The organism is Stenotrophomonas sp. SMYL41, assembly GCF_036319965.1.
GTDB lineage: Bacteria > Pseudomonadota > Gammaproteobacteria > Xanthomonadales > Xanthomonadaceae > Stenotrophomonas > Stenotrophomonas maltophilia_R.
On sequence record NZ_JAWIRX010000003.1, the window covers coordinates 227,907 to 339,449 of the forward strand.

Annotated in this window: 111 protein-coding genes (2 of these 111 running past the window's edge); 48 read left to right on the plus strand and 63 right to left on the minus strand. The window is 65.1% G+C overall.

Annotated elements, in window-relative coordinates; translation table 11 throughout:
- The 5 genes in view from V3B30_RS05155 to V3B30_RS05175 are tightly spaced (at most 3 nt apart) and all read left to right on the plus strand, a layout consistent with a single transcriptional unit that may run on beyond the window.
- Positions 1–576, plus strand: the 3' portion of a protein-coding gene (locus tag V3B30_RS05155) for an MBL fold metallo-hydrolase (protein WP_329809632.1). The gene continues 294 nt to the left of window position 1, outside the view; the window shows 576 of its 870 coding nt (coding positions 295–870); its start codon lies off the left edge, out of view; the stop codon is at positions 574–576.
- Positions 573–1,013 (plus strand): YeeE/YedE family protein, encoded by a 441-nt coding sequence (locus V3B30_RS05160; protein WP_262082590.1) that lies wholly within the window; start codon positions 573–575, stop codon positions 1,011–1,013. The genes V3B30_RS05155 and V3B30_RS05160 overlap by 4 nt, the downstream gene beginning before the upstream one ends.
- Positions 1,010–1,441 carry a DUF6691 family protein gene (locus V3B30_RS05165; RefSeq protein WP_262082589.1) on the plus strand — a complete coding sequence of 144 codons (432 nt, stop codon included), beginning with the start codon at positions 1,010–1,012 and terminating at the stop codon, positions 1,439–1,441. Before V3B30_RS05160 ends, V3B30_RS05165 begins: the two co-directional genes overlap by 4 nt.
- A complete protein-coding gene (locus V3B30_RS05170) occupies positions 1,438–1,875 on the plus strand; it encodes a TIGR01244 family sulfur transferase (protein WP_262082588.1) in 438 nt (145 codons plus the stop codon). Before V3B30_RS05165 ends, V3B30_RS05170 begins: the two co-directional genes overlap by 4 nt.
- A 3-nt stretch (positions 1,876–1,878) precedes the next feature.
- Positions 1,879–2,655, plus strand: coding sequence for a sulfite exporter TauE/SafE family protein (locus V3B30_RS05175; protein WP_262082587.1), 777 nt, complete (start codon positions 1,879–1,881; stop codon positions 2,653–2,655).
- Positions 2,656–2,728: 73 nt separating this feature from the next.
- Here V3B30_RS05175 and V3B30_RS05180 read toward each other — a convergent pair whose 3' ends face one another.
- The 3 genes from V3B30_RS05180 to V3B30_RS05190 all read right to left on the minus strand — a co-directional run bounded on the left by V3B30_RS05180 (position 2,729) and on the right by V3B30_RS05190 (position 7,251).
- Entirely contained in the window at positions 2,729–4,000 is a 1,272-nt protein-coding gene (locus V3B30_RS05180; RefSeq protein ID WP_126928429.1) for a DUF2254 domain-containing protein, read from the minus strand.
- Between the two features lie 122 nt (positions 4,001–4,122).
- A complete protein-coding gene (gene betT, locus V3B30_RS05185) occupies positions 4,123–6,102 on the minus strand; it encodes a choline BCCT transporter BetT (protein ID WP_262082585.1) in 1,980 nt (659 codons plus the stop codon).
- Between the two features lie 51 nt (positions 6,103–6,153).
- On the minus strand, positions 6,154–7,251 hold the full coding sequence (locus V3B30_RS05190) for a hypothetical protein (protein WP_262082584.1): 1,098 nt from the start codon (positions 7,249–7,251) through the stop codon (positions 6,154–6,156).
- A 295-nt stretch (positions 7,252–7,546) separates the two neighbouring features.
- On the opposite strand from V3B30_RS05190, the gene V3B30_RS05195 reads away from it, so the two are divergent.
- Positions 7,547–7,915: an H-NS histone family protein gene (locus tag V3B30_RS05195; protein WP_262082583.1), complete on the plus strand. Its 369-nt coding sequence runs from the start codon at positions 7,547–7,549 to the stop codon at positions 7,913–7,915.
- Between the two features lie 249 nt (positions 7,916–8,164).
- Here the strand turns inward: V3B30_RS05195 and dsbG are convergent, their stop codons facing one another.
- From dsbG to dsbD, 3 genes are read right to left on the minus strand one after another with little or no spacing between them, the layout of a single operon-like run.
- A complete protein-coding gene (dsbG, locus tag V3B30_RS05200; protein ID WP_126928426.1) occupies positions 8,165–8,938 on the minus strand; it encodes a thiol:disulfide interchange protein DsbG in 774 nt (257 codons plus the stop codon).
- A 27-nt stretch (positions 8,939–8,965) separates the two neighbouring features.
- Positions 8,966–9,784, minus strand: a complete 819-nt coding sequence (locus V3B30_RS05205; protein ID WP_126928425.1) for a TlpA disulfide reductase family protein — start codon at positions 9,782–9,784, stop codon at positions 8,966–8,968.
- Positions 9,781–11,718, minus strand: coding sequence for a protein-disulfide reductase DsbD (dsbD, locus tag V3B30_RS05210; protein WP_262082582.1), 1,938 nt, complete (start codon positions 11,716–11,718; stop codon positions 9,781–9,783). Before dsbD ends, V3B30_RS05205 begins: the two co-directional genes overlap by 4 nt.
- A 140-nt stretch (positions 11,719–11,858) precedes the next feature.
- On the opposite strand from dsbD, the gene V3B30_RS05215 reads away from it, so the two are divergent.
- Together V3B30_RS05215 and V3B30_RS05220 are read left to right on the plus strand one after the other, a co-directional pair.
- Positions 11,859–12,527 carry a response regulator gene (locus V3B30_RS05215; RefSeq protein ID WP_262082581.1) on the plus strand — a complete coding sequence of 223 codons (669 nt, stop codon included), beginning with the start codon at positions 11,859–11,861 and terminating at the stop codon, positions 12,525–12,527.
- The gene (locus V3B30_RS05220) at positions 12,524–13,852 is read left to right on the plus strand and encodes an ATP-binding protein (protein WP_262082580.1); all 1,329 of its coding nucleotides are present in this window, start codon (positions 12,524–12,526) and stop codon (positions 13,850–13,852) included. The genes V3B30_RS05215 and V3B30_RS05220 overlap by 4 nt, the downstream gene beginning before the upstream one ends.
- 122 nt (positions 13,853–13,974) lie before the next feature.
- Here the strand turns inward: V3B30_RS05220 and V3B30_RS05225 are convergent, their stop codons facing one another.
- From V3B30_RS05225 to cycA, 4 genes are all read right to left on the minus strand, one after another.
- Positions 13,975–14,292, minus strand: a complete 318-nt coding sequence (locus V3B30_RS05225) for an SMR family transporter (RefSeq protein WP_201119173.1) — start codon at positions 14,290–14,292, stop codon at positions 13,975–13,977.
- Complete coding sequence (locus tag V3B30_RS05230) at positions 14,289–14,603, minus strand: SMR family transporter (RefSeq protein WP_262082579.1); 315 nt, start codon at positions 14,601–14,603, stop codon at positions 14,289–14,291. The genes V3B30_RS05225 and V3B30_RS05230 overlap by 4 nt, the downstream gene beginning before the upstream one ends.
- On the minus strand, positions 14,603–15,187 hold the full coding sequence (locus V3B30_RS05235) for a TetR/AcrR family transcriptional regulator (RefSeq protein ID WP_262082578.1): 585 nt from the start codon (positions 15,185–15,187) through the stop codon (positions 14,603–14,605). The genes V3B30_RS05230 and V3B30_RS05235 overlap by 1 nt, the downstream gene beginning before the upstream one ends.
- A 533-nt stretch (positions 15,188–15,720) precedes the next feature.
- Positions 15,721–17,094, minus strand: coding sequence for a D-serine/D-alanine/glycine transporter (gene cycA, locus V3B30_RS05240; RefSeq protein ID WP_262082996.1), 1,374 nt, complete (start codon positions 17,092–17,094; stop codon positions 15,721–15,723).
- 230 nt (positions 17,095–17,324) lie between these two features.
- Between cycA and V3B30_RS05245 the strand changes: the two genes are divergently transcribed.
- A complete protein-coding gene (locus V3B30_RS05245; RefSeq protein ID WP_100471120.1) occupies positions 17,325–18,941 on the plus strand; it encodes an EAL domain-containing protein in 1,617 nt (538 codons plus the stop codon).
- A gap of 105 nt (positions 18,942–19,046) precedes the next feature.
- On the opposite strand, the gene V3B30_RS05250 is transcribed toward V3B30_RS05245, so the two are convergent.
- Positions 19,047–20,231 (minus strand): MFS transporter, encoded by a 1,185-nt coding sequence (locus V3B30_RS05250; RefSeq protein WP_262082995.1) that lies wholly within the window; start codon positions 20,229–20,231, stop codon positions 19,047–19,049.
- Positions 20,228–21,406 (minus strand): serine hydrolase domain-containing protein, encoded by a 1,179-nt coding sequence (locus tag V3B30_RS05255; protein WP_262082994.1) that lies wholly within the window; start codon positions 21,404–21,406, stop codon positions 20,228–20,230. The genes V3B30_RS05250 and V3B30_RS05255 overlap by 4 nt, the downstream gene beginning before the upstream one ends.
- Before the next feature lie 227 nt (positions 21,407–21,633).
- On the opposite strand from V3B30_RS05255, the gene V3B30_RS05260 reads away from it, so the two are divergent.
- Both V3B30_RS05260 and V3B30_RS05265 read left to right on the plus strand, forming a co-directional pair.
- On the plus strand, positions 21,634–22,533 hold the full coding sequence (locus V3B30_RS05260) for a LysR family transcriptional regulator (RefSeq protein WP_262082993.1): 900 nt from the start codon (positions 21,634–21,636) through the stop codon (positions 22,531–22,533).
- Between the two features lie 222 nt (positions 22,534–22,755).
- On the plus strand, positions 22,756–24,363 hold the full coding sequence (locus V3B30_RS05265; protein WP_262082992.1) for an ATP-binding cassette domain-containing protein: 1,608 nt from the start codon (positions 22,756–22,758) through the stop codon (positions 24,361–24,363).
- 78 nt (positions 24,364–24,441) lie between these two features.
- Here V3B30_RS05265 and V3B30_RS05270 read toward each other — a convergent pair whose 3' ends face one another.
- Complete coding sequence (locus V3B30_RS05270; RefSeq protein ID WP_262082991.1) at positions 24,442–25,767, minus strand: GTP-binding protein; 1,326 nt, start codon at positions 25,765–25,767, stop codon at positions 24,442–24,444.
- A 69-nt stretch (positions 25,768–25,836) separates the two neighbouring features.
- On the opposite strand from V3B30_RS05270, the gene V3B30_RS05275 reads away from it, so the two are divergent.
- Entirely contained in the window at positions 25,837–26,208 is a 372-nt protein-coding gene (locus tag V3B30_RS05275; protein WP_014645760.1) for a MerC domain-containing protein, read from the plus strand.
- Positions 26,209–26,253: 45 nt separating this feature from the next.
- On the opposite strand, the gene V3B30_RS05280 is transcribed toward V3B30_RS05275, so the two are convergent.
- Positions 26,254–26,538, minus strand: coding sequence for a metal-sensing transcriptional repressor (locus V3B30_RS05280; protein ID WP_075675501.1), 285 nt, complete (start codon positions 26,536–26,538; stop codon positions 26,254–26,256).
- 48 nt (positions 26,539–26,586) lie between these two features.
- On the opposite strand from V3B30_RS05280, the gene dmeF reads away from it, so the two are divergent.
- Entirely contained in the window at positions 26,587–27,561 is a 975-nt protein-coding gene (dmeF, locus tag V3B30_RS05285) for a CDF family Co(II)/Ni(II) efflux transporter DmeF (RefSeq protein ID WP_262082990.1), read from the plus strand.
- A gap of 88 nt (positions 27,562–27,649) precedes the next feature.
- Here dmeF and V3B30_RS05290 read toward each other — a convergent pair whose 3' ends face one another.
- Positions 27,650–27,934, minus strand: coding sequence for a hypothetical protein (locus V3B30_RS05290; protein WP_075675503.1), 285 nt, complete (start codon positions 27,932–27,934; stop codon positions 27,650–27,652).
- A gap of 90 nt (positions 27,935–28,024) precedes the next feature.
- Here V3B30_RS05290 and V3B30_RS05295 point away from each other — a divergent pair, with 90 nt between their 5' ends.
- The 3 genes from V3B30_RS05295 (at position 28,025) to V3B30_RS05305 (ending at position 30,269) form a co-directional block, all read left to right on the plus strand.
- Positions 28,025–28,441 (plus strand): hypothetical protein, encoded by a 417-nt coding sequence (locus tag V3B30_RS05295; protein WP_262082989.1) that lies wholly within the window; start codon positions 28,025–28,027, stop codon positions 28,439–28,441.
- 127 nt (positions 28,442–28,568) lie between these two features.
- Complete coding sequence (locus V3B30_RS05300) at positions 28,569–29,243, plus strand: hypothetical protein (RefSeq protein ID WP_262082988.1); 675 nt, start codon at positions 28,569–28,571, stop codon at positions 29,241–29,243.
- Between the two features lie 183 nt (positions 29,244–29,426).
- Entirely contained in the window at positions 29,427–30,269 is an 843-nt protein-coding gene (locus V3B30_RS05305; RefSeq protein WP_164117602.1) for an MnmC family methyltransferase, read from the plus strand.
- A 3-nt stretch (positions 30,270–30,272) separates the two neighbouring features.
- On the opposite strand, the gene V3B30_RS05310 is transcribed toward V3B30_RS05305, so the two are convergent.
- From V3B30_RS05310 to V3B30_RS05320, 3 genes are all read right to left on the minus strand, one after another.
- Entirely contained in the window at positions 30,273–31,241 is a 969-nt protein-coding gene (locus V3B30_RS05310) for a polysaccharide deacetylase family protein (RefSeq protein ID WP_262082987.1), read from the minus strand.
- A gap of 64 nt (positions 31,242–31,305) precedes the next feature.
- On the minus strand, positions 31,306–31,851 hold the full coding sequence (locus V3B30_RS05315) for an RNA 2'-phosphotransferase (protein ID WP_262082986.1): 546 nt from the start codon (positions 31,849–31,851) through the stop codon (positions 31,306–31,308).
- 36 nt (positions 31,852–31,887) lie between these two features.
- Positions 31,888–32,547 (minus strand): hypothetical protein, encoded by a 660-nt coding sequence (locus V3B30_RS05320; RefSeq protein ID WP_100471127.1) that lies wholly within the window; start codon positions 32,545–32,547, stop codon positions 31,888–31,890.
- A 134-nt stretch (positions 32,548–32,681) separates the two neighbouring features.
- Between V3B30_RS05320 and V3B30_RS05325 the strand changes: the two genes are divergently transcribed.
- Positions 32,682–33,362, plus strand: a complete 681-nt coding sequence (locus V3B30_RS05325) for a hypothetical protein (RefSeq protein ID WP_262082985.1) — start codon at positions 32,682–32,684, stop codon at positions 33,360–33,362.
- 28 nt (positions 33,363–33,390) lie between these two features.
- On the opposite strand, the gene V3B30_RS05330 is transcribed toward V3B30_RS05325, so the two are convergent.
- Both V3B30_RS05330 and V3B30_RS05335 read right to left on the minus strand, forming a co-directional pair.
- Positions 33,391–33,564: a hypothetical protein gene (locus V3B30_RS05330; RefSeq protein ID WP_262082984.1), complete on the minus strand. Its 174-nt coding sequence runs from the start codon at positions 33,562–33,564 to the stop codon at positions 33,391–33,393.
- Between the two features lie 9 nt (positions 33,565–33,573).
- A complete protein-coding gene (locus V3B30_RS05335; RefSeq protein ID WP_262082983.1) occupies positions 33,574–34,386 on the minus strand; it encodes an alpha/beta hydrolase in 813 nt (270 codons plus the stop codon).
- A 221-nt stretch (positions 34,387–34,607) separates the two neighbouring features.
- Here V3B30_RS05335 and V3B30_RS05340 point away from each other — a divergent pair, with 221 nt between their 5' ends.
- Together V3B30_RS05340 and V3B30_RS05345 are read left to right on the plus strand one after the other, a co-directional pair.
- Entirely contained in the window at positions 34,608–35,087 is a 480-nt protein-coding gene (locus V3B30_RS05340) for a nuclear transport factor 2 family protein (protein ID WP_100471105.1), read from the plus strand.
- 75 nt (positions 35,088–35,162) lie between these two features.
- Positions 35,163–35,579: an XVIPCD domain-containing protein gene (locus tag V3B30_RS05345; RefSeq protein ID WP_262082982.1), complete on the plus strand. Its 417-nt coding sequence runs from the start codon at positions 35,163–35,165 to the stop codon at positions 35,577–35,579.
- A gap of 46 nt (positions 35,580–35,625) precedes the next feature.
- Here V3B30_RS05345 and V3B30_RS05350 read toward each other — a convergent pair whose 3' ends face one another.
- The 9 genes from V3B30_RS05350 to V3B30_RS05390 form a co-directional block, all read right to left on the minus strand.
- Complete coding sequence (locus V3B30_RS05350; protein WP_262082981.1) at positions 35,626–36,723, minus strand: hypothetical protein; 1,098 nt, start codon at positions 36,721–36,723, stop codon at positions 35,626–35,628.
- Positions 36,724–36,763: 40 nt separating this feature from the next.
- On the minus strand, positions 36,764–37,339 hold the full coding sequence (locus V3B30_RS05355) for a hypothetical protein (RefSeq protein ID WP_262082980.1): 576 nt from the start codon (positions 37,337–37,339) through the stop codon (positions 36,764–36,766).
- A 77-nt stretch (positions 37,340–37,416) separates the two neighbouring features.
- Complete coding sequence (locus tag V3B30_RS05360; protein ID WP_262082979.1) at positions 37,417–37,992, minus strand: hypothetical protein; 576 nt, start codon at positions 37,990–37,992, stop codon at positions 37,417–37,419.
- A 143-nt stretch (positions 37,993–38,135) separates the two neighbouring features.
- Entirely contained in the window at positions 38,136–39,281 is a 1,146-nt protein-coding gene (locus tag V3B30_RS05365) for a YncE family protein (RefSeq protein ID WP_100471100.1), read from the minus strand.
- Between the two features lie 184 nt (positions 39,282–39,465).
- Positions 39,466–40,479 carry an XVIPCD domain-containing protein gene (locus tag V3B30_RS05370; protein ID WP_262082978.1) on the minus strand — a complete coding sequence of 338 codons (1,014 nt, stop codon included), beginning with the start codon at positions 40,477–40,479 and terminating at the stop codon, positions 39,466–39,468.
- Between the two features lie 2 nt (positions 40,480–40,481).
- Positions 40,482–41,117: a hypothetical protein gene (locus tag V3B30_RS05375; protein WP_262082977.1), complete on the minus strand. Its 636-nt coding sequence runs from the start codon at positions 41,115–41,117 to the stop codon at positions 40,482–40,484.
- Complete coding sequence (locus V3B30_RS05380; protein ID WP_262082976.1) at positions 41,114–42,040, minus strand: XVIPCD domain-containing protein; 927 nt, start codon at positions 42,038–42,040, stop codon at positions 41,114–41,116. Before V3B30_RS05380 ends, V3B30_RS05375 begins: the two co-directional genes overlap by 4 nt.
- A gap of 155 nt (positions 42,041–42,195) precedes the next feature.
- Positions 42,196–43,170: a lytic enzyme gene (locus tag V3B30_RS05385; RefSeq protein ID WP_262082975.1), complete on the minus strand. Its 975-nt coding sequence runs from the start codon at positions 43,168–43,170 to the stop codon at positions 42,196–42,198.
- Between the two features lie 4 nt (positions 43,171–43,174).
- Positions 43,175–43,774, minus strand: a complete 600-nt coding sequence (locus V3B30_RS05390; protein WP_262082974.1) for a hypothetical protein — start codon at positions 43,772–43,774, stop codon at positions 43,175–43,177.
- Between the two features lie 213 nt (positions 43,775–43,987).
- Here V3B30_RS05390 and V3B30_RS05395 point away from each other — a divergent pair, with 213 nt between their 5' ends.
- The 3 genes from V3B30_RS05395 to V3B30_RS05405 all read left to right on the plus strand — a co-directional run bounded on the left by V3B30_RS05395 (position 43,988) and on the right by V3B30_RS05405 (position 45,489).
- Positions 43,988–44,203: a hypothetical protein gene (locus V3B30_RS05395; protein WP_262082973.1), complete on the plus strand. Its 216-nt coding sequence runs from the start codon at positions 43,988–43,990 to the stop codon at positions 44,201–44,203.
- 484 nt (positions 44,204–44,687) lie between these two features.
- Complete coding sequence (locus V3B30_RS05400) at positions 44,688–45,056, plus strand: hypothetical protein (protein ID WP_262082972.1); 369 nt, start codon at positions 44,688–44,690, stop codon at positions 45,054–45,056.
- Between the two features lie 52 nt (positions 45,057–45,108).
- Entirely contained in the window at positions 45,109–45,489 is a 381-nt protein-coding gene (locus V3B30_RS05405) for a hypothetical protein (protein ID WP_262082971.1), read from the plus strand.
- Positions 45,490–45,610: 121 nt separating this feature from the next.
- On the opposite strand, the gene V3B30_RS05410 is transcribed toward V3B30_RS05405, so the two are convergent.
- The 4 genes from V3B30_RS05410 to aceE all read right to left on the minus strand — a co-directional run bounded on the left by V3B30_RS05410 (position 45,611) and on the right by aceE (position 53,095).
- Positions 45,611–46,498: an HNH endonuclease gene (locus V3B30_RS05410; RefSeq protein WP_262082970.1), complete on the minus strand. Its 888-nt coding sequence runs from the start codon at positions 46,496–46,498 to the stop codon at positions 45,611–45,613.
- Between the two features lie 1,192 nt (positions 46,499–47,690).
- Positions 47,691–49,238 (minus strand): anti-phage dCTP deaminase, encoded by a 1,548-nt coding sequence (locus tag V3B30_RS05415; protein WP_262082969.1) that lies wholly within the window; start codon positions 49,236–49,238, stop codon positions 47,691–47,693.
- 24 nt (positions 49,239–49,262) lie between these two features.
- Complete coding sequence (locus V3B30_RS05420; RefSeq protein WP_329809640.1) at positions 49,263–50,087, minus strand: hypothetical protein; 825 nt, start codon at positions 50,085–50,087, stop codon at positions 49,263–49,265.
- Between the two features lie 320 nt (positions 50,088–50,407).
- The gene (aceE, locus tag V3B30_RS05425) at positions 50,408–53,095 is read right to left on the minus strand and encodes a pyruvate dehydrogenase (acetyl-transferring), homodimeric type (protein ID WP_100471090.1); all 2,688 of its coding nucleotides are present in this window, start codon (positions 53,093–53,095) and stop codon (positions 50,408–50,410) included.
- 545 nt (positions 53,096–53,640) lie between these two features.
- On the opposite strand from aceE, the gene V3B30_RS05430 reads away from it, so the two are divergent.
- The 3 genes from V3B30_RS05430 to V3B30_RS05440 all read left to right on the plus strand — a co-directional run bounded on the left by V3B30_RS05430 (position 53,641) and on the right by V3B30_RS05440 (position 55,700).
- Entirely contained in the window at positions 53,641–54,201 is a 561-nt protein-coding gene (locus V3B30_RS05430; RefSeq protein WP_262082965.1) for a PadR family transcriptional regulator, read from the plus strand.
- A gap of 60 nt (positions 54,202–54,261) precedes the next feature.
- Positions 54,262–55,059, plus strand: a complete 798-nt coding sequence (locus V3B30_RS05435) for a siderophore-interacting protein (RefSeq protein WP_262082964.1) — start codon at positions 54,262–54,264, stop codon at positions 55,057–55,059.
- A 239-nt stretch (positions 55,060–55,298) separates the two neighbouring features.
- Positions 55,299–55,700: a hypothetical protein gene (locus V3B30_RS05440; RefSeq protein WP_262082962.1), complete on the plus strand. Its 402-nt coding sequence runs from the start codon at positions 55,299–55,301 to the stop codon at positions 55,698–55,700.
- A gap of 138 nt (positions 55,701–55,838) precedes the next feature.
- Here the strand turns inward: V3B30_RS05440 and V3B30_RS05445 are convergent, their stop codons facing one another.
- Positions 55,839–56,546 carry a YceI family protein gene (locus tag V3B30_RS05445; protein WP_005415047.1) on the minus strand — a complete coding sequence of 236 codons (708 nt, stop codon included), beginning with the start codon at positions 56,544–56,546 and terminating at the stop codon, positions 55,839–55,841.
- Between the two features lie 75 nt (positions 56,547–56,621).
- Complete coding sequence (locus V3B30_RS05450) at positions 56,622–57,212, minus strand: malonic semialdehyde reductase (RefSeq protein WP_100471086.1); 591 nt, start codon at positions 57,210–57,212, stop codon at positions 56,622–56,624.
- Between the two features lie 125 nt (positions 57,213–57,337).
- Between V3B30_RS05450 and V3B30_RS05455 the strand changes: the two genes are divergently transcribed.
- The 6 genes from V3B30_RS05455 (at position 57,338) to V3B30_RS05480 (ending at position 61,239) form a co-directional block, all read left to right on the plus strand.
- Positions 57,338–58,297 carry a mitochondrial fission ELM1 family protein gene (locus V3B30_RS05455; protein WP_262082961.1) on the plus strand — a complete coding sequence of 320 codons (960 nt, stop codon included), beginning with the start codon at positions 57,338–57,340 and terminating at the stop codon, positions 58,295–58,297.
- 104 nt (positions 58,298–58,401) lie between these two features.
- Positions 58,402–58,632 carry a hypothetical protein gene (locus tag V3B30_RS05460; RefSeq protein ID WP_046984459.1) on the plus strand — a complete coding sequence of 77 codons (231 nt, stop codon included), beginning with the start codon at positions 58,402–58,404 and terminating at the stop codon, positions 58,630–58,632.
- Positions 58,633–58,680: 48 nt separating this feature from the next.
- On the plus strand, positions 58,681–59,532 hold the full coding sequence (locus V3B30_RS05465) for a DUF2145 domain-containing protein (RefSeq protein ID WP_262082960.1): 852 nt from the start codon (positions 58,681–58,683) through the stop codon (positions 59,530–59,532).
- Between the two features lie 19 nt (positions 59,533–59,551).
- Positions 59,552–60,055 (plus strand): hypothetical protein, encoded by a 504-nt coding sequence (locus V3B30_RS05470; RefSeq protein ID WP_262082958.1) that lies wholly within the window; start codon positions 59,552–59,554, stop codon positions 60,053–60,055.
- A 32-nt stretch (positions 60,056–60,087) separates the two neighbouring features.
- Positions 60,088–60,603, plus strand: a complete 516-nt coding sequence (locus tag V3B30_RS05475; RefSeq protein WP_262082957.1) for a hypothetical protein — start codon at positions 60,088–60,090, stop codon at positions 60,601–60,603.
- Positions 60,604–60,678: 75 nt separating this feature from the next.
- Positions 60,679–61,239: a queuosine precursor transporter gene (locus V3B30_RS05480; RefSeq protein WP_087921316.1), complete on the plus strand. Its 561-nt coding sequence runs from the start codon at positions 60,679–60,681 to the stop codon at positions 61,237–61,239.
- 462 nt (positions 61,240–61,701) lie between these two features.
- On the opposite strand, the gene glnE is transcribed toward V3B30_RS05480, so the two are convergent.
- A complete protein-coding gene (glnE, locus tag V3B30_RS05485; protein WP_262082956.1) occupies positions 61,702–64,497 on the minus strand; it encodes a bifunctional [glutamate--ammonia ligase]-adenylyl-L-tyrosine phosphorylase/[glutamate--ammonia-ligase] adenylyltransferase in 2,796 nt (931 codons plus the stop codon).
- Positions 64,498–64,871: 374 nt separating this feature from the next.
- Here glnE and V3B30_RS05490 point away from each other — a divergent pair, with 374 nt between their 5' ends.
- The gene (locus V3B30_RS05490; protein ID WP_262082955.1) at positions 64,872–66,386 is read left to right on the plus strand and encodes an acetyl-CoA hydrolase/transferase family protein; all 1,515 of its coding nucleotides are present in this window, start codon (positions 64,872–64,874) and stop codon (positions 66,384–66,386) included.
- A 117-nt stretch (positions 66,387–66,503) separates the two neighbouring features.
- Here the strand turns inward: V3B30_RS05490 and V3B30_RS05495 are convergent, their stop codons facing one another.
- The 9 genes from V3B30_RS05495 to V3B30_RS05535 form a co-directional block, all read right to left on the minus strand.
- Positions 66,504–67,868: a VOC family protein gene (locus V3B30_RS05495; protein ID WP_262082954.1), complete on the minus strand. Its 1,365-nt coding sequence runs from the start codon at positions 67,866–67,868 to the stop codon at positions 66,504–66,506.
- A gap of 150 nt (positions 67,869–68,018) precedes the next feature.
- A complete protein-coding gene (locus V3B30_RS05500; RefSeq protein WP_262082953.1) occupies positions 68,019–68,507 on the minus strand; it encodes a hypothetical protein in 489 nt (162 codons plus the stop codon).
- Between the two features lie 31 nt (positions 68,508–68,538).
- Complete coding sequence (locus V3B30_RS05505; RefSeq protein WP_262082952.1) at positions 68,539–69,291, minus strand: HAD family hydrolase; 753 nt, start codon at positions 69,289–69,291, stop codon at positions 68,539–68,541.
- 95 nt (positions 69,292–69,386) lie between these two features.
- The gene (locus V3B30_RS05510) at positions 69,387–69,797 is read right to left on the minus strand and encodes an EF-hand domain-containing protein (protein WP_087921311.1); all 411 of its coding nucleotides are present in this window, start codon (positions 69,795–69,797) and stop codon (positions 69,387–69,389) included.
- A 233-nt stretch (positions 69,798–70,030) separates the two neighbouring features.
- The gene (locus V3B30_RS05515; protein WP_262082950.1) at positions 70,031–70,402 is read right to left on the minus strand and encodes a hypothetical protein; all 372 of its coding nucleotides are present in this window, start codon (positions 70,400–70,402) and stop codon (positions 70,031–70,033) included.
- Between the two features lie 210 nt (positions 70,403–70,612).
- Positions 70,613–71,326, minus strand: a complete 714-nt coding sequence (locus tag V3B30_RS05520; RefSeq protein ID WP_262082949.1) for a M15 family metallopeptidase — start codon at positions 71,324–71,326, stop codon at positions 70,613–70,615.
- Positions 71,259–72,845 (minus strand): serine hydrolase, encoded by a 1,587-nt coding sequence (locus V3B30_RS05525; RefSeq protein ID WP_262082948.1) that lies wholly within the window; start codon positions 72,843–72,845, stop codon positions 71,259–71,261. Before V3B30_RS05525 ends, V3B30_RS05520 begins: the two co-directional genes overlap by 68 nt.
- A complete protein-coding gene (locus V3B30_RS05530; RefSeq protein ID WP_262082946.1) occupies positions 72,833–75,832 on the minus strand; it encodes a TonB-dependent receptor in 3,000 nt (999 codons plus the stop codon). The genes V3B30_RS05525 and V3B30_RS05530 overlap by 13 nt, the downstream gene beginning before the upstream one ends.
- A gap of 51 nt (positions 75,833–75,883) precedes the next feature.
- The gene (locus V3B30_RS05535) at positions 75,884–77,374 is read right to left on the minus strand and encodes a transglutaminase-like domain-containing protein (protein WP_262082945.1); all 1,491 of its coding nucleotides are present in this window, start codon (positions 77,372–77,374) and stop codon (positions 75,884–75,886) included.
- Positions 77,375–77,506: 132 nt separating this feature from the next.
- Between V3B30_RS05535 and V3B30_RS05540 the strand changes: the two genes are divergently transcribed.
- From V3B30_RS05540 to V3B30_RS05565, 6 genes are all read left to right on the plus strand, one after another.
- Entirely contained in the window at positions 77,507–78,943 is a 1,437-nt protein-coding gene (locus V3B30_RS05540) for an SH3 domain-containing protein (protein ID WP_262082944.1), read from the plus strand.
- Positions 78,944–80,038, plus strand: coding sequence for a dipeptide epimerase (locus V3B30_RS05545; RefSeq protein ID WP_262082943.1), 1,095 nt, complete (start codon positions 78,944–78,946; stop codon positions 80,036–80,038).
- A 361-nt stretch (positions 80,039–80,399) separates the two neighbouring features.
- The gene (locus V3B30_RS05550; protein WP_100471071.1) at positions 80,400–81,248 is read left to right on the plus strand and encodes a MurR/RpiR family transcriptional regulator; all 849 of its coding nucleotides are present in this window, start codon (positions 80,400–80,402) and stop codon (positions 81,246–81,248) included.
- 15 nt (positions 81,249–81,263) lie between these two features.
- On the plus strand, positions 81,264–82,025 hold the full coding sequence (locus V3B30_RS05555; RefSeq protein ID WP_262082942.1) for a L,D-transpeptidase family protein: 762 nt from the start codon (positions 81,264–81,266) through the stop codon (positions 82,023–82,025).
- Complete coding sequence (locus V3B30_RS05560; RefSeq protein WP_100471070.1) at positions 82,022–83,323, plus strand: amino acid permease; 1,302 nt, start codon at positions 82,022–82,024, stop codon at positions 83,321–83,323. Before V3B30_RS05555 ends, V3B30_RS05560 begins: the two co-directional genes overlap by 4 nt.
- A gap of 111 nt (positions 83,324–83,434) precedes the next feature.
- Positions 83,435–83,779, plus strand: coding sequence for a hypothetical protein (locus V3B30_RS05565; protein WP_100471069.1), 345 nt, complete (start codon positions 83,435–83,437; stop codon positions 83,777–83,779).
- A 49-nt stretch (positions 83,780–83,828) separates the two neighbouring features.
- On the opposite strand, the gene yiaA is transcribed toward V3B30_RS05565, so the two are convergent.
- Positions 83,829–84,281 carry an inner membrane protein YiaA gene (gene yiaA / locus V3B30_RS05570; RefSeq protein ID WP_100471068.1) on the minus strand — a complete coding sequence of 151 codons (453 nt, stop codon included), beginning with the start codon at positions 84,279–84,281 and terminating at the stop codon, positions 83,829–83,831.
- A gap of 169 nt (positions 84,282–84,450) precedes the next feature.
- On the opposite strand from yiaA, the gene V3B30_RS05575 reads away from it, so the two are divergent.
- Positions 84,451–85,617: a PQQ-dependent sugar dehydrogenase gene (locus V3B30_RS05575; RefSeq protein WP_262082941.1), complete on the plus strand. Its 1,167-nt coding sequence runs from the start codon at positions 84,451–84,453 to the stop codon at positions 85,615–85,617.
- A 70-nt stretch (positions 85,618–85,687) separates the two neighbouring features.
- Here V3B30_RS05575 and V3B30_RS05580 read toward each other — a convergent pair whose 3' ends face one another.
- From V3B30_RS05580 to folB, 4 genes are all read right to left on the minus strand, one after another.
- Positions 85,688–86,221 (minus strand): hypothetical protein, encoded by a 534-nt coding sequence (locus V3B30_RS05580; RefSeq protein ID WP_262082940.1) that lies wholly within the window; start codon positions 86,219–86,221, stop codon positions 85,688–85,690.
- A 128-nt stretch (positions 86,222–86,349) separates the two neighbouring features.
- Complete coding sequence (locus V3B30_RS05585; RefSeq protein ID WP_262082939.1) at positions 86,350–88,524, minus strand: glycoside hydrolase family 3 N-terminal domain-containing protein; 2,175 nt, start codon at positions 88,522–88,524, stop codon at positions 86,350–86,352.
- 128 nt (positions 88,525–88,652) lie between these two features.
- Positions 88,653–89,924: a mechanosensitive ion channel domain-containing protein gene (locus V3B30_RS05590; protein ID WP_100471064.1), complete on the minus strand. Its 1,272-nt coding sequence runs from the start codon at positions 89,922–89,924 to the stop codon at positions 88,653–88,655.
- Positions 89,925–89,986: 62 nt separating this feature from the next.
- On the minus strand, positions 89,987–90,340 hold the full coding sequence (gene folB / locus V3B30_RS05595; protein ID WP_046983887.1) for a dihydroneopterin aldolase: 354 nt from the start codon (positions 90,338–90,340) through the stop codon (positions 89,987–89,989).
- A 359-nt stretch (positions 90,341–90,699) separates the two neighbouring features.
- On the opposite strand from folB, the gene V3B30_RS05600 reads away from it, so the two are divergent.
- A complete protein-coding gene (locus V3B30_RS05600; protein ID WP_262082938.1) occupies positions 90,700–91,365 on the plus strand; it encodes a hypothetical protein in 666 nt (221 codons plus the stop codon).
- A 33-nt stretch (positions 91,366–91,398) separates the two neighbouring features.
- Here the strand turns inward: V3B30_RS05600 and tsaD are convergent, their stop codons facing one another.
- The gene (tsaD, locus tag V3B30_RS05605) at positions 91,399–92,424 is read right to left on the minus strand and encodes a tRNA (adenosine(37)-N6)-threonylcarbamoyltransferase complex transferase subunit TsaD (RefSeq protein WP_100471062.1); all 1,026 of its coding nucleotides are present in this window, start codon (positions 92,422–92,424) and stop codon (positions 91,399–91,401) included.
- A 167-nt stretch (positions 92,425–92,591) separates the two neighbouring features.
- Between tsaD and rpsU the strand changes: the two genes are divergently transcribed.
- From rpsU to V3B30_RS05635, 6 genes are all read left to right on the plus strand, one after another.
- Complete coding sequence (gene rpsU, locus V3B30_RS05610; protein ID WP_002808376.1) at positions 92,592–92,807, plus strand: 30S ribosomal protein S21; 216 nt, start codon at positions 92,592–92,594, stop codon at positions 92,805–92,807.
- Between the two features lie 133 nt (positions 92,808–92,940).
- A complete protein-coding gene (locus tag V3B30_RS05615; RefSeq protein WP_005412032.1) occupies positions 92,941–93,384 on the plus strand; it encodes a GatB/YqeY domain-containing protein in 444 nt (147 codons plus the stop codon).
- Between the two features lie 98 nt (positions 93,385–93,482).
- Positions 93,483–94,406, plus strand: a complete 924-nt coding sequence (locus V3B30_RS05620; protein WP_262082937.1) for a YihY/virulence factor BrkB family protein — start codon at positions 93,483–93,485, stop codon at positions 94,404–94,406.
- 56 nt (positions 94,407–94,462) lie between these two features.
- Entirely contained in the window at positions 94,463–96,202 is a 1,740-nt protein-coding gene (gene dnaG / locus V3B30_RS05625) for a DNA primase (RefSeq protein ID WP_262082936.1), read from the plus strand.
- A gap of 27 nt (positions 96,203–96,229) precedes the next feature.
- The gene (locus tag V3B30_RS05630; protein ID WP_049444510.1) at positions 96,230–96,730 is read left to right on the plus strand and encodes a sulfur transferase domain-containing protein; all 501 of its coding nucleotides are present in this window, start codon (positions 96,230–96,232) and stop codon (positions 96,728–96,730) included.
- A 26-nt stretch (positions 96,731–96,756) separates the two neighbouring features.
- Positions 96,757–97,728, plus strand: coding sequence for a bile acid:sodium symporter family protein (locus V3B30_RS05635; RefSeq protein WP_049421191.1), 972 nt, complete (start codon positions 96,757–96,759; stop codon positions 97,726–97,728).
- Between the two features lie 61 nt (positions 97,729–97,789).
- On the opposite strand, the gene V3B30_RS05640 is transcribed toward V3B30_RS05635, so the two are convergent.
- The 5 genes from V3B30_RS05640 to V3B30_RS05660 all read right to left on the minus strand — a co-directional run bounded on the left by V3B30_RS05640 (position 97,790) and on the right by V3B30_RS05660 (position 102,171).
- Complete coding sequence (locus tag V3B30_RS05640) at positions 97,790–98,596, minus strand: calcium-binding protein (RefSeq protein ID WP_100471059.1); 807 nt, start codon at positions 98,594–98,596, stop codon at positions 97,790–97,792.
- Positions 98,597–98,762: 166 nt separating this feature from the next.
- On the minus strand, positions 98,763–99,656 hold the full coding sequence (gene cyoE / locus V3B30_RS05645) for a heme o synthase (RefSeq protein WP_100471058.1): 894 nt from the start codon (positions 99,654–99,656) through the stop codon (positions 98,763–98,765).
- Between the two features lie 4 nt (positions 99,657–99,660).
- The gene (locus tag V3B30_RS05650) at positions 99,661–100,824 is read right to left on the minus strand and encodes a COX15/CtaA family protein (RefSeq protein WP_262082935.1); all 1,164 of its coding nucleotides are present in this window, start codon (positions 100,822–100,824) and stop codon (positions 99,661–99,663) included.
- A 10-nt stretch (positions 100,825–100,834) separates the two neighbouring features.
- Entirely contained in the window at positions 100,835–101,404 is a 570-nt protein-coding gene (locus V3B30_RS05655; RefSeq protein ID WP_100471056.1) for a hypothetical protein, read from the minus strand.
- Between the two features lie 47 nt (positions 101,405–101,451).
- Positions 101,452–102,171: an SURF1 family protein gene (locus tag V3B30_RS05660; protein ID WP_262082934.1), complete on the minus strand. Its 720-nt coding sequence runs from the start codon at positions 102,169–102,171 to the stop codon at positions 101,452–101,454.
- 57 nt (positions 102,172–102,228) lie between these two features.
- Here V3B30_RS05660 and V3B30_RS05665 point away from each other — a divergent pair, with 57 nt between their 5' ends.
- Positions 102,229–102,447, plus strand: coding sequence for a twin transmembrane helix small protein (locus tag V3B30_RS05665; protein ID WP_005412025.1), 219 nt, complete (start codon positions 102,229–102,231; stop codon positions 102,445–102,447).
- A 20-nt stretch (positions 102,448–102,467) separates the two neighbouring features.
- Here the strand turns inward: V3B30_RS05665 and V3B30_RS05670 are convergent, their stop codons facing one another.
- From V3B30_RS05670 to V3B30_RS05695, 6 genes are read right to left on the minus strand one after another with little or no spacing between them, the layout of a single operon-like run.
- The gene (locus V3B30_RS05670; RefSeq protein ID WP_005407793.1) at positions 102,468–103,343 is read right to left on the minus strand and encodes a cytochrome c oxidase subunit 3; all 876 of its coding nucleotides are present in this window, start codon (positions 103,341–103,343) and stop codon (positions 102,468–102,470) included.
- A gap of 13 nt (positions 103,344–103,356) precedes the next feature.
- Positions 103,357–103,947 (minus strand): cytochrome c oxidase assembly protein, encoded by a 591-nt coding sequence (locus V3B30_RS05675; RefSeq protein WP_100471053.1) that lies wholly within the window; start codon positions 103,945–103,947, stop codon positions 103,357–103,359.
- Positions 103,944–104,144 carry a hypothetical protein gene (locus V3B30_RS05680; RefSeq protein WP_262082933.1) on the minus strand — a complete coding sequence of 67 codons (201 nt, stop codon included), beginning with the start codon at positions 104,142–104,144 and terminating at the stop codon, positions 103,944–103,946. Before V3B30_RS05680 ends, V3B30_RS05675 begins: the two co-directional genes overlap by 4 nt.
- An 8-nt stretch (positions 104,145–104,152) precedes the next feature.
- On the minus strand, positions 104,153–105,760 hold the full coding sequence (ctaD, locus tag V3B30_RS05685) for a cytochrome c oxidase subunit I (RefSeq protein ID WP_057501839.1): 1,608 nt from the start codon (positions 105,758–105,760) through the stop codon (positions 104,153–104,155).
- Positions 105,761–105,819: 59 nt separating this feature from the next.
- On the minus strand, positions 105,820–106,773 hold the full coding sequence (coxB, locus tag V3B30_RS05690) for a cytochrome c oxidase subunit II (RefSeq protein WP_262082932.1): 954 nt from the start codon (positions 106,771–106,773) through the stop codon (positions 105,820–105,822).
- A gap of 11 nt (positions 106,774–106,784) precedes the next feature.
- Complete coding sequence (locus tag V3B30_RS05695; protein ID WP_004153894.1) at positions 106,785–107,261, minus strand: DUF2244 domain-containing protein; 477 nt, start codon at positions 107,259–107,261, stop codon at positions 106,785–106,787.
- Between the two features lie 274 nt (positions 107,262–107,535).
- Between V3B30_RS05695 and putA the strand changes: the two genes are divergently transcribed.
- On the plus strand, positions 107,536–110,754 hold the full coding sequence (gene putA, locus V3B30_RS05700) for a bifunctional proline dehydrogenase/L-glutamate gamma-semialdehyde dehydrogenase PutA (protein WP_262082931.1): 3,219 nt from the start codon (positions 107,536–107,538) through the stop codon (positions 110,752–110,754).
- 88 nt (positions 110,755–110,842) lie between these two features.
- On the opposite strand, the gene V3B30_RS05705 is transcribed toward putA, so the two are convergent.
- On the minus strand, positions 110,843–111,543 hold the 3' portion of the coding sequence (locus tag V3B30_RS05705; protein WP_262082930.1) for an AAA family ATPase. Its footprint extends 367 nt past the window's final position; 701 of the gene's 1,068 nt are visible here — the last part of the coding sequence; the start codon falls outside the window, past its right edge — the gene reads right to left on this strand; it ends in the stop codon at positions 110,843–110,845.

Genomic DNA, 111,543 nt, shown 5'->3' on the forward strand with positions numbered 1-111,543 from the left:
ACCACCGTCCAGGAAACCTTCGGCAAGGTCTTCAATGCCGGTACTGCATTCAAGCGGGATGGCAGCCAGTTCGGTCGCCTGTTCGCCGATGGTGCCTCCTTCCGTATCGGCAACCTCCAGGCGATGTCGCTGCACGTGCCGGGCCACACCCCTGCATGTCTGGCGTACGTGATCGGCGACGCCGTGTTTCCTGGAGACACGCTGTTCATGCCGGACTACGGTACCGCCCGCTGCGATTTTCCAGGCGGCTCGGCCCGCCAGTTGTATCGCTCGATCCAGCGCCTGCTGTCCCTGCCCGACGCTGCCCGCGTATTCCTGTGCCACGACTACAAAGCCACCGGCCGAGACTATTTCGCATGGGAAACAACCATCGGTGCTGAGAAGACAACCAACCTTCATGTGCACGAGGGTGTGACCGAAGCCATGTTCGTGGAAATGCGGGAAGCGCGTGATGTCACGCTCCCGATGCCGCGACTGATCCTGCCTTCCGTGCAGGTCAACATGTGCGCAGGCCATCTGCCCGAACCCGAGGAGAACGGCGTGCGCTACCTCAAGCTGCCGATGGACCTGCTATGACGCTCTCTCATTTGGCTTGGTATTGGCCGCTCATTGGTGGCGCCCTGATCGGTACAGCAGCCGGCGCCTATCTGATCCTCCTCGGCCGGGTTGCCGGCGTCTCGGGCCTGCTTGCCAAGACACTGGGCATGCCGGGTGACGGCGGACGCGGGACTGCCGCCCTGTTCCTGGCAGGACTTGCCCTGGCGTCGGGCTTCGCCTTGGCGGTCAGGCCCATACCACTGCCGGTGCTCTCCGCAAATGGAACAGTGGTGCTGGTGGTCGCTGGACTGCTGGTGGGTTACGGAACGCGCCTTGGCGCCGGGTGTACCAGCGGGCACGGTGTCTGCGGCTTGGGCCGGGCATCGCCCCGGTCGGTGGTGGCTACCTGCGTGTTCATGCTCATGGGCATAGCCACGGCAACACTGGTGCGGATTGCGACCGGGGGCACGGCATGATTCGCCTGGCCGCGTTCCTATGCGGCGCACTGTTTGGGCTCGGGCTGATCGTTTCGGATATGGCCAACCCAGCTCGCGTGCTTGCTTTCCTCAATGTGAGCGGCGCTTGGGATCCTTCTCTGGCACTGGTCATGGTGGGTGCACTGATCCCTTCCGCCGCAGCTTACCTATGGATGCGCGCCCGCAGAACGCCGCTGCTTGCCGCATCGCTGCACATTCCCACCCATCGGATCATTGATCGGCGCCTGGTCATCGGTGCGGCGATATTCGGCCTGGGTTGGGGACTGGCCGGAGTGTGTCCCGGCCCAGCGATCGCTTTGCTGGGAACCGGCCAGCCCTTCGCGATCATCTTCGCCACGGCAATGATCGCTGGCGTACTCCTGCATGGCCTCATTCACCGCCCTGCTGCAACTACGGGAAAACCATGAATCTCAAGCCACTCTCCGCCAGCCTCAAGGTGTCCGGACAGCTCCTGCCAAAGGACATTGAAACCCTGAAGGAGCAGGGTGTTGCGAGTGTAATCTGCAACCGCCCCGACAATGAACAGCCGGAGCAGCCCAGTCACCACGCGCTGCACGATGCCTGCCACCAGGCGGGCATGCAGTTTGCCTATCTACCTGTGGCGTCTGGGGTCATCTCCGATGATCAGGTGCACACCTTTGCAAAGTTGATGGAAGCGCTGCCACGCCCTGTTGCCGCGTACTGCAGAACCGGCACCCGTGTTGCGATGCTTTGGGCGCTGTCGGAAGTCGTTCGCAATGGCGCGGCGTTTGCCCACGTCCTGTCTGTTGCTTCGGATGCAGGCTATGACCTTTCTTCCATAGCAACACGGCTGCAGCAAGGTCCGGCATCCAGCGACTGATATATGGAAGCGCTGTCTCCGCTGCAGTTGGTGCTGGGCGGCTTGTCTGGCGTCCTGGTCGGCTTCGTCCTGGGGGTGGTCGGTGCAGGCGGATCCATCTTGGCGGTACCACTGATGCTTTACGTGGTCGGAGTGGAAGATCCGCATGTGGCTATCGGCACCAGCGCCCTAGCAGTGGCGGTCAATGCGGTGTCGAATCTGGTGATGCATGCCCGTAGAGGTAACGTTCGCTGGCCTTGTGCCTTGGTCTTCGCCCTGGCGGGGGTCGCGGGCGCATACCTGGGTTCCAGCTTGGGCAAGGCGTTCGACGGCAGGAGGCTATTGGCGCTGTTTGCTGTGGTCATGGTCGTTGTCGGCATCGCCATGCTTCGCAGGCGCAACACGCTTGGCTTCGCGGACGCTCGGCTTGGTAGACGCAACGCGCCCGCACTGATTGGGCTGGGCGCCACCGCCGGCGGGCTTTCCGGCTTTTTTGGTATTGGCGGAGGGTTCCTCATCGTGCCCGCACTGGTGGCCGCGACGGGGATGCCGATGATCGCCGCAGTCGGAAGCTCGCTCGTCGCCGTTGCCGCATTCGGCATGACCACCGCACTGAACTACGCGCAAGCAGGTCTGGTCAACTGGACGCTCGCGGCAGTGTTCGTCGTTGCCGGCATGGCTGGCGGTACTGCAGGAGCAGCAACTTCGACGAAGCTGGCCAGCTATCGTGGAGCTCTGAACACGGTATTTGCAGTACTGATCTTCATTACTGCCGCATACATGCTGTGGAAGGTGAGCTGACCGGATGTGTGCCAGACCCGCTGCCGAGCACTGATAGTCAGCGCAGCGCTTCAAAGGCAATGATCAAAAGACACTACAAACGTTGGTCCACATCTTGCAGACTCAAATCAGATGCGCTGGCTCGAAGCGCTTTGCGATCAGCTTCGAAATCCATGGCCAACAGGCTACGCTTCAACGCGATGCGGGCATGCGCCTGTGACGCGACTCTTGTCGCTTCATTCGAGGACCCCGCCAACGCTGCGAAGGCCTTCTGCAGCCGGATGTTGACTTCCAAGGACGCGGCTGCATCCCTGGCAATCGGCGTGAACGCGTCCTCGAACATGTCGCGGACGTCGAGACACTGCACGTGCACGCGCGGATACAGCACCTCAACTGAAGCAGAGTCCCCTGCATGGCTGGACCATGCACACAGCAGCCTGACACAGGTCCCGATGACGTCGATGCAGGTGCCAGGGTCGTTCACCGCAGGTGACATTGCGCGCTGGGCAATTTCCGCAAGCACGACCAGCCCGAACCGTGGGTCATTCTCAATGGAGCGCGCGTCACTAAAGGAAATGGCTGAGATAACTTCACTCTGCACTTCCGGAAGTGGATTTCCCTCGACGGCTATCAAGGGACGGGCTGGGGTTGCGAACGTACCCGGCTGGCAGAGCAGATGAACGCGTAGATCATGTTCCTGCGCAATGGCGTTGATCCGCCCGACGTCCACATGTTCAACGTAGGCAACCTGATCTCCGACCAGATGCACCGCCCCTTCCCCTACCGGAACCGCACTGACTCCACCGAGCCGCGGCTCCCTGGTCCGACGCTTCATTGCCGCTTTGGTCGCGCGCTCCACAAGATCGATGGTTTCGCCAACGCGGCCAAAGCGCGAGAGCTGCTCAATGGCCCTAAGCAACGTCACAGTGATGACGATGATGACCGCGATGGTTGCGCCGAACAATACAAGCCGGCCGCTGTCCCCGTAAATTCCCGTGCTGAGTGCGATGAGGCCTACGATCGAGAACAGGAAGGCACCAATGAAGGTAGCCAGCGCACCCTGCGCCCGGGTGTCTTCGATCAGTAGCCGGGCCGCACGCGGGGTGGCGCTGCTGGACGCGGACCCGTATGCCGAGACCATGGTGGACAGCGAGAAGGTGGTGACCGTCAGCATCGACGCGGCAAGGATACCAAGGATGTTGCCGACGGAGTCAGCGCCTATCCTTGCAGCCAGGCCGGTGGGAATGAGGAACTTAAGGAACGCACCGGCCAGGGCCGTGATGATGCCCAGGGCGCCATACAGGGTCGAGCGGAACCACATCCGCTTGGTAACTTTGCTGGCTGCAAGCCTCAATCTGGTGAGCATGGGCTGTTTCCTGGGCCGTTCGACCATCAATAGCACGGGCGGGCGCCGAGGCCACGTCAACGCAGGGGCTTGCCCGGCCCAAGGTAGATGCCGCCATTTGGGCGGCATCTGTTGTGCGGATTCTACGAGCGCACTTTGTCCAGGAACTGACGGTGGCGCTCGTACTGATCGAGCACATCGTGGATGAGTTGAACCTTCGTCCACCCCATGATGTCGTAGTCCTGCCCGCCCTCCCGCAGGTAGACCTCCGCACGGTAATGACGGGTGCCCTCGCTGACCGGCCGACGGGGATCCTGCAGGGCGAACGTCGGCGGCTCATAGGGCTGGGGCCGTACTGAGTAGAAGAAGTCCATCTCCTCGCCATGGCCAACCTGCAGCCACGCACGACCGTCCTCCCCCTTGGAGACCTGCACTGGCAGATCCTGCTTGCGCAGCTCAGCCGCAACCTCTTCCAGCGCAGGAATGACGCGCTGTTCGATGAATCCAGTCACTTCGATCTTCAGCGGGTTGTGTGCCAGCAGGCGCAAGCGTGCTCGCCAATCCTCACTGGTGCCGGGCAGAATCCGTGCCTCGCGCAGGATCGAGCGCTTGGTCGCATCGAGATGCATGGCCTTCAGCAGTCCCCAGCACATCAGGATCATGACGATCGTAAATGGCAACGCGCTGGCAATGGTGGCTGCCTGCAACGACTCCAGCCCGCCGGCCACCAACAGGGCAATTGCCAGGCCGCCGACCAGCAGCGCCCAGAAGATCCGCTGCCAGACCGGCGACTCTTCCTCGCCCTTGGACGTGAGCATATCGATCACCAGGGCGCCGGAGTCTGCCGACGTCACGAAGAACAGGGCCACCAGGATGACCGCCAGCGAAGACGTGAGCATGGTGAGGGGAAGATGCTCGAGGAACTCAAACAGCGCCATGGAGCTGTCCGTCGAGACCGTCTGCACCAGTTGCTGGATACCCTCCACCCTGACCATGTGCAGCGCGGTGTTGCCGTAGATGGTCATCCACAGGAACGTGAAGCCGAGCGGCACGAGCAGCACCCCCACCACGAATTCACGAACGGTGCGTCCCCGTGAGATGCGCGCGATGAACATGCCGACGAAGGGCGACCAGGCAATCCACCAGCCCCAGTAGAACAGCGTCCAGCCACCCAGCCAGCCGGTGGGTTCGTAGGCATAGAGGTTGAAGGTCATCGAGAACAGCTGGGAAACGTACATGCCGGTGTTCTGCACCAGTGCCTGCATCAGGTGCACGGTCGGTCCACAGACGAGCACGAACGCCAGCAGCGCCGCTGCCAAGATCATGTTCAGCTCGGACAACCTTCGAACGCCGCTGTCCAGGCCGGCCACGACCGAGCCGGTGGCCACTAGGGTGATGACGGTGATCAGGCCAACCTGAACCAGCGTGCTGACATCCAGGCCGAACAGGTAGTTCAGGCCGGCATTGATCTGCATGACACCCAGGCCCAGCGACGTTGCCAAGCCAAAGATGGTGCCCAGGGCAGCAAACGTGTCTACGGTATGTCCCAGCGGGCCGTGGATACGATCGCCGATGAGCGGATACAGCGCGGACCGGACACGCAGCGGGAGATTGTGCCGGTAGGCAAAGTACGCCAGCGACAGGGCCACCACCGCATAGATCGCCCATGCGTGGATGCCCCAGTGGAAGAAGGTGATGCGCATGGCCTGACGGGCAGCGGCGGCCGACTCTGGAGAACCGACCGGTGGCGTGGCGTAGTGCATGATGGGCTCGGCAACGCCGAAGAACATCAGACCGATACCCATGCCGGCAGCGAACAACATGGCAAACCAGGAGCCGTAGCTGTAGTCCGGCGTACTGTGGTCAGGGCCGAGCTTGATGCGGCCGTAACTGCTTATGGCGATGCCGACGACGAAGACCAGGAAGCCGGCCACTGCGAGAATGCTGAACCAGCCTGCATCATTGGCAGCCCATGACTTGGCCGCGGTGAACCACCGCGTGGCCGTATCGGGCGCGATGGCAGCAAGCGCCAGCAGTGAGATGACGATGGCTGCCGTGGGAATGAACACCTGCGGAAGGATCCGCTGGCGAACGGGGGGATGTTGCGGAGCCGTGCTCTGCATGGATACCTCCGTGTTGTTGGGTGAAAATGCCTATGGCTTGCGTGAGGCCGATCAGAAGTAGAAGCCGATGTTTAAATTCAGCCGTGAATGCCAGCGGGAAGGGCCTGTTTCGTCGATGCCGATACCATCACCACCGGCAAACCACATGTTGCGGCCAGCGATCCAGTCGACATAGGTGAGCATGATTCCCTTCTGCAGGCTGCAGCCGGTCACGTTCTGCCACGAGTCACGTAGGCCTGCACGGTGCCCGACCGGGCGGGTCATGCTGAGGTTGTTGTAGCAGGTGACATCATCCAGCCAGCCCTTCTGGCCGAACGAATAGGCCACGTTGGCGCTTGGCACATCCGCCTGTGCGGCAATTTCGAAGGGGGATTGGAACGCCGACATCGCGATGCGATCGCCGGGCACGTCATACCGGTACCGCGCCCACTGCAACTGCGCGGTCCAACCATCGCGCTTCCACTGTGCATGAAGGGCCGCGCCCTGATGAACGTGGTGGCGCCGTGTCTGAGTGTTCTGCACCTTGCCAGCGAACGCCGATACGCCCAGCAAAAGTTCGCCGCCGGCCCAGCCGCGTGCATTCTCCAAGCGTGCATGCATCCGTTGCCGCTCGCGATACGGCAACGCTTCGGTCTGCGCTACATCAAAGGAGTAGCGATCGTAGCGAGCCCCCGACCCGTATTCGTCTCCGGAGAACCAGCCGAGATGCCAGGTCGTGCTGCCGCTGCGGTGAATCACTACAAGGCCCGGATCGTAATCATCCTCAATGCCCAAGTAGTAGCCGGAGCCAAACCAGAAGCTCTGCGAAACGGTGGGAAGCAGCCCGAAGGGAACCTGCTGGATACCTGCCTTCAGCTGGGTGGCGTCGGAGAACTGCCAGCCTACGTAGACGTGATGCACGGCGTCGAAGCCATCGTACCAACGGTACTGGGCGGAGAATGAGAGCGGCCCGGCTCCAGCGTCGAGGTCTGCGCGCAACAATTCGAGCTGCAAGCGGCTGGTCGGCCCGTAGTCGAGCCAGCCATAGTTGAACCTGACGGCGCCTCCTGGATCAAAGTATGGATCTGTATGGAGGCCATCCTCAGAAGCATCTGCAGCCAGCGTAGTTCCCGCCAGCGTGGCAGCGATAATGAAGGGAATTGATCTCACGGTTGTGCGCCTTGCCTCCCTGATTTGCCACGGAAAGCTCTTGATTCTAACGTCGATTCACCTAATGCCTCAAACAGGCGATCTCAAAGCGCGCCTGGCGATAGGCGAAGCAAGCACTGACCACGTCCTCTTCAATCGACATGCCCATATGCCAAGTGAAGAGCATGTGCAGCACGAGCAGCTAATACACACCATGGGAGCAGCTTATCCTGTGAATAGGCAATTCACTGTACCGTCGGGGTGACACACAGTGTCATTTGAGAATAGGCTTGGAACTCAACGTTGGGAGGAATACATGACCATCGATATTTGCGGCCTTTCGGCCAAGGAACTTCGCTCCCTGATTGCTCAAGCGGAGAAGCAGCAGTTGAAAGTGTTGACACGCCCTAAGGCCACTGCAATGCGAGCCAAGATCAACAAGTACGTCAAGGATCATGGCTACACGATAGATGAGCTCTACGGCACTTCAGTGATCGCGCCCTCCGAAGCCGCCAGGAAGCGAGCCAATCGGAGGCCCGCCAGATCGACAGTGCCCAAGACCGCTCCCAAATATCGTAATCCCGCCGTGCGCGGCCAGACGTGGTCCGGTCGCGGGAGGCAACCGCGATGGATAGCCGAGCTGGTAGCGAATGGAAGATCACTGAGTGATCTTCTGATCAAGTAGTCAGCACCGGGCAGCTGCTCAGCGGCACTGCAGCCAATGCTCCCAGCCACTAGACATGAGATCGAAATGAATGCTGCGCGCGGAATGCTGCGCACAATTGATGATCAAAGACTGGAGCTATTCGCAGTAGATGTGACAGCTCTACGAGGAGCGAGCGTTCCCTCGCCCCTCAAAAGTGAATCCGGCAGGCAACCCTGAAGTGTCCGCCTCTGGCCAGAAGCGGACTTCTGTTGCGTCCTTGCCAATGAACTAACGCGAACCAAGTACTTCAGGCAATTTTTCTGGGCGTGGCATTCCGTTGTACTTCTTGAGCGCGCCATCCTCATCGCGAACGACGATGCCGGGGGTTCCACGGAAGCCCAGCGCAGTCATCAGCATCTGGTTCTCATCCAGGGCCTTCCTTACATCGGCCGGAATGCTCTTGGCCGGCGTGATCCCGCCGCGATCGAACTTGTTTTCGTTCTCCCGGAATGCTGCGGATCGATCGGGAGCACCTAGAATCGCCGCGGCCTTGTTCGGACTGTCCTCTCTGATGACCCCAACCAGCACGTGCCGCAGTTGAACCTTGCCGGCATCCACCCAAGGGCGAGCAGCTTTCCAGAAGAGGTGGCAGTAGGGGCAGTTGGCGTCGGCAAACGCGTAAATGACGCGCGGCGCACTCGCCTTCCCGTCTAGAACCCAGGTGGATGATTCCAATTCAGCCCAAACGCGATCCGCTGTCGGTTTGGCCACCAGTTGCTGTAGTTTTGCACTGTCGATCCTATTGCCATTTGCATCCAGACGCGTGCCGACGATCACATTCCCGTCATTCATGAGGTATGCCGCAATCGGCTCGTCGCCTGCGGCCGCAGCAAAGGCGCGCATCCCCCCTCCTGCATCGAACTCTTTCATGATGGTGAGACCTTGCTGCTCCAATGCCCTCACGGCAGGCGGGTTCTCCGAATTCTGTGCCTGACTGCAACCACTAACCAGCAAGAAACAGATTGCCAAGGGAAGGCGATACTCATTCTGGTTCTGAGACATGAATCAATTGCTCCATACTTTTGTTGGCTACTGCGAGTCTTGCGCAAAGCGGCGCATTATCGTGTTCTTCAGGCTCGCCATCGTCAGCTCACCGAGGTGTGAATCCACCAAGCGCCCATCGCTATCGAAGAAGAGCGTCGTAGGCAGTGCTCTCGCCCCCATCACGTGCATCGCGGTGGATGTTGGGTCACGCAAGACATGGTCAAACGAGAGGCCCTCTCGCTCAAGGAAGGCTCGAATTTCTGGCGCGTGCTCGCCTTGATTGACCATGACGAAGGCGACCTCCGGGAAGTCCGCTTGCGCCCGTTCCAACATCGGCATCTCCCGACGACAGGGAGGGCACCAGGTTGCCCATAGATTCACTACGACAGGTCGGCCCGCATACGAGCTCAAGGCAACTTGACGTTCATCAAGCGTCGTCAGCTGAATATCTGGCAGAGGAGGCGCAGAACTCTGCAGCAGCGCGATCACTCCGCCCGCGGTGAACCAGGCAACGACTCCGGCCATCACGCCAGCCGCTACTGGCAGTCGCAGCGGGCGTGCCGATCGTGTGCGCCAAACGACAAAAAGCAGGGCAGCCAGTACGCCTACCCACAGCGAGTAGCCGCCATCGCCGATCGCGATCATCGACCATGGAGACTGGACGTACTCCTTCCACCAAAACGCAATGTATCCAAGCCGAGCAGCCAACAGTCCTACGAGAACGGCATCGAACAGCAGGCTTCCCGCAATCTTGCGGGGTGAGCCGGGCGACCTGGAGGCCAGTATGCGCGCCGCCAGCCAGGCAACCAGCACAGAGATGGCGACGATCACTATGTCAACGGAGAACGGACCGATGCTGATCATGGTGCCCCCGCCGCATCAAGCCGGTCCAGGAAGCTGCCCGCATCTATTTCGCCTACCACGCGCTGCGCCCTGCGCTCCTTGCCATCAGGATCGATCAGGATCAGCGTGGGCGGCCCTTGGACCTGCCAATGCTTGAGTAGTGACTGATCTTCGGCATCGTTGCGAGTCACATCTGGACGAATGATCTGCATGCGTGCCAACCGCGCAGCCACATCCGGATTCCCAAACACCTTGCGCTCGATCACATGGCAACTGATGCACCAGTCGGCGTAGAAATCGATCAGGGTCCACTGACCACGTTCGACCGCATCCGTTAAGCGTGCATCTACATCGTCCACCGTTTTAGCCTGAACGTAGTCAATTTTCTGGGTCGTTGCTGCAGCGACTGAAGCGTGTGTACGCAAATGCGCCAACGGCTGCCATGCCGACTCGCCACCGGATGCACCTCCCAAGAGCATGAGGACAGACCAGAGCCCCCCAAGGGCCGCACCGGTGCGAAGCGTCCATGCCAATCGCGGCTTTTCCGGTACTGCACGACCCCAGGCGAGCAGACCGATAGCAACTGAAAGTGCCCATGCGCCCCAGAGGACCAAGCTTGCGGCATCAGGCAGGAATCGGGTCAGCATCATGATCGCCATGCCGACCATCACGTAGCCGAACGCAACGCGCACCCTATCCATCCATGCTCCAGGCTTGGGCAGGACTCTGGCGCCGAACACCGCAATGGCCAGGAGTGGCAGCCCCATGCCGATGCCAAGGGCGAACAGCACAAGCCCGCCATAGAACGCGCTGCCGGTCTGGCCTATGTATAGCAGCGCGCCAGCCAGAGGCGCGGTCATGCAGGGGCCAACAAGTAGCGCCGAGAGGAAGCCCAGTGCAACAGCGCTCGTGATACTCCCGCCGGCCCGTCCCTGCCCTGCTGCATTGAGACGATTGGCCAGTGCAGAAGGTAGGCGCAGCTCGAACAGGCCGAACAGCGAGCTTGCCAAGACAAGAAACAACAGAGCGAAAGCCCCAAGGAGCCAAGGGGATTGCAGTGTCGCCTGGATGTTGGCGCCAGCCAGTCCCGCCGCAACCCCCACCGCCGCATAGGTTCCGGCCATCGCCAGGACATATGAGAGAGAGAGCAACACCGCACGCCGTGTGTTCGCCTGGCTCCCAACGACCATGGTGGATACGATAGGAATCATCGGCAGCGTGCAGGGCGTGAACGCCAGTAGCAATCCGAAGCCAAAGAACAGCGCTATTCCGGCCACTGGCCCGAGTGTTGCGAGCTTCTGAGCAGCAGACTGATCTTCAGCCAATTCCGTAGCGGCACTGGCGTCGATTGCCCCCGAAGATGACCTCTCTTTTTCTCTTCCAGCTGCACCTGCTGGCGGCAACGTGGCAGCCGGGCCATTGCTGGCGGACAATGTGGCTCGTCGGCTGGAAATCTCTGACGCGGGCGCTGTGTGTGCTTTGCTTGCGGGCGCCGAAGGTACTTCCTTGAGCTCCGGAAGCGTTACTTGCATGGTTTGCGGTGGGTAGCAGACACCGGCTTCTGCACAGCCTTGCCAGTGCAACGTCAATACGCCGGACTCCAACGCCGGCCACTTCAAGCGAAAGGCGTCACCCGTATAGATTTCTGTGTCGCCGAAAAATTCATCATGTTTCGGCTGCCCGGCAGGAAGGTTCAAGCCTATCTCTTGACCTCTTGCGTCAACCAACTTGATCGAGTGGCGATACACATAGTAGTCATCTGCGACATGCCCTTGTACCGAGTACAAGCGGCCGTCCTGTTGCACAGGCTGCAGTCGGAAGACTTCTGCAGCGTCCAGGAAAGTCTGCTCGTTACTACCCCATGATGAAAAGAGACCGTTCGCCCACGTGCTGCCAATCGCGAAGCAGAACAGTAGAACGGCCGCAGCTAAACGACGATAGAAAGCCAAACCCACGCACTCCAATTTGGGGTACGTGGAGCATGCATCCACTCGATTAAGTGAGAATAAAGCAGCGTGAAGGACTGCCGGGCAGCTGACACAATGCTGGCTCCTCGCCTAACATCACTACTCGATCGAAGCAAGGCGAGGCGGGCATGCGAGTGCTGCTGGTTGAGGATGACGAGCTGATTGGCAAAGGCATTGTGGCTGGCTTGCGTGTGCATGGCATTGCTGTGCATCACGTTGGGACGGCAAAAGACGCTGAAGTCATTCAACAGGAAGAAATTTTTGATGCCTTGATACTCGACCTCGGTCTTCCCGATCGAGATGGCATGGACCTGCTCAGCAGCATGCGGTCTTTTGAGTCAAATCTCCCGGTACTGATCCTCACCGCACGTGACGCAATCGAGCATAGGCTTAAGGGCCTGCATGGAGGCGCGGACGACTATTTGGTCAAACCATTCGATCTGCGTGAACTTGCGGCCAGGCTGTACGCGCTGGTCAGGCGCACGCAGGGCCGAGCAGCTCAGGTGATCGTGGCGGGCCCCTTGCGTCTGGAGCCGGAGAGCGGATTGGCTTGGCTGCGCGGCGAACCTGTCGCCTTGTCTCGGCGGGAAATTGATCTTTTGACGCACCTGGCCAGTCTTGAGGGGCGCTGGGTCCCCCCCGATCTTCTGAATGAGCGCTTCTACGGGCTCAATGAAGATGTCAGCAGCAATGCACTCAATGTGCATATCCACAACATCCGGCGCAAGCTTGGTACCGACGCGATCGAGACGGCAAGAGGGTTGGGCTACCGACTGGGATGGAGGCCCACATCATGAGTCTGCGGCTTCGGGCAGTCATGATTACTGGGGTTTCGCTGATCCTTCTTTGGGTATCTGCCGCCGGCTGGATGATGCGCGACATCCACTCCAAGCTCGACCGGACCCTTGACGGCCGCCTCGCCATGTCGGCGCGCATGGTGTCGGGACTTCTTGAGCGAGCGGCACTGGCGCCGAGTCCAGGAAACTCAAGCTTCGCCGATGTGGTGCGCTTCAGTGGCGAGGAAGGCATCGCATGCGAGATCAGGTCCATGCGCGGACAGCTGCTGGCTCGAACCACGACAGGCCCCCATTCGGATCTCGAATCATTGCCCCTTGGCTTTAGCACCCGAGAGGTGCTTGAGCAGAAGTGGAGAATCTACGTTCTTCACGCCAATGGCTATCAGATCATGACAGCCGATCGCGTTGATCGACGGGACGCGCTGACCAACGAGTTGCTGGGGGCTGCTGGAGTGCCGTTTCTGATTGCCTTTCTCGGCGGACTGGCCGCGCTATGGATGGGCATTGGACGGGGGCTGGTCCCGCTGAAAGTACTGTCCCAGCAATTGCGTGACAAGCATGCGGACGATACGTCTCCAATTGCCGTGAGAGATTCCCCCTCGGAGCTGCGTCCGGTGCTGGACGCAATGAATGGCCTGCTGAAGCGCTTGGCACAGGCACTGTCCAGCCAGCGGGCATTTACCGATGCCGCCGCGCACGAGCTGCGGACACCACTCACTGTGATAGATACGCATCTGCAGGTGGCTCGACTCAGCGAGGGTGAGGACGTGATGCTCTCGCTTGCCAGTGCACAGGAAGGAGTGAAGCGCCTGGAACGGACGCTGCATCAAATGATGATGCTTGCGCGCGCAGAGGCCTCGATCATCGAAGGGGACGAGTGCCTCTCGATTGTTGAGGTCGTCAACAGTGTCGCCCTGCAGAACAGCGACATCTCCCGAGATCGCATCACGTTGATCATGGAAGGGGGGGATGCAGGCAGCACCGTTCCTAGATCGATGCTTGAAATCGCGGTTCGAAACCTGGTGGACAATGCTCTGCGCTACTCGCTACCAGGCAGCGCGGTCGAAATCCGAGTGAGCTTCAACAGTTCTGGGCGATATTGCTCCGTGTGCGTTGCCGACCGTGGCCCTGGCCTGACTTCAGAGCAAACCAAGCAAATCGGACAACGATTCTGGCGTGGAGACCAGGGGCGACAACGCGGTGATGGCGCGGGCCTGGGCATCTCAATTGTCCGCATCATCGTTGAGCGCTTCGGGGGGCGACTGGATATGAGGCCAAGAGAGAATGGCGGATTGGTCGCGGAGCTCATTGTTCCATTGCCATAGCCACGGGCGAGCTTCCCTACCGCCGCGTGGATTGTGGACGATTCTGAATTCCTTCGACTGAGCTCAACGGCATCCGACCTTCCTGAAAGAAGGTCGAATTTCGATCAGTGCCTTATAGGTTTTCAGCCTGCGAGCTTCATGACAGTCAACGCGCTCACCATCAGGGCGAGGTAGCCAATCTTTCTCAATGAGGCTTTCTCGCCCCAGAAGGCCATCCCTACGACGACTGTACCCAGGACGCCGATGCCTGTGTACGCAGCGTAGGCGATGGATATGTCGATTGTATTCATTGCCAGGTACAGCAGATAGAGCGAGCTGGACATGCCCAGTGCATGCAGCGGGATTCCCCTGAGGTATCGACCTGCCGACACTTCCCGTATGCCGACAACGACCCCGACTTCCAGCAAGCCTGCGAGCAGAAGATAGATCCAGCCAATCATTCTTTGACCTCGCGCTTGATCTGGACAATGCAGAACAGGACAACGGCGATAGCCGCCGCAGCTACCGCGCTGAAGGGCTTTCCGAACCACACGGTATCCAGAATGTAGGTTCCGATGGTGCCGAACGTCACGAAGAACACGTAGGAGGTTGAGGCCCCCAGACGCTTGGTTGCCATTACCAGGAAGAGGAAGCTACCAACGATACACACCAGGGTGACAACCCACTCCGCCAGGCTGCTTGCGCATTTGAGTCCAATTGCCCACGCGACTTCGAGGCCACTTGCGATGACTAGATAAAGCCATTTAGTCACTATCGACCGCTCCGGATCATCGATCCATTCTCCGAAAGATCCGCAATTTCAGAGAAAATGGATGCCCAGTCATTGTCATTAAGCGAAGAGAGTCCAAAATAGCGAAGAACAAACGCGCCCTCTGTGGCCAGATATGCAAGGCGCATCCGCTTCCCCTCTGGGGTGCGGACATCCAACGCCAGTAGCCGCTTGTCATGCCAACTCCGCAGCCATGAAGTGAACTGACGCTCATCCATGAGGGCGATGATCTGACACGCTGCTCGGGTATTTAGTTCGTGCTCATCATCTGTAATCGCGACGTGATGGCGAATAAGCTCCTCGGCCGTCAACGTGTTAGCAGCAGTGCCAGCCATAGCCTGAAGGCGCTGATCGTATTGGACAGCCCAGCGATCGAGCATGGCCTGGATCAGTCCATGACGATTGCCGAAACATGACTGCACACCCCCCTTGCTGATGCCGGCTGCTTTCGCTAAGGCGTCAATCGATAGCGCGGCCGCGCCTTGCTCGCCGACTATCTGCTCTGCCATGTCCAGGACGTGGTCCCGATCGATTGTTCTTGTCTTTCCCATTTCAGCATATTTCAATACATACGGACGTATTTCAATATGAGGAGCACCGCATGTCAAGCCTCGGCCGGGCTATCGGAGTGTTCAAGAAACAGATCGCCTGGTTGGTCTCCGTCTTACAGTGTCGGCAATCGGCTAAGTGAATTGGGGTGAGCGACCACCCCAAAGGAGAACGAGCCCTGCAGCCGTTGCTAGGAGACTGAAGTTTGCTGCGGGTTGTAAGGGGCTATTCCATACCCGTTCTTTCTCCTGCTGAGCCTGCGCTCCTGTCAGAAGCGCAGGCCGGGGGGGGGGGGGGGGGGGGGGGGGGGGGGGGGGGGGGGGGGGGGGGGGGGGGGGGGGGGGGGGGGGGGGGGGGGGGGGTGGGGCCCGCCAGGCCCGTTGGCCCCAGGGAGGGCGCCATCGAGCCCCCATGGATGGGTTTACGGCGTGTCCCGCCGGGCCACACCCACCCGCCCTGGACAGTTTCCTGCAGCGGGCAGCAGATCCACGCCATGCGTGGATGAAACGTCCGGAGACAATGGATCAATCAATGGAACGGAAACGCTGGGTTACTTCGCCGTCCTCCGCCGCGCCCAATACCCCACAGCCAACAGCACGAACCACGCCGGGCTGGCGATCAGCGCCTGGCGGGTGTCGCCCTGCAGGCTCAGCAGCACCAGCACGCCGGCGAAGAACACCAGGCAGGCCCAGCACATGGCCACGCCGCCGGGCATCTTGAAGATCGATGCCGCGTGGCGCTCCGGGTAGCGGCGGCGGTAGGCCATGTAGGCCACCAGGATCAGCGACCAGACGAAGATGAACAGCACCGTCGCCAGCGTCGTCACCAGGGTGAAGGCGGTCACCAGGTTGGGAATCAGGTAGATCAGCAGCGTGCCGCCCAGCAGGCACAGGCACGAGAACAGCAGGCCGCGGGCCGGCACCGCGGCGCGCGACAGCTTCGACAGCCCGCGCGGGGCGTGGCCCTCTTCGGCCAGGCCATACAGCATGCGGCTGGTGGAGAAGATGCCGCTGTTGGCCGAGGACGTGGCCGAGGTCAGCACCACGAAGTTGATCAGGCTGGCGGCGGCGGGAATGCCGGCCAGCACGAACAGCTGCACGAACGGGCTCTTGTCCGGCACCACCTGGCGCCACGGGGTGACGGCCATGATCGCGATCAGCGCCAGCACGTAGAAGATGATGATGCGCACCGGGATCGAGTTGATCGCCTTGGGCAGGTTGCGCTCGGGGTCGGCGGTTTCGGCGGCGGTGGTGCCGACCAGCTCGATGCCGACGAAGGCGAACACCGCAATCTGGAAACCGGCGAAGAAGCCGACCAGCCCCATCGGGAACATGCCGCCGTCATTCCACAGGTTCGACAGCGAGGCGGTGTGGCCGCTGGGCGAGGTGAAGCCCCACGCCACCAGCCCAGCGCCGGTGATGATCAGTGCGCAGATCGCCACGATCTTGATCAGCGCGAACCAGAACTCCATTTCGCCGAACAGCTTCACCGTCACCAGGTTCAGCGCCAGCAACAGCAGCACGCAGGCCAGCGCCGGTATCCACGCATCCAGCCCGGGGAACCAGAACTGCGCGTAGGCGGCGATGGCGATCACATCGGCGATGGCAGTCACAATCCAGCAGAACCAGTAGGTCCACCCACAGAAGAAGCCCGCCCAGGGCCCGAGCAGGTCGGTGGAAAAATCGATGAAGGACTTGTACTGCAGGTTGGACAGCAGCAGCTCACCCATCGCGCGCATCACGAAGAACAGCATCGCGCCGATGATCAGGTAGACGAAGACGATGGACGGTCCTGCCAGGCTGATGGTCTTGCCCGACCCCATGAACAGGCCGGTGCCAATGGCACCGCCGATGGCGATCAGTTGCAGGTGGCGGTTGGACAGGCTGCGGCGCAGGTGCTCGGGGGGCGTTGCGGGCTCGGTCATGGGCGCGGGCAAAAGGGACGGGCGAAGCGTTCGACGGTAGTCCCCCACGGCGCCGAGCGCCAGCGTTGACGGACCTATTCCGTCAAATCTGGCCGCTTTCACCACAATGTGACCGAATACCGTATTGATCCCATTCCGCCCGGCCCCGCGCCATGCTCAGATAGCCGCATCTGCCCAAGGACCGGCCCGACCATGCGCCCTGCCCCGCCCGCCCTGCTGGAGCCCCGGCCATGAGCCGGCTGCGCGTCATCATCGGCGGCACCGCGCTGGCGCTGCTGGCCGCTGCGGTGCCGATCGCAGTCATGGCCTATGCCACCTGGGACCGCGCGGTCAGCGTTGAACAACAGCGCCTGCGCGACATCGCCGATCGCAGCCTGCGCCGCTCCGACCTGTCCTACCAGGAAGCACTGGCGGCGCTGAAATCGGCCGAAGCCGGCGCCTATGTGTCCTGCAGTCCCGAGCACGTCCGGCGCATGCAGACGCTGGTGATGACCACCCCATCGATCGACCAGATGGGCTACTTCGAAGGCGGCAAACTACGCTGCACCTCCTGGGGACCGTTCCTGGCCGATGTGGATCAACCCACGCCGGACCACGTCACCAGCGATGGCGCTGGCATCGCGGTGGACGTGCGCCCGGAAGTCAGCGGGCGCCGCCAGGTGCTGGCAATCCTGTACGGGTCCTACGACGTACTGGTGGACCCGCGGCGCTTCGTCGATGTCATAGCCGATCCGAACGTGCGGCTGGCACTGGCCAGCCCCGATGGGCGCCTGCTGGCCAAGCAGCCGGGCCTGGATCCGGACCTGCTGCAGGCGCTGCTGCGCGACCCCGGCGAAGGCCTGGACCACTCCACGCTGTTCGCCACCGCGCGCAACGAGGAATGGCTGGCCATCGCTACCACGCCGCGCACCGCGCTGGCTGCGGCGTTCCGCCAGCAGGCGTGGCTGTACGTGCCGGTCGGCCTGCTGCTGGCCGCTGCCGGGGCCGGCCTGGTGATCTGGCTGTCGCGGCGCCGCCTGTCGCTGCGCGGTGAACTGGCCACCGCCATCCGCCGCCGCGAGCTGTACCTGCATTACCAGCCCATCATCGAACTGGACACCGGCATCTGCGTCGGTGCCGAGGCGCTGGTGCGCTGGCAACGCCCGGATGGCACCCAGGTACGGCCCGACCTGTTCATTCCGCTGGCCGAAGAGGCCGGCATGATCGCCGACGTCACCGACCTGGTGATCGAGAACGTGGTGCGCGACATGCGCGAGCTGCTGGTGGCCGACCGCAGCGCGCACATCGCGATCAACCTCGCCGCCGAAGACATCAGCAGCGGCCGCGCCCTGAAGATGATTTCCAGGCACATGGCCGGCAGCGGCATCCTGCCGCAGCAGATCTGGATGGAGGCCACCGAACGCGGCTTCCTCGACCTGGACCGAGCGCGCACGATGCTGGCGCAGGCACGCCGTGCCGGCCACAGCGTGGCCATCGACGATTTCGGCGTCGGCTTTTCCAGCCTGCAGTACCTGGAGCAGCTGCCGCTGGACGCGCTGAAGATCGACAAGTCGTTCATCGATGCGATCGGCACCGAAAGCGCGACCAGCCCGGTCACGCCGCACATCATCGACATGGCCAAGGAGCTGGGCCTGTGGGTTGTGGCCGAGGGCGTGGAAACCGAAGCGCAGCTGGCCTATCTGCACAGCCGGCATGTGGAATTCGGCCAGGGCTGGCTGTTCTCGCGACCACTGCCCCGCGACGAGTTCGTGGCCTTCCACCACAAGCGGCAGCAGCAGTACGGCGCGGCACGCGAACACATGCAGAACCCGCGCAGCGTGCCGATCGAGCGGGTGCCGCTGGAGTAGAGCAAAAGCAGGGCGCCCGATCCAGCAGGTCCGCGCCATGCGTGGATGGCGCGGCCCCCGGTAGTGCCGGCCGCTGGCCGGCACCGCGTAGTCATTGATCGGCCCCTACGCCCACGCCTTCGGCCGTGCCAGCAGCCACGCCACCGTCACCACCAGCAACAGCAACGGCAGCCAACCCAGCTGGCGTGGGCCGCTGGCCTGCAGCAGCACGCCGCCCGCCACGCCACCGGCAGCAATGGCCAGGTTCCAGCCGGTCACCAGCATCGACTGTGCCAGGTCCGCGGCGGCACCCGCACGGCGTGCCAGTGCGGTCTGGAACAACGTCGGCACCGCGCCGAACGCAACGCCCCACAGGATCGTTGCCAACAGCAGCGCGCTCGCCGCGCCAGGCCATACCAGCAACATCAGCACCGGCACGATGAAGCCGATCACCGCCGCCCACACCAGCACACGCAGGTGGCGATCCACGCCCCAGCCCGCCATCCCGATGCCGGCAATCGCCGCCATGCCGAACGCCAGCAGCAGCCGGTCCAGCCACGCGCCGGCACCCGCATCGACCGCCAGCGGCTCGATGTACGTGTACAGCACGTTGTGCGCCAGCACGTACAGCACCATCACCAGCAGCGTGCTGCGCACGCCGGGCATCCGCCAGACCGTACCCAGCGACGTGCGCTGGCCGGCACCAGCCGCTGGCAGCGCCGGCAGTGTCCAGCGCGCGTACGCCAGCAGGCCCACGCCCAGCACGCTCATCAACGCGAACGCCCAGCGCCAGCCAACCTGCTGGCCAAGCAGCGTGCCGGCCGGCACCCCCAGCGACAGCGCCAAGGGCGAACCCACCATCGCCACCGCAATGGCACGCCCCTGCAACGACGGCACCACCATGCGCGCGGCATAACCGGCCACCAGCGACCACAAGAGGCCACCGCTCACACCGGCCAGGAAGCGCGCAACGAGGATCAGCGCATAACTGCTGCTCAGCGCGGTCAGCGTGTTGACCACCACGAAACCGGCAATGGCGGCCAGCAGCAACCGGCGCCGCGGCAGGCGCTGGGTCAGCGCGGTCATCGGCAGTGCGGCCATCACCGAGCCCAGCGCATACACGCTCACCAGTTGACCGACCGCCGCATCACTCACGCCCAGGCTGTCGCCCATCGGCCGCAGTACACCGGCCGGCAGAGTTTCGGTCAGCAGGGTGATGAAGCCACCACCGGCCAAGGCCAGCAGGCCCGCCCAGGGCAGGCGCGTGGCCTCACCGGCCGGGCTGGCAGCATCAAGGGCGTGGCCGCTCATCGCGCTGCCTCCAGATCAGCATAGACCGCATCACGCAGTTCATCGACGAAGGCACCATCCATGCCCTCGTACAGCGTGTTGGTCAGTGCCACCACGCTCAGCCCACGCGACGGGTCGACGAACCAGCTGTGCCCATAGGCGCCGCCCCAGCGCCAGCTGCCTTCGCGCTGCGGCGTGCCACTGGCGGTGGCATCGCGCAGCACCGCAAAGCCCAGCCCGAAGCCCCAGCCGGCCGGTTCCGGCGGTCCCTGCTCGCCCACCTGCGGGCTGGCCATCTCTGCCGCCAGCGCGGGCGGCAGCAGGCCGGAGCGCTGCACATCACGCAGCGCCTCCAGCACCGACATCACTTCATCGGCAGTACCCACCAGGCCGGCGCCGGCGGAAGCGAAACGGCTGGCATCGAAGGCACGCGCAAGGCTGTACTCGATGCCGACCGTACCTTCGAAAGGCGCGACCACTTCGCCTTCGCGCAGGCGATGCGGCTGCGGCGTGTCGCTCACATAGGGCGTGGCCAACCGCGCACCCTCGCGCGTGACGAACGCGGTGTCACGCAGGCCCAAAGGCGCGGCCAGCAAACGCTCGAACAGCACCTGCAGCGTTTCACCGGTCGCGGCTTCGGCCACCGCCCCCGCCACGTCCACGCCCAACGAATACAGCCATTGGCTGCCCGGCTCGAACAGCAGCGGTGCCTGCGCGATGCGGCGTACGTTCTCGGCCAGGGAAAGCGGGTTTGCATCCAGGCCATCGCTGACCCCAGCGTGCGCATACGGGCCCTCCGCATCGGCTTCCAGGAAGCGGTATCCCAGCCCGCTGCTGTGGCTGAGCAGCTGACGCAGGCTGATCGGCGGCATGCGGCCATCGGCCAGCGCCGGGCGGAAGTCCGGCAGCCAACGCTGCACCGGCGCATCGAGGTCGAGCACGCCCTCGGCCACCAGGCGCAGGATCACCGTGGTCAACAGCGGCTTGCTGACCGATGCCAGCCGGAACAGCTGGTCGCGCTGCATCAGCGTGGCCGACTCGCGATCGGCCAGCCCGGTCGCGCTGGCATGGCGCAGCACACCGTGCTCGCGCACCAGCACCACCGCGCCCACCAGGCGCTGCGGGTGCACCTGCTGCAACAGCCGCTGCACCGAAGGCAGCGTCGGCGCGGGTTCAAGGGAAAGAGCGGCATTCATCGCAGTGATCCGTGGGGAGAGGCCCGCCACGTTAGGCAGCACGGCACGGCGCAAAAAGCCGGTTGCCGCTCCGGTCATCATGGACCGTGCAGTCCGTAATCGGCATCATGGCCGGAACTGCAAGGCCGCAACGGCTGCCATTCCGGCCCGCACCACAGTGTTGCGGCGGCGGTGCCGTCCAGCGCCATCGCCCTCCCTACCCTGCTGCTTTCATCGCCCGCACGCCCATGTCAGTCCTGGACAACCTCGCCAACCTGCAGACCTTCGTGCACGCCGCCGACACCCGCAGCTTCGTCGAGACCGGGCGCCTGCAGGGCATCTCCGCCTCGGCCGCCGGCAAATGCGTTGCGCGGCTGGAGCACGCGCTGGGCGTGCGCCTGTTCCACCGCAGCACGCGCAGCATCACCCTGACCGCCGAGGGCCAGCTGTTCCTGGCACGCTGCCGGCGCATCCTCGACGAACGCGATGCCGCGCGCACCGAGCTTGCGCAACCGCACGCCACCCCCAGCGGTGCGCTGCGCATCGGCCTGCCACTGGTCGGCGACCTCACCCTGCCGTTGATGGCCGAGTTCATGGCTGCGTATCCGGACATCCGCCTCGACCTTGATTTCAGCGACCGGCTGGTCGACGTCATCGAGGAAGGTTTCGACGCCGTGCTGCGTGTCGGCGAACCCAGCGATTCGCGCATGAACGCACGTCGCCTGGGGGTGTTTCCACGCCGCATCGTCGGCTCGCCGGCCTACCTGCAGCGCCGCGGTACGCCACGCACGCCCGCCGGACTGCTGCAGCACACGCTGCTGCACTACCGCTTCCCCAGCACCGGCAAGCTGGAGCTGTGGCCGATCCATTGGCCCGACCATGAAACACCGCAGGAGCTGCCGGTGCACATGGTGGCCAACACCATCGAGGCGCGGGTGGCGCTGGCGCTGCGCCACGTCGGCCTGGCCTTCGTACCCGTGCACTCGGTGCGCGATGCGCTGGCGGACGGTCGCCTGGTCAGCGTGCTGGACGAACACGTGCATTCCTGCGGCATCTTCCACCTGCTGTGGCCTTCGGGCCGCCACGTACTACCGAAGCTGCGGGTGTTCATCGATTTCGTCAGCGCCCGCCTGGAAACCGTGCCCTAGGCGCGATCCCCCCATGCCCGGCCCACAGTAGGTCCACGCCATGCGCGGATGCCCTTGTAGAGCCGAGCCATCAAACCATTCAGCCAGCCCCGCTATACTTCCCCCTCATTCTTCCCAGAGGCTCGCGACCAATGCGCCATTGATGCCGCCGTCTTCCCAGCAGACGGCCTGACTCTTCCCGCCCCTGCGCGCAGGGGAGAACCCGGCATCCATGGAGGTCGCATGACCACACATTCCCTCACGCTCGATCGCGTGTCGTATCGGCTGGCCGACGGCCGCGCGCTGTTTTCCGACCTGTCGTTTTCCTTCGAACCGGTCGCCACCGGCCTGGTCGGTGCCAATGGCACCGGCAAGAGCGTGCTCGCACGCCTGCTGACCGGCCGGCTGTTGCCCGACAGCGGGCAGATACGCAGCAGCGGCCGCGTGTTCCTGTTGCCGACGCCCGGCTATCCCCCCGCCGGCACGGTCGGTGAACTGGCCGGCGTCGGCGCGGAACTGGCCGCACTGCAACGCATCGAAGCCGGCAGCGTGGACGAGACCGACTTCGCCTGTGTCGGCGAGCGTTGGGACCTGCGCGAGCGCCTGCAGCAGCAATGGCAGGCGCTACGGCTGCCCGAGGATCTCGATCCTGCCCAGCCCGCGGCGCGCCTCAGTGGCGGCCAGGCCATGCAGGTGGCGCTGTCCGGCGCGTGGGCCAGCGGTGCTGATTGGCTGATCCTGGACGAACCCAGCAACCACCTCGATGCCCGTCATCGCCAACAGTTGTACGAACAACTGCAGCAGTGGCGTGGCGGCCTGCTGGCAATCAGCCACGATCGCGATCTGCTGGCGCACATGCAGCAGATCGTCGAACTCGACGCGCGCGGGCTGCATCGCTATGGCGGGCCGTGGCAGCACTACGCGGACACGCGTGCCGCCGAACGCGAAGCCGCTGCTGCACAGCTCGACCATGCGCGCGCCCAGCACCGGCAGCAGCAACGCAGCGCACGCGAACAGCACGCGCGCCAGCAGCAACGCCAGGCGCGCGGCAATCGCGATGCGAAGCAGGCCAACCAGGCGCCGATCCTGCTCGGCCGGCAGAAGCAGCGTGCCGAGGCCAACCACGGCCGCGCGCAGCAGGTACAGGCCGAGCGCCTGCAGGCCAGCGTCGATCAGCTGCGCGCTGCGGCCTCGGCGGTTCACATCGCGCCGGAACTGGCGCTGTTTGCAGGCGACGGCGAACGTGGCAGCGCGCGCCTGCTGCAGGTGGAATCGCTGGTGCTGCCGCATGGCTGCAGTGCGCCGTTGCAGCTGGAGATCCGTCGAGGGCAGCGCATCGCCGTGGTCGGTGACAACGGCAGTGGCAAGTCCACGCTGCTGCGCGTGCTGGCCGGCCAGCTGCCTGCACGCAGCGGCGGCGTGCAACGCCATGCACCGCTGGCGCTGCTCGACCAGCAGCTGCTGGGGTTGTCCGGCGAGCGCAGCATTCTCGACACCGTGCAGGCCGCCAACCCGGCGGCTGATACCGGTGAACTGCGCACACGGCTGGCCCTGCTCGGGCTGGACGCTCAGCGCATCCAGCGTCCAGCCCATAGCCTCAGCGATGGCGAACGGGTGAAAGGCGCCCTGGCCAGCGTGCTGTATGCCGACCCCGCACCGCAGCTGTTGCTGCTGGACGAGCCCGGCAACGCACTGGACCTGAGCGCGCTGCAGGCACTGGAAGAACTGCTGGCGGCATGGCCGGGCGCACTGGTGATGGTCAGCCACGACCGGCACCTGCTGCAGGCGCTGCGGCCGACCCACGTGCTGCAGGTAAGCACCGAGGGTTGGCAGTGGCGTGACGCCTTGTAGATCCACGCCATGCGTGGATGGATGCATGGCGGGTAGTGCCGGCCGCTGGCCGGCACACCACCAGCGCTCAACGCCCGCTCAGCGCTTCCACACCGGGAACGCCTGCGGCAGCTGCTGCCACAGCAGCGGGCCCGCGCGCAGCTCCTGCTCGTTGAGCAGGCAGGCATCCAGCTCCGCGCGCACCGCACGCTCATCCATGTGTACGCCGATCACCACCAGCTCCTGGCGGCGGTCGCCCCACAGCGGGTGCCACAGCCGCTGCATCGCCGAATGTGCGGCCGCATCCGGGAATTCTTCCAGCCCCGGCAACGGCGCGCTCCAGCAGTCGGCCTGCTGCCGTGCCCAGCCCAGGTCGCTGTAAGGCAGCGGCGTCGGTGGCAACAACGGCGCGGTGTCTTCCAGCCCGGCGCGCACGCGATCGCGCGCGGCGTACCAGAACCCCGCCGCCTGCGTCCGCGTCGCGGCGCCCACGGTGTTCAGCTCGCCCACCCAGTCCATGCGGTTGGCCAGCCAGAACCAGCCCTTGCTGCGGATCACGCCGGGCATCCCCGACTGCAGCGCGCGCGCGAAGCGCGCAGGATGGAACGGTCGCCGCGAGCGGTAGACGAAACTGGCGATGCCATATTCCTCGGTTTCCGGCGTGTGCTCGCCACGCAGTTCCTTCACCCAACCCGGCGCACGTTGCGCACGCTCGTAATCGAAGCGGCCGGTGTCCACCAGCTCGGCCAGCGGCACATCACCGAAACTGGACAGCAGCAGCTTCGCGTCGCGGTTCAGGCCACGCAGCACGGCCAGCGTGTCCTGCAGCACTTCGTCATCCACCTGGTCGATCTTGCTGACCACGATCACATCGGCGAACTCCACCTGCTCGCACAGCAGGTCGACCACGCCGCGATCGTCGTCCGGCCCGGCCTGCTGCCCGCGCTCGGCCAGGCGCAGCGTCGAACCGAAGTCGGCCAGGAACGCACTGCCATCCACCACCGTCACCATCGTGTCCAGGCGCGCGATGTCACTCAGGCTGAAGCCCTGCTCGTCGCGTACCGCGAAGGTGGCCGCCACCGGCATCGGCTCACCGATTCCGGTCGACTCGATCAGCAGGTAGTCGTAGCGACCGGCATCGGCCAGCCGCCGCACTTCCTGCAGCAGGTCGTCGCGCAGCGTGCAGCAGATGCAGCCGTTGCTGAACTCCACCAGCGTCTCTTCGGTGCGGCGCAGTTCGGCGCCGCCCTCGCGCACCAGCTGTGCATCGATGTTGACCTCGCTCATGTCGTTGACGATGACCGCCACGCGCAGGCCCTCGCGGTTGCGCAGGATCTGGTTGAGCAGGGTGGTCTTGCCGGCCCCGAGGAAGCCGGACAGCACGGTGACCGGAAGGCGACGGTCGGCGCGGGAAACAGTGTTCATGTCGGAGCGGGTTGGCTGCGGAACGGAAATGTTACTGTATAACAATTGTTGCGCAAGGAACCTCCCCCGATGAAGTCGCCGTCTGCCGCCCTGCTCGATGCCGGCGCGGTCGCCCTGTCCAGCCTGTGCCTGCTGCACTGCCTGGCACTGCCCCTGCTTGCCGCCGCGCTGCCACTGTTTGGCACCTGGGCCGAAGCGGAATGGGTGCACCTGCTGTTCGTGGCCATCGCCCTGCCATTGACCGGCTACGCGCTGTGGCGGGCCGAGCGCCGTCACCCATTGCCCGTGCTGGCCTGGGCCACCGCCGGCGCCGGGCTCGGCCTGCTGCTGGCCGGTGCGCTGGCGCTGCCCTCGCACGATTGGGAAACACCGATGACCGTCACCGGCAGCCTGCTGCTGGCCGCCACGCACATCTGGAACGCGCGGCACCGGCACGGGTAGTGCCGGCCGCTGGCCGGCAACTCCATGAGCGCCGCACTACCCCTGCTATTTGCCGTAGCGGCGCAGCAATTCCACCAGCACTGCGGCCTCGTCCGCCCGCTGCTGCGGGTCTTCGGCGCCCACCACGTGTTCCTGCAGGTGCTCGTGCAGCAGCTCCATCAGCAGGCTGTGGGCGGCACCGCGCACGGCGGCAACCTGCACCAGCACGTCCGCACAGTCGCCGGCCTCACCCTCCGGCCTGTCCAGCGCCTGCTCCAACGCCGCCACCTGGCCGCCGATGCGGCGCACCCGGGTCAGCAGCTGCTTTCGATGCTTGTGTACATGAGCCATGGCGGGATCATATACCCTATGGGGGTATCCACTCCACCCTCTGACCCCATGCATCTGGACGCCCTCGCCGCCGCCCGTCGCCACGAACACCGTTTCGACGACGGCAACCCGCTGGCCGAACGCAACACCCGCCGCGCCCTGTGGCTCACCGTCTGCATGATGCTGGTGGAGATCGTCGGCGGATGGTGGTTCAACTCCATGGCCGTGCTCGCCGACGGCTGGCACATGAGCTCGCATGCGCTGGCGCTGGGCCTTTCGGTGTTCGCCTATCGCTGCGCGCGCCACTACGCGCACGACCCGCGCTTCGCCTTCGGCACCTGGAAGATCGAGATCCTGGCCGGCTATACCAGCGCCATCGCCCTGCTCGGCGTCGCCGCGCTGATGGCCGTGCAATCGCTGGAGCGGCTGTGGGCACCGGCACCGATCCACTACAACGAAGCCATCGCCATCGCTGCGGTCGGGCTGGGCGTGAACCTGCTGTGTGCCTGGTGGCTGCACGACAGCCCGGGCCACGCGCATCACCACCACGGGCATGAGCATGGCCATCACCATGGGCATGACCACGATCGCCACGATCAGAGTCACGCACACGGCCACGACCTCAACCTGCGCTCGGCGTATGTGCACGTGCTGGCGGACGCTGCCACCTCGGTGCTGGCCATCGTCGCCCTGCTCGGCGGCAAGCTGCTGGGCCTGACCTGGCTGGACCCGGTGATGGGCCTGGTCGGCGCCGTGCTGGTGACGGTCTGGGCGATCGGCCTGCTGCGCGACAGCGGCCGCATCCTGCTCGACGCGCAGATGGACGCACCGGTGGTGGCCGAAGTGCGCGAAGTGATCGAGCAGGGCCCGTGGCCGGCACGCCTGGCCGACCTGCACGTCTGGCAGGTCGGCCGCGGCAAGTACGCGGTCAGCGCCAGCGTGGTCACCAGCGACGCCAGCCTCGATGCCGATACCGTGCGCAACGCGCTGGCCATCCACGAAGAGCTGGTGCACGTGACGGTGGAGATCCATCGCCGCGCATGACCCGCGCCGGGTAGTGCCGGCCGCTGGCCGGCAACCCCATGAGCGCCGCACGCAACCTGCAGGTGCCGGCCAGCGGCCGGCACTACCGCTACAGCTTCAACATCATCCGCAGCAGATACATCAGCAGCGGCAGCGCGCTCAGCACCGCGCCAGCAATGCCGATCCACGGCCAGCGCTCACCGCGCACGCGCGAGGCCACTGCCAAGCCGCCGCCCACCAGCGCCGCACCCAGCACGCCCACGCCCAGCCCTGCGGCCATGCCATTGCCACCCGCAGCGACGGCCGCCTGCGCCGCCACAGTGCCCGCGCCCCACCCCACTGCAATCCCCAGCCAACTGGCCACGCCGCACCACGGTGCCTTGCCCTGCGCCATCCGAAAACCCCTGTGCTCTTGCCGAATTTCTGTACGGGCCACGCCCGCGTGCTGCCTACACTAGCCGCACCTGCCCTGTAGGGACATCCCATGCGCACGCTCCGCCTGCTGCTGCCCGGTGCCCTCCTCCTGCTCACCGCCTGCGGTGGCGACGCCGGACTTCCTTTCAGCGCCGACCCGTTGCAGGGCTGCTTCGCCACCGGCGCGCGCAAACCGGCCGACTTCCGCATCGACAAGGAAGGCGGCCAGTACTTCGTCTCCTTCAGCCGTGGCGAGCAGTGGCAGCGCGAGCCCAATGCCCTGCACAAAGCCAACCGCAGCGAGATCGGCCGCTACTTCCGCGATGATGCCGATCAGATCGACAGCGCGTTGATCCGCATGGCCGGCGGCTTCGGCATCTTCCACTTCAACAAGGGTGCCACGTTGAAGGGCAAGGCCAGCGACAGCGATTACATGGCGTTGATGCTGATAGGGGCCGGGCCGGTGTATGCGGTGAAGTGCGATTAAGCGATGGATCAACATTCAAACTAGTGAGAAAAGTTTGAAATGTGGCCAAGCACAGTGCAGGTCACAATCTGAAAAATGAATATGCTTGAGCCTGATGTCTCCGCAACCGTAGAACGGAGACTCGCAGATGAGCAATCGCACGCTGATCCTGTGTCTGGCAATCGCCACGGCCTCGCCTGCATTCGCAGAAACACCATTGAGTATCGACAAAACGGAGCTCGGCACCAAGGGAGAAATCATCATTGTTCGCCGTACAACTTGGCCGGACTTCGACGGAGGGCAGATTCCAGTTGATCAGCATCTGAAGCCGGATGGATTTGGACGCCTGATATATCGATACAGCGACCAGCCGGAGGCGACCAAGCTCTATCATCAAGCCTTCTGCGCTTCCATGGATATGGAACCATCTCAAGGCGAAGGGACGATTGAAGGGCCGGCAGCAGGCTGGGTATGCACTCGTGAAAACACTCCTGGTAACCCAACCTCAGAATTGAGTTCCAAGAGTATTGACTGGGTTACGGCAACTGCACCGAATGGACGTGTGCCCGTAGGTGTCTCCTATTACTCAACAGGCCAGATGAACGCAGAGAGCTCCGTCGCCGGAGCCCGAACAGCTAAGATTGGTGTTGACAACGGCAGATGCTACCTTAGCGATACACGTCATTACTCATCCCCCTTCTATCTCAGCGAGGGAATTGGCGTCGTCTGCACCGTAATGGAGTCACGATTCGTGAGCACCTCCCTGGACGTGTGCATACCAAAGCAATGCGCATCCAATCGCGGAACTCAGTTCGCCCAGTAGGCAACTGATCTAGGCGGCCTTCAGCCTTTCACTGAAGGCCGTGCCACGGCATCCCGTCATACTGATTGGTTGCACATGCCTCACAGACCGTTGTTCTCAACGACCATGGTCAGAAACCACTCTTTCAACACAACATGGGGGCTGCGGTACCATGCCCTCCCCCGAACCGCTCCGGTACCCGCCGTGCCCCACTACACCGGCCCCCTGCTGACCCGCGACAGCGCCGACACCCTGCGCCGTGCCCATGACAAGGGCGCCGCCGAATGGCAGGGCTCGCTCGACCTCGGCCGCAGCCAGGACACCGTGGTACTGCACGCCGACGGCTTCCACTTCCGTGGCCAGCCCTACCCGTGGCCGGGCAAGCTGAAGGACCGCACGCTGTACTACTGGGATGGCGAGGCGTTCGAGCCGATCTCGCGCTACAGCGGCTCATTGATCAAGCTGGTGCCGACCGAATGGGGTGCCCCCACCTTCGAGATCGACGGCATCAAGATGCTGCCGACCTCGAAGCTGTCGCCGTTCGAGGATGCGCGCCGCAAGGTCGAGCTGGTCGCTCCCGCCGGCAAGGTCATCCTCGATACCTGCGGCGGCCTGGGCTACTTCGCCGCGTGCGCGCTGGAGGCCGGTGTCGGCCAGATCCGCTCGTTCGAGAAGAACGCCGATGTGATGTGGCTGCGCACGCTCAACCCGTGGTCGCCGGATCCAGACTCGGCTGCCGCCGGTGGCCGCCTGCAGTTCAGCCACGGCGACGTCTCGCAGCAGATCGAACAGGTGGCCAGCAACAGCGTCGATGCGATCCTGCACGACCCGCCGCGCTTCGGCATCGCCGGCGAGCTGTACTCACAGGTGTTCTACGACCACCTCGCCCGCGTGATCCGCAAGGGCGGTCGGCTGTTCCATTACACCGGTGCGCCGAACAAGCTGACCAGCGGCCGCGACGTCCCGCGTGAAGTGGCCAAGCGGCTGGAGAAGGCCGGTTTCAAGGCCGAGCTGGCGCTGGACGGCGTGCTGGCCGTCAAGCGCTGAGCTTCACTCCGAATCGACCTTGGCCAGTTTCATCACCCACGCCGGCACCTCGGGTTCGCCGGCGTAGAAGTCCCTCGGCTTTTTCTCTGCCATCGCCCAGCGATGCAGCCAGCTCGGGCCGTAGCGGCCGTTGTAGCCTTCGGCACCGCGTGCGTAGGCCGGGTCACGCATCGCCTCGTCCAGTGAAATGAAGCGATAGCCGCGGCGCTTGGTAGCCGCCACCAGTTCGGCGAACGTGGCCGCGTTGAGCTCATTGGCATGCATCAGCCACACCTGCGGCAGCGCGTACCCCAACAGCGCCTGCGACTGCTTCTCGTAGTAATCCAGCTTGTTCAGCATGTACGGCACGTAGCCTTTGCGCAGCTGCGCCAGCGTCGCTTCGCGTGCAGGCGAGTCCGCCTGCTCGTTCATCACGTTGGCATAGGCGAACGCCCACACCCACTCGCCGTTGTCCACCGTCACCGGCGCCACGCGGTAGCCATGCTGCTTGAAGAACGCATCCATCTGCGCACGCTCTTCCGGTGTGCGCCCGGCACGCAGGTAGGGATGGCGCATCCACTGCGGCGCCTGCCCCTTCTCGGCCAGCAGTGGCCGCAGCACCGTCTCGCCGCGCAGGAAATCCTGCTGGAACGCCGGCACGCCCTTGGCATTCAGATCCATGTGCGAGTACGTGTGGTTGCCCAGCACATAGCCCGCATCGCGCCACTCGCGCAGCATCTGCACCCGCGCTGGCTGCACCTGGCCGTCCACCTCAAGCTTGTTCTCGTTGACGAAGCCGACCACCGGCACGCCCGCCTGCTGCAGTTGGGACATCAACGCCGCATGCCGCGCCTGCAGGTCCGGCGGCATGACCTGGTCCAGCCGTGCCCATGGCAGGTCATCGATGGTCACCGCAATCCGGCGGTCCACCTCGGCGGCATGTACCGCCAGCGAACACAGCAACAACGGCAACGCACGCAGCAACGAGCGCATCGGGTCTTCCCTGGAGTGGCGAGGCATCGACTGTAGCGCGATTGCCGCGCGCCGCCGAGCGTGCTCAGCCCGCGATGTACCGCGGCGGCACGTGCGCGGTCAGCCACACGCCATTGGCCGAACGGTGGAACACATGGCCATCGGCATGCATCCGCCCGGCATTCACGCTGAGGATGACCGGCGCACCGCGGCGTGCGCCCACCTGCTGCGCGGTCTGGCGGTCCAGCGAAAGGTGCACGTGCTGGCGCTCGCCAGGCCGCAGGCCCTGCTCACGGATGGCACCGACGAAGCGAGCCACCGTGCCGTGGTACAGCCATGCCGGCGGCTGCAGCGCCTCCAGGCCCAGATCCACCTGGATCGAATGCCCCTGGCTGGCGCGGATGCGCAGACCGTCGTCGCTCAGCGCGAAGCGCTGCTTGTCATTGGTCTCGACCACCGCCTGCAGGGTGTGCCGGTCCAGCGCCACGCCATGGTCGGCCATCCGCTGCAGCAGATCATCGACATCGGCCCAGCCCTGCGCATCCAGCTGCAGGCCGATTTTCTCCGGTTCGTGGCGCAACACCAGGCTCATGAACTTGCTGGCGTGCTTGTGTGAAGTATCCGTACTCATCGGCATAGGCTGCCGCAGATCACCGCCGGATGCCAGTTACGCCCCTGCCGATCGTGCCGCCCGGGCCCGCGCGATCGCACGCCAAAGGGCAACCCCGCCGGCCATCGCGGCCAACAGCAGCACCGTCAGCACCAGCGCCAGATCATCCGGATTGCGCAGCAACGGCGCGTTCTCGCGCGTCAGGATGTGGAATACCACGCGCTGCGCCTGCTCCAGCGGTACATCGCCCTCCGAAGCCAGCTCCACCAGGCACGCCGTGGGTGACAGCCGCGCCACGCTGCTCCACGCATTCTCGTACAGATGCAGCACCCATCCGGCCAGGCCCAGTGCGCCGCCGTGCAGCAGCATAAGCGCCACGTTCGCCGTGCGCAGCCGATCGCGCAGCCATAGCGCTCGGCTTGCACATACCGCCATGGCCCCCACCAGCGCCAGCACCACGCCCACCCATGGAATCCAGCTCAGCGGTTGCCAGTCATCCAACGCGCCCGCGCGCGCCATCACCTGCTCGGCAACCTGCAATCGCGCCTGGGCGTCCGGGCCCCCACAGGCCACCGTCACCGGCTCCAGCAACAGCTCCACACGGTAATGGAAGAAGCCGGCGGCCAGCACCACCGACAGCAGCGCGACCCACTGAAGCATCAACAATATCGGCCCCTGCCCACAGATACGACGAATTCGGGACGTGGCAGGGCTCATCGGTTCATCCATGACAGCAAAGAGCCATCCTAACCAAGCGCTCCGTGCGTGTCGGCTGGCGGATGCGACACGCACCACCCAGCACCGTTACGATGGCGCGGTTGCTTGAATCCGAAATTTCCCTGGTATTCCCGATGGTGATGCTGTATCTGGCCGTGCGAACGTTGCTGCCACTGCTGGCGTTCGTGCTCGCGTGGTGGTTGCTCTCGCGCCTGATCAATGCGCGCGTCGCCCGGCTGCCACGCGTCCCGTTGAACCTGCCGGAGCACAGCAGCAGCCCCCGCAGGAAGGATCGCCGCATCTACGCACGCAAGCTGCGCCGCAAGCCAGGCCTGCGCACGGCCACCCGCGCCGCCACCGCGCCCCGCGGCTGGCACATCGCAGCAGCTGTCCTCTCGCTGATGGTGCTGATCGCCACCGTGCTGGCCCTCCCCGATGGCGCACGCTTCCAAGTGATGGTGGGCAACCTCGTCGGCTACCCCGGTGCGCTCATCGAAGTGCGGGTTCCCGTGGCCGCACAGCCCGTCGTGCTGCAGGCATGGCAACCCGCACTCGCGCAGCTGGGGCGGCCCACGGCGATGCGCTACCCGATCGGTCGCACCGGCGGCGAGCATGAAGCCCATGCGGTCGTGCCCGTACAGGTGCGGCAGCAGGGTGATCGCATGCAGGTGGCCATCGCACTGCCGGTAGACAGCGAAATGCTGCGCGCGGAGCTGGCACGGCTTGCAGGAATGCCGGTCGAGGCGATCAACGTGCAGCAGCGCGACGTAGCGCCATGGCGGGAGTCGGGCTGGCAGCCACTGCCCGGTCTGTAGCGTCGAGCCATGCTCGACACAATGAGAATCACGCCCCGCGCGGCAGCTTCGCAGCCCACATGTTGTCCACCAGGTTCGGATAGCGCCGCCCGTTGTCCTCCGCACGCTGCCGCGCGGCTGCCTTCTGTGCATCCGACAACGGCTGCGACACCTGCCCCTTCGGCTTGGGCTTCTTCCACGGTGGTGTCTTCGGCTCGCGCATCGCCGCAGCTTATCGCTTCAGGAAGTTCAGTAGCGCCAGATTGAAATGATCCGCATGGCTGGTGTTGCAGCCATGCGGCGCGCCTTCCAGGATCACCACCTCGCTGCCCGCAATCGCCTCATGGGTGCGCTGGCCGGAGCCCTCGAACGGCACGATGGCGTCACTGTCACCGTGCAGGATCAAGGTCGGCACCGTGATCTTCTTCAGGTCATCGCGGAAATCGGTGGTGGCAAACGCCTTCATGCAGCCCAGCGCCGCCGCCTGGTCGGATTGATGGCACAACGCGATCGCTGCCTGACGCGTCTCTTCGGTCACCATCAGCTGCCCGTTGGCGCTGAAGAAGTCACGGGTGAAGCCATCGAAGAACGCCTCGCGGTCCTTCTCCAGCCCACTGCGCATGTCATCGGCCTTGTCCTGCGTCAGCGGGCCGTCCGGGTTGTCGGCGCTGCGCAGCAGGTAGGGCGGCACCGCCGCGGCGAACACCACACTGTGCAGGCGCTCCTGGCCGTGGTTGGCCACGTAGCGCGCCACCTCGCCGCCGCCCATCGAGAAACCGACCAGGGTGACGTCGCGCAGGTCACGTTCCTCGATCAACCCCGCCAGGTCCGCCGCCAGCGTGTCGTAGTCATAGCCTTCGGCCGGCTTGTCAGAGCGGCCAAAGCCGCGCCGGTCGTAACTGATCACCCGGTGCTGGGCATCGCGCAGGATCGACACCTGCGGTTTCCAGGCATCGGCGGACAACGGCCAACCGTGGATCAGGATCACCGGGCGGCCGTCGCCACCACTGTCTTCAACATGCAGGCGGATGCGGAAAGCAGGCATGGGAGCTCCTGTGGAAGGGGAGGATTGCAGGCTAGCGGCCACGGCCTATGGCAGCCGTGAGGGAATCGCGCCCGCCCGTGACATCGCCTGCACACGCGTCCGTACAGCGCCGCACCGGCATTCCCGGCCTTCGCACCGCGCCTTCCCGGTTTCGTCGCAGCGCCGTACCGCCGTGGTCACCGGCATGCCAGCCTGCGCACATCACTCCCGGGAGTTTCGCCATGTTGCTGCTCACCCTGCCCCTGCTGGCCGCCGGCCTTGCTGCCGCACCGTCGCCCGCCGATGACCTGCGCGAACAGATCCGCCAGGCTGATACACAGCTATTTGCTGTGGCCTTCGAGGCCTGCGACGCCGAGAAGGCCGCCGCGATGACCACCGAAGACATGGAGTTCTTCCATGACAAGGACGGCAAGTCGGCCAGCAACCGCGAGGACTTCCGCCGCAGCGTGGCCAGCATGTGCGACAACGCGCGCAAGGGCGGCTGGCACCTGCGCCGCGAGCTCGTGGAATCTTCGCTGCAGGTGTTCCCGCTGCACGACGAGCGGGCGCTGGAAATCGGCAACCACCGCTTCCACGAACGCGGCAAGGACGGCCTGGAGCGCTGGGTCGGCCAGGCCCGCTTCATCCAAATCTGGCGCCGCGTGGACGGGCACTGGCTGGCCGAGCGGGTGATCAGCTACGACCACCACGCAGCGGACTGACCCATCGGGCGTGCTTCACGGGCCGGATCTATACTGGCGGGGCCCACCACGACCCACCGCAACCGTCCGATCGCCATGGCAGAGATCACCCCCAACCATCCCGAGTACGGCCTCAACCAGCAGATCCGCCAGGGCGTGGCCGCCCTGGACGCCCAGCATGGCCGTCCGTTCGACCAGACCAGCGAGCGCCTGACCGCCAGCCTGACCGTGCTCGCCCGCGAGCAGGGCCTGCAGCAGGTCGACCATGTGCTGGTCAGCAATGCGACGGCTCAGCACCCGGCCGGGCACAACGTCTTCGTGGTGCAGGGCGACCCGGCCAATCCGGCGCACCTGCGCGCGATGATGCCGACGGCTCTGGCGGTACAGACGCCGGTGGAGCAGTCGCTGCAGAAGCTGGGGCTGGGTGTACAGCCGCCGGTGCAGGCCGAGCAGCGGACGCTGGATGCACAGGCGCAGGACCCGCAGCAGAATCCCGTGCATCGCCTGGGGTGAATGCCACCAGGCGTCGATGCCATCGACGCCTGTGGAAAACCCTGTATCAGCCCATTCGCGGCTGGGCGTGCTGCGTCTGCTGCTGCAGCTGATCGTCCTGCGCGACGCGGCTGGCCTCGCGGCCCTGATGCTGCACGCTGGCGAGCTGGTACACCTGTTCAACCGTGCCCTGCTGGGTCTCGGCCAGCGAAAGGCGCTGGCGGTTCGCCGCCGGATCCGGTGATGCAGTCTCGCCCGTGCGCTGCAGAAAGACATAGCCCGGCGAATCCGCCGCACCGCCACTGCTGAAGGCCACCTGCAAGGTATCGCGTTCGGTGTAGCCGCCCTGCACCGCCAAGCGCGTCAGGTGGCCCGCCAGCAGTTCCGGCTGCTGTCCCGGCGGCAGCCCCTGCCGATCGGCGGCCTCACCCAGCGCCGCACGCACACGCTGGTCCAGCGGATGCAACGCATCACCCGGCGCACGTGCGTCGTTGGCCAATCGCTCACCGCTGCGCTCACCCATGTCGTCGTTCTCGCTCAGCAGGTGCTGCTTCCACGTGCGATCGGGCATCGGGTTGGTTTTCGTACGGTTGAGCTCGCTGTCGGGGAACGGCGGATCGATGCTTTCGACGCCGTGGATGTTGCGCAGCGGACGATAAGCGTCCTTGCCTTCGCCCTTCATGCCCAGGGGAATGCGCACATCCGGAAGAAGCTGCGCGGCAGGACCGATCAGCCCGTTCACGTCGATGCTTCTTTTCCGCTCGATGCCCGCATGATTCAGCGCTTCCCAGGTGAAGTCCACGCAGTTGTGGCGCACGTCCTTGTATTGCAGATCGAAGCCGTACTTGTCCGGGTGCGCGCCGAACGCCTCAAGCTTTTTGTACTGTTGCTCGCTGATCTCGAGCGTGCGGCTGTAATGGGGGTTCCTGTACTCGGCCGCATCGGTCCTCATGACCTCGCCCGGCCCGTTCATGCTTCCATGCTCGGAAGGCGCGAAGCCGAAACTCCGCGTGGTCTTGTCCGGCCCATGGAGCACGTAGAACATGTGCCCGGGCCCGGATGTCTGCGGAACCCCGTCCACAACTTTCTGTACACCTCTCTCGTCCACCAACGGCGTACCAGGTGCGGCAATGACGATTTCTACGGTGTAGCGCGGCTTGTCCATAAGAAAAATCCTTCAGTTCCTTCCAGCGGTGGGCTGGCGACTATTTTCCAGAGAGTGGGTCGGCATGGACCCGCAGCTGTGCCGGGTAATGCTGGAGCGCAGCGGTGAGCTGCACCGTGCGCACATCCAGACGGTAGCGGGCACCCGTTTCCAGCTGCAGCGTGACGATGCTCAGCCTGTATCGGCTGGCGTCCATCGATACCTGCTGCGCGTAGCGCCAGTCTGCCGATGCATGCCATTCGGGGAGCGGCTCGCCCAGATTGCGCGCCCTTGCCTGATGGACATCAGAGGTTGCAACGTCCTGCCAGGCACCTGCTATCCAGCGCTGCAGGGACAGCTGGAAGGGAACATGAACACTGTCCATGTCTGGCTCACTGCCGGGCCCGGGTCCATGTCGCTGCACTTCAAGATCCAGCACATAGGGTCGACCCGGATAGAAGTTGCGGGCATTCGTCTCGAACTCGAACCGCACCGCCTGGCCCGGTTCGGCCACATCGATGGGCTTGACCAGATCCAGCGGCTCCGGCGCGTCCGGTATGCGGCTGTTGCAGGCGCCGAGTGCGCCCGCCAGCGTGAAGATCAGGCCGGCACGCAGCCAGCGATGGATACCCAGCATGATTCAGATCCTTTGGCTCCCTGCCATGAAGTTTCTACCCTAGCGAGCGACCAAGGGTGCCGCAACCAAGCGATTGATTACTTTCCAGCCGGACGGGCGGCATGGATCCGCAAATGGGCCGAGTAATCCTGCAGTGCTTCGGTCCTCTGCACCGTACGCACGTCCACGCGGTAGCGGGAGTTAATTTCCAGTGGCAGAGCAACCAGGCTCAGCGTGTACTGGCCGTCACTGCCCATGTGCGGCGACGTATACCGCCATTCGCTGGAGGCATGCCATTCCGGAAGCTGCTCACCTGCATTGAGCACCCCGGCTTGATAGCTGTCGTAGGTGGGCACATCCTTCCAGGCATCAGCGCCCCATTGCTGCAGGGTCACCTCGAACGGGACCCTCATCGTGCCCACGTCAGGCTCGTCCGGCCTTGCCGTGGCTTGGCGCTGCAACTCCAGCTCCAGCGCATACGTGCGACCCGGATAGAAGTTGCGGGCATTCGTCTCGAACTCGAACCGCACCGCCTGGCCGGGTTCGGCCACATCGATCGGCTTGACCAGATCCAGCGGCTCAGGCGCATCCGGTATGCGGCTGTTGCAGGCGCCGAGTGCGCCCGCCAGCGTGAAGATCAGGCCGGCACGCAGCCAGCGATGGATACCCAGCATGATTCAGACCCTTTGGCTCCCTGCCATGGGCTTCAACCCTAGCGGGCAGCCTCCGGCACTGCAACCGAGCAAGGAAAAAGGCAGGGTCTGCACCCTGCCTTCTTCACGCGGCACGTCGGCGGGCGGGGCCCGGCGTCAGCGCCTTACAGCTGGATGCGCGCCACGCTCTCGTCAGCGCCCTTGTCATCCTTCTCGCCGTTCTTGATGCTCACGAACAGCACGTTGTTCTTCGCATCCAGCGCCAGGCTGTTCGGGTGGGTCGGCACCCTGTAGGTCGCCACCTTCTGGTAGCTGTCACTGTTGTAGGCCGTCACCGTACCGGCCTCGCGGTTGGTCACGTACAGGCGCTTGCGCGGTGCATCCAGCAGGATGCCCAGCGGGCCGGCGTCGGTCGGGATGCTGGCCAGTTCCTTGCCAGTGCTGCGGTCCAGCACCAGCACGCGCTGGCCCGGGTGCTTGCTGACCAGGCCGCTGCTCTTGGCCTGGTAGCCACGCAGGAATTCCGAGCCCTGGTCGGTCACGAACAGGCGCTTGCCTGCCGGGTCCAGCGCGATGTTCATCGGCTGCTCGGCGGCGATCTTGTGCTGCGCCACCACCTTGTTCGAATCGGTGCCCACCACCACCAGGTCCGCCAGCAGGTTGCTGGTGTAGACGCGCTTGTTGGCCGCATCCAGCGCCAGGCCCGGTGCCTTGGCATTGCCCAGGCCGTCGATGGTGTTGATCACCTTCAGCGTGGTGGTATCGATCACGAACAGCACGCTGCTCACGTCCGGCTGGCTGCTGTGGCCGGTCACGTACAGGCGGTTGGCCGCGCTGTCGACCACCAGCTCGCGCAGGTCGTGGGTGTAGGCGGCCTTGCCGTCCTTGCCGGTCTTCTTCTCCATCAGCTGGATGGTGCCGACGGCCTTGTTCTGCGCGGTGTCGACCACGGTCACCGACAGGTCCACGGTGTTGCCCACGTACAGGCGGTTGTGGGCGTCATCCAGCACCACGCCGAAGGCTTTGCGCTCCAGCGGAATGCGGGTTTCCACGGCCAGCGTGGCCGGGTTCAGGCGCAGCACCTGGGCCGGGCCGGCGTCATCGCCGAAGCCGCCGGAGGAGGCCACGAATACGGCATTCTGCTTCGGGCTGTAGGCCAGCTCGTACAGGCCCTTGGCCACGGCCTGGCGCTGCACCGCGGTGGTGGCGCTGGCAGCAGGTGCGTTGTCGGCGAATGCGGAGGGCGCGCCGAGGCTGAGCGAAACGGCAACGGCCAGAGCGGCCGAGCGGAAGAGAGGATTACGGAACATGCGAGCGTCCTTGAATGGGCACGGGAAGGTGTCCTGGCTCGCTGGGCCGTACTGCGACGGCCCGCCCCGCATCTGTCTGCGCGAGGTGGGCTGGCTGGGGTTGCGGGGGAATGGTAGCAGGTGGGGGGCATGGCGTGCGTCTGTGCGCGTATGGCAGACGTTCGAACTTGGTGCTGCCCGCCGGCTATGTCATCCGTGGGCCGTGGCTCTGCTGAAGCTGCTGCTCCCCCTGCAGGTGCTGCATATCGCGCTGCGACGGGTCCTGCTGCAACTGCGCGACCCGCTCGAACGAGGCCTCCACCGAGGCCTGCGCCGCCAGCTCCGCCGGCATGCTGGCGCGCTGGTGTGCCGGGTCACTGCGGTCACCCTGCACGATGAACAGCTTCGGCGCAGTATCGCCACGCTGCTCCCCCAGTACCACTTCGTCCACGCGCGAGAACTGCTGCTCCTTCGACAGCGCAAGCAGGCTGGCACTGACATTGCCGTTGCGTGCGCCAAAGGCGCCGAGGTCGGCCACCTGCTGGTGGATCTGGTTGAGGCGGGCATGGTCGTCGTGCGACGGGTCCGCGGGCGTGCTGCGTGCCGCGATGGTGCTGTTGCCGCGCCACTGCTCGCCGTTCTCGGTGAACATCCACTCGCGGAAGGTCTGCTTCGGCATCGGGTTCCACTGCACCCTGTCCAGCTCGCTGCCCTTCACCTGCTGCGGAATGGCATTGACGGCGCGGATGTTGTCCAGGACCTTGGTAGCGCCCTCGTAGTTGCTGATCTCCCCGGCCAGCCCGACTGGGCGCAGGCCTGCCTGGTTCAGGGCACCCCATGCGAAATCGGTGCAGGCGTTGGAAAAGAAGTCGTAGTTCATGTCGAAACCGTGCTTCTTCGGGTCTGCCGAGAATTCCAGGATGCGGTCGTACTGCTCCTTGCTGATCTCGATCGTGCGCTCGAAGCGGGGCTTGTCGTAGACCGACACGTCCATGTCATCGACTTTGCCCCTGTTCGGATCGTCCTTGGTGCCTGCGTGGGTGAAACCGATGCTCTCCGGCAAGGGTTCACCCGAACGGCGCAGCGACAGGAACATGTGCCCCGCGAACGAAGGCTCCAGCAGAAACCTGTTTCCCTCAGCATCACGGCCGTAGCGCGGCGTACCGGGGGCCGCCAGATGGATGGTTACGCTGTAGCGCTCGGGATCGTCCTTGTGCATGTCTACTTCCCTAGTGATTGATAACCAACGATCAGTTCTGCTTTCAGGCCTTCCAGCTGGGGCCGATCCTCCACAAGTTCCACCAGCAGAAGGTAGCGCCCGGGTGTAATGCCTCCGACCCGCGCCAACTGCAACGTGCGATAGAGCACGTCTTCGGAGTACAACCCGGCCTCGGCCAAGCTGTTGATGTCCACACTCCCCGTCGTCAGGTCTGTGACCACGCCATCATCGGCGATCTTCTGCGAGTCGCGTCCATCGCGAGTACGCTGCCAGAGCTGCACAGGACCAGATGCACCGCCATCAATACGCTCCAGGCGCAGCCGCGCTGGCAAACGCCCGAGAGTGATCTTCTCCGAAGCATCCAGCAGCCGTCGCGCGTCGGTATCGTGCAGCCGCAACCCGATGTTCAGAATCGGAATGGCCGGCTTCTGGGGCGCCGGCAGATCAAACGTGACCTCTGCAATCCGACCGGCCTTCTGCAACTGCACGGCCCGCGTGAACGGCACAACCGTGCGGGCCTCGGCCTGCGCACGCGTCAGCAGGGGCGGCGCAACCTCAAGCGCTGGCGACGCACGGCATGCCGCCAGCGCGCCCAGCACCGCCAGTACCACCAGCCCCCGCCGCAGTGGTCGCGTCATTGCTCCTTCAACCGCAGCGAATCGGCCACATCGGTCTTGGCCGCCACCTCGGTGGCGATGCTGGCGCGGCGGTGCCCCGGGTCGTTGCGGTCGCCCTGCACGATGAAGATGCTCTCGGCGGCATGGCTGTTCTGGGTCGGGCGGCTGAGCAGCACGTGGTCCACGCGCGAGAGGTTGTTCTGCTTGGCCAGCACCAGCAGGCTGGCACTGATGCGCTGGCTGGCCGCATCGAACGGACGGCCATGCGCGGCGTCCAGCTCGGCCACTTTCTGGATCAGCTGCGAGAACAGGCGATGGTCGGGATGCGAAGGGTCCAGCAGCGTGCCGGCCACTTCAATCGGCGTCGGCGGCGGCTCATCGCTGGCACGGTCGCCCTGGCGATGGTGTTCGGCCTCGCGCTCGGGCATCGCGTGGTGGGTTTCGACATTCAGGTCGCTGCCCGGGAACGGCGCGGCAATGCACTGGATTTCCGGCAGGTTGAACAGCACCGCGAACTCGCCCAGGTTGCTGCCGCCGTCCAGCGGCGCCGGCAGCGGATGCAGGCCGGCGTAGTGCAGGGCGGCCCAGACGAAATCGCTGCAACGGTTGATGGTGGCCGGGCGATCCACATCGAATTCGAACTCGGCCGGTTCCTCGGCGAAATCACGCAGGCAGCCGTAATGCTCCTCGGTGATTTCCAGGGTGCGGCTGTAGTACGGGTCCAGATGCTCGTCGGCATCGTCGTGGCGCACCTGCGCGTACTGCACGCCGGACCGGGTTTCTCCCGGCGCCTGGCGCGGCGATGCGAAGCCGTAGCTGTGGGCCTCGTCGCCCGCGGCCACCTGCAGGTACATGTGGCCGCGCGGCGAGATGCCTCCACTTTTCAGCGGGGTGCCGGGGGCGGCCAGATAAAGCGTTGCCGTGTAGCGTGTTGCCTGCTCCATGCCTGTTCAGCCTTGATGGGTGCTGCGGTCCTGGCTGGATGATGGCATAGGTGGGATGGGCGGCAGGTGGAGGAAGAGAGGGCGCCGATCGCGACTTGCTGAATGTGTGAGCCAGCATGCAGTACCAGTGCCCAGAAAGCTCGCGGGCGGCGGCACTAGCCCATTTGCATGCCGCCGGACGTCTGGGCCGCCGCCTCGCGCTGCTGCGTTTCCTGACGGGTCTGCTCAGTCACTCGCGTGTCGATCTGCTGACTGCGGGCCAGCCCCTCCTCAAGGCTTTGCTGAGGCTGGTTCAGATCCACCATGGCCCTGAAGCCAGGCGTCGTGCCCATCACGAAGATCTTCTCTTCCTGCAGCACCACATCGCGCAGCTGTTGCGGCTGGTGAATGCCGTTCTCCCGCGCAGCAACCATCGCTGACATCACCTGCGCATCGCTCACCTTCTCAGGTAAGTCTGATCGCATGCGGTCAAACAGCTGCTGCGATTCCGGCGATAGTGCAGCTACCCGCTCGTGCGGCGACCGTTCGCCCTCCACCTCGGTCAACAGCTTCTGCAACGTGGTTTGCTTCTTGGGAAGGGGGTTCTCGTGCGTCGAATTGAGCTTGCTATCGGGGAACGGCTTGGGAATGCTCTTCAGCGCATCGATGTTCGGAAGCACCTTCATCGTCCCTTCGAAGCTGGGATCGGGCTTCTCGAGCTTGGGTCGCAAACCGGCCTGACCAAGGCCTGTCCACACGTAATCGACGCAGCTGTTCGACAAGCCGTTGTAATAGAGGTTGAAGCGGCCCTGATCGCGATTGACGCTCGCCTCGCCGTACGCCTTCAACTTGTCGTATTGATCCTTGGTGATCTCGAGCGTGTAGGAGAACCGAGGGTTCTGATAGGTCTCGAATTCCCCCTTCACCACGTGCCCAGGCCCGGTGATCCCCGTTTTTATCGGCGAAAACCCATATCCGTCTTTCTTGTCACCATCGGCAACCATGAAGTAGGCATGGCCCGCCGAAGATGAGTGGGTCGTGCCATCCTTGCCTGCAACAGGGGTCCCCGGAGCAGCGAGGTAGACCGTGACGGTGTAAGGCCCCTTCTTGCCTTCCTGGGGTGCGGCTGCGCTATTCGATTGACTGTCCATAGCCTTATTTCACGTTGTAGTTGGCGACGAGAAGCTCGAAGTTGAGATGTGCAACTTCTGGGTTGCCCTGAAGGTTGGTCACCTTCAGCCGGTACTTCCCGGCCGTCAGATCCCCGGAATCGGCACGGGCCACCTCGTATTCCCTGTAGGCCAGGGACATGTCGTACTTTCCTGCGTTGACCAGGCTGTTCGAATCCGCGCCGATGGCGCTCCTGTATTCGTACACATCGCCCTTGGCCGGTTGATATCGGCTGCCCTGCCAGACAGCAGGCAGATCGCGATTCAATACCTGTAGCGCTATGGGCGTTTCGGTTTCGCCCTCCAGCTTCCACAGCTGCACCTTCAGGGGAATCCGGGCGTCTTCAAGGAAGTCGACATCGCCCGGTTTCATATCCGGGCGCTTGGCGGGCCCGCCGGTACGGAACCCAATCAGGAATGTGCGAGGTTTGGGATCTTTCTCCCAAGGCGGTGGCAGTTCAAAACGCGCCTCTACCGTCGCACCTGCATGGACCAGGTCCATCGGCTTGGCGACGGGGAAACCATCGCCATACATCTGGGGTGCCTGGGCGCCACAGCCGCCCGCGAGCAGGGGCAGCAGTACCATCCATGGCCTCAGTAGCTGTCGCATCCGTTCCTCACATTCGGGCACTCATGTGTCGGCAGTTTATACACCGCACCGGCCGGCAGGACCTGAACTGGCTTCACATTGCCCCATGGCGGAATGGGGATTCCTGCCGATGAACATTGCGCGGGCCAGTTCTGGTGTTGGCAGGCACGCGATGGTGCAGGCACTATTCCTGCAGTCAGGAGGATGACCATGACCACAATAGACACCGCATGGCTGGAAGCGTTCGACAAGGAGCTTCTCCACCTGTTCGCCATCGACCATAGCGATGCCGGCATGGATGAGTACCTGCTGGGCTGCTACGCAGACCTCACGCCGCGCGAGGCGGCGCTGGCGTTCGGCAGTGACTACGACCTGGAGCGCGACGATGCGCTGTGGCCGCGTCCGGGCGTGGTGACGGAAAGTTAAGCTGTGTCGCAATCAGCACACTTCGGATCTCAGCCATGCGGGCAGATTGTCGCTTTTGAGACCCTGACCCTCTGCAAACCGTGCTTTTCAATGCGCATTCGGGCGGTAACTTAACACCGGCCGAAACCACTGCACCGCAAGGGTTCTGCTACGCATTTGCCATGCAACAATGCCGTAAGCGTCAGCATTTGCGGCCTCTGCGGCCTACGGTTTCTTGGCATCTCGCAACCATGCGAGTACACCTTGGCGTGCCACCGGAAAAGGGTGGCGCGGGACTCGAAAACCCGTCTCTGTACCAGATGTATGCGCTTGCCGGCCGGCGTCACCTTTTGTGTGGCGCCGGCTGGCAATCCGTTCGCGTTCCATGGCGGGCGGTGCGTGGGGATCTTCGGATCCGCCGGTCTGGTACATACCGGTTTTCGAGCCCGCACCGTCCGCCACCTTTACCGGTGGCGCTGCTATCTGTCTTGTACGGAGCATTGCCATGAACACATCGGACTTCCGTTCCCTGCACGCGCAGTACGATCCGGACAACGCCGAGCCCGAGCGCGAACCTTCAGTCGATCCCAACGCCTTCGTCGCCACGCTGCGCCGCATCGGATCTGGTGTGGCTGCGGATGGCCAGCCTTGGCCGGAGCGGCATCAACTGCCTGGGCGCTGTCTTCAGCTGGCGGATGCGGACTGCGCGCTGGCGGGGCTGCGTGTGGTGGCGGAGCTGATGCTGGCTGCGGAGCGGACCCGACAGAACGGCGCGCCCGAGGAGTACCTGGGGGATCGGGTGATGGAAGGGTTGAAGATGGCTTGTGTGGCGTTGACGGCGCAGGCCAGTGCTTGCTTGCTGGTGCGCGGATAGTGCCTGCGTTATCGAGATTGTGCGATGCGGCTGTGGCTTCGCAGCGCCGCCCATGAGGGTTCCGCCCGAAATTGTCACCACCACGCTCATGGTTATGGGCATGGTGATGGCGGATCACTACCTTCCCCAGGCCACGCTGGAGGTGCAGGTCTACCCCAGGCTGTCGGATGCTGAGTTCAGCCTTATGCGGAAGGAGGCTAAGGCGTTTGCGAAGGCCCGGGGTGGCGAGGGGGTAGTGGTAAGTTCAAGGGATGAGAGTGCGCGGTACTTTGAGCTGCGGGCAAACGAGAAGCCGGTGATGCTGGTGGACAATTCCGTGGCGCAACTAATGGTGATGGTTGCTGGGGACTCGCAGGAGCGGGTTCCGGATTTGCGAAATTTGCAGCAGCAGTGGCGGGTGCGGGCGCTGCCGGATTGGGAGCGGAGGCGCTGATCCGCCCAATGATCAGATGTCGGCAACCATAAGTCGAGGCATGCAGGCCTTACCTTTGAGCCTTCCCGGCATCGTTAAGGCATCCCCGATATCGGGGATGCCTGCCAGAGGATGCTCATGCCTACTTTTTCAACAGCACATCCCGATGGTAGTTGAGGTAGCGAGCCTGAGCCGCAGAGAACGGAATGCGGGGAGCCTTTTGCACGACATCCCATTTCACCCGCACCTCATCTGGCAACTGGCTGCTAAGAATTAGACCACCATCATCCTCAAAGGAAATGTACCCCCGGTCGAACAGACGATCGATATGCGGGGCGAGCATTAGGCCGTTGTCACCATCAAGGCGCTCGCTGTTCTCGCTCTCTGACCACGGCTTGATGTGACTGGCAATCAGGAAGCTGGCATCACTGGTGCCGGTCACCCGACAGATCTTCTCAATGTCGCTGACATTCTTTCGGTAGACGCCCTGACCTTTTCTGGCCTTGATCAGTTGGAGCTTCGCAGTCTCGTCGATGTTCTTGTCATTCGCGATGTCATGGATCGCCCCCTCGTCCTGCCACTCACCGATGTCATCAAGATCGACTTCGAGAAGCTCCAGCAGCTTGGCAGCCATCTCCTCGGGAACTGGGAACAAGTAGGCCTGATTGCCCTTGCCGTCAACCTTCAAGGGTGCGTACTTCGCAGGAAGGAGCAGCCCAATCTGGCCCATGTAGTCGCTCACCTTCAGTGGAGCGTCCACCAGGTGGTAGTCCACCGGGACTGCCCAACCATCCTTGCGCCATTCCTGGTCCGTCTTCTTGTACTCCTCAGGGCGGTCCATCGAATAATGGGCGCCGTTTGCGATCGCGATCGCCTTGATTCGGGCGCTCGCGAAGGCAAAGACCACATCGCCCGGCCGTATTTGAGTCATGTTTTCGTAGGAGGGGTTGACGTTCCCCTTTACGTTGGTCTTAGGCGACCATAGGTAACCTGCCTTAACAGCCCTGTCGAAGGTCTGCTTCTGGTTCACCCACCAGTACCTCATCCCCGCCCCCTGTCTCGTCCGGTTATACGGCCTATTGGCCTTCGAGACAGCGATATTACCGTTTGGATGTCGCAATCGGCACGCTTTTCCCTAAGAGGGAGCAATTCTCCTAAAGTTCACTATAACAACCGTTTGGCGGTTGATATTTAGCACCAAAGTAATTATTCGGCCGAAGCGATCAAATCAGAAAGAAATGGCAGTATTTTTGACCATCCAAAACTCACCGACCTGGCCTGCCAGCAATTCAAAAATGCCCAGGCCCGGGCGATCTCTTTCGCTCCGACGGAGAGTAGCTATCGATGAGGGCAGATTAGCTCTCCAGCACTACTCGCTACAACGAGCGGACGCACTGAATATTGGCATCGAAGTTATGCCATATGCTCAGCCGGAGCGAGATCTTGGAAAAACATTAGCCAAGAGAAGACATGAGCTGGGACCGGCGGCATTGAGGAGAGATGGGTTGAAAGCAATTAATGCAGGAAACCATTTCTTCTAAATAAATCATGGAGGCGCTAAAAATTAGACGCACACAAAAGAAAAGATGGTCGAACTAAACTTAGAAATAGTGAAACTAATTCTGTTGAAATATTTGACACCGAGTCTCAGCCAGGGAGGAATCCCCTCCCCATAAATGAGAGATAGCATGATGGGAGACACCGCCGCCGAACCTATCGCGCGACTGCAACCCGTACGCGCCGGCAGGCCCAGTGCAGACCAGCCGTCGCGATTCGGTTCACATGTAGTCGAACTCCGGTATCACCCAGTCAGGCGACAAAAACACCCTCATCCAAATCCAACAGCGCCAAAAAAGGCGCTGAAGACAATGAGATAGCGAGAAACCAAGAAATCTCATTAAAGACTAAAACCAACCTAACTACTTCTTCTTCCTACTAGCTGGCTCCTTAGCGGGCCTCTGAGAAAGCAATGAACTAGACCTGCTGACAGAGCATCCAGACGCCTGAAGCGGGGAACTTGACTTAATCCAATCTGGCAATTCATCGTATCGAGAAACAGCCCCCTTTAACTGCCGTGACAACTTATCACTTAGAACTGAAGACATGTCGAAATCCTCTCTTAGACAAACCACTAAATAGACTACCGATTCTATACATGCTACAACAGATAAGATATATCAAACGTGAAGATCGATCGTGGAATACGACGCGACTTAATTAATTTAAGATTTTTTATTTCGTGATAATTTTACAGAACGCGCCCTTCCGCCGACTTTTGTTTTCTTTGCTTCCCTAGCAATAGCTTCATCTACCTGTTTCGCTGCAACCGCCTCTTGGGACAAATAATGTGCCGGCGTGGATATGAAACGCGCTCTCTCTGAAGATGCCGACGCTTCGTTTGCAACTCCCATCGCATTCTTTCTGGGAGCCATTCTAAACATGGACCCATACTTACGAGGAGCAACCCCATTAAAAGACTGGAAGTTGACTCTCCCGACTACAGGAATCGGGCTATCCACAGCAATCGAATCTGAATGAAGATCTCTTGCTCTGCTCTTCGGATACGGCTCTACATAAACCACGCGTTTGACGCCTGCTGCTACAACATGTCGTGCGCAGACATGGCATGGGAACGTCGTTGTATACAGCGTTGAATTGTGCAAAGAGAGGCCGCGCTTAGCTGCATCGGCGATTCCGGCCATTTCACCATGAACAATACGCCCGTGCTCCAGAAGATTATTAATCCCCGCACCGGCTAGCACAGGATTCTCATGCGAGCCGAGAAGCTCATGAATCCTATCCTCAGGAGATAGCCTATTTACTCTACTCGATAGCCAACCAGCATTCCGAAGACGCTCAATAACTTCTGCCACCAAACTCGTTTTTTCAGCCACACTACTGTCGTAGCCTCGCTGAAAATCTCTGGCATCTCCTGCTCCCGGCCAATACTGACCGCCTCCCGCCTGGGGAACATCATTACAGCCTACCGCGATCAAGTTCCCTTCATCATCGCAGTAAGCGGCACCAACCTGCCTCGAAAGGTCAGCGGAGCGAAGAGAAACACCCCAGGCCAAAAACATGCCGTACTCATCAATGGTTGGAGTATGGAATGGATGCCCGTAAATAATTTCAACAAAGCGGGCGATGGCTGCATGGGCCTCTGCCCTGTTAGCCATATTTACGAAAAAGTCAGCCTCAGAAAAGGAATCACCTACTCTCTGACCTTGCTTCCGGCCATCCTTTTCATCGGACTTTACTATATCTTCAGCAAGCCCTCTCGAAGAATTCAAATCAGATGACTGTCTGGACTTACTAATTCTAGCCGATAGCGTAGCCACCCTATCTTCGCGCGGCTCATAGAACGAGACGAGATAGAACGAGTCGCCATATACCAATCTGAGGAAATTTATCTCTTCCGGATTCTTCAGCGTTAAAAATATATGTGCAATATTATTGCCCGGCTCGGATGACGCCCCCCCAACCTCTTCTCGATACTCCATAACCTCCAGTATCGCAAGCTTGGCCAGGAAGCTACTGTCTCCAAACCTTTCGCGAATAGCATTCCCGGCGCTCATCAGCTGCTTAATCCGCTGATCCTCCGAACTGAATGTCTTCGCGACCGAGCCGCTCACATCCGAGATAAGATTACTCAGCTTTATCTTATTGGACCTAATGCCAATAGCATTCAGACGCTCCTCGAGGATCGCCACGCCCGATGAGTAATTGACACCGACCGGTGCGACAACTCCGATGAATATCTCCTGACCCATACCCCCCCCTATAAGCAAGAAAATTTACTTAGCTTGCAGCACTGCGGAGCTAACAAGCTCCCCTTCGAACAATTTTGCGTAACCATTCTTACCGCAGTCGTACGCATACATTGCTCGAAGAAGCCAAAGTTTTTGCCAGAGCGCATCGCCGCTCGACAACTCGATCACTTTTAGCCCAAGAGCGGCCGCCTCTTCACCGTCAATTACGGAACCATGAGAGTGATAATGAGAACGAGACGCAAGCTTCTCTACCACAGAATCGACAATGTCAGGTTCACTCGCAAGCATCCCCGACTTAAGGAGAGTTGTCGCCAGCTTACGCGTCTGATCTCTAAAGGATCGCGCAAGAGTTACCAGCATAGGATCACACACCTGAGATTCAGCGCCGATTATAAATTCAGCAGGAGCGCCACCAATATGCGGATCTATCGGACCAAGCTCCGACGTGGCAGACATTATTATCTCTGCGCCACAAAGGGCAATAACTGTCCCATTACTTTTTGCTCTGCGCGGAATGATCACACGAAGATCAGGGGCCAGCTTCCTCAATATTGAGCAAATTTTCTCAGTGGGATCCGTAAATCCACCGTTGGTTTCCAGAAGAAGGTCTGTACCCGCCCTTGTTTTATGGCGAAGAAGCTCATAAATGTGCTGATCATCGCCCTGATCGATCTGGGCATCGGTATTTTCAGTATCAGTAAAATAAACAACAAGATCTCGATCCGTCTCTTCTTGAATATCGCGAATCAACTGCTGCCGAAGATAGCGATCTTTATGAGTTACCCAAAAGAGTGGCGACTGCTTTGGGACTTCCTTGTTCCGTGGAAAGCAATCCTTCACAGTAGTCACTCCCTTTCAGAATCACTGGTCTTTCGCTTGAGGATATTATTTACAGCGTCTATTAACTTCTGCTGATGACTTATAGGCGGCGTCAATACGACCTCATCTTTGACCAGAGTCTGATAGGAACGCACGCCGAACCTATCCAGCGATTGACTCGCATCCCTTTGCCTTAGGACAAAAGTAGAGTTTTTTTGCTTTTGCATGGGCAGCCCTCGAGATCGACCTGCATTGTCGACTCGAACCGTCGCATTTTTTAAGATCACAGTCCACAAGCCCGTCTCACTGAACAGTTCAGTGAGACGGGTCCTCTAGAGGCTGCCGCCTAATCAAACCCCAACAGGGTTAGCCTTCTCCGGATCAATCTTGTACTGCTTGATCGCCCGGGCCACATCCTTCGCGGTCATCTTCCCTTCCTTCGCCAGCGCCGCAATCGCGGCATGGGCGATGTAGTAGCGATCCACCTCGAAGAACCGGCGCAGGTTCGCACGCGTATCCGAACGACCAAACCCATCGGTACCCAGCACGGTGTACGACATCGGCACGAACGCACGGATCTGGTCCGCATACGCACGCACGTAGTCGGTGGCGGCAATCGCCGGGCCCTGGCGGCCTTCCAGCAGCTCGGTCACGTAGGCCTTGCGCTGCTCACCTTCCGGATGCAGGCGGTTGGCGCGCTCCACGTCGAAACCATCGCGACGCAGTTCGTTGAAGCTCGGGCAGCTCCAGATATCGGCGGTCACGCCGAAGTCCTTGTCCAGCAGCTCGGCCGCGGCAATGGCTTCACGCAGGATGGTGCCCGAGCCCAGCAGCTGCACGCGCAGCTCGCCCTTCTTCGGCTTGCCGGCGTCGGTCAGCAGGTACATGCCCTTGATGATGCCCTCGGCGGCACCTTCCGGCATTTCCGGGTGGGTGTAGTTCTCGTTCATCAGGGTGACGTAGTAGTACTCGTCCACCTGGTCTTCCATCATGCGCTTGGTGCCGTGCTGCAGCACCACGGTCACTTCGAAGCCGAAGGTCGGGTCGTAGCTGCGCACGTTCGGGATGCCACCGGCCACCAGATGGCTGAAGCCATCTTCGTGCTGCAGGCCTTCACCGTTCAGCGTGGTGCGGCCGGCGGTGCCACCCAGCAGGAAGCCGCGGGTACGCATGTCCGCTGCCTGCCAGGCCAGGTCGCCCACGCGCTGGAAGCCGAACATCGAGTAGTAGATGTAGAACGGCAGCATCGGCACGTTGCTGACCGAGTAGCTGGTACCGGCGGCCATCCACGAGGCGATCGCGCCCGGCTCGCTGATGCCCTGCTGCAGCACCTGGCCGCTCTGGTCTTCGCGGTAGAACATCAGCTGGTCGGCATCGACCGGCTTGTACTTCTGGCCGAACGGCGCGTAGATGCCGATCTGGCGGAACAGGCCTTCCATGCCGAAGGTACGGGCTTCGTCGGCCACGATCGGCACGATGTGCGGGCCCAGTTCCTTGTCACGCAGGGTGATGTTCAGGCTCTGCACGAAGGCCATGGTAGTGGAGTAGCTGCGCTCGCCGCTGCTCTTCAGCAGGCGCTCGTAGGCTTCCAGCTTCGGCGCCACGAAGGTCTTGTCGGCCTTGCGGCGGCGCTGCGGCAGGTAACCGCCCAGCGCGGCACGGCGTTCCTGCAGGTACTGCACTTCCGGCGAATCCGGGCCAGGGTGGTAGAACGGCACTTGGCCATCGGCCAGCTGCGCGTCGGTCACCGGAATGTTGAAGCGGTCGCGGAAGTGGCGCACCGCTTCGTCGTCCAGCTTCTTGGTCTGGTGGGTCGGGTTCAGCGCTTCACCGGCGCTGCCCATGCCGTAACCCTTCACGGTCTTGGCCAGGATGACGGTCGGCATGCCCTTGGTGTTCACGGCCTGGTGGTAGGCGGCGTACACCTTGTGCGGGTCGTGGCCACCACGGTTCAGGCGCCAGATGTCGTCGTCGCTGAGGCCGGCGACCATCGCGGCGGTTTCCGGGTACTTGCCGAAGAAATGCTCGCGGGTGTACGCGCCGCCGAAGGCCTTGCAGTTCTGGTATTCGCCGTCGACGGTTTCCATCATCAGCTTCTTCAGGACGCCGTCGCTGTCCTTGGCCAGCAGGGCATCCCAGTAACCGCCCCACAGCAGCTTGATCACGTTCCAACCGCCGCCACGGAACACGCCTTCCAGTTCCTGGATGATCTTGCCGTTGCCGCGCACCGGGCCGTCCAGGCGCTGCAGGTTGCAGTTCACCACGAAGATCAGGTTGTCCAGGCCTTCACGGCCGGCCAGCGCGATGGCACCCAGGGTTTCCGGCTCGTCGCTCTCGCCGTCGCCGATGAAGCACCACACCTTGCGGTCGGACTTCTCGATCAGGCCACGGTTTTCCAGGTAGCGCATGAACTGCGCCTGGTAGATGGCGGCCAGCGGGCCCAGGCCCATCGACACGGTCGGGGTCTGCCAGTATTCCGGCATCAGCCACGGGTGCGGGTAGGAGGACAGGCCACCGCCGTCCACTTCCATGCGGAACTTGTCCAGCTGCTCTTCGCTGATGCGGCCTTCCAGGAAGGAACGCGCGTAGATGCCCGGGGCGCTGTGGCCCTGGATGAACAGCAGGTCGCCCGGGTGGTTTTCGCTCGGGGCGCGCCAGAAGTGGTTGAAGCCCACGTCGTACAGGGTGGCGCCGGAGGCGAACGAGGCGATGTGGCCGCCCAGGTCACCCGGCTTGCGGTTGGCGCGCACCACGGTGGCCATCGCGTTCCAGCGGATGATCGAACGGATGCGCCATTCCAGCTCGGCATTGCCCGGGCTCTTGGCCTCGAGCTGCGGCTCGATGGTATTGACGTACTCGGTGGTGGGAGAGAACGGCAGGTAGGCGCCCGAACGACGGGTCAGTTCCACCATGCCTTCCAGCAGCTGATGCGCGCGCTCGGAGCCCTCGACATCAATAACGGCCTTCAACGACTCGATCCACTCCTGGGTTTCCACAGGATTCGGGTCGTTGTTCAGCACCTCGTTCAACCAGTTCATTAGCGCTCCCATAACCGCACGCACGCGCGCGACTGTTGTATAGATTTCTAGACCGCAAAGTGTAGCGCACCAAGGGCTTTCGTCACTTGGCTACGCAGGCGTATGGATGCAACCGGCCAGTGTCCGCAAGGGGCTTGCCAGGCCCGCTGACGGCCCTGCGGCGGGCCTTGGCGGCTGCGCGGGCTGTCGCTTGCGGGCCGCTGCGCCCATGTGCAGGACGCAGTGTTACTGCTGCCGATGACGGTTGTAGGGCAACTCCGGCACCGCCGTAGGTGCGCCCCGGGCGGGAGTACTGAACCGGCGACAACATGTCGCATCTGCCTCTGGAATGGTGCCGGCAGCGGGTCCAGCGTGGGCCGCGAGTGAGGGGCCTGACAGCCCTGCTCCCTTCCACAGCATCGCCGGGGCGCCCTGCAAGGGGCGCCCCTTTTGCTGTGCGCGTGGCCGGCCGTGGCCCAAAACGGACCTGCTTGTGGCCGGATCGATGATTGCCGGCTTCGATATATCGATATATCGTTTGCACACTCGTTTACCGATATATCGAAATGAGCCGTACCGCTTCTCCCAGAGCCCGTTCCACCAATCCGGAAGTGCCGCGCCGCAATGGCCAGCCGCGCGTGCTGAGCCGCGGCGACCTGCGCCTGCTGGTGCTGGCCCTGATCGGCGAGCAGCCGCGCCATGGCTACGAACTGATGCAGCTGATCAGCAACCAGTTCATGCAGGCCTATACGCCCAGCGCCGGCACCATGTATCCGCTGTTGGCCAGCTTCGAGCAGGCCGGCTGGATCGAGGCCGAGGAAGTGGACGGCAAGCGGATCTTCCGCATCACCGCCGCCGGCGAGTTCGAGCTGAAGGTGCAGCGCACCCAGGTGCGCTTGGCGCAGCGACGCGCCTTCGACCGTGCCCGCGAGATCACCAAGGCCTCGCTGCCGCCGCCGCTGGCCACTGCCCTGCGCGAGTTCAAGCGGGCGTTGGTGCACCACCACGGCCGCTGGGCCGAGGGCGAGGCGGACGAGGTGGCGGCGCTGCTGACGCGGGCCTCGGCCCTGCTGAACGGTACCGCCGGTAGCGAGGCATCACCGCTTTCAACGACCCAGCCAGACTGAATCCAGCCAGGTCCTTCCCCATGCCGCGCGCCCCCGCGCGACACCTTTGCAGGTATCCCCATGACCGAACACAACAACACGCGCCTGCGCCTGGATGTGCGCTTCCGTGAACTGACCGTGCTGCGCACCGAAGACGTCACCCCGCACATGCGCCGCGTGGTGCTGGGCGGCGACGATCTGGCCGGCTTCGATTCGCCCGGCGCCGACGACCACATCAAGCTGTTCTTTCCCAACGCCAGCGGCGAGATGGTGCTGCCGGTGCTGACCGCTGAAGGCCGCAGCTACCCGGCCGGCAAGGAGCCCTCGCCGTCGCGCGACTACACCCCGCGCTGGTGGGACCACGAAACCGGTGAGCTGGCCATCGACTTCGTGCTGCACGACCAGGGTATTGCCGGGCCGTGGGCCGAGCAGGCGAAGGCGGGCGACGTGCTGGTGATCGGCGGCCCGCGTGGCTCGTTCGTGGTGGCCGACAGTTACGACGCCTATGTGCTGATCGGCGATGAAACCGCGCTGCCGGCCATCGCCCGCTGGCTGGACGTGCTACCGGACGGCGCCGAAGTGCAGGCCTTCATCGAAGTGAGCGACGAAGCCGAGCGCCAGGAGCTACCGCAGTACGAGAACGTGCGCATCCACTGGCTGGAGCGCAACGGCTTCCCGGCGGCCAGCAGCACGCTGCTGGAAGACATGCTGACCGACTTCGAAGCGCCGGACGGTGATGTCTTCTACTGGATCGCGACTGAATCGCGCCGCGCGCGGATGATGCGCAAGTTCATCGAAGGCCACCTGGGCGTGCCGCGCGACTGGATCCGCTCGACCGGCTACTGGAAGGCCCACCCGGACGAAACCGACGGCGATTGAGCAAAAGACGGTAGGTGCGAACCCTCCCTGGTGGGTGCGGACCGTTGGTCCGCACGCTCTCGACTGTGTAGATCCGAGCCCATGCTCGGCTGCTCCGCCCTCGGTGGGTGCGGACCGCCATCGACTGGTGGGTGCGGACCGTTGGTCCGCACATTCCCATGCAGTTGCCGGCCAGCGGCCGGCACGACCCGGCAAGCAATGCGACAATCGCGCTCCTTTCCTGCAGCAACGAGGCCCACATGGCCAAACTGACCCTGGCCAGCGTGGACGCGCTGCGTACCCGCTTTGCCGATGACGCTGCCTGCGATGCGGCGCTGGCCGCCTTCGCCGATGCCGCTGCCCTGCGTGTACCGCTGCGTGAGCTGGTGGAGGCACAGCACCGCTACCTGCAGGCCGAATTCGAAGTGGCACAGGTGGCCGACGTGCTGCGCCGGGACCAGAAGTACGCACCGGTCGGTCGGCCTTCGATCAACATCGTGCAGCTGCGCAAGCAGCAGGCCGCGACCAAGCAGGCGGCGCTGATCGCACGCCAGGTGGTGGCGCAGGCCGCGCAGACCTTCGTGCGCGTAAGCGGGCTGGCGGTGAAGGCCAAGCAGAGCCCGAGCGCCGCGTGTGCGGCGTGGTTGGGCACGTTGCGCTGAGGGATCGTGCGGACCAACGGTCCGCACCCACCGAATCCAGGTCCGCAGCCTGCCAGCGGCCGGCGCTACCGGCACCCAAAAAGAAGGCCCGCTTTTCAGCGGGCCTTCTGCCTTCTCACGACGAGTGAGTTGGGTGCATCAAGCGGCCGGCTTTTCGCCGGTGGCTTCGGTGGTGATGCGGATCTTCACTTCATCGCTGACGTTCGGGGCATACGCGCCGACGCCGAAATCGCTGCGCTTCAGGGTGGTGGTGGCATCGAAGCCGGCGGCCGGAACCTTGGCCATCGGGTGCTCGCCGCCGCCGTTGACGGTGACGTCCAGGGTGACCGGCTTGGTGATGCCCTTGATGGTCAGGTCACCGGTGACGGTCAGCTTGTTGGTGCCGGCCGCTTCCACCTTGGTGCTCTTGAAGGTGGCATCGGCGAACTTGGCGGCGTCGAAGAAGTCGGCGCTCTTCAGGTGCTCGTCGAACTTGGCGGTGAAGCTGTTCAGGCCGCTCAGCGGCAGCTTCACTTCCACGGTGGACTTGGTCACGTCTTCGGCGTTGTACACCAGGGTGCCTTCGACGTTGCCGAAGTGCGCGCTCGGGTTGGAGAAGCCGAAGTGGCTCCACTGCGCCAGCACGTCGGTGTGGCTCGGGTCCAGCTTGTAGGTGCCCGAGGCGATCTTGATCGCTTCGGCGGCCGGCGCAGCGGCGGCGGCATCGGCAGCCGGGGTGGCAGCCTGCTCGGTGGTGGCCGGGGCGGCGGCATCGGCAGCCGGGGCAGCGGTGTCAGCCGGCTTGGAGCAGGCGGCGATGGCCAGGGTCAGGGCCAGCGGCAGCAGCAGTTTACGGGTGGCGCTCATCTCAGGAACTCTCCGGATCGTAGGGTGGGTACAGCAGGGACCGCCAAGGGGGCGGCCCGGAATCGATACAGCGACTTACGCGATGCGCGCCGCTTCGTCGAACGACAGGCGCGGCAGACGCGGGAACAGGCCCGCCGGGTCACCGTAACCCAGGTTGACCAGGAAATTCGACTTGATGGAGGTGCCGGCGAAGAAGGCTTCGTCCACCTTGGCCGCATCGAAGCCGGACATCGGGCCGGCATCCAGCCCCAGCGCGCGCGCGGCCAGGATCAGGTACGCACCCTGCAGGCTGCCGTTGCGGATGGCGGCTTCGTGGCGGCCTTCCTGCGGGCCGTCGAACCAGGCCTTGGCATCGGTATGCGGGAACAGGTACGGCAGCTTCTCGTGGAAGTCCAGGTCGAAACCGATGATGGCGGTAACCGGGGCGGCCATGGTCTTGGCCAGGTTGCCTTCGGACAGGGCCGGGGCCAGCTTGTCCTTGGCTTCCTTCGAGGTGACGAAGACGAAGCGGGCCGGCGTGGTGTTGGCCGCGGTCGGGCCCCACTTCACCAGGTCGTACAGTTCCTGCAGCAGGCTGGCCGGGACCGGCGTGTCGAGGAAGGCGTTCTGTGTACGGGCGGTGCGGAACAGCTGATCGAGGGCAGCAGCGTCGAGCGCGTGGGACATCGGTGAACTCCAGGGCAGCGAAGGGAAGTCAGTGCCCGCGGGCGGCGCGGGGCGAAACGACGAGCCGCAGTGTAGAGTGTCGCGACTGTTGCAACACCCAGCAGGGCTGAAACGAATTAATGCCAATGGTGAAACGATCGAGCGCGCCCTGGACGGTCACGGACGGCCGTGCGGGCAATGTCCGCCAGGCGGTCGCGCTGGCCACGGCGCTGCGCCAGGGCACCCATCGGCCGCTGCTGCTGCAGCCACGCGCGCCCTGGCGCTGGCTGTCGCCGCGACGCCTGCCTGGTGATGTGAACGGCTACGGCGAGGCCTTCGCGACGCTGGCTGCCGAGGCCCCGGCGCTGGCGATCGGTTGTGGCCGACAGGCCGCTGGCGCCCTGCGCGTGCTGCGCGCACGTGGCAGCCAGGTGGTGCAGATCCTCGACCCGCGCATCGGCGCGCGTCACTGGGATGTAGTGGTGGTGCCCGAACACGATGCCCTGCGCGGCAACAACGTGCTGACCCTGCTCGGCAGCCTCAACCCGGTGGACGACGACTGGCTGGCCTGGGGCCGCGCCGCGTTCGCCGGCTTCAGCACCCTGCCCGGCCCGCGCACCGCGCTGCTGGTGGGCGGCCCGACACCGCTGGCACCGTGGGACGAGACGGCGATGGTCGGCGTGTTCCAGGCACTGGCCGACCAGATCCGCAGCGAAGGCGGCAGCCTGCTGGCGACCACCTCGCGGCGCACGCCACCGGCCTTGGCCGAGATCCTGCGCGCGAAATTCGCCGACCTGCCACACGTGATCTGGGGCGATGGCGGCGACGGCACCAATCCCTATGGCGGCCTGCTCGGCTGGGCCAACCGCGTGGTGGTCTCGCCCGATTCGGTGAACCTGCTCTCTGAAGCCTGCGCCACGCGCATGCCGGTGATGGTGGCGCTGGCCGATACCGTGCAGGGGCGGCTGGCACGCTTCCAGCAACAGCTGCGCGAGCGCGGGCGATTGCAGGCGCACTGGCTGGACTGGCAGTACGACCGCATCGAGCCACTGCGCGAAACCGCGCGGATCGCGGCGGAAGTGAAAGCGCGGCTGGCATTGCGGTAGTGCCGGCCGCTGGCCGGCAGGTCCCGATCATCCAGCGATTTCTGAACATTTCGATCCAGCTGCGCGGTTAGAGTCCAGCTTCCTCCATCACGCTGAACGTCTTCATGCGTACCCTGCTCCTGCTGCCCCTGGCCCTGCTCGCTGCCTGTTCCACCACGCCCACCGAGCTGGATCCGATCTCGTATCAATGCCAGCAGCAGCTGGATGCATACCGCGAACAGCCAGCGCTGCGCGATCCGAAGACGGGCGAGCGCCCACCGCTGCCGATCGCCCCGATCAGCGACGCCTGCGACAGGGAACTCAAGCGCAAGGGCGTGGATCGCCCGCTGCGCTGAGCAGCGTATGATCGGCGCGCGGGCCTGCCCGCCGTTGAAGGTACCGACATGGATTGTTTTTCTCGCCTGCCCCGCGCCGCGCTGCTGATTGCCAGCCTGCTGGCGACCGCACCGGCATGGGCCAACAGCACCGCGTGCCGCGAACGTTACCCGAGCGTGGCGTCGCAGGCAGCGATGCTGGACGTGGCCTGGACCACCGCCGAACGCCTGGACGCGCTGCCCGACGTGGACGTGGTGGTGGCCGCGCGCGGTGGCCAGGACCTGAGCCGCTACGGCCTGCGCCACAGCCACCTGGCCTTCCTGCTGCGCGAGGACGACGGCCGCTGGCGCGCGATGCACCTGCTCAACCGCTGCAAGACCGACAGCTCGCAGCTGTACCACGAGGGCCTGGGCAACTTCGTCGGCGAGAGCGGTGGCCATACCGACCTGCGCATCGGCGTGCCGTCGGCGCCGTTGCGTGCGGCGCTGCGCGCGATGCTGGTGCCGCCCTCGATCCAGCCCAAGGCGCTGCACGAAGCGAAGTACAACGTGGTCGCCTACCCGTTCGCCACCGACTACCAGAACTCCAACCAGTGGGTGCTGGAGGTGCTGGCCGCAGCAATGGCGCAGGCCGAAGGCGCGCCGGCCATCGTCAAGCGCGAACAGGCGCAGCAGTGGCTGCGCCAGCAGAAGTACCAGCCCAGCGTGCTGCATATCGGCCTCGGCAAGCGCGTGGGTGCGCGCCTGTTCGTGGCCAACGCCACCACCACCGACCATCCGGCCGGCGAGCGCATCTCCGGCAACTATTCGGTGGTGACGGTGGAATCGGTGTTCGATTTCCTGCACCAGCGCAGCCAGCTGCAGCAGGAACTGGTGATCCCCCACGTGCCGGTGGCCGGTGCCGCCGCAGCCTCGCCCTGAATCACGCAAGGAGAACGACATGCGCCTGCTGCACAACTCCCTGGTATCGATGCTGATCGTCAGCGCGCTGGCCTGGTCATCGGCCGCCCACGCCGAGCGCCGCATCGTGATCATCCATGACCCGGGCCCGCAGGGGCCGAGCCTGGAAATGTCCACGCAGATGGTGGCCTCGGCCCGCGCGGCGGCGGCGAAGGAAGCCCAGGATGCGGCCGACGCCGGCCAGCCGCTGGCCCGCCCGCAGCAGATCAAGCTGCCGCAGATGCAGGTGAGTGGAATCGCCACCACCGTCGATGGCCGCCGCGAAGTGCTGCTGCGCGATGCCAACGACCCGCAGAACACCGCGTCGATGCAGTACCCGCGCGGCGTCGGCGACCCCGCCGTGCAGTTCACCGTGGGCCAGACCGTGAACTTCGAGCCGACCGGCGCCGACCAGGGCTGGCAGCTGAAGGACAACCAGGGCCGCCCACTGGAATACCTGCCCGAGGCCACCGGCCCGCGCGACATTTTCGATACCCGGCGCTGAGCCGCCGTTCCCACGCTGACCAGGAGGTCTGCATGTTCCGTTGCCTGCGCGTTCCCGCTTCTGCCCTGCTGCTCTCCGCGCTGCTGGTGCCCACCGTCCATGCCGGCGCTGCGCCGCAGTTGAACAGCGGCCAGACCAGCGTGCTGGTCACGTCGCTGATCGTGCTGTCGATTCCGTTGGCCACGTCGATGGGACTGGCCGAGCTGTCCAAGGCCCCGTTCAAGGCCAGCGAGCGCAACGGCAAGGTCGCCGCACGCACGCCGGCGGTACCGCTGCCGCCGATGGAGGTGAAGCAGGTCGCCACCACCCCAGCCGGTGATCGCCAGGTGCAGCTGCAGGTGCCCGGCAAGGCCGACCAGACCGCAACGCTGCAATGGCCGGCGGCTGCAGGCGATGACCCGATCGCCGGTTTCGTCGTCGGCCAGCAGGTGCGCTTCGACCCGACCGACGCGGGTGCCGGCTGGACCGTGAAGAGCGCACAGGGCCAGGCCCTTGCCTACGTGCCGACCGCCTATGCCGCTGGCGACGTGATGAGCGAAGCGCTGTAAAGCTGAACGACCGGTTTTGGCTTTGCTGCGGGCCGGGCGGATAATGGGCGATCCCCTTTGTCCCCCTGGCTCGCCATGTCCGTGCGTCCTGCCCCTGTGTTTGCCCCGTTGACCGCCCGCGCCCTGGTGCTGGCGGTGCTGGCCATGGGCGCGGTGGTGCTGCTGTCCAACGTACTGGTGCAGTACCCGATCAACGATTGGCTGACCTGGGGTGCCTTCAGCTATCCGGTCGCGTTCCTGGTCAGCAACCTGATCAACCGCCGCTTCGGCCCTGGCCCGGCGCGCCGTGTGGCGTGGATCGGTTTCGCGGTGGCGGTGCTGCTGTCGATCTGGGTGGCGACGCCGCGCATCGCCATTGCCTCGTGCTCGGCGTTCATCGTGGCCCAGCTGCTGGACATTACCGTGTTCGACCGCCTGCGCCGTGGTAGCTGGTGGCGCGCACCGATGGTGGCCACCACCTGCAGTGCGACGGTGGATACCACCATTTTCTGGTCGATCGCCTTTGCCGGTTCCACCCTGCCGTGGGTGAGCTGGGCCGCCGGCGACCTGGCGGTGAAGCTGGCGATCGGCGTGTGCCTGCTGGCCCCGTTCCGCGCGCTGCTGTGGAAGATGGCGCCGCTGCGCGCCACCAGCTGACCGCTGTCGCTCTGGTAGGTGCCGACCTTGGTTGGCACACACCTTGAACCCGGTGGGTGCCGACCGTTGGTCGGCACGCTCCATCAGAGTTCATCGCCGCTGAAAGATTGTGCCGACCAACGGTCGGCACCTACCAATAGCAGACCATCGCCGGGCCATTGATCCGGTAGCTGCCAACAGCGGGGCATCACCGGGCCAATGATCTGGTGGGTGCCGACCGCTGGTCGGCACGCTCCTTCAGAGTTCATCGCTGCTGACAGATTGTGCCGACCAACGGTCGGCACCTACCAATAGCAGACCATCGCCGGGCCATTGATCCGGTAGCTGCCAACAGCGGGGCATCACCGGGCCAATGATCTGGTGGGTGCCGACCGTTGGTCGGCACGCTCCATCAGAGTTCATCGCCGCTGAAAGATTGTGCCGACCAACGGTCGGCACCTACCCAAAAGCTGCTACCGGCACTCAGGCGAACGGCAGCTCCGCGGCGATGCACGCCGCCGTGATCACCGCACACGCCTCTTCAATCGCCGGCGTGGTCGGGGCCAGCCGCGGGCGCCGGTCGAGCGTGCAGGCCAGGCCCACCTCCAGCAGCGTGGCATGCGCTCCATGCAACGCCTGCGCGGTGTCTTCCGGCAGGAAACCAACAGCGGCCAACGCATCGATCAACGATGGCGTATCGCGTGGCTGCAGCAACGCCGCGTGCTGTGCACTGCGCGCCAGCACACCGGTCTGCAGCAGGAACTCCAGGTCCACCACGCCACCGGCGCCCTGCTTCAGGTCCAGGCGCGCGGCATCGCTGCGGTCCAGTTCGGTGCGCATGCGCCCACGCATCTTCAACACGTCGGCATACAGCACACCGGCATCGCGTTCGCGGCCCAGCGTCTGCGCACGCACCTGCTCGAAGTCGGCCAGCAGGCCGGCATCACCGGCCACGCCACGCGCGCGCACCAGCGCCTGGTGTTCCCAGGTCCACGCACGTTCGCGCTGGTATTCGGTGTAACTGGCCAGCGAAGACACCAGCGACCCCTTGCCACCGTCCGGGCGTAGGCGCACGTCGATGTCGTACAGGCGCCCGGCAGCGGTGACTGCACCGAGCAGCGCCATCACCTTCTGCGCCAGGCGCGCATACCAGCGCCCCGGCTCCAGCGGACGTGCACCATCGCTGGCGTCCACGCCGGCCGGATTGTCGTGCAGGAACACCAGGTCCAGGTCGGAACCGAAGCCCAGTTCAAGCCCACCGAGGCTGCCGTAGCCGATGATCGCGAAACGTCCACCGGGAATATCACCGTGCGCAGCGCGCATGTCCGCCTCGGCCATCGCCAGCACGGTGACCACCACCGCCTGCGCCAGCTCGGCCAGTTGCCGCGTGCTGTCCACTGCACCCTGGCGGCCGTCCAGCGTGGCCATTGCCATGCGGAAGCTGAGCGCCAGCCGCGTCTCGTTGAGCCAACGCAGCGCGGATTCGGGATCGTCCACCGCCAGTACCTGCTGGCACTCGGCCAGCATGCCGGCGGCATCCGGCATCGGCCCGGACACGCGCACGTCCAGCAGCTCATCCAGCAGCAGCGGGTACGCAGCCAGGCGCTCGGCCAGCAGTGCGCTGCGCGCCAGCACGTCCACCAACCGCGCTAGTGCGCTGGGCTGTTCGTCCAGCAGCGCGAGATAGCTGGTCCGGCGCAGCACCGCCTGCAGCAGGCCAAGCACGCGCTTGAGCGCGGCATCCGGTTGTGGCGAGCGCGTTGCCGCATGCAGCAACGCGGGCAGCACGCGATCCAGCCGCGCACGCGCGGCATCGGACAATGACTTCACGCCGGTGCCCTGCGCGAAATCGCGCAGCGACTGGTCGGCGCCATTGGCATCGAGGAAACCGGCTTCGGCCAGCAGCGGCGCATTGCTGCCCTCGGGCAGGCTGCGCCAGTAGTTGGCCAGTGCATCGGGCGCGGCCTGGCCCTTGCGCGGCGCCAGCAGCGCGGCGAATTCGGTACTGACCCGCTGCTGCTGCACGGCCAGCGCCGCGCGCAGCACATCCCAGTCGGGATAGCCCAGACCGACGGCGATGCGTTCACGGTCCAGCGCATCACTGGGCAACACATGCGTCTGCGCATCACGCAGCATCTGCAGGCGGTTTTCCAACCGGCGCAGGAACAGGTAGGCCTCGCGCAGTGCGCTGCCATCCTCCGGCGCGATCTGCCCGGCCGCCACCAGCGCGTCCAGCGCCACCAGCAGGCGGCGCTCGCGCAGCGCGGGCTCACGGCCACCGCGGATCAGCTGCAGCGCTTGGCACAGGAACTCGATTTCGCGGATGCCGCCGGCGCCGCGCTTGATGTCCTCATGCAGTTCGCGGCGCGCGACTTCGGCGGTGATCGCCGCCTTCATCTCGCGCAGGCCATCGAGCGCAGTGAAATCCAGGTAGCGGCGGTACACGAACGGGCGCAGGGTCTGCAGCCACGCTTCACCGGCCTTGATATCGCCGGCCACGGCGCGCGCCTTCAGCCAGGCATAGCGTTCCCAGTCGCGGCCTTCGCGCTGGAAGTACTGGTCCATCGCCGCGAACGACAGCGCAACGCGGCCGGCGCTGCCGAACGGGCGCAGGCGCAGGTCGACGCGGTGGCTGAAGCCATCGACGGTGGTTTCGTCCAGCAGCTTGGCCAGGCGCTGGCCGAGGCGCGCGAAATATTCCTCGGCCGCCAGCGCACGCGGGCCGTCGGATTCGCCGCCGTGCGGGTAGGCGTAGACCAGGTCCACATCGGAACTGAAGTTGAGCTCGCCACCGCCGAGCTTGCCCAGGCCGAACACCACCAGCTGCTGCGGCGTGCCTTCGCCATCGCGGACCACGCCGTGACGCTGTGCGAATTCCTGCTGCAGGGCCTCCAGCGCCAGCCGCAGGCACTCCTCGGCCAGGGCGGTGGCGCCGGCCAGGGTCTGCGCCACGTCGTCCAGGCCGGTCAGGTCGCGCCAGATCAGCCGCGTCGACATGGCGGTGCGCCAGCGCCGGATCTGCGCCGGCCAGTCGCTGGGCTGCAGCGGATCGAGCACTGGCGCCGGAATCGCCGGGCAACCGGGCGCGGCCAGCTGCGCCAGCAGCGCGGGTTGCCGCACCAGGGTGTCCAGCGCGAAGTCGCTGGCCACCGCCAGCCGGGTCAGCAGCGGCAACAGATCAGCCGGGACGGGCTCGGGCAGGACCTGGGCCAGGCGCGCCAGGGCGCGGTCGACAAGGGGCTGCAGGGACGCGGGCAGTTCAGCGGGAGCGAGGGTCATGCCTCGATTCTCGCGGGGTCGGATCCCTTTGCCAACGGCGAAGGGCGCCGACCCCAGATTGCTGGCACTGCGCGGGTCAAAGCCTTTTGCCCGTGGCAAAAGGATCCGACCCGGTGTGTCGCGCGTATTCATAATGGGTGGAAGGCAATAAAAAAGCCCGCTTGCAGCGAACTGCCAGCGGGCTCTGCTCCCTCCCCCACGTCGGGATGCAGGGCCATCGTGCGGGCTGCGAAAGCACTTTGCACGCTGCACTGCAAAACAAAACCGGTGGGTATGGGTGACCCCTGCGGGGAAAAGCCATTCCACGAAGGTAGAACCCCCCGTACGGAGGAGGATGGCCGATAATCGGGTTTCCCCCCAGAAACACTGTCGTCATGTCTGTTGATCGCATCGCCAACGCGCGTCTCCGTGACCGCGTGGTCTCCGCAGAGGCCGCAGCCGCGCTGATCCAGCCCGGTGAAACCGTGGCCATGAGCGGCTTTACCGGCTCCGGGTATCCCAAGGCCGTCCCCGTGGAACTGGCCCGCCGCATCGAAGCGGTGCACGCCCAGGGCCAGCCCTTCCAGATCAAGCTGATGACCGGCGCCTCCACCGCGCCGGAGCTGGATGGCGCGCTGGCCAAGGCCGATGGCATCGCCATGCGCATGCCCTTCCAGAGCGACCCGGATGCGCGCAACCGCATCAACGAGGGCAAGCTGGATTACATCGACATCCACCTCAGCCACGTGGCCCAGCACGTGTGGTTCGGCTTCTACGGCGAGATCGATACCGCCGTGATCGAAGTCTCGGCCATTCGCGAGGACGGCTCGCTGGTGCCCTCCACCTCGGTGGGCAACAACAAGACCTGGCTGGACCTGGCCAGGAAGGTGATCGTCGAGGTCAACGAATGGCAGCCGGCCGGCGTCGACGGCATGCATGACATCTACTACGGCACCGCGCTGCCGCCGCACCGCAAGCCGATTCCGCTGGTGAACGCCAACGACCGCATCGGCGACACCGCGCTGCGCTGCGACCCGGACAAAATCGTGGCGGTGGTGCGCACCAACGGCCCGGACCGCAACAGCCCGTTCAGCCCGATCGATGCGACCAGCGAACAGATCGCCTCGCACCTGATCGAGTTCCTCAAGCACGAGGTGAAGAAGGGCCGCCTGCCGCCGAACCTGCTGCCGCTGCAGTCGGGCGTGGGCAACATTCCCAATGCCGTACTGGCCGGCCTGGCCAAGAGCGGTTTCCGCGACCTGGCCGCGTTCACCGAGGTGATCCAGGACGGCATGCTCGACCTGCTGCGTGACGGCGTGCTGAGCTACGCCTCGTGCACCGGCTTCGCGCTGAGCCCGCAGGCCAACGAGACCTTCAAGGAACACATCGATTTCTACCGCGAACGCATCATCATGCGCACGCAGGAAATCTCCAACCATCCGGAACTGGTGCGCCGCCTCGGCTGCATCGGCATGAACGGCATGATCGAGGTGGACATCTACGGCAACGTCAATTCGACGCACGTGATGGGCACGCGGATCATGAACGGCATTGGCGGTTCGGGTGACTTTGCCCGCAACGGTTTCCTGTCGGCGTTCCTGAGCCCGTCCACGGCGAAGAACGGCACCATCTCGGCGATCGTGCCGATGGCCAGCCATGTCGACCACACCGAGCACGACGTGTCGGTGATCGTGACCGAGCAGGGCCTGGCCGACCTGCGTGGCCTGACCCCGCGCAAGCGCGCGCAGGTGCTGATCGACAACTGCGCGCACCCGGATTTCCGCCCGCAGCTGCAGGACTACTTCGACCGCGCCAGCCACGAAAGCTACGGCAAGCACACCCCGCACCTGCTGCCGGAAGCGCTGTCGTGGCACCAGCGCTGGCTGGATACCGGCACGATGAAGGGCTGACTGCGTTGGGGGTCAGAGCCCTTTTCTGCCGAAAAGGGATCTGACCCCGGTCATGCGCAACGTCGGGGTCGGATCCCTTTCCATGGGAAAGGGCTCTGACCCCAGGTACGGACACCTTCACGCGGTGCGCAGGCTCGCCAGCGATTCGGCCTGCAGCCGCTCGTAGATCTCGAACTCGTCATTCACCGCCACGCCCAGCGCCTGCTCGAAGGCCTCGCGGTTGGCGTGCGCGGCATAGGCGCGCTGTTCTTCGCCGCCCAGATTCGACTGGAAGATGCCCGCAGCGCTGACCGGCAGGAAATCCTCGTAGACGATCGGGTCGGCGGTGGCCAGGCCCGCGGCCACCAGCACTTCGGCCGGCAGGTCGGCCACGCGCTCCGGCGCGGCGCGGCCAGCGTCGGTCAGCTGGTAGCGGTAATAGCCCAGGCCTTCCTGGCGCAGCGTGTCATGATCATCCGGGAAGCTGGCGAACACCGCCTGCAGGCGCTGGCCGTAGTCGCCACCGGTGCTGCCTTCGCCACCGGCATCCCGTGCCTGCGACAGCAGCTGGTCGTACAGCGCGCGGCCCTTCGGGGTCAGGGCAAGGCCACGCTGTTCGATCTCGCCGAAGCGCGCGGTATGCGTACCGGCATCGCCGCCCTCGCCGTCCGGGAAATGCACCGCCTCTTCCAGTGCCTTGAAGCTGGTCTGGCGCAGCAGGATCGGGCAGGCACGGCGCGGCGGGCCCTCGATCACCGCCTTGGCCGCCATGCCGTGTTCGATCATCGCCGCCTGCGCCGCGTCGATGTCCAGCGTGCGCGGGGTCAGGTGGTTGATGTGCGGGCCACGGAAACTGACCACGTCGGCCACCAGCCGATGCGCGTTGTGCAGCGCGTGGTAGGTCGGCAGGTCGACCGTGGCATCGCCGTGCCAGCGGAAGGTTTCCAGTGCTTCATCGACGAAGCGCTCGGCATCGGCCTGCGACAGCCCGCCGTCGCGCTCTGCCTGGTCGATCAGCGCCAGCGCGCCCTCGGTGAAGATACGGCGGCGGGCAAGGATCGTTGCCGATTCCGCACGCAGCGCTTCGTCTTCGATCAGCTCCAGGCGCAGCAGCGAGGTGAACACGCGGAACGGGTTCTGCGCCAGCGCGGCGCCGGTCAGCGGGCGGAACGCGGTGGAGTGCACCGGCACGCCGGCCACCGACAGGTCGTAGTAGCCTACCGGGTACATGCCCATCACCGCGAACAGGCGGCGCAGCGTCGCCAGTTCCTGCACGGTGCCGACGCGGATCGCGCCGTGGCGCTCTTCATCCAGCCGCGCACGCTCGTCGTTGCGCAGCAGCTGCGCGGCCAGTGCCGGATCCTGCTCCAGCACCTGTGCGTTGATCCGCTCCACCAGTTCCACCAGCGTGCCGTACAACGGCACTTCGGTGCGGTACATGCGGGACATGGCCTGTGCGAACAGGCGGCGGATCACATCAGGCGAAACGAAAGAGGCGCTCATCAGTCACTCGATTACGGGAACGGGGAACAGCTCGGACCCGTATTGTCGCCGGAGCGCGCGGCGGCGGCGATATGCAGAGCAACATGGCGCCCGGCCTGTGCAGGGGGGCGACCTGTGGACTGCTCCACCCGAATCAGGCAGCGGCCGGCACTACCGCTTGAGCTGGCGCTTCAGGGTGGCATCCAGAGTGATCGGCCGGTCCCAGTGCTGGTAGCTGGCCACGATGGCGTGGCGCACCGCGCGGTAGTGCAGGTTGTCCGGCTTGGTGGGCATGCGCTTCACCACCGCTTCCCAGCCGCCCTCCGGGTCCTGGCTGAAGGCGCGCACGCTGTCGCGGCAGGTCTGGCCACTGGCCTTGGCCCAGAAGCAGGCGAAGTAGATATCCCCGGCCTGCCAGCCATGGGTGGTGAACAGCGCGCTGATGTAGCCGCGCGGCACCTCGGCATAGCGCGACACCTCGTCAAGGAAGGCGTCGGGGTAGCGCTCGGCGTAGTGGTTGATGTCCTGAAGCTGGGCATCGACCCAGCTGTCACCGGTTTCCACCGCGTAGGCCGCCGAACGCTCGGCGGTCTGCTGGGCCAGCACGGTGGCCGGGACCAGCAGCAGGGACAACAACAGCGCGCGCAGTCGGAGATTCATGCCCCGATTCTGCCGCAGCTGCCGGGCCCTGTCAGGCCGCCGCAGCGGCCTTGGCCTCGATCGCCGCCAGTGCGGCCGGCCAATCGTGGGCGCTATCAGCGGTGACCATGCGCGGTTCGTCGTCGGCCACGCCGTGCTGGGTCTCGTGCGCCCAGGTCACCGCGTACGGGGTATGCACGCCCCAGCCGCCCAGGGTGACCACCGGCTCGATGTCCGAACGCAGCGAGTTGCCGACCATCACGAAGCGCTGCATCGGCAGGTCGAATTCGGCCAGCACGCGGGCGTAGGTTTCCGGATCCTTCTCGGAAACGATCTCGATGCGCGGGAACAGCTCGGCCAGGTTGGCGATCTTGATCTTCGCTTCCTGGTGGAACAGGTCGCCCTTGGTGATCAGCACCACCGGATAGTGCTCGGCGATGGTCGCCACCGCTTCGCGCACGCCGTCGATCAGCTCGACCGGGTGGCGCAGGGTATCGTGGCCGATCTCCAGGATGCGCTGGATGTCCTTGGCCTCGATGCGCTGGCCGGTGATGTCGATGGCTGCCTCGATCATCGACAGCGTCATGCTCTTCACGCCGTAGCCAAAGGTGCCCAGGTGGCGCTGCTGCACTTCCAGCAGGTGGCGCGCGGTCTGGGTGTCATGCACGTCGACGTAGCGCGACAGCAGGTCAAGATAATCCTGCTCGGCCTTGCGGTAGTAGTCCTCGCTCTTCCACAGCGTATCGTCACCGTCAAAACCGACCAGGCCGATGGCGCGCGACGGCGCAGGCGTGGGGGTGTTCATCGGCCAAGGATACAGGGGCGGCCATGACGAGAAAAACCCGGGCGGCCGCAGCCGCCCGGGTCCCCATGCACCGGTCTTCCCGAATCAGGCCTGGATCAACGGCCCTGCGCCGCGCCGGCACCCGCGCCGGCCTGCTGGGCGGCCACGTAGGCCTTGTACTCGTCGGCGCTCAGCTCGCCGTCCTTGTTGGTATCGGCCTGGTCGAACACCTGGGCCAGGCCGGCGTTCACCTGTGCCTCGGACTTGCTGATGGTGCCGTTGCCATCGGTATCGATGCTGGCCCAGGTCTGGCCACCGCCGTTGGCCTGCGCCGATGCCGCCGCGGCCGCATTGGTCGCCTGGTCAGCCGCCTGCCCTGCCTGTGCCGCCGACTGCTGCGCCTGCGCGGCCTCGTTCTGTGCCTGCGCGGCCTGCTGCTTGGCCGACTGGGCCATCGCCGGAATGGCCAGCACGCTGCCAGCGGCGACGATCAGGGCGATCAGGGGCTTGCGGTTGCGAATAGTCATCAGGGGTGTCTCCTACCTAATTGGGTGGTGTTGCGCGGCCTGTTGTTTCCGCACGGCACCTACCCTGCCACCGTGTTTCTGAATCGGTTTTGGGCCGCGACCGGCGTCAACACGCACGATTAACCACTCGCCTACGCGCATGCTTTAGCGCGGTGGTTAGCAGCGAGTGAGCAGGTCATAAGATGCGCATTCAGCGCTGCCGGATTTAACCGGCAACCAACGAAAAACCTGCGTCAGTCGACGTTCTGAGCCGCTGACCGCGAACTGAACAACACCCAGCCGAGGGCAACACCGGCGAGCGCACCGGCAATTTCCAGCACTACGCGGCTGCCGAGTTCGTTCGGATCGTGGATGGTGGCGAGGAACAGGCGCGCATACAGCGGCGACTCCAGACGCACGATGCCCATGTAGAACAGCTTCCACGCATCGATGCCAGCGGAGATGATCACGGCGATGACACACGACCAGCCGATCGCGTGACCCACAGTCCAGTGCAGCAGCCGGCACAGCCGAGACCACAGGAAGTACACCAGCAGCCCGACCAGCAGGGCGATGGCGCCCGCTTCCAGGGTGCCGAGCAGGCCGAAGTGCAGGGGAAGGTTCATCGGGTGGGCAGGGATGAAGAGGCGGCCAGTGTAAGGGATCTGCCCCGGACCCGATCCGGTAGCCACGGTAGATCCACGCCATGCGTGGATGAATCTCCATCGAAATCGAATATCTTCAGAATTGAACGGAGAGCATCCACGCATGGCGTGGATCTACCGTGTCGACCAAGGTCGACACCTACCAACAGCAGCGACCCTCTGCCGATATCCCTACCGCACGGGGACGTCGTATGCGGTGCCCGGGTCCGGTTCGGGCTGCAGGGTGTAGTGCCACCACTCCTGCGGATAATTGACGAAACCACGGCGCGCCATCGCGCGCACCAGCTGCTGGCGGTTCGCCTGCTGCACGTCGCTCAACCCACTCGTCTGCGTATGCGCGCGCGGGCCAAAGAAATCAAAGTCGGTGCCCATGTCCAACGGCGTGCATGCACCGCTGCGGCAATCCAGCAGCCCCAGATCCACCGTGGCGCCGCGGCTGTGGCCGGAGCGCTCGGCGATGTAACCGTCGGCCAGCAGCCGTGGCTTTTCCAGATCCGGGTACTGCAGTGCCTTGCGCGAGCGCTCGCGCGGGTCGTTCACCCAGGCCATGAACGCCTGCACCGAGCGCACCGGCCGGTAGCAGTCGTAGATCCGCAGGCCGAACCCATCCGCGCGCAGGTCCTGTTCCACCTGCGCCAGCGCCTTCGCCACCGGCGCCAGCAGATAGCACGAGGGCGCCTCGTAGCCCGGTACGCGCGCGCCGGTGAAGTTGTTGGCGCCGGCGTAGCGGATATCCATCTCGATGCGTGGCGACAGCGAACGGATCTCGACCAGACCTGCACGTGCCGCGTCCGTAGCCGGCGAAACGCGCGGCGGCTCAGCGGCGCTGGCGCTCGCTGCCAGGGCAGTCGCCAGTACGAGTGAAATGCAGGTCCTGGAAGTCATAGCTGAAGTCGATGTCCGGGTCGATGGCGCGCAGGTCCAGAGAGGGCGGCGCACCGTCACCGGGCTGCAGCCAGGCCTGTGCGTCTTCTCCCAGCGTATCCCAGCGCAGCAGCCAACGCCCCTGCAACTGCAGCACCGTGGCCTGCAGTCGGGGCGACTTGTCCACGCTGAAGTGCAGGCCGTCCGCGCCCGGGCACAGTGAGGCCGGGCCCAGCCACGGATCGCGGTAACGGCCCTGCCAGCGTAGCAGATCCGTGCGGCTCGTCTCCTGCGCCGCAGCGGTGGATGGCCGCGAATGGCCGGTCGCCGCCCGCGTTGCCTGGTCAGCCTTCAGTTCGGCCAGGTATGCCATCGCTGGGTGCGCATCATTGGGGGCGGTGAAGCGCTTCAGCGCGGCCTGCATCAGTGCGGTGCGCGCGTCCTCGCCTTCACCGTTGATCAATATCACCACACCCACCTTGCGGTCGGGCAGCAGCGTCAGCGACGAGTACATGCCCGACAGCGTGCCGGTGTGTGCCACCTTCCACTGCCCGTCCATGTCGGACACGCGCCAGCCGTAGCCGTAGCCGTAGAAATGCGCGTTGTCCCAGCGCCGCTGGCGTTCACCCAACGGCATCGGCATGTGCAGGGTCCACAGCGTGCGGCGCTGTTCACCGCGCAGCCAGTCCGGCACCAGCGTGGGATCGAGCAGCACCTGCATCCAGCGTGTCATGTCACGCAGCGAACAGCGGATGCCGCCGGCCGCCATCGATGGCAGGTCCGGGCTGATGTCACCGTCGGCGTTCACCACCTCATTGCGGTCACCACGCCAGGCATGCGGCTGCGCCACGTTGCCCACGCGCTTCACCGGCCATGCCCCCACCTGGCAGCGTGCCATGCCGAGTGGTTCGAACACCTGCTCGCGCATCAACTGGTCGTACGGTTTGCCACCGGCCGCAGCGGCCACTTCGCCGGCCACCACGTACATCAGGTTGTCGTAGGCATAGTGGCTGCGGAAGCTGCTGACCGGCTTGAGGCGCGCCAACCCGGCAATGATGTCAGCACGGGTGAACGTGTTCGGCTCCGGCCACAGCATCAGGTCGCCAGCGCCCAGGCCAAGGCCGCTGTTGTGGATCAGCAGGTCGCGCACCTGCATGTGCTGGCCGACCCAGGCGTCATGCATGCGGAACTCCGGCAGGTGGCGCTGCACAGGGTCGTCCCAGCGCAGCTTGCCCTGCTGCACCAGCCGCGCCAGCAGCGCGGCCGTCATCGCCTTGCTGTTGGAGGCGATCTTGAACAGCGTGTCCTCGTCGATGCGGCCGCCATCACCACGCGCGCCTTCGGCGCGCTGGTAGACCACCCTCCCCTGTTCGACCACGGCCATGGCCAGCCCGGGCAGATGCTCGTGCTGGACCACGGCCGCAACATCGGCATCGATCGAGGCGGTCGCGGTCGTCTGCGCCGCCGCAACCGGGAACACCACCAACGCCGCCACGCAGAGGCAGCGTCGAGCGTGCTGGGCTGGCTTCAGTAGGCCCATGTGACGGTCAGCTGCGCGTAGCGCGGCGACTGGAAGCCGGTGCCGTAGCGGTACAGCGGGTTCGGCGTGCCGATGCTGTCCTGCGGTTCGTAATCCTGGTCCACGGTCACCACGCGCTGCTGGTTCAGCACGTTGTACACCGCCAGCTTCAGGCGCAGGTCAGTGGGAATCGGCACCTTGTAGGAAACGCTGACATCCAGATCGTAGGTCCATGGCGTGCGCCCATCACCGCCGCGCGGCGAATGTACGAACACACGTTCGGACGGCACCGTCGCCTGGCAGTTGGACACACAGACGTAGTAGCTGTGGAAATCGGTCGCATCGAACGGATTGCCGGCACCGAAGCGGGTGATCGGGCTGCCGGACTGCACGCCCAGGGTTGCGGCCACGCTCAGGTTCTCGGTCAGCGCGTAGCTGCCGCGGAACTTGAACTGGTGGCGGCGATCATTGGCCAGGTAGCCATAACCGCGGTAGTTGACCCACGGGTTGTCGAAGTTCTCGGTGCGGCCGGCATCGGCGAAGTCGGTATCGGAGTTGACCGGGCCTTCGGCGTTGCCGCGCCCATAGGCCAGCGTATAGGACGCATTGAAGCCCCACTTGCCATCCCACGCACGGTCGACCTGCAGCTCCAGCGCCTTGTAGTCGCGCTTGGGTTTCACCCAGCCGCGCTGGCCCACGTAGTTGCCGTCATCGTCGTACAGCGCCCAGCCTTCCTTGGACGTGTCGATGCTGATCCAGCCATCGTTGCTGCCATCGCAGTTGGTGTCGCCCCAGACAGTGTTGGTGCGGCCCGGGTTGCCCATGATCCACACCCCGTCGATGGCACCGCATTGGCCGGTGGCGGTGATGTTCATGTCATCGATGGCGTTGTGCAGGCGGCGGTAGGTCACGCTGGCGCCAACCGACCAGGCCTCGTTGATCATCTGCTGGAAGCCCAGGATCGCTTCATCCTGGTAGACCGGGTCCATGTCGCGGTTCACTTCGGCGCGCAGGTCCGGCACGCTGCCATCGCCCTGCGAGTTGTCCACCGGTCCGATCTGCGCGCCCAGGTTGGGGATGTTGTTGGCTGCGCCGGAATAGCCGAGGAACTCATACCAGGTGCGTTCGTCGAGGAAGCCGCCGGCCTGCTTGATGTTGATGACGTTCGCCACCGGCAGGAAGTAGCGCCCCAGGTTGCCGAACACCTTGGTGGTGCCATCGCCGCGCACGTCCCACGAGAAGCCGAGACGTGGCGCTACCATGTCATCGATCTTGATGTAGCTGCTGCCATCGCCGCCCTTGTTGTCGAAGGCTTCCAGGCGCACGCCCATGTTCAACAGCAGGTTCGGCGTCACCTGCCAGTTGTCTTCCAGGTAGTAGGCCGAGTTGATGGTCTCGAAAGCGCCCTCCACCTCATAACGGCGCGTACGCGCCACCAGGCCACTGGCCGGCACCACGCCGCCGTTGAGGGAGCTTCCCGGCGTACGCGCATAGATGTCGTAGCGCAGGCCGCCCGGGCCGGGGTAGGCACGGCTGTAGTCAGAGGTGTTTTCCTCGCGGTCCATCCCGAAACGCAGCAGGTGGTTGCCCAGTGTCCATTCGAAATCGGCGCGGGCGGCTTTGCGGGTGTCCAATGCGGATTCCAGCTGCGAGCTGCTGGTGCAGCTGCGGTCACCCTGCAGCGAGGGTGGCACGCCCTGGCTGGCCGTTCGGTTGTCGAACACACGGTTGCAGTTCTCGTCCATCAATGAGCTCTGCAGGCGGTTGCGCTTGTTCTCGCCATACATCAGCTTCATGGTCAGGTCGTTGTTGACCTGCCAGCTGTAGGTGCCGGACCAGTTCTTGCCGCCTACCGTGTTGTAGATCTGGTTGCTGCGCTCACCTACAGTCTGTCCCGTGGCGTAGTCGTAATCGTAGACATCGGTGAGCGTCTTGCTCTTGTCCGAGAAGCCGAACAGCGACAGCATCTGGTTGTCGGTGATCTGCCAGTCGATCTTGCCGCCCCAGAACGGATCGTCGGCCTTGCCCTGGCTCAGGCGTGTGCCAGCGTCGTTGGTCGATGTCGGGCGGTAGTCGCGGGCTTCGTACATGCCGAAGAAGAACAAGCGGTCCTGCACCAGCGCACCGGACGCGAATACGTTCAGCGCACTGCGACTGTAGTCGTCGCGGCTGGCGGTGATGTAGCGGCTACCGCTGCCGTCGTAGCGGTCGCGCGCCTGCGACTGCCACGCACGCGGCTCGAACACCAGCTCGGCTCCCGCCTTGAAATCATTGCTGCCCGAACGGGTGACGGCGTTGATGACACCGCCGGTGCTGCGCCCGAACTCCACCGAGTAGCCGCCGGTCTTGACCTGGAACTCCTGGTAGAACGAGAACGGCACCGATGAGAAGCCGACACGGTTGTAGAAGTCGGTGACGTTCAGGCCATTGATGTAGACCGTGTTCTCGGCCACCGACGAACCGCCGAAGGAAATGCCCTGCCCGCCCAGCGACCCCTTGCCCTTCACCGCTCCCGGCGCCAGCAGCGCCACGGCGGTGATGTCACGGTCCACCGGCAGGCGCGAGAGTTCCTCGCGGGTGATGTTGGTGGCCGACTCGGTGGACTTCACATCGACCATCGACACCACCTGCGGTGCCCGCACTTCGACCGTGCCCAGCGTGCTGACCGCGCCGAGCGGCACGTTCACCGTGGTCGCGCTGCCGAGGCTGACGGTCACCTGGCCAACACGGCTGGCGGCCCCCCCCGGCAAGCAGACCTCCATCTCGTAGGTGCCTACCGGCAGCAACGGAATGCGGTAGCTGCCGTTGGCGTCGGCCTGCACCGATCGGACAAAGCCTGTGGCGGGGTTGCGTACGGTCACCGTGGCACCAGCCGGCACCTGCCCGGCCTCGCTCACCAGCCGGCCAACCACCGAACCGTCCTGTGCGAATGCGCTGGGCGCGATCACGCCCAGACACGCCCCAAGGGCGACGCACAACGCCGCCCGCTTGATGCTGTAAGCCTTCATCCCCTGCTCTCTCCTGCAAGAATTGAATGGTGTGGAATGCGATGTGTCGCGCTAGCGTTGCCCGGCTGGCAGTACCCGCCACTGGAAGTCGTAGCTCCATTGGTCGAAGTACAGGTTGCCGCCTGCCCACTCGGCCTCGCCGCGCTGCGAGTCGACCGTTTCCGAGCGGAAGTGCTGCTTGGCCGGCGCGAAGCGCTGGCCGAAATCGTCGTTGAAGGCGATGCGGTAGCCGTCGAGGCCACCCAGGTAGAAGTCGCGCAGGGCAGGCACGTCGCTGGCCAGCGCGCCGGTGGTCACATCCATCGGCAGCCAGCCATACGGCGCCAGGTAGACCTGCCCCCAGTCATGCAGGTTGTTGTAGCCGCTGCCATCGTCGGAGAACACCATGCCCGACTGCCAGCGCGCGGGAATGCCGTTCATGCGCAGCAGCGCGATCAGCAACAGCGTCTGCTGGCCGCAGTCGGCATGTCCGGCACGCAGCGCGTAATCGCTGATGTTGCTGATCGTGGAGTATTCGCGCGCACCGGCCCATGGAATGCGATCCACGGCAGCAAACAGCTTGCGCACGACTTCATACGGGCGGGTTTCCCCCTGCAGCACCTGGTCGGAGAACAGCTTCAGCGCCGGCGTGAAACGCACGTGCGGCAGCTGCTCGGCCAGGTAGGGTTTCAGCGCCGGATCGGCCGGTGTCGGCTGCACCTTGGCCAGATCGATCGCGGTATGCCGGGCCAGGATCGTGACCGCGTAGCGGACCTCGAAGCGCGTCGGCTGCCCAGCCACCGCCTTGCCTTCCAGATAGGCCGTGCGCTGCAGGGTGCTGGCTGGCGCCACGCGCGCCTTGCCCGGGGTGCTGCCCAGCCACTGCACCTGCTCCTGCTGGCCGGGTATCTCGCGCGGGTAAGGAATCCAGGCGCGTACGGTCTCGCCGGCCGGCACCGCATCAGCTTTCACCGTGAGCGACTGGGTGAATTCAATGCGCTGCGGCAGTACCGACGCTCGGCCACTTTGTTCCGCTGCGGCAAGCACGCGCGCGTGGTGCGCGTTGAGCACCTCGTTCGGGCCCGGCGGCGACATCGGTGCATCCGCGCGGCGGCGTGCGCGTGCCTCATCGCTGAGCAGGAACAAGTTCGACGGTGCGCGCTTGAAATACCAACGCGTGCCATCGATGTCGAGATGCTCAATCAGGCCAAGCTGATCCCACCGCGCGAATTCCTCGTCGGTCAGGTCCGGAATCCAGCGGCGCACGGCAGACTTGGCGGCAGTTTCGTCGAGGGAAAAATCCAGGCGGATGCGCCGCATGCGTTCTTCCTGGAACGCGATGTCGTCGAAACTGACGCCAGGCTCCGCCGCGTCGGCGGCCGACCAGGTGTTCAATTCGCTGTGAGCTTCAAAGAACCGTCCCGCGTCGATCATCTGCACGACGCGCGCGAACTGGATGGCCGAGGGTGGCGGCTCCGCTCCCGCCGACCACGCGCACAGCAGCAGCGCGGCACTCAGGCCGGCAGCAGCAGGCAGACGCAGTTTGCGAACGGCAGGATCCACAGCGACACTTCCCCAGCGCGGGTGGTAACGGCTGTGTAACACGGGCCGGGATGCCGGTCAATAATTTATTCTTGATTTTTATGCCAAAAGGAATAAATATTCCAACAGGCATTCGAGGAGGGTGTGCAGCGCATGATCCTGGCTTCCCGCGAACGGCATCGGCATTGGCCACGCCGCTTGACCCTGGCCCTGTGCCTGCTGGCCGCACCGGCCTTTGCACAGGCGGCCCCGCCGCCCGACCCGGGCGCGCCGCTGCCCTATGTGATCGGCCTGCACGAGGCCTACCTCACCCCGCAGTACTGGGCCGCGCGCCTGGACAACGCCGATGCGCCGATCCTGGACCGCAGCCAGATCGAGGCACAGAACGCGCGGATGCGGGCACAGGACAGCCACATCCAGGACATCGCCGCATTGCCAGCCCAACTTGATGCGGCGGCGGTGCGTGCCAGCATCATCTCGCTGTCGAGCTGGCCCACCCGCACCCTGTACAACGACAAGGGCCAGGCCATTGCGCCGGCACTGCGCAGCGCGACTGAAGCCAATCTGGGCCTGCAGTCCATTCCCGCGCAGACGACACCGCAATATGGGCTGGTGGTGAAGCGCGCGGCGCTGCGCACCTTCCCCACCCGCGAGCGCGTCTTCAGCAGCATTGGCGACACCGACATCGATCGCTTCCAGGAATCGGCGCTGTTCCCCGGCGACAAGGTTGCCGTGGTCCATCGCAGCGCCGACGGCCGCTGGCTGTTCGTGCACAGCGAGCGCTACAGCGCATGGATCGAGGCCGATGCCATCGCCAGCGGCGACAGGGCCACGGTGCTCGGCTACGGCGCGAAGGGACCTTACCGGATCATCACCGGCGCCACCGCGCAGACTGCCTACACCCCGGAAGAACCGCGCGTCTCGCGCCTGCAGCTGGACATGGGCGTGCGCTTGCCGGTGCTGGCCGACTGGCCGGCGTCAGAGCCGGTGAACGGCCAGCAGGCGCATGCGTCGTGGGTGGTGCAGCTGCCGGTACGCGAGGCCGATGGTCGATTGAAGCTGGTACCAGCGCTGTTGCCGCGCTCGCAGGACACCGCCGCCGACTATCTGCCGCTGACCCCACGCCTGCTGCTGCAGCAGGCCTTCAAGTTCCTCGGCGAGCGCTACGGTTGGGGCCACGACTACGACACCCGCGACTGCAGCGGTTTCGTTTCCGAGATCTACCGCAGCTTCGGCGTGCTGCTGCCGCGCAATACCAGCGCGCAGGCGGTCAGCCCGGCGCTGGACCGCGTGCCGTTCACCGGCAAGGACGGCAAGGCCGTGCGCGACCGCGCCGTCACCGATCTGCAGGTGGGCGATCTGGTCTACATCCCCGGCCACGTGATGATGGCCATCGGCCACGTCGACGGCCGCACCTGGGTGATCCACGATACGGCGGGCGGCAGCTGGTTCGGTGCTGACGGCAAGCGTGTGCAGGCCCATCTCAATGGTGTTTCGGTCACCCCGCTGGAGCCGATGATGGCCAGCGACAGCGTCCGCTACATCGACCGCATCACCAACATCCAACGCCTGCGTGCCAAGACCCCCTGAATGAAGATCACTGCCATCGAACTGGGCATGCTGCGCGTGCCGCTGAAAACACCGTTCAAGACCGCCCTGCGCACGGTGGAAACCGTGGAAGACGTAGTGGTGCTGATCCGCACCGACACCGGCCACACCGGCTACGGCGAAGCGCCGGCCACCGCGGTGATCACCGGTGATACCCACGGCTCGATCATCGAGGCGATCCGTCACTTCATCGCGCCGCGCCTGATCGGCCAGGACGTGGCCAACCTCAATCGCCTGTGCGGTCTGGTGCAGACCGCGATGGAGCGCAACACCAGCGCCAAGGCGGCGGTGGAGATCGCGCTGTACGACCTGTGGGCACAGCTGCATGGCGCGCCGCTGTACCAGATGCTGGGCGGCGGCGACCCGGTGATCACCACTGACATCACCATCAGCGTGGACTACATCGACAAGATGGTGGCCGATTCGCTGTCGGCGATCGAACGCGGCTTCGAGTCGCTGAAGATCAAGGTCGGCAAGGACATCGGCCTGGACATCGAACGGGTCAAGGCGATCCACGCTGCTGTGGAAGGCCGCGCCCTGCTGCGGCTGGATGCCAACCAGGGCTGGACCGCCAAGCAGGCGGTGCATGCCATGCGCACGCTGGAGGAAGCGGGCGTGGTGCTCGAGCTGCTGGAGCAGCCGGTGAAGGCCGCCGACATCAGTGGCCTGAAGTACGTGACCGACCGCGTCAACACGCCGGTGATGGCCGACGAAAGCGTGTTCAGCCCGAGCCAGGTGATGGACCTGATCCAGCAACGCGCGGCCGACATCATCAACATCAAGCTGATGAAGACTGGCGGCCTGTCCAACGCCATCCGCATTGCCGACATCGCCGGCATCTACGGCGTGCCGTGCATGATCGGCTGCATGATCGAGTCCAGCATCAGCGTGGCTGCGGCCGTGCACCTGGCGGTGGCCAAGAGCGATGTGATCACCAAGGTCGACCTGGATGGCCCCTCGCTGGGCCAGTTCGACCCGGTCAGCGGTGGCGTGCAGTTCAACGAGTCGGAGATCAGCATCAGCGAGGTGCCGGGGCTGGGCATCACCGAAGTGCGCGGGCTGGAGATGCTGGGTTGATTCGCGCCTTGCGGCTGGCTTGGTCCTCAACTGTTCCTGGGTCGCGCGTTACTTTTCTTTGCGCGCAAAGAAAAGTAACCAAAAGAAACGCTCCGCCGGCCGCGAGCCAACGTGCCGCGCACGCCGGTACCCTGTGCTCCTCGGTCCGGCGAAGGACGGCGCGGAACTCGCTGCGCTCAGACACCCGCGCCTCTTCGCCCTCGCCGGCCCTGCGGTGCTCGGCTCGCTTGAAGGCGGACTCAACGTCAAAGGCGACAACTGCACTCCGTATCCTCTTCGCTGCTGGCACCCGCCCGACCCATCCCATGACACGCTCTACGCTGCCAACCGCAACGCGCCTGCCCATGCCCGGACTCCCCGCATGCCGCCCCTGCTGAAAATCCGAACCGAGCGCGGGCAGATGTCGGCCATCGAACGTCGCATCGCCGACTTCATCCTCGACAACGCCCACCTGCTGCGCGACTACTCGTCCCAGCAGCTGGCCAGCGCGCTGGGGATCAGCCAGTCCAGCGTGGTCAAGTTCAGCCAGAAACTCGGCTTCAAGGGCTACCCGGACCTGAAGTACTCGATCGGCCAGGACGTCGCCCGCGCCGGTGCCGATCCACAGCAGGCGCCCAGCGAACCCGACAGCGGCGACGACTACCTGCGCCTGGGCGAGGCCCTGCGCCGCAGCAAGGCCCAGGCCGAGGAAGAAACCCGGCAGGCCAATCCGCGCGAGGAGATCGAGCGCATCGTGCAGCTGCTCGACGGCGCGCCCAAACTGTTCGTCTACGGCCTGGGTGACGACGGCCTGTATGCCCGCGAGTTTGCCATGCGGCTGTCGCTGCTTGGCCTGCTGGTGGTGCCGCATACCGATCCGATCCTGATGCTGGCCAATCTGTCGGCCGCGCGTCCCGGCGATGCGTTGCTGGTGTTCTCCGAGTTCGGCAACCTGCCGCAGCTTTCGCAGCTGTCACGGCAGTTCCAGGACATGGGTGGCAAGGTGATTTCCATCACCCGGCACACCGCCAACCCGCTGCGCGCGCATGCTGATGCGGCGCTGGTGGTGTGTGCGCACGACCGTACGCCGCAGGTCGCGCAGCTGCTGTACCGTAGCGCCATGCACGCCCTGCTCGATTTCCTGTTCGTGCTGCTCTGCCACGCCAATCCGGACCGCCAGCAACAGCTTGCGGTGAACCTGGAGCGGATCGACCACCTGCTGGATTCCTGACCGGAGCGCATGTTGATGAAATCGCTGGTTCGCCTCGCCGCCACCGCACTGCTGCTTGCTGCGGCAGTGTCCGTCCACGCCGCGCCACTGGACGGCGCGCGCCAGCTGATCGTGGTCACCAGCGAAGGCTGGGACAGCACCCAGGGGCAGCTGCAGGCCTATGTACGCGACGGCAAGGGCTGGCATGCACATGGGCAGGCGTTCCCGGTGGCGCTGGGCCGCACCGGCAGCGCCTGGGGGCTGGGCCTGCATCCAGCGCAGGCCGACGGCCCGCAGAAGCAGGAGGGGGATGGCCGCAGCCCGGCCGGCGTGTTCGCGCTCGGCAGCGCGTTCGGCTATGCCGTCACCCGCCCCGGTACCGCGATGCCCTACCAGCCGATGCTGGATAGCAGCTACTGCATGGACGTACCCGGTTCGCCGTTCTACAACCGCATCGTCGACGCGAAGAAGGTCGGCAGCGCAGCGGTCAAGGGCTCCACCGAGCCGATGCGGCTGGACCTGCACAACAAGGGCGACGTGCGCTACCGGGAAGGCTTCGTGATCGCCCACAACCCGGACAACCAGCCCGGCAAGGGCAGCTGCATCTTCGCCCATCTCTGGCGCCAGCCCGGTGAGGCCACCGCCGGCTGCACCGCCATGCCACAAGCACGCATGCAGGCGCTGCTGGACTGGCTGCGGCCGCAGGATACGCCGCGCTTCGTGCTGCTGCCACGCGCCGAGTACAAGCGCCTGCAGGCCCAGTGGCAGCTGCCCGCACTGGGCGGAGACGCCCGTTGAGCGCGCAGGACGAACCGCAGCTGCAGCGCGCGGTCAGCCGCTGGCAGATCGTCGGCCTGTCGATCAACGACGTGATCGGCAGCGGCATCTACCTGCTGCCGGCCGCCACCGTCGCCCTGCTCGGCCCCTTCAGCCTGTGGGGCGTGGTCGCCGCCGGCATCGTCGTCGCGCTGCTGGTGCTCTGCTACGCGCAGGCCGCCAGCTACTTCGATGAACCCGGTGGCAGCTATCTGTATGCCCGCGAGGCGTTCGGGCGATTCGCCGGGTTCGAGATCGGCTGGATGATCTGGTTGACCCGCATCAGCTCGGCGGCGGCATTGAGCAACGCGCTGGCCGATGCGGTCGCACGTTTCTGGCCATGGGCCGGTGCCGGCGTGGGCCGCATCGCGGTGATCGTGGTGTCGCTCGGCTTCCTTACCGGCGTCAACATCATCGGCGTGCGTTCGGCTGCGCGGACCGGTGTGGTGCTGGTGATCGGCAAGATGCTGCCGCTGCTGCTGTTCGTGGCCATCGGTGCGTTCTACATCGATCCGCAGCTGGCCTTCTCCGGCCAGCGCCCGGACCCGCACGACCTGCAGCGCATGGGCGAAGCCGCGTTGCTGCTGCTGTACGCCTACGCCGGCTTCGAGAACATCCCGGCTGCCGCAGGTGAGTACCGCAATCCGCGCCGCGATATTCCGTTCGCCCTGATTACCATGATCATCACCGTCACCGTCATCTACGGCGCGGTACAGGTAGTGGCGCAGGGCACGCTGGCCGGCCTGTCCAGCTCGGCGACGCCGCTGGCCGATGCCGCTGCCGGCTTCGGCGGCGAAGCCCTGGCGCTGATCCTCACCATCGGCGCCACCATCTCCATCCTCGGCACCAACAGCAACACGATGATGATGGGCCCGCGCTTCCTGTTCGCACTGGCGCGCGATGGCTACGGGCCGAAGATCCTGGCGCAGGTGCATCCGCGCTTCCACACCCCGGCCGCATCAATCCTGTGCCAGGGCCTGATCGCACTCGGCCTGGCCCTGTCCGGCTCGTTCGTGCAGCTGGCGCTGCTGTCGATGACCACGCGCCTGTTCGCCTATATCGGTACCGCTGCGGCGGTTCTGGTGCTGGCCAAGCGCTACGCCGACCGCCCCGGTGCGCTGAAGCTGCCGGGTGGTCCGCTGATTCCGGTGCTGGCGCTGCTGCTGTGCCTGGCCCTGTTCGCCAGTGCCAGCTGGCAGAACATCGCCGCGGCGTTGGTCGCGTTTGCCATCGGTGCGGTGATCTACAAGCTGCCGCGAAAGGATGCCGAGGCCGGCTGACCGGTAGCACCGGGCATGCCCGGTGGATTGATCTGGCGATCACACCATCGGCCCGGAGTGTTAACCGGCCGCTGGGCAGGATCGAAGCTCCTCCACAACGGAGCCCGATCCATGAGCCCCGAGTACCAGATCCCCGGCCGTGTACCGGACGACAGCACGCCGCGCGACGCGGTCAGCAACTACTGGCGCGAGCGCTATACCGCCGAGCCGTACTACGACGACCAGCTGTTCTTCGAGGATTACGAGCCGGCCTATCGCATCGGCCACGCCGCGCGTGCGCAGGACATGATCCGTGCCTACGAGGACATGGAAGCCGAGCTGGAGTCGCGTTGGGCCAGCGAACGCGGCCGCAGCCGACTCGAATGGGCGCAGGCACGCAGTGCCGTGCGCCGTGGCTGGGAAGAAGCGGTCAACCTCGACCAGCGGCTGGACAAGGGCGTGCCGCGCGGCACCTGACCTGGCGTCGACCGGTTGTAGCGCCGAGCGTGGGCTCGGCGCTACACAATCAATCCTGCTCCGGCAGCGGCGGTACGATCGCACTACGCTTGCTCTCGCCGCCGCCGGCGGCGATCAGGTCGCGGGTGTTCTTCTGCACGGCCACCGCACCGAACAGCGACAGTGCGTACGCCATGCCATAGAAGCCCTTTTCGCTAGGCGCCAGCGTGGCATTCCACAGGCCGACCAGCAGCAGCATCAGCGCCGACAGCAGCGCGAACCAGCACAGCGCGTAGTACAGGCCGCTGACCGGAATGCCTTCGACGCGGTCGCGCACGCTCTTCTGCAGCGAGACCGCCGCGAACAGGCCGAACAGCAGCAGCGTCAGGTAGTAGCCCTTCTCGTTGAGCGCCATCGTGGCGTTGAACAGGCCGATCAGGTAGGCCGCCGCACCCAGCAGCAGGGCCACCCAGGAGGCGGCAATGAAGGCGGTGGACGGCTTGTGGGGCATGGCAGTGTTCATTGCAGATCCTTGGCAGGCAGACGGGCACGCTTTGCCCGGGCGTGCCCACCCTAGACGATCCCGCTGCCGACGCACAGGGGGGCGCAGGACCTTCGGGCCACGACCGTCACCGCGGCAGTGGTATACAAGGGACAGCCCGGCCATCCGCATCCCCGCCCTGGAGATACCCATGACCCGCACGCCCCTGCTGCTCGCCCTCGGCCTCGTGCCGATCCTCGCCACCACCGCCTGCAATGCTGCCGATCCGGCTGCCAGCGGCGCGCAGACTGCCGCTCCGGCCGCTGCCGCCACCGGCCAGCGCCCGTTCACCGCCACCGAAGTCAGCCGCTTCAGCCAGCCCTGGGCGATGACCTTCCTGCCCGATGGCAGCCTGCTGGTCACCGAAAAGCGCGGCAAGCTGCAGCACCTGGACCTGGCCAGCGGCCAGAAACACGAGATCACCGGCGTCCCGAAGGTAGCCTACGGTGGCCAGGGTGGTTTCGGCGATGTGATCCTGCACCCGCAGTTCGCAAGCAACCACGTGATCTATCTCAGCTACGCCGAGGAAGGCACGCTGGATACCCGCGGTGCCGCCGTGGCCCGGGCCACGCTGGCGCTGGACGCCAACGGCGCCGGCCAGCTGAAGGACCTGAAGGTGATCTGGCGGCAGAGCCCGAAGGTCAGCGGCGAGGGCCACTACGGCCATCGCCTGGCCTTCGGTCCGGACGGCAAGCTGTGGATCAGTTCCAGTGAACGGCAGAAGTTCGATCCGGCACAGGACATGGGCGGCAATCTCGGCAAGATCATCCGCCTCAACGACGATGGCAGCCTGCCCGCCGACAACCCGTTCGCCTCGCAGGGCGGGGTCGCCGCGCAGGTGTGGTCGCTGGGTCACCGCAACATCCTGGGCATGGCCTTTGATGCCAACGGCAAGCTGTGGGCGCACGAGATGGGCCCGGCCGGTGGCGACGAACTGAACCTGATCGTGCGCGGCGCCAACTACGGCTACCCGATCGTTTCCAACGGTGACCACTACGACGGCCGCCCGATTCCCGACCACGATACCCGCCCGGAATTCGCCGCCCCGAAGGTGACCTGGACGCCGGTGATCTCGCCGGCCGGCTTCGTCATCTACAGCGGCACCCTGTTCCCGCAGTGGAAGGGCAGCGGCTTCATCGGTGGCCTGTCGTCCACCTCGCTGGTGCGCGTGACCTTCGATGGTGACAGCGCGCGCGAAGCCGAGCGCTTCAACATGGGCGAGCGCATCCGCGAAGTGGAACAGGGCCCGGATGGCGCGCTGTGGCTGCTGGAAGACGGCAGCAAGGCGCGCCTGCTGAAGCTCACGCCGAAGACCTGACAGGGTGGTAGTGCCGGCCGCTGGCCGGCACATTTCTCCGCAACGGCCCCGCACGCGGGGCCGTCTGCGTTCACTGGATGGTGATGACCTTCACTTCGGTCTGCGCGCAAGCCTGGTCCAGGCACTGCCCGTTCAACCACACCTGCCCGTCACCGATCATCACGCCCTGCTGGTTGACGAACACCTTGCCGAAGTCCTGCCCGGACACTGCCTTGACCACCGCCGGAGTGATGATCTTCTCGTAGTTGCGCTGGAACTCACCGGGGCCGGTGATCTTCTTTCCGCCGGCGATATTCAGCGGGAAGCGCACCTCTTCCACCACCGCAGCGCGATCACCGCCGACCACGGCGGTCTTGAAGGCGTTGAAGACCTTCTCGTACTGCGCGGCATCACCGAGCAGGGTTTCAATGCGCGCACGTGCATCTTCAGCAGGCGCGTCCGCTGCAGCGGTAGCCGGTGCAGCTGCAGCGGGTTCAGCCGCAGGCGTCGCCGCAGCACTGGCCTCCATCGGCGGCGGTGCATCCACCGCAGGCTCGGCCGGCGGTGCCGGCTGCGAACAGGCCGCCAGCAACAGGGCGGGAATCAACACAGCGATCGTGCGCATGCGCGGGCATCCATCGGTTCAAGAACACCGATGGTAGCCCCGCCGCAGTGAGGACAACAAAAAAGGGGACGGAGGGGATTAAGTCGTTTGTGCCAAAACGACTTAATCCCCTCCGTCCCCTTTTTCGATCAGGCCTTCAGCAGCTCAAACTGGACGGCCTCACCCGCAGCCGAGGACGCGCAGACCCACAGGTCGAACTGGCCCGGTTCGGCACGCAGCACGCCATCGCGGCCGGTGAAGGCCAGCTGCTCGCGGCCCAGGGTGAACACCACCTCTGTCGACTCGCCCGGCTGCAGCGCCACTTTGCGGAAGTCCTTCAGCTCGCGCACCGGACGCACGCGGCTGGCCACGCGATCGTGGATGTACAGCTGCACCACCTCCTCACCGGCCACATCACCGCTGTTGGTCAGCGTGGTGGTGACGGTCAGGGTGTCGTCCCAGCCGAGCTGGGCCGTGCTCAGCTGCGGCACGCCGTAAGCGAACGTGGTGTAGCCGATGCCATGCCCGAACGGATACAGCGGTTCGTTCGGAATCTCGCGCCAGCGGGCCTTGAACTCCGACATCGTCGGCAGTTCCGGGCGGCCGGTGCGCGGGTGGTTGTAGAAGTACGGCTGCTGGCCGGACACCTGCGGGAAGCTGACCGGCAGGCGGCCGGACGGGCTGTAATCGCCGAACAGCACGTCGGCCACGGCATGGCCGGTCTGCGTACCGAGGTACCAGGTGACCGCCACGGCGTGCGCATTGCGCACCGCGCCCTGCAGCGCCAGCGCGCGGCCATTGCGCAGCAGCACCACCAACGGCTTGCCGGTCATCGCCACCGCCTCAGCCAGCGCCTGCTGGGCCGGCGGCAGGGTGATTTCCACGCGCGACTGGGCTTCACCGCTGTAGCGCTGCGGTTCGCCCAGCGCCAGCACCACCACGTCGGCGCGCAGCGCGGCAGCCACTGCGGCTTCGGTGCCACCCGGAATCGCGGCCTCCAGTTCGCAACCCGGCACGATCTCCAGCAGCGCTTCGTCGCCAATAGCGGCACGCACGCCGGTTTCCAGGTCCACGTAGCGCTGCTTGTCGCCGAACAGCGTCCAGCAGCCCTCGATGTTCTCGCGGTCCTGCACGAACGGGCCGATCAGCGCGATCTTCTGCCCAGTCTTCCGCAGCGGCAGCACGTTGTCACGGTTGTTCAGCAGGACGATCGAACGGCGCGCGGCATCGCGCGACAGTTCATCATGTGCGCCGATGTGCGAGGTATCCGCCTCTCGCGCCGGGTCCAGCGAACGGTACGGGTCGTCGAACAGGCCGATGGTTTCCTTCAGCCACAGGATGCGGCGCACACCTTCATCCAGCACTGCCATCGGCACTTCACCACTCTCCACCAGGCCCGGCAGGTGCTCGGCATAGAAGCCGCTCTGCATGCTCAGGTCCAGGCCGGCGGTGAACGCCTTGGCGGTGGCATCACGGTCATCGGCGGCATAGCCGTGCGCGACCAGCTCCATGTCGGCGGTGTAGTCGGAGATCACCACGCCCGGGAACTTCCATTCACCGCGCAGGATGTCGGTCAGCAGCTCGGCATTGGCGCTGGCCGGCACGCCGTTGATGTCGTTGAACGAGGACATCACGGTGATCGCGCCGGCATCGAAGGCCGCCTTGAACGGCGGCAGGTGCACGTCGCGCAGGGTCTGCGGCGAGATGTCCACCATGTTGTATTCCATGCCGGCCATCACCGCGCCATAGGCGGCGAAGTGCTTCGGCGTGGCCAGCAGCGAATCGGCGGCGCGCAGGTCGCTGCCCTGGAAGCCACGCACGCGGGCGGCGGCGAACGCACAGCCCAGCACCACGTCCTCGCCGGCGCCTTCGGCGCCACGGCCCCAGCGCTGGTCGCGGGCGATGTCCACCGCCGGCGCATAGGTCCAGTGCAGGCCGGCGGCGGTGGCTTCGATGGCAGTGGCGCGCGCAGTGCGCTCGGCCAGGTCCGGCTCGAAGCTGGCGGCCTCGCCCAGCGGGATCGGGAACACGGTGCGCATGCCGTGGATGACGTCGGCGGCCAGGATCACCGGAATGCCCAAGCGGCTCTCTTCGGTGGCGACCTGCTGGATGCGGCGGCCCAGCTCGGCGCCCACGCCATTGAACAGCGAGCCGACCTTGCCTTCGCGCACCTGCTGCAGCACCTGGTCGGCGTTGCGCACGTTGGCTTCCGGGTTCACGTCCGGGGCGAACGGGCGGACCATGTCCGCGAAGACTCCCAGCTGGCCGACCTTTTCCTCGACGGTCATCTGGGCAATGAGGGATTCGATGCGATCGGAGGCCACCAGCAGTCCTTGATGAAAACGTTTACAAGCCCGGCATTCTAGCGATCCCGAGCCGTTTGGCGAGAGGTTTCGTCATTCAGTTTCAGCCACCAGCGGGGTCCGTATGGCCCCGCCGGGCGCCCCGCAGCTTACTCCGAGCCGGCCAACTGGCGCTGCCCAGCCATCAACATGGCGTCGCTGGAGGCCTGGAACACCCGCAGGCCAAAGGCCGGCAGGATTGCCAGCAGGTGGTCGAAAATGTCCGACTGCACCGCCTCGTACTCACCCCAGGCGGTGCTGCGGGTGAAGCAGTACAGCTCCAGCGGCAGGCCCTCGGTGGTCGGTTGCAGCTGCCGTACCAGCAGGGTCATGTCGGTATGGATGCCCGGGTGGCTGCGCAGGTAGCGCTCCACATACGCACGGAAGGTGCCCAGGTTGGTCACCCTGCGGCTGTTCACCTCGGCCACGCCCTGCTCGCGCAGGCGCCCGTTCCACTGGCCCAGCTCCTGCTCCTTCTCCTGCAGGTAGTCACGCAGCAGCGCGAATTCGCCGAGGAAGGCCAGATCCCCCTCATCCAGGAAGCCCACGCTGTGCTGGTCCAGGTACAGCGCGCGCTTGATGCGGCGGCCGCCGGCCTCCTGCATGCCGCGCCAGTTCTTGAACGACTCGGTCACCAGCTTCTTGGTCGGGATGGTGGTGATGGTCTTGTCGAAGTTCTGCACGGTGATGGTGTGCAGCGCGATATCGATGACGTCACCATCGGCGTTCTGGCTGGGCATCTCGATCCAGTCGCCGATGCGCACGCGGCCATCGCCACTGATCTGCACGCTGGCCACCAGCGACAGGATGGTGTCCTGGAAGATCAGCATCAGCACCGCCGTGGCCGCACCCAGGCCGGTGACCAGCGGGCCCAGCTTCACTCCCAGCAGAGTCGCGACGATCGACAGGCCGGCAGCCACGAACACCACGATCTTGACCACCTGCAGGTAGCCCTTGATCGGCTTGTTGCGTGCATCGGGCTTGCGTTCGTACAGGCTGTTGGCCGCGTCCAGCGCATGCGAGAACGCCATCGACACCGTCAGTACGGCCCACACGATGCACAGCTTGATGACGATGTTGACCAGGCTTGGCGGCAGGTCGGGGATGAGGGTGATGCCCGAGGCGATCACCTGGCTGGGCACCACGTTGGACAGGCGCGAAATGACCCGCATCAAGTGGCTTCCGCGCCCGGATTCGGCACCCGGCAGGCGCTGCAGCAGGCGCCGCAGGCCACGCACCAGGATGCGCTTGGTCACCCAGTTGGCCAGGCCCGCTGCGATCAGCAGGGCCGAGATCATCAACGCCAGGTAGGCGCCGGGATAGGGTTCCAGTGCGTTCTGCAGCTTTTCCAGCCACTGTACCGCCACCACCGCGTCCACCATCAGTTGTCTCCTGTCTGTTTCGTTGTTGCCAAGGTTGCCGGCCGGCGGCCGGGTTTACCGGGTCAGTCCCGCGTGCGTTCGATGATCACGCCCACTGCGCGCGCGCCGCGCACCGCGCCCGGCTTGCTCAGCTTCAGGCGCAGCCACTTCACGTCGAACTCGTCCAGCACGATCTGCGCGCAGCGTTCGGCCAGGGTTTCGACCAGGCCGAATTCCGACTCGCGCACGAACTGCTCCAGGCGCTTGCTGACCGCCTTGTAGTTCAGGGTGTGGGCGATGTCGTCGGAGGCGGCCGGGCGACGGTTATCGAAGCCCATCTCCAGGTCGAACACCAGGTCCTGGCGGATCCGTCGTTCCCAATCGTAGATACCGATCAGGGCGTCGATCGTCAGCCCCTCGATGAAAACCTTGTCCATTGCGCTTACCAGCCCGAATACAGGGGGCCATGGTAACGGCACGGCGGTGAGCCTGCCCGGAACGGGCGGTGGGTGCCCGGCAGGGGCGCGGCTCCAGAAAAGACAAAGGGCCCTGCTAGCGGGGCCCTTTGGTACTACCGCTTGTCCCCGGGGGGAGCTGTTGAACAGCCGCGGGTCCCGGTGGCGCAGGCACGCAGATTAGGTAAAGACGAGATCACCGGTCAAGGCCAATTCCGACAGGGCAGGTCAGGTAGTCGTCCGAGGTCAAACGCAGAAAATCAGCCGCGCAGACAACTACGTTCCCTGATGGTGGCCGCCGGCCACTCTCGCGAACATCGATCCCTCCTTCACCGCCGCACATGACGATGGCTCCACACGATGTACTGCGGCGCGCGTTGTCAGCGGAGCGTCTGTCTACTTACGAGAGAATCGCATCGACCTGCAGCCCCGACGTCACAGCCGAATCCCTGTACCTCTGGAACATGCGGATGTGCGGTGCACTGATGATGCCGGTCCATCTGTGCGAAGTGGTCACCCGTAACGCCGCTGCTACCGTGCTCGCCCGGCAGCATGGCCCGCGTTGGCCTTGGAATGATGCCTTCCGACGCAGGCTGCCAACCTCGTCCTGTACTTCCGCACGTGCAGCACTGGAACAGGTTGCTGGCCGCACGACCGATACACCCGAAATCGTCGCCAAGCTGCCGATGGTGTTCTGGCAGCAGCTCTTCACCTGTCGCTTCGACGCCACGCTGTGGATACCCGCACTCAACGGAGTTCTGCGGCATGCACCCTCAGCTCATCCCAGCGTCATCAGAAAAGCCATCCACGCTGACATCGGACGCATTCGCCACCTGCGCAACCGCATCGCCCACCACGAGCCCATCCTCGAACGCGACATCGGCGCCGACCTGGCCGCGATCGGGCGGCTGATCCACGCCCGCTGCCCGCATACGCTGGGCTGGCTGCAACGCCATGAGCGGGCGACAACGGTGTTGGCGGCATTGCCGTTGGCACAACGTCCGTAATGGGTTGGCCGGGCGTGGCCCGGCGCGACCGGCTCAGACCGCCGGCAGGGTCGCCATGTCCCAGCGCGGGGTCACGTCCACCTTCGGCGGGCTGTGCTGGCCGGCCTGCAGGCGCAGCGCGCCGGCGAAGGCAATCATCGCGCCGTTGTCGGTGCACAGTGCCGGCCGCGGGAAGCAGGCACGCCCGCCGAGGCGCTCGGCCATCTGCTGCAGGCGCGCGCGCAGGCGTTTGTTGGCACCAACACCGCCAGCCACCACGATCACGTTGGTTCCGGCCGCTTCCAGTGCACGCTCGCACTTGATCGACAGGGTCTCGACCACCGCGTCCTCAAAGCCCCGGGCGATGTCGGCGCGGGTCTGTTCGCTCTGGTCGCTGTCGCGCCAGGCCATCAGGACCTGGGTCTTCAGGCCGGAGAAACTGAAATCCAGCCCCGGGCGGTCGGTCATCGGCCGCGCGAAGCGATACGCGCCCGGCGTGCCCTGCTCGGCCAGTCTGGCCAGCTGCGGCCCCCCCGGATACGGCAGGCCCATCAGCTTGGCGGTCTTGTCGAAGGCCTCGCCGGCCGCGTCGTCCAGGGTCTCGCCCAGCAGGCGGTACTGGCCGATGGCGTCCACCGCCACCAGCTGGGTATGGCCACCCGATACCAGCAGCGCCACGAACGGGGCCTTCGGCGGGTCGTCCTCCATCAGTGGCGCCAGCAGATGGCCTTCCATATGGTGGACGCCCACCGCCGGTACCTCCAGCGCCCAGGCCAGTGATCGGGCCACACCCGCGCCGACCAGCAGCGCGCCGACCAGGCCGGGGCCAGCCGTATAGGCCACGCCGTCGATGTCGCCCACGCCGAGGCCGGCGTCGGCCAGGGTCTGGCGTACCAATGGCAGCAGCTTGCGGACGTGGTCGCGGCTGGCCAGCTCGGGCACCACACCACCGTACTCGGCGTGCAGGGCGATCTGGCTGTAGACCGCATGGGCGCGCAGGGCCGCGCTGCCGGCCAGGTCGGTGTCATACACCGCCACGCCGGTCTCATCACAGGAAGATTCGATGCCAAGGACTCGCATGCCTGCTATTATGACGCCCCTGCCGCCCCCTCGGGGGGACGTGCAGATCTCACTGCTTTCGAACCCCCGGCCCGTATTCAGGGTTGGCCGCTTGCAGTTTGTCGTTTCGCCGCTATAATGTGCGGCTCGCCGGGCGTGACCCGGTTCTACTGTGTCCCGGAGATTCCATGCCCAGCGTCAAAGTCCGCGAGAACGAGCCCTTCGAGTTTGCTCTTCGCCGCTTCAAGCGCACTTGCGAAAAGGCCGGTGTGCTGGCCGAAACCCGCAAGCGCGAGTTCTACGAAAAGCCGACCCAGGAGCGCAAGCGCAAGGCCGCCGCTGCTGTGAAGCGTCAGCTGCGCCGCTCGTCGCGCGACGTCACCAAGCGTCAGCGCCTGTACTGATCGGACGCATCTTCATTGCGGCGGGCCTGCCCGTCGCGATGGAGCCGAAGCCGGCACGCGCGAGCGTCGCCGGCTTTTTGCGTTTCCGGGTTCGGGCATCCGCCCCGCCCCACCTACCACCACGAGGTTCCTCATGAGCATGAAGCAGCAGCTCACCGAAGACATGAAAGCCGCCATGAAGGCGGGCGAGAAGCACAAGCTGGGCGTGATCCGGCTGATCAACGCCGCCATCAAGCAGCGTGAAGTGGACGAGCGCATCGAGCTGGATGACACCGCGGTGATCGCCGTGCTCGACAAGATGGTCAAGCAGCGCAAGGACTCGGTCAGCCAGTACGAAGCGGCCAACCGCGAAGACCTGGCCGAGATCGAGCGCGCCGAGATCGTGGTCATCGAAGCCTACCTGCCGGCCAAGATGGGCGAAGCCGAGATCGTGGCCGCCATCCAGGCTGCCATCGCCGAAACCGGTGCTTCCGGCCCGGCGGACATGGGCAAGCTGATGGGCGCACTGAAGCCCAAGCTGGCCGGTCAGGCCGACATGGGCCTGGTCTCCAAGCTGGTCAAGCAGCTGCTGGCGTAAGCCGGCGCTGGTGCGGTGGCGACGGGCGCATCGCCCGGCGCCACCGATGCGTCACCTGCTTCACCGCGCCTTCGACTCCCGGCTGCTACAACGACAGCATGGTTGAACCCGCGACCCCTGTTCCCGTGAATCTGCGCAAATACGTCCAGCGCCTGCAGGACAGCTTTCCCATGGCCGTCGGCAAGCGCTTCGTCGAGATCGACGTCCTTACCCAGGCCGCTTCGGTCTCGTTCTACGCCCTGCTCTCGATGGCCCCCTTGCTGGTGCTGCTGCTGTGGCTGACCGCTTCCCTGTATCCGCCCGCGCAGCAGGCCCTGGTCGAACAGATCAGCGCCGCCGCCGGCAGCAGCGCGGCCACCGTGGCCGAGACCGTGCTGAAGAACGCCGACAACCAGCCCGACGTTGGTTCGCTGGCCGGACTGTGGAGCACCCTGCTGCTGTTCATTGGTGCCACCGCCGTGTTCGCGCAGCTGCAGAACGCACTGAACCTGATCTTCCGTACCAGTGGCGAGCGACTGGACGGGATCAAGGCGTGGCTGCGCAAGCGCGTGTTTTCCTTCGGTGTGGTGCTGGCGCTGGGCTTCCTGCTGATCCTGTCAATGACCGCCACCACCATGCTGCAGGTGGCGTTCGCCCAGTTGCCTTCGGTCCTGCCGGCCATCGGTTATCTCACCAGCCTGCTGCTGTATGCGGTCGGCTTCGCTTTCATGTACCACTACCTGCCGGACCGCCGCGTGGCCTGGCGCCAGGCGTTCATCGGCGGTGTCATCACCTCGGCACTGTTCGCACTGGGCCGCTACGGCATCGGCGTCTACATCGCCACCGTCGCCCCCGGCAGCGCCTATGGTTCGATGGGCGCGCTGGTCATTTCGCTGGTCTGGATCTACTACGCCACCGTGGTGTTCTTCGTCGGCGCGCTGATGACCGCGGTGATCGACGAGCGCCTGCGCGCACGCACCCATCTGGCGGCCGCCGGCATCGATCCTGCGCAGGCCAGCCCGCTGCCCGGCGGAGTAGACTAGGCGGACTGATCGTTCCGCCTCGCGTGGCCTGCTGGCCGCGCCCTGCCTCATTGCCCATGGCCCGTATCCCCGACGCTTTCATCGACGACCTGCTGGCCCGCACCGACATCGTCGAGGTGGTGGGCAGCCGCGTGCCGTTGAAGCGCCAAGGCAAGGAATACGCCGCACGCTGCCCGTTCCATGACGAGCGATCGGCGTCGTTCACGGTCTCGCCCACCAAGCAGTTCTATCACTGCTTTGGTTGTGGCGCGCACGGCACCGCGATCAGTTTCCTGATGAACTACGACCGCCTCGAGTTCCTCGACGCGGTGGACGAACTGGCCAAGCGCGCGGGCATGGAAGTGCCTCGCAACGAGAACCCGCGCAGCCCCCAGCAGCAGGACGACAGCCGCGAGCTGTATTCGGCGCTGGATGCTGCCACGAAGTTCTTCCAGAAGAACCTGGAAGGCAGCGACAAGGCCCGCAGCTACCTGGACAGCCGCGGCGTGGATGAAGCGAACCGCACGCGCTTCCAGATCGGCTACGCACCGGATGGTTACAGCGGCCTGCGCGATGCGCTGGGCAAGGACGAGCGGCGCATGAAGCTGCTCGACCGCGCCGGCCTGTTCTCCAAGAACGACCGCGGCCACGTCTACGACAAGTTCCGCGACCGGGTGATGTTCCCGATCTTCGACCGCCGTGGCCGGGTGATCGCCTTCGGCGGCCGCGTGTTCGAGAAGGACGACGGCCCCAAGTACCTCAACTCGCCCGAGACCGCGCTGTTCCACAAGGGACGCGAACTGTACGGCCTCTGGCAGGTGCGCCAGGCCAACCAGAAGATCGAGCGGCTGATCGTGGTCGAGGGCTACATGGACGTGGTCTCGCTGTTCCAGTTCGGGGTCACCCAAGCGGTGGCAACACTGGGCACCGCGACCACGCCGGATCATGCCGAGCTGCTGTTCCGCAACGCACCGGATGTGTTCTTCTGCTTCGACGGTGACGCCGCCGGCCGCCGCGCCGGCTGGAAGGCGCTGGAGTCGGTGCTGCCGCGCATGAAGGATGGCCGCCAGGCCTTCTTCCTGTTCCTGCCCGATGGCGAAGACCCGGACACCATCGTGCGCAAGGAAGGTGCCGAGGCGTTCAACGAGCGCCTGAAGCAGGCCACGCCGTTGTCGCAATTCTTCTTCGACGAACTGTCCCGCGAGATCAACCTGGGCACGCTCGATGGCAAGGCACGCCTGGCCGAACGGGCCAAGCCGATGCTGGCGCAGATTCCCGACGGTGCCTTCGGCGACCTGATGAAGCAGCAGCTGGCGCAGTTGACCGGGCTCGGCGGCAACGCCCAGCCTGCGCGTGCACCGATGCCGCAGCGCCAGCCGCAGCGGACGATCCAGCCCGTAGCCAAGCGCAGCCTGGTGCGCGGCGCGATCGCCGTGCTGCTGCAGCAGCCATCGCTGGCGCTGTCGCTGGGCGGCAAGCACCACTTCCAGGGCCTGCGCCTGCCCGGCGTGGAGCTGCTGCTGGAGCTGCTGGACCTGATCGAGCAACGCCCGGATATCAGCACCGGCGCCCTGCTGGAGCACTTCGATGGGCGTGAGGAACAGGCGTCACTGCACACGCTGGCTGCGCAGACACTGCCCGGAACCGAAGCCAGCTGGACCCAGGAACTGCACGACGCGGTGGCCCAGCTGGAGAAACAGCTGCTGGTGCAACGTCTGGATGAGTTGCTGGCAAAGCAGCGTCAGCAAGGCCTGGACGATACTGACAAATACGAACTGCGCGAGCTGCTGAAGGCCCGCGCCGGACTGCGCCTGTAGCGACAGAACGTTTTCACGGAGAGGACCATGCTGCTGCGCCTGACCTGCCTGCTGTTGTTGTCGCTCTGCCTGCCGCTGACGGCCCTGGCCGAAGACGCGCCACTCAACGAAGTCCGCCCCGGCCTGTATGCCGGTGGCCAACCCAGCGCCGCACAGCTGCAGGCCTTGGCCGCACAGGGCGTACGCACGGTGATCGACCTGCGCCAGCCCGGCGAGGACCGGGGTTTCGATGAAACCCGCGCGGCCGAATCGCTGGGCCTGCGTTATGTGCGTATTCCGGTAGCCGGCGCCGAGGGCCTGGATGCGGCCAATGTGCGCGCCGTGCACCAGGCCCTGCAGCAGAGCCAGGGGCCGGTGCTGCTGCACTGCGCCTCCGGCAACCGCGCCGGCGCCGTGCTCGGCCTGGTCAACGCACGCTACGAACATGCCAGCCCGGAACAGGCCCTTCAGCTCGGCCAGCGCGCTGGGCTGAAGTCGCTGGAAGCCGCCACCCGCCAGCGTCTTGCAACGCCGGTCACTTCGCCCTGAATCACCCGCAAAGGAGTCTGCCCACCATGACCCGCTGGTGGTCGCGCCTGCGACCGGACAATTTCACCCTCGCCCTGCTGTGCACCGTCGGCCTGGCCTCGCTGTTGCCGATGAAGGGCGCGGCCGCCATCGTCCTCGACGATGTCACCACCGTCGCCATCGCTGCGCTGTTCTTCCTGCATGGCGCGCGCCTGCCGCGCGAGTCGATCATCGGCGGCATGCTGCACTGGCGGCTGCACCTGACCATCCTGGCCTGCACCTTCATCCTGTTCCCGCTGCTGGGGCTGATGTTCAAGCCACTGTCGGGCTGGCTGCTGACGCCGGAGCTGTACCTGGGCGTGCTGTTCCTGTGTACCCTGCCCTCCACCGTGCAGTCGTCCATCGCGTTCACCTCGATGGCACGCGGCAACGTACCCGCTGCGGTGTGCAGCGCCTCGCTGTCGAGCATCCTCGGCGTGTTCCTGACCCCGCTGCTGCTGACCGCGCTGGCCGGTACCTCCGGCGGCGTGCACGATCCGCTGCATGCGATCGGCGGCATCATGCTGCAGCTGCTGGTGCCGTTCGTGGCCGGCCATCTGCTGCGGCCATGGATCGCCGGCTGGGTGGAAAAGCAGCGCGCGCTGCTGCGCTACACCGACCAGGGCACGATCCTGCTGGTGGTGTATTCGGCATTCGGCGAGGCGGTCACCGAGGGCCTGTGGAGCAAGACACCGCTGCTCTCGCTGCTGGCCGTGGCAGTGGTCGCCGCGGTGCTGCTGGGCATCGCCATGCCGCTGATCACCTTCATCGCCCGCCGCCTGCGCTTCAACCGCGAGGACGAGATCGCCATCGTGTTCTGCGGCTCGAAGAAGAGCCTGGCCACCGGCGTACCGATCGCCAAGGTGCTGTTCGCCGGTGGCAGCCTGGGCGCGATCGTGCTGCCGGTGATGATCTACCACCAGATCCAGCTGATTGTCTGCGGCGTGATCGCGCAGCGCTATGCGAAGCGCGCGCCCTGATTGGGCGCACGGGTTGTTGTGGGGAGTCCGTCCACGCATGGCATGGATGGTTTGCCTGACGCTATGGATCCACCAGCGTGCCGACGCTCAGCTCCGGCATCCATACCCACAGGTCGTACGGCCGTTCCGCACCGGCAGCGACCCGCGGCCCCGTGGCAACCTGCTCTCGAAGTGGCCGCGCCATGCAACCGCCCGCGCATCCCCACGTCTGACCACGCTGCGCGCCCAACCGTACGCTATAGATATCCAGGTCCCGCAGCTGCGACGCCATCGGATACCTCTGCATTTCCGGCGGCATACCCTGCGGCCTCTGCAGCATGGCGTGCACGTTACCGGTCAGCACCAGCATGCGTGCATTGGCCGGTAGGCCTCGATAGAGCCGCCGCAACTCGGCTGCCATGAGGTCATCGCGTACCTGGTTGCCGCCCTTGCCGGCGTTGACGTCATAGCCAACGACGTCGATCACACGTCCCTGCGACTTCAGCAGGCGCAGGCTTTCGATCATCGCCAGCATGTCGCGGCTGCGACGGCCGTCGTGCTGGTCATCGCGCACGGTCCAGAACGCACGCCCGCGCAGATGCTGGCGTGCCTTCTCCCCGCCATCGGAACCCAGGTAATCGCGTAGCGTGGGGGTTTCCCCGCGTGGCAGTTCCAGCGCCAGCAGGACCGGCCCGGTGCGGCTGTAGTCGTCCACCAGTTGCCGCACCAGCAGCGGCGTCTCGCGGGTTCCATGGAATTCGCCCAGCACCAGCATGCGGTGGTCGGCAGCGTGGTGGCGGATCTGCGCGGCGGTGTCGTCGGCATGCGCGGTCACGGCCATGCCCAGCGCCAGAATCAGCGCGGTGGTCCAACGGAAGATCGTATGCATCCCTGCTGCTTCCTTTCCCTGGGGTCTGGAACAGCAATGGCGACGCCGAGACGACGGTTCAAGGTGATCCACGCCATGCGTGGATGTCTGCGCGATCAGGCGGGGTCAGTACCCCTTCGGGGATCCGACCCCAAGTCGAGCATGGGTCGACCCTACAGGTGGCGCCTCACAGCCAGGGCAGGATCCAGTGGTCCACCAGCAGGAAGGCGAACAGCGCCATCAGGTAGACGATGGAGTAATAGAACATCTTCATCGAGAACAGCTCGTCCGGCGGGTCCAGCATGCGCCAGGCGTACCAGAGGAACACGGCGTTGAGCACGATCGCGCCGCCCAGGTAGAACGCACCACTCATGCCCACCAGGTACGGCAGCAGGCAGACCAGCGCCAGCACCACCGAATACGCCATGATCTGCTTGCGGGTGTGCACCACGCCGTGGGTCACCGGCAGCATCGGGATCTCGGCCTTGGCGTAGTCCTCGCGGCGGAAAATCGCCAGCGCCCAGAAGTGCGGCGGGGTCCAGATGAAGATGATCAGCACCAGCAGTGACGAGTAGGCCCAGTCCGACGAGCCCTGCATGCCGGTCACCGCGGCCCAGCCCAGCATCGGCGGCATCGCGCCGGCCAGGCCACCGATGACGATGTTCTGCGAGGTCGCGCGCTTCAGGTAGACGGTATAGATCACCGCATAGCCGATCAGCGAGGCAAAGGTCAGCACCGCAGTGATCAGGTTCACCCACAGCACCAGGATGGTCATCGACAGCACGATCAGCACGCCGGCGAATACCAGCACCTGCCACGGCTTGACCTTGCCCACCACCAGCGGGCGCCACGAGGTGCGGGCCATCTGCGCATCGATGTGCGCATCCAGCAGCTGGTTGATCGCGGCCGCAGCCGAGGCCGCCAGCCAGATGCCGAGGAAGCCGAGAACGCCGGCGCGCACCTGCTCCCAGCTGGGCACGCCGGGGATGGCCAGGACCATGCCGACCAGGGCAGTGAAGACGATCAGGGCGACGACCTTGGGCTTGGTCAGGTCCCAGTACTGGCGGTAATTGGAAAACATGGAATCAGTCCGGGGCACGCAGGCGGGCCAGCAGGCTGACCAGCACGAACAACAAGGCAACGGCCACGCCGTTGTGGGCCACCGCCACTTCCAGCGGCAGCGCCAGCTTCACATTGAGGATGCCGAGGGTGACCTGCAGCACCAGCAGCGCGATCAGCGCGCTGGCCCAGCCACGCATGCTCGGCAACCGGAACAGGCGCACGCCCAGCCACAGCAGGTAGGCGGCCACCACCACCGCGAACAGGCGGTGCGCCATCTGGATGGCGATGCGCGAGGCGCCATCCAGCACGCCGCCTTCGTAGTCCACGCCGATGCCGCGCCACAGGGTGAAGCCTTCGACGAAGTTGTGCTGTGGCCACCACTGGTTGGCACAGCGCGGGAAGTTGTCCAGCGAGGCGCTGCCACCGCCGCAGGCGAGTGCCGCGTAGTTGGCGCTGACCCATCCACCCAATGCGATCTGGGTGACCAGCACCGCCACGCCGATGCGCAGCAGCCACTTCAGCTTCGGCGCTTCGGCCAGGGTGATCGGCATGTGCGTCGCACGCCAGGCCATCCACACCAGCAGGCCGAACATCAGCATGCCGCCCAGCAGATGGCCCATCACCACGATGGGTTTGAGCAGCAGGGTCACCGTCCACATGCCCAGCAGGGCCTGGAAGATCACCACGGCCAGCGTCAGCAGGGCCGCACGCGCCAGATCGATGTTGCTCCAGCGCAGCGCGGCGATCAGCAGGATCGCCTCGCCGATCAATGCCAGGGCACTGGCGGTGCCGTGCCAGCCCATCATGTACAGCGGTATGCCGGTGGCCACCAGTACGCAGGCGGTCACCACCGCCGTGCTTCCGAATCGCCGCTTGCGCGTGGCCAGCAGCGCCAGGGTCAGGATCTCGATGCCCAGCGCGCCAGCCAGGAAGCGGTGCACCTGTTCGCGCCAGGCCTTGTGGGTCTCCAGCGGGCGGATCTCCGCCGCCGGGTGGCCAATGGTCTCTTCCACGTGCTGTGGCCAGGTGGCCTGGCCATAGCAGGTCGGCCAGTCCGGGCAGCTCAGGCCGGCATCGGACAGGCGCACGAAGGCGCCGAACATGATCGTGCTCGCGGTCATGATCATGGCGAACCACGCCAGGCGGTGGAAATTGCGGTGCAGCGCCGGACGCGCGGAAAGGCTCATCAAACGGGACTCACTTCAGTTTCAGCAACGTGGCCATGTCCTTGCGCAGGCCACCGAGGTCGGAGCCCGGGGCGTGGCGCATGATCACGAAGCCGTTCGGATCGATCACGTAGACCGGCAGTCCCGCCGGATCATCGACGCCCGGCAACGCCGCGCGCAGGGCTGGCGACGGAGCCAGCGGCCGCAGCGCGGGCAGCGAGGCGATCGACGCCGGTGGCGTACCCAGCCACAGGATCTCGACATTATCGGCGTTATGGCCGAACAGCTGCCACACCTTGCCCAGCCCCTGCGACAAAGTGACGCACTGCACGTCGCAGGCGCCGGCCGGGGCCACCAGCAGGCGCCAGGTGCGAGCCTCGGGGTTCCAGGCATAGGGCTGGCCGCTGGCCAGGGTCGGCGCCTGCTGGCGCAGGTCCACCGGCGGCTTCAGCAGCTGGCCGGCATTGCGGTGCCCGGTCGGCTGCCAACCGGAGAAACGCAATACCGCAGCCAGCGCCATCGCCCCGAAGAACACGGCAAACAGCAGCACTAGGGTCCGGCGGCCGGAGCCGCGCGCCTGCGGGGACGTAGCAGTGTTCATGCGGGACATTTTCTCATGGTTGGGTAAGGGATGCCGGCCAGCGGCCGTTACTGCCGGACGACGGGGCGCCTGCTGCGCCACTCCAGCACCAGCGCGACCACCAGCACGGTCAGGGCCAGGCCGAACCACTGCACGGCGTAGCCCAGGTGACGCTGCGGCGGCAGCGTGTTCGGCAGCAGGTCCAGATCGCGTTCGTCGCCGAATGGCAGCGCGGGGTCCAGCCGCAGCACGCGGTCGGGCAATGCCGGTAGGCCAAGCGCCGCCGCCAGCCCTTCGGCCGGCAACCGGCTGGCCAGCCAACGCCCGGCCTCATCGGTAGCGGAGAACGCCGGGCCCAATGCCAGTCCCGCCGACGGCGGCGGCGCCAACAACCCACGCACCGCCACCGGCGAAGGCGGCGCCGGCACATCCGGCAGCGTGCGATCCGGCGGCAGAGCGCGCCAGCCGAGGTCGGCCAGCAGCACGCTGCCATCGTCACTGCGGAAGGGGCGATAGATCTTCACCCCGGCGCGGCCATGCCGGGTCTGATTGTCCAGCAGCACCACGCCGGGCAGGAAGCGGCCGTGGTCGGCCACGCCGTGCAACGCGCCGGGCGCCGCCAGTGCCTGCGCCAGCGGCAGCGCCTGTGCCACCGCTGGACCTTGTGCATCCAACATTGCCTGTTTGGCATGCATGCGCTGCAGCTGCCACAGCCCCAATGCGCTGAAACCGGCCATCGCCAGCACCGCCAGCAGCCATCCGATCACGCGCGTGTGCTGGCGCATCATGACAAGTCCGCGCAAACGCGGTCAGATAGGCGCATCCACCCTGCCCTCGAGCCGCGCATGAGTGATTCGCTGAAGACCCTGCTGGTAATCGCGTTTCTGATCGTCATCGTCTGGAATCTGGGCGCCGGCCTGTATTACCTGCTGGTCGACCGCGGCCAGACCAAGCGCACGGTCAACGCACTGACCCGCCGCATCGCGGTATCGGTGGCATTGATCCTGCTGGTGATCGTGAGCATCTACATGGGCTGGATCAAACCGCACGGCATCGGCGGCTGAGGCCACCGATGCGTGCGCGGTCAAAGCACGTAGACGAACAGGAACAGCATCAGCCACACCACGTCGACGAAGTGCCAGTACCACGCGGCGGCTTCGAAACCGAAATGGTTGTCGCGGGTGAAGTGTCCCTTGGCCGAACGCAGCCACATCACGATCAGCATGATCGTGCCCAGCAGCACGTGCGCGCCGTGGAAGCCGGTCAGCATGAAGAACGTCGAACCGTAGATCCCCGAGCCAAGCGTCAGGTTCAGTTCCTTGTAGGCATGGATGTACTCCTCCGCCTGCAGGGTCAAAAAGCCGAGGCCGAGCACGACGGTCAGGCCCAGCCAGATCAGCAGCTGGCGACGGTTGCCCGCCTTCAGCGCATGGTGGGCGATGGTCAGGGTCACGCCGGAGGTCAGCAGGATCAGCGTATTGATCAGCGGCAGGCCCCAGGCCGGGATGGTCTGGAACGCGCCACCGATCGCGGCCGGGCCGTTGGTCGGCCATCCGGCGGAATAGCCCTGCCAGAGCAGCTCGTTGGTCATCACGCCGCGGCCTTCGCCACTGAGCCAGGACAGGCCCAGGTTGCGGGTGTAGAACAGCGCCCCGAAGAAGGCGCCGAAGAACATCACCTCGGAGAAGATGAACCAGATCATCCCCATCCGGAACGAACCATCGACCTGGTGGTTGTAGTTGCCGGCCTGCGATTCGCGCACCACGTCGCTGAACCACCAGAACAGGGTCAGCACCAGCATCGCGATGCCGATGTAGAAGGTCCAGCGCCCCCAGCTGGCATCGTTGAGCCAGCTGGCCACGCCCACCATGGTCACCATCATCGCGATGGAACCCACGAACGGCCATTTGCTCTGGGCCGGGACGAAGTACACGTTGGCGTCGGTCGGTGTCTGGGCCATGTCGGTATCCGGGTCAGGGTGCGGCGTGCGCGCCTTCCGAGGTGGCGGCCGGGGCCAGCCGATCGGACAGCGCGTCGTTGCGGTAGAAGGTGTAGGACAGGGTGATCGTCTTGATTTCCGGCGGCAGGTCCGGATCGACGATGAAGCGCACCGGCATGTCGCGCTTCTCGCCGGCCTGCAGCGTCTGCGCGGTGAAACAGAAACATTCGGTCTTGCTGAAGAAGCCCGACGCGCGCGCCGGCGCCACCGAAGGCACCGCGCTGCCGACCACCGCCTGCTGGCTGTCGTTGCGGGCAAAGTACAGCGCCTCGTTGAGCTCGCCGGGCACCACGTCCATGGTCAGCTGTTCGGGGTGGAACGACCACGGCAGGCGCGAATTGACCCCGCCATCGAACTCCACGCGCACAGTGCGCTTGCCGGACGCCGCTCCCGCGCTGGCTTCTCCGCCGGGGCCGCGCTCCAGGCGCACGCCAAACACCTTCTCGCAGGCGATGCGGTACAGCGGCACCAGCGAGAATGTCAGCAGGAACACCGCCACCGCCACGCCGATCAGGCGCGGCAGCCCGGCGCTGCGGGACGGTGTGCGGGCCGGTGCCTCGCTCATCGGCCGATCACCCCGCTGAGGATGAAGCCGACGTAGACCAGCACGGCGATGGCGCCGACCCACATCGCCGTGCGCTTCGCATGCTGGCGCTGCTGCTCGATGCTTCCGCCTGGGTAGAGCCGACCGCTGGTCGGCTGCTTTTCGTCAGTCGAGCCTGGCTTGACGCTACTGATCGGGAGCGGGCTCTCGTTATGCATGCCCCACCTCAGTGCGTGATGTCGTCATGCGCCAGGTCCCCCGGGCGGATGGTCGGCGGCGTGGTGAAGGTATGCGCCGGTGCCGGCGACGGCAGCGTCCACTCCAGGCCGCGCGCACCTTCCCAGCTGCGCGCTTCGGCCTTCTCGCCGCTGCGCAGCGAGGACAGCAGGATCGCGGCCATCATGAACGGGGTGACGAACATGCCGAACGCGCCGATCGAGCTGATCAGGTTCCAGTCGGCGAAGGCCACACTGTAATCGGGGATGCGACGCGGCATGCCGGCCAGGCCGAGGAAGTGCTGCGGGAAGAACAGCAGGTTGACGAACACGATCGACCACCAGAAGTGCACCTTGGCCCACTTCTCGCTGTACATGCGCCCGGTCCACTTCGGCCACCAGTAGTACACCGCGGCGATCAGCGCGAACACCGCGCCGGTCACCAGCACGTAGTGGAAGTGCGCGACCACGAAGTAGGTGTCGTGGTACTGGAAGTCGGCGGCCACGATGGCCAGCATCAGTCCGGAGAAACCACCGATGGTGAACAGGATGACGAAGGCCACCGACCACAGCATCGGCGCCTCGAACGTCAGCGAGCCACGCCACATCGTGCTGACCCAGTTGAACACCTTCACGCCGGTCGGGATCGAGATCAGCATGGTGGCGAACATGAAGTAGATCTCGCCGCCCAGCGGCATGCCCACGGTGAACATGTGGTGGGCCCAGACAATGAACGACAGGAACGCGATGGCGGCGGTGGCGTACACCATCGCCTGGTAACCAAACAGCGGCTTGCGGCTGAAGGTCGGGATGATTTCGCTGACCACGCCGAAGGCCGGCAGGATCATGATGTAGACCTCGGGGTGACCGAAGAACCAGAAGATGTGCTGGTACATCACCGGGTCACCGCCACCGGCGGCGTTGAAGAAGCTGGTGCCGAAGAACTTGTCGGTCAGCAGCATGGTCACCGCGCCGGCCAGCACCGGCATCACCGCAATCAGCAGGAAGGCGGTGATCAGCCAGGCCCAGCAGAAGATCGGCATCTTCAGCAGATCAATGCCGGGCGCACGCATGTTGAGCACGGTGGCGATGATGTTGATCGCGCCCATGATCGAACTGATGCCGGCCACGTGGATGGCGAACACGCTGAAGGCCACGTTGTAGCCACCCTGCAGCGACAGCGGCGGATACAACGTCCAGCCACCGGCCGGCGCCCCCCCGGGCAGGAACAGGGTCAGCAGCAGCAGGCTGAAGGCCACCGGCAGCAGCCAGAACGACCAGTTGTTCATGCGCGGCAGCGCCATGTCCGGCGCGCCGATCTGCAGTGGGATCATCCAGTTGGCGAGGCCCACGAAGGCCGGCATCACGCCGCCGAAGATCATCACCAGCGCATGCACGGTGGTCATCTGGTTGAAGAACTCGGGCTTGACGAACTGCAGGCCGGGCTGCGCCAGCTCGGCGCGGATCACCACGCTCATCGCCGCACCGATGATGAACATGATGAAGCTGAAACCCAGGTACAGCGTGCCGATGTCCTTGTGGTTGGTCGAGAAGAACCAACGCTCGAAGAAACTCTGCTGGTGATGGTGATCGTCGTGCCCAACTGCCGAGTGCGCCATTGCAAAACACCTCTCAGAATCGGTTGTCACCACGGCCGCGGGCGGCCGCGGGCTTTACATCACGCGCCGCTGGCCGCGGTGGCAGGTGCGCTGGCCGCTTCTGCAGCAGCAGGCGCAGCCGGTGCCTCGCCCGCCGGTGCAGTTGGCTCGGCCGGTGCCGCAGGCGTTGCCGGCGCGGCAGGTGGCGCCGGCTTGCGCTGCGCCAGCCACTGCTTGAATTCCTCCTTGGACACCGCCTCGACCACGATCGGCATGAAGCCGTGGTCCTTGCCGCACAGCTCGGCGCACTGCCCGCGGTACACGCCGGGCTGCTCGATGCTGGTCCAGGCCTCGTTGATGAAGCCGGGGATGGCGTCCTGCTTCCAGCCCAGCGCCGGTACCCACCAGGCGTGGATCACGTCGTCGGAAGTGATGACGAAACGCACCTTGGTATCGACCGGCAGCACCAGGCGGTTGTCGACGTCCAGCAGGTAGTGTGGGTGGCTTTCGCGGGTCGGCACGATGCCACTCTGGCGCACCCGGTCGGACTCGCGGTCCAGGCGGCTGGTGAAGGTGACGTTTTCGCCGAGGTATTCGTACTTCCACATCCACTGGTAGCCGGTGACCTTCACCGTCATCTCGGCATCGCGGGTGTCGTACATCTTGATCAGGTTGGCCGTGGCCGGCCACGCCATCACGATCAGGATGATCACCGGGATCACCGTCCAGATCACCTCGGCCTTGGTGTTGTGGCTGAAGGTGGCGGCAACCGCGCCCTTGGATTTGCGGAACTTGAAGATGGCGTAGGCCATCGCGCCGAACACGATGACGCCGATCACCGTGCAGATGATCAACGAGAGATTGTTCGATTCCCAGGCCAGGCGCGAGGTCTGGGTCACCCCCTTGCCCATGTTCAGCTGCCACGGCTTTGGATCGGCCGCCTGGGCCCAGGCCAGCGCCGGAACCAGTCCCCCGGCCACCATGGCGGCGACCGCTGCAACGCACTTCGTGCCCCACCTGCTGCTTTGCTTCATTGCCTAGACCCTTAGCGTCGTCGGTTGCCGCCATCGCTGGCGGCGAGCAAGCTTTCAAGTGTCTCTGCAAGCGTCTGGCGTTCGGCCGGCGCGAGGAAACTCCCCACCTCCACCTGCCGGCCGCTGGATGCCAGCCGGACCCTCTCATCGTCGGTGAGCAGGCGCACCCAGTGAGGGTGGGCCCGGAACACCGGCGATCCACCGGGTACGGGAATGACCTCCACGTACGCCGGCACTACCCGGATCTCCTCCTGCCGTTCACCACTGCGCCACAAGGCACGCAGCGCCGCCGCCAGCACCAGGCTGTACAGCAGCGCGAACAGGGGGGCGAATGCATTGCCGGCCAACCACCCAAGGGCGGACACCAGCCACATCGCACCCGACAACACGGTGAACAACAGGACGAACTGCCGGGCATCGAGCGCCCGTGGGGGACGCAGCCGCAGCTGCGTACCTGACCCATCCGGAGCTGGAAGCACCTCGATCATGTCGCAACCGCGTTCCTGCCGCGGGAAACGTCTCGATGGTAGCCCCGCCCTCTCGCCGGTAGCAAGGGTGCATTCACACATTTTCCGATGCTGCAACACAGCATGAGGTCGGCGGCACGAATGACGAATTCAGCACAATTAATGGCAGCCTGCCTGAACACGCTGAATCCACCGCCGCTAGGGGCTATCAGCACTTCACGAAGGTGGCTGCGGGGCACTTCCGTAACCCGCAAAAATGATTAAAATCGCCAAGTTTTCCACTGGCCGGACCGGCATGAACGCACCTTCTTCCTCCCCTGCCGCCCATGACGCCCCGCGTCCCGGCGCGCTGCTGTCGCCGGAACTGCCGGCGCCCCCCAACCCGTTCCGCCAGGCCATCACCGATGCCTGGTTGAAGGACGAGGCCAGCCACGTCCGCGAGCTGCTGGCGCAGGCCCGCCTGCCCGCCGAGGAACAGGCCAAGGTGCAGGCGCTGGCCGCCGACCTGGTGGGCCGCGTGCGCGTGCGCGCCAAGGACCAGGGCGCGATTGAAGCCTTCATGCGCCAGTACGACCTGGGCAGCGAGGAAGGCGTGCTGCTGATGTGCGTGGCCGAAGCGCTGCTGCGCATTCCGGACCAGGACACTGCCGACAAGCTGATCCGCGACAAACTGGCCGACGCCGACTGGGAAAAGCACCTGGGCGGCAGCGACTCGGTGCTGGTCAACGCCTCCACCTGGGGCCTGATGCTGACCGGCAAGCTGGTGCAGATGAACGACGCCACCCGCGCCGATGCGCCCAGCGCGTTCAAGCGCCTGGTCGGTCGCGTCGGTGAGCCGGTGGTGCGCCTGGCCGTGCGCCAGGCGATGAAGATCATGGGCCACCAGTTCGTGATGGGCCGCACCATCAGCGAGGCGCTGTCGCGCTCGCACAAGGGCGACAACGCCAGCTACCGCTACTCCTTCGACATGCTGGGCGAAGGCGCGCTGACCATGAAGGACGCGCTGCGCTACCTGGAAGACTACCGTCGTGCGATCCACGCCATCGGCGGCGATCACAAGGCGCGCGGCGGCCGTCCGGACGGCGACGTCAACAACGCACCGGGCATCTCGATCAAGCTGTCGGCGCTGTACCCGCGCTACGAGCACGCCAAGCGCGAGCGCGTGCTGAAGGACCTGGTGCCGGGCGTGCTGGAACTGGCGCAGCTGGCCAAGAGCTACGGCATCGGCTGCACCGTCGACGCCGAAGAGTCCGACCGCCTGGAACTGTCGCTGGACATCATCGAGCAGGTGTTCTCCGACGCCTCGCTGGCTGGCTGGGATGGCTTCGGTGTGGTCGTGCAGGCCTACCAGAAGCGCACGCCGTACACGATCGACCACCTGGCCGACATGGCGCGCCGCGCCGGTCGCCGCCTGCAGGTTCGCCTGGTCAAGGGCGCCTACTGGGATGCCGAGATCAAGCGCGCACAGATCGAAGGCTATCCGGGCTACCCGGTATTCACCCGCAAGCAGAACACCGACGTGTCGTATTTGGCATGCGCGAAGCGCCTGTTCACCCATGCCGACGCGATCTACCCGATGTTCGCCACGCACAACGCGCACACCATCGCGGCTGTGCGCAGCATTGCCAACGGTGGCGTGTACGAGCACCAGAAGCTGCACGGCATGGGCGATGACCTGTACGCCGAAGTGGTGCCGGCCGATCGCCTGGGCCTGCCCTGCCGCGTGTACGCCCCGGTCGGTTCGCATGAAGACCTGCTGCCCTACCTGGTGCGCCGCCTGCTGGAAAACGGCGCCAACTCCAGCTTCGTCAACCGCATCACCGACGAACGCGTGCCGATCGCCGACCTGATCCGCGATCCGGTCGAGATGGTCGCCTCGTTCGCTTCGATCCCGCATCCCAAGATCCCGCTGCCGGTTGACCTGCTGCGCAGCCAGAACCACGACAGGAAGAACTCCATGGGCGCCAACCTCGCCAACGACAACGAACTGCGCGCCCTGGCCGAGCAGATCAACGCCGCCGTAAAGCCCTGGCAGGCCGCCCCGCTGGTGCCGGGCGCCAACCCGGCCGGCGCCGCGCTGCCGGTGACCAACCCGGCCGACACCCGCGAAGTGGTCGGCCAGTGGCTGGCCGCCGATGCCGCCACCGTGCAGAAGGCCCTGGCCAATGCCGTGGCCGCGCAGCCGGCCTGGAACCGCACCCCGGCCGCCAGTCGCGCCGCCATCCTCGAACACGCCGCCGACCAGCTGGAAGCGCGCATGCCCGAGTTCATGGCACTGTGCGTGAAGGAAGCGGGCAAGAGCCTGCCCGACAGCATCGCCGAAGTGCGCGAAGCCGTGGACTTCCTGCGCTACTACGCCAAGCAGGCACGCGAGCAGTTCAGTCACGCCGAGAAGCTGCCCAGCCCGACCGGTGAGTCCAACGAACTGCAGCTGCATGGCCGCGGCGTGTTCGTCTGCATCAGCCCGTGGAATTTCCCGCTGGCGATCTTCTTGGGCCAGGTCGCTGCCGCCCTGGCCGCCGGCAACAGCGTCATCGCCAAGCCGGCCGAGCAGACCAACCTGATCGGCTACTACGCGGTCAAGCTGCTGCACGACGCCGGCGTGCCGGCCGAGGTGGTGCAGTTCCTGCCGGGTGACGGCGCCACCGTCGGTGCCGCGCTGACCGCCGACCCACGCGTGGCCGGCGTGGCCTTCACCGGCTCCACCGACACCGCCCGTGCGATCAACCGCGCGATGGCTGCGCGTGACGCCGCCATCGGCGTGCTGATTGCCGAGACGGGTGGCCAGAACGCCTTCATCGCCGACTCCTCGGCACTGCCGGAACAGCTGGTCAAGGACGCGATCGGTTCGGCCTTCACCTCCGCTGGCCAGCGTTGCTCGGCCGCGCGCGTGCTGTTCGTGCAGGACGACATCGCCGACAAGGTGATGACCATGCTGGCCGGCGCGATGAAGGAACTGAAGGTCGGCAACCCGGGCCTGCTGTCCACTGACGTCGGCCCGGTGATTGATGCCGACGCGCTGAAGATCCTGCAGGACCACGCCGAGCGCATGGACCGCGAAGCGCGCCTGATCGCCGCCGCCGAACTGTCGGCCGAAGCGGCCAACGGCACCTTCTTCGCCCCGCGCGCGTACGAATTGAAGGATCTGGGCCAGCTGCACAAGGAAATCTTCGGGCCGGTCCTGCACGTGATCCGCTGGAAGGGCGACCAGCTCGACGCGGTGATCGACCAGATCAACGCCACCGGCTACGGCCTGACCCTGGGCGTGCATTCGCGCATCGACGAGACCGTCGACCGCATCAGCAACGGCGTCCATGTCGGCAACGTCTACGTCAACCGCAACCAGATCGGTGCGGTGGTCGGCGTGCAGCCGTTCGGCGGCCAGGGCCTGTCCGGCACCGGCCCGAAGGCCGGCGGCCCGCATTACCTGCTGCGCTTTGCCACCGAGAAGACGGTGACGGTGAACACCACCGCCGCTGGCGGCAACGCGTCGCTGCTGACCCTGGGCGACTGATCGCCCGCGTCAGGCAGTGAACGAAAACCCCCGCGAAAGCGGGGTTTTTTGTGCTTTGCCGGTAGCGCCGGACCATACCCGGCGACGATCATGCCGCCACACTGAACCGGCTGTCCGTAAGCTTGGCCAGCTCGTGCCGCACCCTCGCGATGCGCGCTTCCAGGTCGCCCTCCAGCAGCACGTACTCGACTCCCCGCGCCTGCAACTCGTGCACGTACCACGCATGCTGCTGCGCCCGGAATGCCTCCCCCAGCCGCGTGCCGTCCTGGTCGAACGGGATATCCGGCGCACACAGGAACAACAGGTCGTACGGCCGCAGTGCAGCCTGCCGCAGTGCCTCCGGTGCCGTACCAAACATCCAGCCGCTGTAGCCCAGCGTCACCAGCGGCGTGGTATCGCAGAACAACCAGCGATGCGCCGTCAGCGCCGCCGCATCCTCACGCCGGGGCTGCTCTTCGGCGATGCGCAGCAGGTCCGGTTCGCGCAGGTCACCGCCCTGCATTTCCCACAGCGTGCGCCCGAATTCCGCGACCCACGTCGTGCCCATCCGCTCGGCCAGCACCCGCGCCAGCGTGGTCTTGCCGGTGGATTCGCCACCGATGAAGGCCACGCGCTGCACGTAGTCCGCGTACACCTGCGGCGACAGGCCGTGGCGAAGCGCATGCGGATCGGCGCGAAGCCGGGTGCCGCTGGGCTGGCCGACATCGCGGCTGCGCTCCAGCCGCTGGTGCTGCACCGGTGCATGGAAGTGCGCGGCCAGCGCCTGCGCGAAACCATCGCCGTAGTCCT

Excerpts from the sequence above, each read along its gene's own strand:
- V3B30_RS05335 (WP_262082983.1), bottom strand. The coding sequence starts at position 34,386 with ATGCCTGCTTTCCGCATCCGCCTGCATGTTGAAGACAGTGGTGGCGAC.
- ctaD (WP_057501839.1), bottom strand. The coding sequence starts at position 105,760 with ATGGCGCACTCGGCAGTTGGGCACGACGATCACCATCACCAGCAGAGT.
- V3B30_RS05480 (WP_087921316.1), top strand. The coding sequence starts at position 60,679 with ATGTCCGTGCGTCCTGCCCCTGTGTTTGCCCCGTTGACCGCCCGCGCC.
- V3B30_RS05455 (WP_262082961.1), top strand. The coding sequence starts at position 57,338 with ATGGTGAAACGATCGAGCGCGCCCTGGACGGTCACGGACGGCCGTGCG.
- tsaD (WP_100471062.1), bottom strand. The coding sequence starts at position 92,424 with ATGCGAGTCCTTGGCATCGAATCTTCCTGTGATGAGACCGGCGTGGCG.
- cycA (WP_262082996.1), bottom strand. The coding sequence starts at position 17,094 with ATGACCGAGCCCGCAACGCCCCCCGAGCACCTGCGCCGCAGCCTGTCC.
- V3B30_RS05545 (WP_262082943.1), top strand. The coding sequence starts at position 78,944 with ATGAAGATCACTGCCATCGAACTGGGCATGCTGCGCGTGCCGCTGAAA.
- V3B30_RS05555 (WP_262082942.1), top strand. The coding sequence starts at position 81,264 with ATGAAATCGCTGGTTCGCCTCGCCGCCACCGCACTGCTGCTTGCTGCG.
- V3B30_RS05430 (WP_262082965.1), top strand. The coding sequence starts at position 53,641 with ATGAGCCGTACCGCTTCTCCCAGAGCCCGTTCCACCAATCCGGAAGTG.
- V3B30_RS05475 (WP_262082957.1), top strand. The coding sequence starts at position 60,088 with ATGTTCCGTTGCCTGCGCGTTCCCGCTTCTGCCCTGCTGCTCTCCGCG.
- V3B30_RS05400 (WP_262082972.1), top strand. The coding sequence starts at position 44,688 with ATGAACACATCGGACTTCCGTTCCCTGCACGCGCAGTACGATCCGGAC.
- V3B30_RS05320 (WP_100471127.1), bottom strand. The coding sequence starts at position 32,547 with ATGAGCCCTGCCACGTCCCGAATTCGTCGTATCTGTGGGCAGGGGCCG.
- V3B30_RS05310 (WP_262082987.1), bottom strand. The coding sequence starts at position 31,241 with ATGCGCTCGTTGCTGCGTGCGTTGCCGTTGTTGCTGTGTTCGCTGGCG.
- coxB (WP_262082932.1), bottom strand. The coding sequence starts at position 106,773 with ATGAAGCAAAGCAGCAGGTGGGGCACGAAGTGCGTTGCAGCGGTCGCC.
- V3B30_RS05275 (WP_014645760.1), top strand. The coding sequence starts at position 25,837 with ATGAAGTCGCCGTCTGCCGCCCTGCTCGATGCCGGCGCGGTCGCCCTG.
- V3B30_RS05575 (WP_262082941.1), top strand. The coding sequence starts at position 84,451 with ATGACCCGCACGCCCCTGCTGCTCGCCCTCGGCCTCGTGCCGATCCTC.
- V3B30_RS05525 (WP_262082948.1), bottom strand. The coding sequence starts at position 72,845 with ATGGGCCTACTGAAGCCAGCCCAGCACGCTCGACGCTGCCTCTGCGTG.
- V3B30_RS05225 (WP_201119173.1), bottom strand. The coding sequence starts at position 14,292 with ATGATTGGCTGGATCTATCTTCTGCTCGCAGGCTTGCTGGAAGTCGGG.
- V3B30_RS05460 (WP_046984459.1), top strand. The coding sequence starts at position 58,402 with ATGCGTACCCTGCTCCTGCTGCCCCTGGCCCTGCTCGCTGCCTGTTCC.
- V3B30_RS05490 (WP_262082955.1), top strand. The coding sequence starts at position 64,872 with ATGTCTGTTGATCGCATCGCCAACGCGCGTCTCCGTGACCGCGTGGTC.
- V3B30_RS05640 (WP_100471059.1), bottom strand. The coding sequence starts at position 98,596 with ATGCATACGATCTTCCGTTGGACCACCGCGCTGATTCTGGCGCTGGGC.
- V3B30_RS05350 (WP_262082981.1), bottom strand. The coding sequence starts at position 36,723 with ATGGACAAGCCGCGCTACACCGTAGAAATCGTCATTGCCGCACCTGGT.
- V3B30_RS05370 (WP_262082978.1), bottom strand. The coding sequence starts at position 40,479 with ATGCACAAGGACGATCCCGAGCGCTACAGCGTAACCATCCATCTGGCG.
- V3B30_RS05540 (WP_262082944.1), top strand. The coding sequence starts at position 77,507 with ATGATCCTGGCTTCCCGCGAACGGCATCGGCATTGGCCACGCCGCTTG.
- V3B30_RS05300 (WP_262082988.1), top strand. The coding sequence starts at position 28,569 with ATGAGCAATCGCACGCTGATCCTGTGTCTGGCAATCGCCACGGCCTCG.
- V3B30_RS05450 (WP_100471086.1), bottom strand. The coding sequence starts at position 57,212 with ATGTCCCACGCGCTCGACGCTGCTGCCCTCGATCAGCTGTTCCGCACC.
- V3B30_RS05435 (WP_262082964.1), top strand. The coding sequence starts at position 54,262 with ATGACCGAACACAACAACACGCGCCTGCGCCTGGATGTGCGCTTCCGT.
- V3B30_RS05510 (WP_087921311.1), bottom strand. The coding sequence starts at position 69,797 with ATGACTATTCGCAACCGCAAGCCCCTGATCGCCCTGATCGTCGCCGCT.
- V3B30_RS05680 (WP_262082933.1), bottom strand. The coding sequence starts at position 104,144 with ATGCATAACGAGAGCCCGCTCCCGATCAGTAGCGTCAAGCCAGGCTCG.
- V3B30_RS05620 (WP_262082937.1), top strand. The coding sequence starts at position 93,483 with ATGGTTGAACCCGCGACCCCTGTTCCCGTGAATCTGCGCAAATACGTC.
- V3B30_RS05580 (WP_262082940.1), bottom strand. The coding sequence starts at position 86,221 with ATGCGCACGATCGCTGTGTTGATTCCCGCCCTGTTGCTGGCGGCCTGT.
- putA (WP_262082931.1), top strand. The coding sequence starts at position 107,536 with ATGAACGCACCTTCTTCCTCCCCTGCCGCCCATGACGCCCCGCGTCCC.
- V3B30_RS05565 (WP_100471069.1), top strand. The coding sequence starts at position 83,435 with ATGAGCCCCGAGTACCAGATCCCCGGCCGTGTACCGGACGACAGCACG.
- V3B30_RS05215 (WP_262082581.1), top strand. The coding sequence starts at position 11,859 with ATGCGAGTGCTGCTGGTTGAGGATGACGAGCTGATTGGCAAAGGCATT.
- V3B30_RS05665 (WP_005412025.1), top strand. The coding sequence starts at position 102,229 with ATGAGTGATTCGCTGAAGACCCTGCTGGTAATCGCGTTTCTGATCGTC.
- V3B30_RS05175 (WP_262082587.1), top strand. The coding sequence starts at position 1,879 with ATGGAAGCGCTGTCTCCGCTGCAGTTGGTGCTGGGCGGCTTGTCTGGC.
- cyoE (WP_100471058.1), bottom strand. The coding sequence starts at position 99,656 with ATGTTTTCCAATTACCGCCAGTACTGGGACCTGACCAAGCCCAAGGTC.
- V3B30_RS05280 (WP_075675501.1), bottom strand. The coding sequence starts at position 26,538 with ATGGCTCATGTACACAAGCATCGAAAGCAGCTGCTGACCCGGGTGCGC.
- V3B30_RS05380 (WP_262082976.1), bottom strand. The coding sequence starts at position 42,040 with ATGGAGCAGGCAACACGCTACACGGCAACGCTTTATCTGGCCGCCCCC.
- V3B30_RS05630 (WP_049444510.1), top strand. The coding sequence starts at position 96,230 with ATGCTGCTGCGCCTGACCTGCCTGCTGTTGTTGTCGCTCTGCCTGCCG.
- V3B30_RS05670 (WP_005407793.1), bottom strand. The coding sequence starts at position 103,343 with ATGGCCCAGACACCGACCGACGCCAACGTGTACTTCGTCCCGGCCCAG.
- V3B30_RS05165 (WP_262082589.1), top strand. The coding sequence starts at position 1,010 with ATGATTCGCCTGGCCGCGTTCCTATGCGGCGCACTGTTTGGGCTCGGG.
- V3B30_RS05315 (WP_262082986.1), bottom strand. The coding sequence starts at position 31,851 with ATGAGTACGGATACTTCACACAAGCACGCCAGCAAGTTCATGAGCCTG.
- aceE (WP_100471090.1), bottom strand. The coding sequence starts at position 53,095 with ATGAACTGGTTGAACGAGGTGCTGAACAACGACCCGAATCCTGTGGAA.
- V3B30_RS05220 (WP_262082580.1), top strand. The coding sequence starts at position 12,524 with ATGAGTCTGCGGCTTCGGGCAGTCATGATTACTGGGGTTTCGCTGATC.
- V3B30_RS05180 (WP_126928429.1), bottom strand. The coding sequence starts at position 4,000 with ATGCTCACCAGATTGAGGCTTGCAGCCAGCAAAGTTACCAAGCGGATG.
- V3B30_RS05440 (WP_262082962.1), top strand. The coding sequence starts at position 55,299 with ATGGCCAAACTGACCCTGGCCAGCGTGGACGCGCTGCGTACCCGCTTT.
- V3B30_RS05515 (WP_262082950.1), bottom strand. The coding sequence starts at position 70,402 with ATGAACCTTCCCCTGCACTTCGGCCTGCTCGGCACCCTGGAAGCGGGC.
- V3B30_RS05395 (WP_262082973.1), top strand. The coding sequence starts at position 43,988 with ATGACCACAATAGACACCGCATGGCTGGAAGCGTTCGACAAGGAGCTT.
- V3B30_RS05650 (WP_262082935.1), bottom strand. The coding sequence starts at position 100,824 with ATGAGCCTTTCCGCGCGTCCGGCGCTGCACCGCAATTTCCACCGCCTG.
- V3B30_RS05465 (WP_262082960.1), top strand. The coding sequence starts at position 58,681 with ATGGATTGTTTTTCTCGCCTGCCCCGCGCCGCGCTGCTGATTGCCAGC.
- folB (WP_046983887.1), bottom strand. The coding sequence starts at position 90,340 with ATGGACAAGGTTTTCATCGAGGGGCTGACGATCGACGCCCTGATCGGT.
- V3B30_RS05530 (WP_262082946.1), bottom strand. The coding sequence starts at position 75,832 with ATGAAGGCTTACAGCATCAAGCGGGCGGCGTTGTGCGTCGCCCTTGGG.
- V3B30_RS05655 (WP_100471056.1), bottom strand. The coding sequence starts at position 101,404 with ATGAACACTGCTACGTCCCCGCAGGCGCGCGGCTCCGGCCGCCGGACC.
- V3B30_RS05660 (WP_262082934.1), bottom strand. The coding sequence starts at position 102,171 with ATGATGCGCCAGCACACGCGCGTGATCGGATGGCTGCTGGCGGTGCTG.
- V3B30_RS05695 (WP_004153894.1), bottom strand. The coding sequence starts at position 107,261 with ATGATCGAGGTGCTTCCAGCTCCGGATGGGTCAGGTACGCAGCTGCGG.
- V3B30_RS05325 (WP_262082985.1), top strand. The coding sequence starts at position 32,682 with ATGGTGATGCTGTATCTGGCCGTGCGAACGTTGCTGCCACTGCTGGCG.
- V3B30_RS05445 (WP_005415047.1), bottom strand. The coding sequence starts at position 56,546 with ATGAGCGCCACCCGTAAACTGCTGCTGCCGCTGGCCCTGACCCTGGCC.
- V3B30_RS05675 (WP_100471053.1), bottom strand. The coding sequence starts at position 103,947 with ATGAGCGAGGCACCGGCCCGCACACCGTCCCGCAGCGCCGGGCTGCCG.
- V3B30_RS05255 (WP_262082994.1), bottom strand. The coding sequence starts at position 21,406 with ATGAATGCCGCTCTTTCCCTTGAACCCGCGCCGACGCTGCCTTCGGTG.
- V3B30_RS05415 (WP_262082969.1), bottom strand. The coding sequence starts at position 49,238 with ATGGGTCAGGAGATATTCATCGGAGTTGTCGCACCGGTCGGTGTCAAT.
- V3B30_RS05385 (WP_262082975.1), bottom strand. The coding sequence starts at position 43,170 with ATGGACAGTCAATCGAATAGCGCAGCCGCACCCCAGGAAGGCAAGAAG.
- V3B30_RS05345 (WP_262082982.1), top strand. The coding sequence starts at position 35,163 with ATGGCAGAGATCACCCCCAACCATCCCGAGTACGGCCTCAACCAGCAG.
- V3B30_RS05500 (WP_262082953.1), bottom strand. The coding sequence starts at position 68,507 with ATGAATCTCCGACTGCGCGCGCTGTTGTTGTCCCTGCTGCTGGTCCCG.
- dsbG (WP_126928426.1), bottom strand. The coding sequence starts at position 8,938 with ATGTCTCAGAACCAGAATGAGTATCGCCTTCCCTTGGCAATCTGTTTC.
- glnE (WP_262082956.1), bottom strand. The coding sequence starts at position 64,497 with ATGACCCTCGCTCCCGCTGAACTGCCCGCGTCCCTGCAGCCCCTTGTC.
- V3B30_RS05265 (WP_262082992.1), top strand. The coding sequence starts at position 22,756 with ATGACCACACATTCCCTCACGCTCGATCGCGTGTCGTATCGGCTGGCC.
- V3B30_RS05520 (WP_262082949.1), bottom strand. The coding sequence starts at position 71,326 with ATGACTTCCAGGACCTGCATTTCACTCGTACTGGCGACTGCCCTGGCA.
- V3B30_RS05340 (WP_100471105.1), top strand. The coding sequence starts at position 34,608 with ATGTTGCTGCTCACCCTGCCCCTGCTGGCCGCCGGCCTTGCTGCCGCA.
- V3B30_RS05550 (WP_100471071.1), top strand. The coding sequence starts at position 80,400 with ATGCCGCCCCTGCTGAAAATCCGAACCGAGCGCGGGCAGATGTCGGCC.
- V3B30_RS05270 (WP_262082991.1), bottom strand. The coding sequence starts at position 25,767 with ATGAACACTGTTTCCCGCGCCGACCGTCGCCTTCCGGTCACCGTGCTG.
- V3B30_RS05160 (WP_262082590.1), top strand. The coding sequence starts at position 573 with ATGACGCTCTCTCATTTGGCTTGGTATTGGCCGCTCATTGGTGGCGCC.
- V3B30_RS05355 (WP_262082980.1), bottom strand. The coding sequence starts at position 37,339 with ATGCTGGGTATCCATCGCTGGCTGCGTGCCGGCCTGATCTTCACGCTG.
- V3B30_RS05615 (WP_005412032.1), top strand. The coding sequence starts at position 92,941 with ATGAGCATGAAGCAGCAGCTCACCGAAGACATGAAAGCCGCCATGAAG.
- V3B30_RS05375 (WP_262082977.1), bottom strand. The coding sequence starts at position 41,117 with ATGACGCGACCACTGCGGCGGGGGCTGGTGGTACTGGCGGTGCTGGGC.
- V3B30_RS05600 (WP_262082938.1), top strand. The coding sequence starts at position 90,700 with ATGACGATGGCTCCACACGATGTACTGCGGCGCGCGTTGTCAGCGGAG.
- V3B30_RS05470 (WP_262082958.1), top strand. The coding sequence starts at position 59,552 with ATGCGCCTGCTGCACAACTCCCTGGTATCGATGCTGATCGTCAGCGCG.
- V3B30_RS05260 (WP_262082993.1), top strand. The coding sequence starts at position 21,634 with ATGTCAGTCCTGGACAACCTCGCCAACCTGCAGACCTTCGTGCACGCC.
- V3B30_RS05590 (WP_100471064.1), bottom strand. The coding sequence starts at position 89,924 with ATGGTGGACGCGGTGGTGGCGGTACAGTGGCTGGAAAAGCTGCAGAAC.
- V3B30_RS05365 (WP_100471100.1), bottom strand. The coding sequence starts at position 39,281 with ATGTTCCGTAATCCTCTCTTCCGCTCGGCCGCTCTGGCCGTTGCCGTT.
- betT (WP_262082585.1), bottom strand. The coding sequence starts at position 6,102 with ATGCAGAGCACGGCTCCGCAACATCCCCCCGTTCGCCAGCGGATCCTT.
- V3B30_RS05245 (WP_100471120.1), top strand. The coding sequence starts at position 17,325 with ATGAGCCGGCTGCGCGTCATCATCGGCGGCACCGCGCTGGCGCTGCTG.
- dnaG (WP_262082936.1), top strand. The coding sequence starts at position 94,463 with ATGGCCCGTATCCCCGACGCTTTCATCGACGACCTGCTGGCCCGCACC.
- V3B30_RS05170 (WP_262082588.1), top strand. The coding sequence starts at position 1,438 with ATGAATCTCAAGCCACTCTCCGCCAGCCTCAAGGTGTCCGGACAGCTC.
- V3B30_RS05330 (WP_262082984.1), bottom strand. The coding sequence starts at position 33,564 with ATGCGCGAGCCGAAGACACCACCGTGGAAGAAGCCCAAGCCGAAGGGG.
- V3B30_RS05635 (WP_049421191.1), top strand. The coding sequence starts at position 96,757 with ATGACCCGCTGGTGGTCGCGCCTGCGACCGGACAATTTCACCCTCGCC.
- V3B30_RS05250 (WP_262082995.1), bottom strand. The coding sequence starts at position 20,231 with ATGAGCGGCCACGCCCTTGATGCTGCCAGCCCGGCCGGTGAGGCCACG.
- dmeF (WP_262082990.1), top strand. The coding sequence starts at position 26,587 with ATGCATCTGGACGCCCTCGCCGCCGCCCGTCGCCACGAACACCGTTTC.
- yiaA (WP_100471068.1), bottom strand. The coding sequence starts at position 84,281 with ATGAACACTGCCATGCCCCACAAGCCGTCCACCGCCTTCATTGCCGCC.
- V3B30_RS05405 (WP_262082971.1), top strand. The coding sequence starts at position 45,109 with ATGAGGGTTCCGCCCGAAATTGTCACCACCACGCTCATGGTTATGGGC.
- rpsU (WP_002808376.1), top strand. The coding sequence starts at position 92,592 with ATGCCCAGCGTCAAAGTCCGCGAGAACGAGCCCTTCGAGTTTGCTCTT.
- V3B30_RS05360 (WP_262082979.1), bottom strand. The coding sequence starts at position 37,992 with ATGCTGGGTATCCATCGCTGGCTGCGTGCCGGCCTGATCTTCACGCTG.
- V3B30_RS05205 (WP_126928425.1), bottom strand. The coding sequence starts at position 9,784 with ATGATCAGCATCGGTCCGTTCTCCGTTGACATAGTGATCGTCGCCATC.
- V3B30_RS05390 (WP_262082974.1), bottom strand. The coding sequence starts at position 43,774 with ATGGTACTGCTGCCCCTGCTCGCGGGCGGCTGTGGCGCCCAGGCACCC.
- V3B30_RS05495 (WP_262082954.1), bottom strand. The coding sequence starts at position 67,868 with ATGAGCGCCTCTTTCGTTTCGCCTGATGTGATCCGCCGCCTGTTCGCA.
- V3B30_RS05295 (WP_262082989.1), top strand. The coding sequence starts at position 28,025 with ATGCGCACGCTCCGCCTGCTGCTGCCCGGTGCCCTCCTCCTGCTCACC.
- V3B30_RS05505 (WP_262082952.1), bottom strand. The coding sequence starts at position 69,291 with ATGAACACCCCCACGCCTGCGCCGTCGCGCGCCATCGGCCTGGTCGGT.
- V3B30_RS05290 (WP_075675503.1), bottom strand. The coding sequence starts at position 27,934 with ATGGCGCAGGGCAAGGCACCGTGGTGCGGCGTGGCCAGTTGGCTGGGG.
- V3B30_RS05195 (WP_262082583.1), top strand. The coding sequence starts at position 7,547 with ATGACCATCGATATTTGCGGCCTTTCGGCCAAGGAACTTCGCTCCCTG.